Here is a 115,343-nt window from a genome sequence, read left to right on the forward strand (position 1 = left end):
ACCGCCCCTCGGCAGAAGAAGATGAACACAATAACGGTCGCACAACTTCTCAATACGTCGGGGCAGATCCTTGACGATCTTCGAAACCTCATTGTCCGCTCACGTCCTCCGAAGGGTGGGCCGGACCGTTTGCGGGTCGGCCTCGTACTAACGATCGCCGAGCAGTTTGAAGCGGCGTTGCGACTCGCGAATGCCCATATGAGTACTCATTCTGCTACGCACGTCCGGTCGATGATCGAAGCTCTCGTCGCGATGAAGATGCTTGCGTCCGATAGCGGCTACGTCGACCAGATGCGATACGAGAAGTTGAGAGGCGAGCGACGCGTCTACGAAGGGATACTGGCTGACCCAAATATTCCTGAACACCTGAAGGTGACGATCAAGGATAGCTACGCCATTTGCAATTCCGAGTGTGAAACTTTTCGTGCAGCGGGGCGCAAGCCGAAAAAAATCAGCGACGATCTTGGAACTGCGGAGTTATGGCATTTGGTTGGACCATATTCGATGCTGTGCGCTTTCTCTCATAACGATCTGGCTGTCCTGGCGCTCCGGCATCAGGGCGAAAAGAGTATGGTCTACAAGCAGGACGATCCGCCAGAGTTTGTACACTCAGTCGTCCACACTGCGTTGCTGGTACTGATGGATGCAACCCATCAGTTCGGCAAGATTGCGAAATTTCCCGGCGATCATTTCGACTCGGTTTTTGGGGCGATGAACCAGAAGTGGAGCAGCGTCGTCGACAAGCGTATAGAACGCTAGAGAACATGGGTGACCTTATGGACATCATCAAGCGAGTCGCGCCCTTCAGGCAAGCGGAGGCCGCAGCACGGCGAGCTGAGCATGAACAGAGTAGGGAAGCCGTCCGAAAGATGCTCAAAGCACACGAACATCGTCTCTATCCATCCGGTCGGGGCCATATTGCCGCTGGCCCTGTCGTTGCTTTACCTGCCCCGCAGTTTCAACGCGTTGGGATGGTTCCATCGCGTTGTGTTCCTGCTGTCGCTGATGATCTCGACGTTCTCCTCGTACTGCGACGCACGTGCGGTGCATGTGGTTCCAGGCACCGTGCTGATGTGCGTTGTCCTGTGGCTGCCACGGGCTCGGGGGCGCAACAGGGAGGTGCCCGCCGCGGCGATCTTCGCCCTCACATTCATCGCGGGATTTCCAGTTGACGTTTATCTCGGCTATGTCTGCCGGTCAGCTGGCGGCACGGCCACCGTTGGCGGAGCGGGATGGGCTGACGGCCTGCTGCTGGGCCTGGCGATTCTTGCCGGCGTTCACTGCTTCGTCTATTACTTCTGCGAGCATGACGAGAAGAAAGGCAAGGTGCCGATCGGCGCGTTCCTGAAGTGGCAACTGGCGCCTTTGCGCCCGCGGCCCGCTACGCCTGACGGGGACAACGAGCAGCCGTCGATCTCCTGACGTCCCTGTTTATTCCCGCTGGCGCCTGCCGTAGAACGCAATAAACCTGTCAATCCGGAACGCTTGTAAAGGCTGGGTTCCACAGCACGCTCCCCATCGCCGGTGACATCTTTATTGCGCTTTTCCAAGTTATTGAATTGATGAGATTTATTGGATAATTCGAGCAGCGAGCGTGTCAGGTGACACCTTTATTGGCGAAGTTGTGACGACTTTATTTTGCTCTACGACAGTGCGGGCAGATGATTTCATGCATGTCTACGCTCCTCCCGCCTTTGTGAGAATCTGCTTAAGCATCTCTGGCGCAGTTCCTTCCGCCTCAAGCGTCGCAGTCCGGTAAGCATACTGATTCTTTGCGAGTTGGATTCCGGCGGCGGCCTCAATCGCCGCACACGACGTGACCCACTCCGTCCAGTTGGACTCTAGGTAGGTCTCAAGGTGGTCGCTCAGGGTCGCTACACAATCGCCGACCTGTTCCGATGGGAAATCAACCTCTGTCTCACCGAGGTACTTCAACAGCCGACGGTTCTCTGTCGAAAACTTCGTGCGCTCGCCATCTATTACGGTCGGATTCTTGCCCGCAGCCTTAGCCCGTACCTCGAAGCCACTGTCCCCGTCGAAGAGTACGTAGGTCGGAATCCCGAGGCAGGTAAGGATGGCATGAGCAAGCGGGATTCCACCCTTGCCTCCGGCCGGAACAATCGACAGTCCCTGGGATTCGAGACGCCCAACGGCGTCCCGATCGCCGATGCCGTAGAACACGGCCGCCTCTGTATCCCCCTCCACCAGCAGCACACGCGCTGCGAACAACGCGACCGAGAGGCGATTCGTGACTATGCCATCAAGTTGACGGCCAACCTGGTCGGCATCTACTATTTCATTGAGCCTCGTCTTCACTTCGTCGACCGTGGCGAAATGAACAGTGACCACAGGGGTCTCGTCAGACGACCTCGTCAGCCGCCTGATCTGGTCGAAATGTCGAGCCTCAAGGAAGTAGGGGCTATGAGTCGCATAGGTCACTTGGATGCGCTTGCTTGCTTTCTCGGCAAGCGATCTTAGTACTTTCGCGAAGGTCTGGGCCTGAATCGGGTGTTGAAAGAGCTCCGGCTCCTCAATCGCCAGGCATATGACACCCTCTGCCGACGCCGCACCTGACTGCGCCAGAAGTTGCAGCGCCGAAACCAGGAGCGTGCGCTGAAAGCCATGTCCCTGTCGCTCCACAGCGGTCTCGGTTGCGCCATCGAGCACTGCGACTTCGAACGTGGTCCGTGGGGCCTTGAGTTCCACTTCGGCAGGCGAGACCGTGACAGCCCGACCAGGCGAGTAAGATCTGACGACCTCGTTGAGCTGCGTCGTCATAGCGTCCAACTGCCCCTTGAACTTTTCCTCGTAGACTTTCTGCTGCTTCGTGCGCGACTCTTCGACGATCGTAGCGATCTCCTCATCCGCAGCAGCACGATCAACTGAGCGCTCAAGGATTCGACCGATGATGCTCGCCTTGCCGTCGGTCGACTCCTCGCTTGCGCGAAGGTCAGCAGTGACTAGGACGAAGTCGAAGAGACCGCTCATCTTGCCGCCGCTGTTGAAACCGAAGAAGTTGGTCTGCAGCGCTTCGGGGGCGTCGGCGAGCTGGTCGGTGTGAGCGGACTCCCACGCCGTCATCGCCTGATCAACCGCTGCACCTGTATTGGCCGCTGGGAGATCTAGATCCGCACGGCTGCTGCGGAGATTGGCATATAGATCCTTCTTCGCCGTCGCGCCGCCTGCTGCTTTGACCGCGTTGAATTCTGGAAAGCCCTTCGCATTCGCCGAAAGCACCTCAGAGCCGTCAGGCGACCGGAGCTTCCATGCTGTGAATGTGGCAACGCCGTCCGGCACGTACTTGCCAAGTGCTTCGCGATCCTTGTCGGTGAGATCGGTGAAGGTGACTTGAACCTCGATGTTCTCGGTAGTGACACCGAAGGAACAGTCCTTCTCCGTCAGCGAGCCGGGTTTACCGTTGAAGTACCAGTCGAGCGCACGAAGCACAGTTGACTTACCGGCACCGTTCGGCCCGATGAATGTCGTGACGGAATCGAAGGGGATCGTCACGTCTCTCAACGTGCGGAAGTTCTTGATGCGAATGGATTGGATTTTCATTGCAGGTTCCAGCTCCTTGTGCCGAAGACCGAGCCGCGAACACCGACTCGTCGCCCGAAAGAGCAGTCTCTCGCCGGATCGTTCGCTCACGTGTCTTGATAGCAGTCGATCGTGAACGTCTGCTTCCGCGTTCCATAACCACGGATTTTCAACTCGTTGCAGCCGCTCAAGATCTGAGCACGAACACCTAGCGAATTTTTCGGGCGTAACCCTTCTTAACAACACGGCCAATGAAGCTATTTAGGCCGTGGCCGACATTCGCCAGACGCTGCATCTCGGCAATGTTTGCTGCACTGGTACTCTGTGTTGTATAGAGATAAACCGAGCCGTCGCCAAACTGGACAGTAATAGACCCTTGTTCAATTTCGTAGGCAACGACGTTCGAATCGCCACTTAGATTTTTATAGCGTTCCATAAAACCTCCTGCTACCTAACGAAAATGGGGGGCTTCTCTACTTCTCCGATGTGCAACCACTGTTCCGCAGAGCGGATACTATAAGCTGCCATGCCGTTGTCACCAGCAGGGGTCTTCCCGGTGTTGATCAGAACGTCCGAACGAGGCAACCGAAAGCGGAGACCGTTATGCGTATTGAATCGGTTCGCATAAGGAATCTCAGAACCATCAAGGACGCGACTGTCGTACTAGCCAAGGCGACATCGTCCGATCGATGACTACTTCGGGTGCCGCGAGCGGCACCTCGTGTACCGAGCTCGAATGAGCGGAGGAGGTCAGGTCCCCCCGCACTCACACACTCGAACATTCAGCGGCACATGCAACGCGACAGAGCCCAGCAGAGACAGTCTTTATCGTAGCCCCGGCGAGGCACGGCGTTGCCGCGCTTCCTCGTGCATGTTGACCGGCGTAGCGCCAAGGACACGCGTGACCATCGCTGCGAGGAAGCGGCCAGGTGCGAGATCCTCTGGAATCTTTTCTTCGAGGATCGTCACTTTAGGAAGCTCCGCAATCTCACGATCAACTTCCGACTCGGGGGTGGGGGCCGGTGCATCTTCTTCTTCGACCAATTCAGGCCCAGGCTCCGGCACGCCTTCAGCGGGCCTTTCTTCGCCAGTGTCGGGTATTGCGGCATCGTCTGAGTATTCCATCAAGACGAGGCAGGTCGCGTGGTAAGCGTCGTCCTCACGCCCGAGCTTGGCGAGCAGGTCAAACAACCAATCTGCGGTTTTAGGCTCCTTTTGAAGGATGTCGGAGCGAAGCCCGAACACAAAACCGAGAGCTGCGAGGGGGTGCCTTAATCGCAGGTTCTTAGCGTCACCGTATGACTCCTCGATGCGATTCGGTGCGTTTTTTCCATAGGAGGAGTCCATGCGCTTTGTCGAAATCAGCAACTCGGGCCCCGTGGCCCAGTCCGTGATGATGACGTCAACCTGCTTGAGGTAGTTCTTACCAAGGATGGATGCGCTGGAGGACGTAACGCCAGGGATCGAAGCTTGGTTGTTCACGCGATCCGCCACAGCATCCCGGATCTTGCGGGGCAGTGCCTTCAGCAAGTACGCGACAGCCGCCGGGAGGATGCGCGGGTGGACTGGTCGCGGCCACGCCTGATCTGAGTCGAAGCCCGCCCGTCGCAACTCATAGCTCAGCCATACATCGAGGGCTAACGCCGGTACTCCGGATTGGGTCCCGGCCTTTAAGTAAAGAGGAACGCCCAGCAGTTTGACAAGCGTGGTGTAGTCCGGCTCGAAGCGCAACTGGCCGTCGGCGTTCTTGATCCAAGGATTGCTGTGCACACCGCCAGGGGCGGCGAGGGAGACGATTCGGTCGAAAATGACCCACGCTTCTGCTTTCGCGGATTGTTTAGCGGCCACTGCCTGCCCTCATTGTGCGGCGGTTGGCGAGTTCTGCTCGCGCCTGCCGGATTTGCTTGATCTGTTTTGCCGTCAAGTCACCACAGCCCGCAAGGACGACTTTATCGACGATATTTACGGCGTCGAGCAGTCTGCCTTCGCTTAATAGCTCAGCGACCTGTTGTTTGATTGTGCGAAGCGCGTCGGCATGGGCCAAGATCAACGCGGGCGAGGGCATTGCCCAGACGTCTGCTTCCTTCGGCTCGATCTTCAGAATCCCCCCACCATACGCGCGGCCAACCATCTCTGCGTGCAGCAGCGTGACCGAATTCAGGCTCGCCAGCGGCAAAAGTTCGTGGCCGAGTTCACGGTTTTTTGCATCGAGGTAGACGCCGTGCACCGAGTTGAGGTGGCGGGCTCCAGCGTCATTTGCTGTGAGTCGGGGTGTGTCTGCGTTCATGCAAGTCAATAACAGGTCCGCGGCGGGAACGAGCGGCACCTGGTACCAGGTCTTGCGGACGCGGCACTTGTATGCAGTATCGACACCAGTTCGGTGGCCGTCCTCGATGTATGCCGCTGCTTCAGCCGAGGGTGGATCGCCCGGATAAAAGAGATAGGTAGCGTGACCTTCGCGGCCCAGCTTGGTAAGCATGGCGTTGGAGAGCGAGAGACCACGCAGGTGGGAACTTCCAGGCGGCGAGAGGCGCAGCAGCTCATTGCGGCGCAGGCCGAGTTCCTTCACACGTTGAGGTGAAAGCGTGAAGTATTTGTTGTTGCCCGTGACGATGCCGAGGGTGGTGTCCCCCCACGTCTCCAAGCTCGTAAACAGTCCTCGCTGCAGTAGCTCGTGCAGCGGCTCGATTGCTTTCGGGTCGATGAGGCTGCTGGTCCACTTGGCCGACGGGTCAGTCGGCGTCCAGATCAGTCCTGCACCGAGCGACGCAAGGTCAGCGGCGTTCTTCGCTTGCCGGATGGTCGCGTGACGCGCGGGGCCTTCAAGATAACCGTCGGCTAGTAGCAGGACGACGTCGGCCTCGGCCTCGGGGAACACCTGCTCGTCAAAGAGCACGAGTTGCACGTCGCGGAAGCGGTTGAATAGAAACCGGCGCACGGGTGCCGCATAGTTCACCGAGAGCAACTCGGCCGGGAGAACGAGCCCGAGCCGCCCACCCTGTTTCAGGAAAAGCGCGGAGTGGATAGTGAATGCGGCCCAACTGGAGGCAAGGCCGGTGAGCGAGACGCCACCTCGGAGGGCGGCCTCGCGGGATCGAGCACGCGACTCGCCCGAAAAGTCCTGATAGCGGATGTAGGGCGGGTTGCCGATAACAGTGTCGTAGAACGATTCAGGTTCGACCGAAAAAAAGTCGCTGTGCCGGATTTGGGCTTTGCCACCAGCTTCGCGCACGCGTTGGCGGGCGACGCGCGCGCTGTGGGCATGAATCTCGACACCGTCTACGGTCGGACGCGCATCCATGTCCGATGTCAGTTCGCGAAGGCGAGTCACGGCGGCGACAAGGAAGGCAGCATCGCCTGCCGAGGGTTCCATCACTTGGTCGTCAGGCTTGCGAATGGCCCAATTGGCCACGAACCGGGTGATCTCATCGGGCGTGAAGAAGGCACCTCGCTCCTTGCGGAGGGCGGGCGTGTCGTCGGGATGGACGGAGCGTACGAGAGTCACTTGCAAATCCTAGGAAGCAGCGGCGCGGGTCTTAACGCGGAAACTTGCCGCACCGGCCTCGCTGAAGCGGGAGTTCATTGTCAAGCTACCTTCTTATTCATTAGCCAAGAACGAAGTTCGCTCTCTTTATAAATTCGATCAAGTCGATGTACGGTACGGTCACGTCCCACATCGCACGCGCAGGGAATCTTCCGTAAACGCATTATACCGAGCCGTTGATCTAACCGATCTGACCGCGGTCGCGGCGACTCAATATAGGACTTTGAACGTTGGTGAATCTTGTGGTCGGGCCTTTCGGCGATCGTAGATCCTTGTGGTTGCGATGTTCGCATGGCCAAGCCACTCCTGGACCTTTGCGATATCTGCGTCATGTTCCAAAGCGTTGGTTGCCGCAGTCGCACGCAGGCTGTGTACGCCGAAACCTTCCACGTTTATCCTGGCCTGCGCCGCATACCCGAGCACGCATTTGTACACGCCATCCGCCGTGATCGCCTTGCCGGTTTTCCGGGTCGGCTGGAACAGTGCTGCGTCCGGTGTCATCGCGTGGCCGGCCGCTTCTACATACGTGTGGAGGCGTTCGGCGCTCGCGGGATGGAGCGGGACGTAACGGGTCTTGCCAGCCTTGCCGTGCACGCGCAGATGCGGCACGCCGCGGCGGTCATGAATGTCGCGGACCTTCAGCAGGCAGAGTTCCTCGCGACGCAGCCCGTGATACAGCAGCACGGCGAGCATCGCGCGATCACGTTGCCCCTTGAGCGTAGTTGGGTCAGGCGCATTGAGTAGCGCGCGCGCCTGATGATCGCCAAGCGCTGGCGTCCTGCCCTCGTTACTGTTGACCTTCGGACGCTTCGCGCCCTTGACCGGATTGAAGTCAACGGCGTTCTTTTCACACAGGTATTCGAACAGCGACGACAGCGCGGCGAGCTTGCGCCGGATCGTCGCGCCGGACAACGTACGGTCCTCGAGCACCTTGCGCCACGCGAGCACGTGGGCGCGGGTGACGATGCGGAACTCGTCCGGGCGCTGGATCCCGGTGAAACTCATGAAGTCCTGCAGGTCGATCTGGTACGCGCGACGCGTGCGGGGATTGTCGAGATTGGCAAACCACTCGGCCTCGGCAGGGACGGCGGCCAGCCGGTGAAACTGGTCAGTGGTCAGCAGCCTCTGGCCGCGATCGGCAAGGGTGGGAAGATTCATCTGACGGCCTCCGTAGCAGCCACGTGATCATGGGCCGGGTCGATAGTCGCCCTGAGGACGGCCATCTGCTCTTCGCGCAGCTTCCTGTAGCGTTCGAGAAAGGCGGTTTCGTCCAGTGGCAGCTGCATTTCGCGACGCATGGCGAACAGCGCTGGCGGGAACAATGCGCCGGGCGTCTCCATCTGCGTGAGCATGATCCTGGCCATTTCGCTGTGGGCGGATTGCCGCAGGTCAACGATGCGGTTGCGCTCCGCCATCGCCTTGCCGATCTCGTTCACGTGGTGCGTGACGTGGTTTCTTGCGGCCTGCCACGCGTCGTTGTCTTTTTCCGCCTTCGTGACCAGGTCCAGTTGCACCTTGATCCACGCATCGCGCAGGCCTTCGTGAATCGTCGTGTTCCGGTCCAGGTCGGCGAGCTGGCTCTGGAAATTTTCCAGTCTGGCACGGCACAGCGAGAGTTCCCAGAAGCCCCGTCCCAGCGCACTGGCCAGCGCCTGGCAGGCGTTCACCGTATCCTGCGTGCCGATTGCCGCCACCTTGATGAAGGTCGCATGGGCCGTCCCATACTTTTCAGAAATTCCAGTCACGGGCAACTGGAGGTTGACCAGCGCACCGAGCGAATTCTGCATGGTGAGCGCGGCTTCGACTGCCGGCAGAAAGACATCCCGGCGCAGGGCCATCTCCCGCTCGCGATTGCGTTGCGTGGCGTCATGGTCGAGTTCGCTGCGCTTGAGCTGCCGGTTGTGCCAGTTCGAGACGAACACGCCGGCGAGCGTGATGGCCGACGCGACCAGGCCGCTGACGCCGGCACCGAACACGGTCGCGGGCATGCCCAGGATCGGGCTGTCGGGCGTCGACGCGGGAAGCGCGTGCAGCAGCGTGCCCATGGCCAGCGCGCACTCGGTCTGCATGAACGTCATAAGTCAGTCTCCGGGCGGGCGAATGGAAACCGCCCGGCCGGGGCGACCCGGTCGACGGCGATGTCTTCAGACGCGGTGATCACAGGATGCGCAGGTTGCGGATCCGGCCGATCTTCGGCGAACGCTCGCGGATCAGGTCGGCGATGAACTCGGGCAGCAGCGCGCGCGGGACATTCGCCGGCACGTCGCTGACTGTCTGGCCCGGCACCTGGACGATGAAGTCGTCCGGCGAACTCGCCAGGCTGTGCTCATAGCTCACTCGGTAATCCATCTTTATTTCCTTCGGGTAAAACGGGGACTTCCATTGGCTGGTTCACGTGGCCGGCCGGGCGAAATCAGCCGGCGTGAGGACCGGTTTGGCAAGGGCCTCCTGCAGTAGAGTGAGCATGACTGCACCGCCGTCGTGACACAGTTCAACCACGCGGTAGTTCCACGTATTAACGGGGCTGCAGTCGTTGTCGGAATGTTCGGACATGGTTGTGATGGCGTGGGGTAGATGGCACGGCAGCCAGGGTACTATTGATAACATATTTTATCAATAGTAACCGCATTGAATAAAGCGCGGTGGATCGGTTCCGGAGAACCCACCCGCCCGCGCCCAGGAAAGTCACTTTTTCTTCGGCTTGCTTGAGGTTGCGCCCTTGCGCTGGGAGAGGTCCGAAGCGGCGACCTCTTTCTCCTTCCTGGTCGACTTCGGATCACGCAGGATCTTGCCCGCGTCCGATGCTGGTTTCTTGCCTGTTGCCATGGTCACCTCGTTGTGGTCGAACCCTCAAGTCAGGGCACATTAATCGTATGAACAACAAGAGGGAATTTCAAGGCAAGGGACGGGCGTTGCTTCACGGGATGGTTGCCATAGCCTCGCGACAATTTGGCTCCGTGAATCTTTCTTGCTCCCATCGCGATTGACACCTACCCTTCCTGTAAGATTCGCTGATTAGCGGAGACGCAGATATCCTATGACTCGCCCTGAACCAGCCACATTCGGCAGCTACATTGCCGACGCCCGCAAGAAGCTCCAGATCAGCCAGAAGGAGTTGGCCTCGCGCATCCTGCGCGAAGAAGACGACGCGCCCATTTCTCCTCAATACCTTAACGACATCGAACGCGATCGTCGTAATCCGACTTCGGATCACCTGATCCTACAGTTTGCCAAGGCCCTCAAGATCGACGCCGACTATCTCCATTACCTGGCAGGCAAGCTTCCCGACGAGATACGCCAGAAGAATTTATCAGAGGATGCAGTGAGAGCCGCCTTCACTGCATTCCGCAGACCACAAACGAAATGACGCCATGGTGACTTTTGTTCGCGATCACACAGGCCGCTTTCAGCAGCGGCCACACTTCAAACCAGAAGAGCTGGATCGAGAATGCGAGTCCATCATTACTGGGTTCCTCAAACAGTTGCACGGCGACGTCCGCTACCCGATCGATACAGAGGACCTTAAGAACCTGATCGAGCGCGATGCCGAAGATCTGGACGTTTACGCGGACCTTTCCGTCTATGGCGCCGATGTCGAGGGTGTGACCGAGTTTCACCCGGGAAGCAAGCCTGCAGTGAAGATAGCCTCGATCCTTACCGAGGACGCACGCCGTGAAAACCGGCTTCGAACGACGCTGACGCACGAGTACGGGCATGTCCACTTCCACAGCTACCTCTGGGAGATAGAGCAGCCACCGGACCTGCTTCGCCAACAGCCGAACCGCGACAAGATTATCTGTAAGCGTGATGCGATGATCGATGCCGTGCAGACTGACTGGATGGAGTGGCAAGCCGGCTACGTATGCGGCGCGATCCTGATGCCCAAGAGCGCCGTGCTCGCCTTATGTTGCTCTTTTGCTGAAACGCACGGCCTCTATGGGGCCGTTTCGCTGCAGACCTCGCACGGCGCGGCGCTCATTGCAAGCGTCGTGAACACATTCCAGGTGTCAGATGAAGCGGCCCGCGTGCGCCTCCTCAAGCTTGGGCTTGTGACGCAGGCCGCTGCTACCCGATCTCTCTTCGAATAAACAGCGCGGAACATAGCAACCGCTTGCACCGACCGCGCGTTGGTGATACGCTAATCAGCATATCGGCGGATTAGCGTTTGTGATGTTGTGAACGCCTCGCCAAGATAAGCAGGGAAGGCGCCGTGAAATAGCGCTCTTGCGAACAATCACTGTCTTGAAGAGGTATGTATGAACGAGATGTCAGTGGACGTTTTTCTCCATGGTAGCGGCCGCCCGCAGGTGGCGAAGACACGGCTCAACGAAACACTCAGGGAACTGCTGGTCCGATGCGAGGCACTCCCGGGCGAAGGTCAGTTTGTCTTCGTCGGTGAGGTCGACGAGGCGATTCGCCTGCCGGACGCCGACGCCGATACCCATGAACCGGTCGACCTTGAATTGACGATCGAGCAGTTGGAGCTTCACAAGCATAAGCACGTGCATACGCAGTCGGTGCATCGTGTAGAAGTGACGGTGTTCTTCAATGGCCATCACAAGCGCCGGTTTTCTCCTGCGACGACTATCGCAACGGTGACAACCTGGGCGAAGAAGCGCTTCAATATTGACCCGCGTGCGGGCGCCGACTTCGTCCTCGCGTTGCGGCCGACCGGCCAGCATCCTCGTCCGAACGAATTTTTGGGCGAACTCCTGGAACCGGGTTGCCACGCGTTGGAGTTCGATCTGATCAAAGAAGTGACCCCACAAGGCTGATCGCAATGTCGAAGTCGACAGCTCAGCGTCTTCTCGGGGAAGACTTGCAACGCGCAGAATTTCAGATTGGCGTTGCCAAAGGGCAGTGGTCGCTCATTCGGAAGGTGTCGGAGGCGGACTGGCCCTTCGTCTACACGTCGGTTCAGGCCGCACCACGCCCGGGAGGGCCTGAACGCCTGACGGTCCGCTGGGACGTCGACGGCTACGGCAGCCAGTCGCCGACTGGGGCCTTCTGGGATGAAGTTGGCAACGACTTCCTGGCAATCGACCGATGGCCGAAAGGCCGCCCAAACTCACCTGTTGAAAGTGTATTCAAGGTCTCCGGCTGGTCGGCTCCTGGGAAGGGGTTCTATCACCCCTACGACAGGCAGGCGAGGCTCAATCACCACGAGTGGCCAACACAGAATCCGCAGTATGTATGGACGCCCCAGCATACGCTGACGGATTTCCTTACCCTGGTGCACCGTTGGCTGAATTGCGAGGATTATCTTGGCTGCTGAACGTACCATCCGGATCCCCCTGCTGACCTGGCGCCGGCTGGTCGCGGAGCTGCACAAGCGGGGAAAGCGCCGGCAGGAGAGCGGCGCTTTCCTGCTCGGCAAAACGACGGTGCCCGATGGTCGAGTTGAGGCTTTTGTCTGCTACGACGATCTCGACCCCACCGCACTGTCGAAAGGCATTGTTATGTTCCATGCGAAAGGTTTTTCGGAGCTCTGGGATCTTTGCGAGAAGAAGGAGCTGCAAGTTCTAGCCGACGTACATACCCATCCGACGGCTGACGTTCGCCAGAGCAGCATCGACCAGGACCACCCCATGCTGCCCGTGGCGGGGCACGTTGCGCTCATCCTGCCTCGCTATGGATACGCATCGAAGTGGTCAATGGCAGGTGTAGGAATTCACGTTTTTCAGGGATATGGACGCTGGAAGTCATTTCCCCACGACCATCCTGACGCCCCGATCAAGCTCTGCACATGGTGACGCCCGATGAACCAACCGATCTCTAGTGACCTGCTGTCGCGTATCGACAAGCTATTCATGGACCAAGACGCCACTGATCTGGAGGAGTCCCGTCGCCGACGAGCGCAGCGAGGCCTAGAGGTGCTCGTCGGCGATGACGTCAAAGCGTCATATGGCTTGCAGCTGGCTCTGCTCACTGCGGTGAACTTAGGCGTCAAGTGTTTCGCCGGCGCAACTGTGGTGCACGCGTCGGCAGACATGTGGCTGGCTCCGTGCCTGGTTCCGGTGGTCCGCTCGGGAACGCTAGGTGACGCGATCATCGAGCTTGGCGGCAGCCTGGTCGCTCGGAACAGAGCTGCGCCGCGCGGCCGTCATCTTCTGCTCGGTAACGCGGTCGCCGAAGAAGGCTCGCTCAGGCTGACCTATGACGGCTGGCGTATTTCGGTCGGGCCCGCGAACGAGGTGCCTCGGATGGCGGAGCGTACCTACTGTCCGCTTGCCGGCATTGCGGTCGCCGCCATTGCAGTGGGGGAGTTGTTCGCCGATTTTGCAGGCATCAACATCACGGCCACGCGGCGGGTTGTTGCGATGTCGCTCTGGCGGCCGGACCTGCCGTTTGAACACCCGGACGCGGTTGGCATGCAGCTCGCTGAATTGCCGCTCTCTCTGGGCCTCTTTGGACTCGGGCATCTGGGGCAAGCCTATTTGTGGGGCTTTGCAGCATTGCCGTACGCGTCGCCCGAAAGGGTGATGGTTCTGCTCTGCGATGACGATGAGGTAGAGAAGGTGAACGTCGAGACGGGCGCCTTGTTGACGGCTGCGGCGGTGCAACGGCTCAAGACGCGCGTGGTTGCGGAATGGCTTGAAGGACGCGGGTTCGTGACCAGGCTGCTGGAGCGTCGCGTCGACATGCAATTCAGGCGCACCGATCGTGAACCAATAATTGCTCTGTGCGGTTTTGACGATAATCAGCCGCGGCAGTGGCTCGCAAATGCTGGTTTCCAGGCGATTTTCGATAGCGGATTGGGCGGTGAGGCATTTAATTTTGACACCATCGCTTTTCATACTTGGCCGAATCCACGGATCGCCTCGGAAGTGTGGCCCCTGGAGTCCGCGTCGGAGGTCGCTCTGCGCGAGGCACGTAAGAGACAACAGGCCGATAGCAACGCGGCATATCAGACCCTTGGTGCCGACGAGTGCGGCCGCTTACTGCTCGCGGGCAAATCGGTCGCGGTGCCTTTCGTCGGAGCTATGGCAGCGTGCATCGTGCTGGCCGAAATGCTCAAGAACGTCAACGGTGGCCCGACATTCAGCGACCTGAAGCTTCGGCTCTGCGCGCTCGGCAACAGTCCTTTGGACGGGCGGCTGGCGAGCGAGGTGGCGACGCCGATGCGGGGCTTGGCAACGCAAGCCGCCAAGTAACTTTTGTAGGGTCTGCCTATCAAACTATGGCGGCGCAGCGGGTCGTCGGTGAATCGGGCAGTGGGCCATCTAACACGCAACTTTGAAGGTTGGTGAGCCATCGTCGACTGCGCCATCTAGCAAGGCCTTCCCCGGATGCGGATGCTGGGGAGGGATACGCGCCGCGATCTCAAGAACGGACTTTCCACTGATCACTGCCCGAGCGATGAACTGCTCTAAACCTGCTCTTTGGGCTCATACCACTCGCCGTGACATCTTGTGTACCTGACTTGCTTAGCGGGCAACGTTACAGTGACTATTCCCGGTCGCTTCAGTTTGGGATTTCTCAGGAACATCAAATAGCCGAGGCCTCGGCACATATCCTCACCGCTCTCGGCAACGAAATGCGCCAGACAGTTGACGCAGAACACACGATTTGATGTCGCCATCAGTTCACCCATGTTTGAGTAGGTGGGTTGAACCTGTTATCTGTTAGTTACGCAAATTTATTTCGCCAACATGTCCTTCTTCGTGGACAGGCGGTAACGCCAGGCCGGCAGCAAGTAATGCGCTCCGATGTCGTCGCCGGTCCGGTCCGCTCAGGCCGCCATCCGATGTTCGTAGTAAGGACGATGGCGATCGTCGAGAATCGCGTACTGTGCCGCGAGATTGCGTGGATCGGGATTGAGCCACGCGTCGATATGCTCCGGCTTGATGGGAATGATGCAGCGATCGTGGCCGGCGGCGGCAACTTCAGGGGGCGGCTCATCAGTGATGGCCGCGAAGGAGAGCACATCAGGCTCGCCAGGGCTTTGCCAGTGCGACCACAGGCAGGCGATTAGCATGTCCCGAGCGGGTTGCGGCTTGAACTCCAGGACCACGTTTTCCTCTAGCTCGCCTTCGGCGAGTTCGCGCCCTTCCAGACGATGTCGTTTCACGTTTTCATAGAACGCGTTCGCGACGATAAGACCGTGCGAATACCCAAAGAGTCCCTTCCAGAAGCCTTCCAGGTTGTCAAACCTGGCATTGTAAAGTCCGGGATATTTCTTGTCGTAGAACGCAGGCTTGCCAGCCGGGCGACAGTGATATCGCATGGGCTTGATGACACGCTTGCCGTTTTCCATGATCATGACCGGAGCATAGTTGCCGGGGAAAATTCGCGAATCGCGGTCTTTCAGTTCGGTGCGACGGAGATCGTCGAGCCCGTGCAGCGCCGACTCGATCTTGTTGGTTGCGATCCGTTTGCTTTCGGTGGCCGCCTTCGTCGTCTTGCTCTGCAGGGTGCGTTCCGCGTCGGCGAGTCGCGCGCGCTGTTTGAACAGTTCCTGCTCCAGCTTTGGGACCTGGTCGCGGGTGAACTGGTCAATCGCTTCCTTGATCCGCCGTTCCTCGTCGGTCTGGGGAACCGAGAACGCGGCGTCCATCGCCTTCGGAATCTTGATGTTGCTGCCCTCGGCGCGTTCCCAGTACAGCTGTGCGAACTCCCGGATGCTCATGTGCGCGCCAAACATCCTGACGTACTTGCGGTAGTCCGCCTGGATCTGGGCTGAATAGCACATGGTGGCTCTCCTTTTTGAAGGAAGGTGCGCGAATATGGTACGCCGGTTCCTAATGGAAGTTTCGTGTCGACGTGACGAGCGAGCCGAGCAGCGGGGAAACGTCGACCAGCCGGTGCGCGACGAGGTGGCGCACTTCACCCTCACGCTGCCAGACACCGTACACGGCAAGCAGTGACGAGCCGAGCGCTTCGCGTCGCTGCTTTTCCAGCAGGGACGGCCAGATGATGACGTTGACCTGTCCGGTCTCATCCTCAAGCGTGACGAACATCACACCCTTGGCCGTGCCCGGCCGCTGCCGGACCGTCACGATGCCGCAGGCACGAGCGAGCTGCCCGTTCCGGAATCCGGCCAGCGTCGACGCCGACAGCAGGCGCTGGGCAAGCAGGCGAGGGCGCAGCAGTTCCAGCGGGTGCCGGCCGAGTGTCAGACCGAGGGTCCGGTAATCGCTGGCGATCTGCTGGCCTTCCGTCATCGGCGCGAGGACCGGCGTCGCGTCGTCATCAGTCGCGCCGCGCAGCAGATCCCGGTCCGGTACCGCAGCCACCGCATGCCACAGAGCTGCGCGCCGGTCGCCGGCGAGCGAGCGTAACGCGTCGGCCATAGCGAGCGCCTGCAGGTCCTTGCGATCGAGTTGCGCGCGTCGTGCCAGATCGGAGACATCGGCAAAGGGCCGCACGGCCCGCGCGAGCTCGATGCGCGCGGCGGCTTCTTCCTTCAGGCCGCGAACCAGCGACATGCCGAGGCGCACCGGCGCGCGAGTCGATCTGCCCTCGACTGCCGAGTCCCAGTTGCTGAGCGTCACGTCGACGGGCAGCACCTTCACGCCGTGGCGCCTTGCATCCTGCACGAGCTGTGAGGGTGAATAGAATCCCATCGGCTGGCTGTTGAGCATGGCGACGAGGAACGCGACCGGCTCATGACACTTCAGCCATGCACTCGCGTAGACAAGCAGCGCGAAGCTCGCCGCGTGACTCTCCGGAAAGCCATATTCGCCGAAGCCCTGGATCTGCGCAAAGATGGCCTCGGCGAACTCGCGGTCGTAACCGCGCTCGAGCATCCCGTTCACGATGCGGTCGTAGTAGGCTTCGAGTCCGCCCTTGCGGCGCCATGCGGCCATCGCGCGACGCAACTGGTCAGCCTCGCCGGCAGTGAATCCTGCCGCGAGCATCGCGACCTGCATCACCTGCTCCTGAAAGATCGGCACGCCGAGCGTGCGCGAAAGCGCCTGCTCCATCTGTGGGCTCGGATAGGTGACGGGCTCCACGCCCTGCCGCCGACGCAGGTAGGGATGCACCATGCCGCCCTGTACCGGGCCCGGACGTACGATCGCCACCTCGATCACGAGATCGTAAAAGCAGCGCGGCTGCAGGCGGGGCAGCATGCTCATCTGCGCGCGCGACTCGATCTGGAATACGCCAACGGTATCGGCGCGACAGATCATCTTGTAGGTCTCGGAATCTTCGGCAGGAATGTCCTGCAGTTCGAATGGCTCGCCGCGCTTTTCCGAAATGACGTCGAGCGCGCGGCGGATGGCCGACAGCATGCCAAGTGCGAGCACGTCGATTTTCAGCAGACCGAGCGCCTCGATGTCGTCCTTGTCCCACTGGATGATCGAGCGGTCGGCCATCGCAGCGTTCTCGATCGGCACCAGCCTCGACAGCTTGCCGCGGCTGATCACGAAGCCACCACTGTGCTGCGACAGATGTCGCGGAAAGCCCAGCAGCAGCGCCGCGAAATTCGCCCACTGCACGATCAGCGGTGCTTCAGGGTCGAGACCGGCCTCGGCGAAGCGGTTGAGCAGATCGCGGCTGGAGTCGAACCACTGGTAAGCCTTCGCGACGCGATCGACGATCGCCGGATCCACGCCGAGCGCCTTGCCCGATTCGCGCAGTGCGCTACGTGGGCGGTACGTCGTCACGGCGGCCGTCAGTGCTGCCCGATCGCGCCCGTACTTGCGGTAGATGTACTGCACGACTTCTTCACGGCGCTGATGCTCGAAATCGACGTCGATGTCGGGCGGCTCACCTCGCTCTTTCGAGATGAACCGCTCGAACAGCATCGACGAGCGCGCAGGATCCACCTCGGTCACGCCAAGAGCAAAGCACACGGCCGAGTTGGCCGCCGAGCCGCGCCCCTGACACAGGATCCCTTCGCTGCGCGCGAACCGGACAATGTCGTAGACCGTCAGAAAGTACGGCTCGTAGCGCAGATCCCCGATCAGCGAGAGCTCGTGTTCGATCTGCTGCTGTACCTGATGTGGGATGCCCGCTGGCCAGCGGCGATGTGCGCCGATGTAAGTCTCCTGTCTCAGGTAGCTGGTCGGCGTATGGCCGACTGGCACCAGCTCGTCCGGATACTCATAGCGCAGCTCGTCGAGTGAAAACGTGCACAGGTGCGCGATCCGCAGCGTCTCCTCAAGCATCCGCTGCGGGTACAGGTTGGCGAGTCGCAGGCGCGATCGCAGATGCTGCTCTGCGTTGGGCGCGAGATCATAGCCGCACTCGGCTACCGGTTTGCCAATCCGGATCGCCGTGAGCACGTCTTGCAGCGGTTTGCGCGAACGCACGTGCATGACAGGAGCACCTGTCGCCACGACGGGAATGCCGTGGCGAGCAGCGACGTGTTCGACGGTGCCACGGTGGATGTCGTCCATTGCCCGGGCATGCAGCGTCAGGGCGATCCACGCGCGATCGCCGAAGGTCTGGGCGAACCACTCGACCTGCGTATCCAGCCTCTCTTCGTCGGCCGGGTAGTCCGGCGACAGGATCGCGACGCAGTCCGGCAGTGCCCGCAGGTGCCCGAAGGGCTTCTCGGGGTGCGCGAGATCCAGGGGGGCAATCCGGTAGCTGCCCTTGTGCGCGCGCATGCGGCCGAGCGTGATCAGCTCCGACAGGTTGCCGTAGCCTTCGCGTGTCATCGCCAGCGCGGTGAATGACAGGGCAGGCGTGCCGTCGGCGTTGGTCAGATGGAAGTGTGACCCGACGATGAACGGCAGACCGGCCTTCTTCGCCTCGACGTGGGCACGAACAACGCCGGCCAGCGAGCATTCATCCGTGATGGCCAGTGCGGCATAGCCCAGCTGCGCCCCACGTGCAGCGAGATCCTCGGCGTGCGATGCGCCGTGCAGAAAGGAAAAGTTGGACGCGCACTGGAGTTCCGCATAGTCGGGCAGTGCGCCGTAGGTCGGCGCCATGGGCGATCACCCGAACAGGCCGTGCAGGAACCAGCGCGGCTCGCGTTCCTCGACGGCGCTTACGCGCTCCCGGAAGACCCAGTAGTGCAGCGCGTCGTCGGACTCCGCGACAAAATAGTCTCGCGTCACCGGGTGCCCATCCTGCCAGCCGACCTCGATCCGTTCGCCCGGCGAGACCATGCGCAGCGGCGTGCCGTAGAACGGGCGGTGGCCGCGCATGATGAGCTGTACCGGGTTGTCCAGAAGCCAGGTGGGTCGCGGAAGATCTGGCGGTGGCAACATGGGCCTGGCGGTCTCGCCGATGGGAAGCCAGCGTGCGGCGACTTCCGGGCGGTGGTCGGCAACCGGAGCCGCCTTGAGCACGTTCTGCGCGCCGAGCCGGGCGACGAGGAGTTCCATCAGGCGCGCGTGATCCTGCGGCGAGCCGCCGGGTTCCGGGAACAGCGATTCGCTCGGCGCGTCCGCTTCGCGGACGTCCTTTGCATCGAGGCGAACGGCGATGACCGGCGCGGCCAGTTCAACGCGGCCCAGCCGTTCTTTCAGAAGACGCACGAGGTGGTCCTCGCGCGACGTCGGTTCCGCAAGGGCAACTTCGATTGCCGTCGGCGGCACCGCCGCGCGGCCGCGCTCATGCTCGAGCTCAAGCACAAACCGCTCGATCGCAAGCTGTCGGGCCGACAGCCAGCCGGTCATCTGCAGGATCAGGCGCCGCGCCGCGAACAGCACGGCCTCTGCGTGCTCGATCCGGTCGGGCAGCTCGAGTCGCGCACTGAAGGCGGGAGGCATCTCGAGCCATTCATACACCTCCGGTGCCGCGCCCGTCGCGCGATCGAGCGCATCCAGCAGCGCCGTGCCGCAGCGTTTCTTGAGGCCTGCGCGAGGCAGGCGCCGGACGTCGTCCACCGTTTCGCATCCCAGGCCGTCGAACCATTCGGCGTAGTGGCGCGCCGGCGGCAGGGCAGGTAACGGCACGCGACGCAGTGCGCGGTCGACGGATCGCAACGTGAGGGCAATGCCACCCGAGGACCGGGCGAAGAGCCACGCGGCCTGCCCTGTTGGTGCAACAGCAAGCGTTGCCGTTACGCCGAACGCGATCACCGTTTCGCGCGCGAGTCGGCGCAGCGGGCGAATACCGCCGAAGAGCCGCAGGCTCGCCGAGACGTCGACCAGCACGACCGATTCCTCCGCCAGCACCACGTGCGGGGTGAACTGCAGCAGGGCGAAGGCCACGCCACGAACCAGCTCCGCTTCACGGGTGAGATCACGTTCCCGGATGACCGCGTCGGGGACGAGCGTCAACACGCCACCGCGGCGCATGCCGGGCACGATCCCGCCCGAGTGCGCCGCGCGGTCGAGCGCGACAACGCGGTCCTTCTCCAGCACGACAAACCCGCCCTCATTGCGTGGCATCGACCAGCGCGGGAGAAACGACTCGAGGGCGAGGTGCGGCAGATGTACGCCGATCCAGAGTTGCATATCGGCTCAACAGGGCAGGTGAAGGTACGAGAGGAACGAAAACGGGTTCGTCGCGCTGCGGTCCGCGGCGCTTGACGAAGGTCACTTCAATACCGCCCCTGGCGGCTCGCAGCGCAAGCCGCAGCGGCGCCGGCGACGTCGCCTGGGCGGCCGCGAGCGGGCGAAACAGGAACAGCAGGGTGTCCGAGGCCTGCGCGGCCAGATGCAGGCGCCGCAGCGCTTCCTGCCGGACTTCGGCCTGCCAGAAGAGCAGGGCGCCGCAGGTGCCGGCACGCAGGATCTGCTCGGCGGCCCACAGCGCGTCAGCAGTGCGCGGAGCATGCAGTGCGCAGGCCTGCGCTGAGGGAATGTCCAGCCACGCCAGACCGGCCGGTTGCAGCCGGTGCGGCGGCTGCAGCAGGAGCAGGGGGCGGGATCCGACGGTCGCCAGTGCGGGCTGCAGCAGACGCAGTTCACCGCAGCCAGGCTGCGGTGTGAGCAGTTCGGTGAGCGCGCCAGCGGGCCAGCCGCCGCCCGGCAATCCGGAGGCCAGCGCGGCGTGGCCGCACGACACCACCCGATCGAAGCCGGCGGCCAGTTGAGATGCTCGCCATAGCGCGGGGTGGATTTCTTCAGGGTGACGCGGGAGGGCGCTCATGGGGCAAGAACACTGTATGGATATACAGTATCTAGTGTAGCGCTTATCTCCAAAAAATGTAAAAGGGGGTGGTCCGGAGGCCGCGGCCGGTTACAGCTGGGGTTCCGTGCCAAGCGGGCGCGAGACCATCTTTTGCGACATGGGAGGGAACCCCAGCGGTGACAGACCTGCCGGGTGGTAGGGCTTGCCAGAGAGGTAAGGGGTTCGTACCATGCCTGCACTCGACCGGTTGTCTGGATGGCGTAGAGAAAATTCGTTGTACGCCAAAAATTACAAGGCAGGTGGGCATGTACCGATTCGAAGATTACGACCTCATCATCGACGCGCGCAGCGAACGCGAATACGCCGTGGATCACATCCCTGGGGCAATCAACCTCCCCGTGGTCAGCAATGACGAATACGCCGAGGTCGGCACCTTGCATCGGACCGACAAAATGCGGGCATATCTGATCGGCGTGTCCTATTCGCTGAAAAACATTTCGCGACACCTTGACACCGTAATTGCGGGCCGCCCACGTCATGGCAGGGTGCTTGTATATTGCTTTCGCGGCGGAAAGCGCAGTCGACTTTGGTTTGATGCTCTCGATACGATCGGCTATAAGGTGGACCGTCTACCTGGTGGCTGGAAGGGCTATCGACGTTGGGTCAACGAGCAACTGACAAAGCTACCGCGGGAGTTCTCGTATGTGGTCCTGTCAGGCTCGACTGGTTGTGGAAAGACTCGATTGCTCGATCAACTCGAAGCCGTCGGTGCGCAGGTCTTGAATCTGGAGGCGCTCGCGTCTCACCGGGGCTCGGTTATTGGTGCGATACCTGGTACCCCGCAGCCGACGCAGAAATACTTTGATAGCCTGCTGCAACAAAAGCTTAGTACTTTCTCGCCCAGCCGCCCGGTGTGGGTGGAAGCAGAGAGCAAGAAGATTGGCAACGTGCAGTTACCGGAAGCGCTGCTCGAAACGATGCATATGAAGGGCAAGCCTGTCTGCGTGAATGCGCCGATGGCCCAGCGAGTCATATTGTGGCGAGAGGACTATCACCATTTCGAGCAAGATCCGGACGCCTTCGTATCGAAACTCGCCTCTCTGCGGAGCCTTATCGGAGGCAAAGAGTTCGAGGTGTGGCAGGAAATGGCCAGAACACGGCAAATACCCGAGTTGTTCGAGCGGGTCATGGTCGCGCACTACGATCCCGCCTATGCACGTTCGACACGGCGCAGTTATCCCGCACTTGCAGACGCACCAGTCGTTGACTTGCAGGAACTGTCGCCAAACAGTCTCCGCGCCGTGGCGCTTGCGCTCATTCAGCGCTTTGGCTAAACGACTCTTATCTCAATCTCACTAAAACCGTGTCATTGCCAATCGCCCCCGCGATACGGGTGGAATAGGGCATATTTGCCATGTCGTCTATGCAAGAAGCATATGGACGCAGAGAAATTTCCGCCTTGTAGCCATGGGTACCTTTCTTCGTGTTTCCGTTTGTAACTGAATTGGTGGAGGGGAAGGGAGGGCGGGTATGGTCATATCTTATGAATTGATCTAATCGGGACAGATTGACTGATTGGGATTGCTTCAAATATGACCACGACGATCGAAGACCGCATGATCTTGCTCCTGAATGAGCAGGCCCGCCTCGCGCCAAGTGAAGACGAAAGGCCAATGGGCGCACTTCGCAGGGCGTTCGGTACTCTGCTCCCGAGGCCCGAGCCTGGCCGGGGTTACTTGGAGCGGCTGACGGAATACACCCGTATTTCCATTCAGCGCTGGCGTAAGGTGTTTCATCGTCGACAACGACCCACGCCAGACATGATCGAGGCGCTGGCACGTCTTTTCCCGCACTATGCTTTCTGGCTTGTCACGGGCATTACAGACGCGGCCAATGGCCATGTTGCACCGGATAACGCGCAAACATTTCCGGAGCGCCTGTATGCGCAGTCAGATGGCGCATCCCTGTATTTCCGCAGATCACTGGTTCTATTTCGTCGCCTGTTCGAGGAGTCGAGCGTCAATCTGCAAGATGACCATCAGCGCATGTATGCAGCGGAACGCACCAGGCCGCTCGCTCACTGGCACGACAGCCCGCTTGTCGATGCGGCTTACCGGATTTCTCAATCAAGGGAGTACTGCGAGCTGCATGAGATCTGGGAGTCCCGCGAGAAGTACCGGGCTGATAACTTGAAACGCATCTGGCCAACATCCCCTGACGATCGGCCGTGGGTGCAGCGTGCGAAGGAAGCAAAGGAGCAGGGGCTTTCGTTTCCTATACTGGGCGTCGATCCCCGCACATCGCACCAAGACCACTGCGATCTTTACTACGTCCCGCGAGTGCCCTGCCCAACGCGCTTCGCATTGAGCGTTCTAAACACATCGCCGGCGGATCTGAGAGACGAGGAGTTGAAGCGTCTGCGAACATGGCTGGAGCAGTTGCAGGACGACGACCTGTTCGTGTTCTTTCAGTATCTCGAGCATCACGGCATCGACCGCGAGTTAATTTTCCCGTTGGAGCCCGGAACCATACGATTCGCATGGCTCGGGATGGCCGACTCCGAGATCGAACAGTTCGTTAATTACGTGCAAAGCCAGCGTTCGAGTCGACCGCGCGATAAGTATCCAGCGCGGATGAGCAGAAAGCTGGCGTAGCACTCGTGTGCATGAGGTGGCCCGGCGATTCGCCGGAGTGAAGATGATTTGTTGGATTGGAAACTATGAGCGACTGTATCAGCATTGTGTGCCCTTCTTGTGGGGCCGATCACGGTGATGATGGATGGGAAGTCTTGCAGGAAAACGAAGTCCATCAAATGAAGTGCGAAGTCTGCCGCGCGGAATTTTTCGTATCGATCTTCGAGTGCGAAAGATGCGTGGCAGACAATGTGATTTCGTCTCAATCTGAGCATGAAGTCAAGAATCGGACGTGTCGTGCTTGCGGACATCGCCCCGAGATCGAAGGCCAGGATTATGAAGAACCTTGTCTATGAACGAGCCGTTAGTGCCGATGTCGAGCAGGTGGGCATTCGTCTCTATCAGGTGCCAGGCGGTTTCATTGCGGAAAGGTATCTGATTCAGGGTGACGAACTTATGCTGGTTCAGATTATGCCGATTTCATCAAAAGGCGAGTTTGAAAAGTTCGCGCTTTCGGACCCACATCATTCGGTTATGCGGGCAATTTATACGGAAGTGCGAAACATTGTCTGGGCGGATGGGGTTGGTGAAGTAATCTAGATGGATCGACCGTAATGGAACTGAGCTTTGATGCCGTTATAAATGCAGCGGATGAATTGGAGTTGATACCGCTTGTTAGCGACGCAATTCGATCGAAGGGAGCGGAATGGTTTGTGTTCGTTTCGTTGCATCCGACCGATCATTCAGCCAGTCGCTCCACCCATCGATTCTTGATCGGTTGTCGCCCTGAATGGTGCCAACTGTACAACGCGAACCGATGGTATCTGACGGACCCTTGTCTCGATTACGCACGATCGAACACTGCGCCAGTGTTGGGCTCGGAGTTGCCAGTCCGGACTGCTGGGCAAAAGCGGATGCTTGAGGTTGCCGCGGAACACGGGTTTCTCAGCACGTTCCTCATTCCTGCGCACGCTAGCGAGAAAGGCCGGATTGGAGCTCTCTACCTTGGCTCGAGCGTGAAGCCCGAGGAAGGTGAGCCGAAACTCAGAGAGGGAAGGGCATTTTTCCGGGCCCTGGCGTTGGAGCTCCTCGATTGGTCATCGCGGGGAGTGCGAGAAGATGCGATCAGAAAGTGTGGCCTTTCACAACAGGACGTGCAGTTGATTGGATTCGTAAGATCTGGCTTCAATGCAGGTGCGATCGCCGATGAGCTGAAAGTGTCTTCGACGACTGTCTACAGGCAGTTCCAACGGATCAACGAAAAGATTGGCGTTTCGCACATTACCGCGGCGGTGCGGTTTGCGGAAGAAAATGACATCTTTGCGCAGCAATAAGGGCGGGTTCTGGCTGTCGACGCTATTACCAGCGACCGCGACGGCATTCTTCATTTACCGGCATCCCTGGCTGTTTTTGCTGTTCTTGGTTGTGGTGGTTCCTGCCGCTGACGCGGTTATCGGGCAGGACGTGGAGGTCACAAACCAGAGGGCGAGCCGAGCGCCGAGCGGTCCTGTAGTCCCACTCACTTACATTTGCGTGTGGGGCGCTGCGGTGCTTGTTGCCCTCGAAAGAGCGATGACCGCGAGGCCGCTGGAGTTTGCCGGGCTCGTTATTGCCTCAGGGGTGCTGAGTGCTTTCGCGATGGCGCACATTCACGAGGTAATGCACCGGGGCGGGCGTGTATCCAGGCTGATCTCCGACGTAGCGCTAGCAGTCGCTGGATACCCTCACTACCGGGTCGTACATCAACTCCACCACGGGCATGTCGGCGATCCGCGATTTGGCTCAACGGCCCATGTTGGCCTGTCGGTTTGGTGTCACGTCGGCCGCTCCTTCTTCTCGGCGCTGAGATCCGCTATTGCTTACGAGCTAAGCCAGGCCCGCAGGTGGAGGGGAAGCCGGCTCCTGCAGATCGTCCCGGTCAGCGTAGCCGTCGTGGGCCTTTTCGCGTGGTTTGGTGGGTGGCGTGGGGCGGTCTTCTACGCGGGGCAGGGCATAGTCTCTGTCTTCGTCGTAGAGGCGGTTGGCTACCTGCAGCACTATGGCCTGTGTGGTAGTCCTGACGACCTGGGCAATCAGATTGCGTGGGACGTTAATTTCTGGTTGTCCAATCGCCTATTCGTAAATAACGGGCTTCACACCCACCATCATCTTGAGCAAACGCAGGCCTATGATCGCCTGGTTCACGCCGGGAGAGCGCTTCCTGGCGGCTATCTGCACATGTTTGGCCTGGCGTTAATTCCACCGCTCTGGTTCTCGGCCATGAACCATAGGCTATCAAAGACAAGCCACTAGCATAAAACACTGGCGGCCGCAAGGCTAAGTGGGTCTCTTGAATTCGTCACATCATCTGTTGGAAAGTGTCACTACGGTGTTGTCTTGGTAGTGCGCTTGCGTGCGACAAGAGCGAGCATGCGTTCGGCGAACATTGTTATCTCGTCTGGGGTCATGAGCTCGGCGAGAGACATCGTAGTGACGGTTTCGCGTAATTCGTCGAGATCGGTATCGCCGCGGACACTGAGCTGGGGATAGGTCGACTCCAAACGCGCGACCAGCTCAGCGTTGAGTGAGCGCTGATTCTTCGTGGCGGATTCGTTCAACTGGTGGTAGAGGGACCACGGTAGCCGGAATTGTGAGCGGTAGCTGTCTTTCATAGTGACATTTGACACTACGTTGGCGCTGGAATATAGTGACAATGTGTCACTACCACGTAGTGACTATAAAGCACCAGAGGAGAGAGAATGGGTGACATCGTTCGCTCGCAGTGTCGACTCCCCCGAGAGCTGAATGAGTGGCTCATCGATCGGGCAAAGCAGGAGGCACGGTCAAAAAATGCGCAGCTGATTGTCGAGCTTCGTACTCGTCGGGCCGAACTGGGAGATGGGGTGGTCTGCAAGGAGTGCGCGTCGGATGCGCCCTCCGCGTCGCCAACGTCGCGACAGGAGCAGGTATCAGAAAGAGATTAAATTGGTTCGCATCGCGCGGCCGGATTTTGGCGAGGTAACGCCAGACAGGGAAGGGCCGGCGTGGAGGTACGGGTAGTAGAAGCGGTCAGCGTCGATGTTGCGAGCAGTGGCGTCGACCTGACCAGTTGTTGGAACCTGAGAGGTCGACAATGGCTAAAGCCATTATATCGTTCGGGCACAGCCGGCGACATAACGTGAGCGAGGGGGGAAGTCATGCTTGATTTCATCTCGTTAGCCCAGCAATGCGCGCCGAACGTCCACCCCACGACGCTTCAGGCGGTCGTGAGGACTGAGTCCGGCTTCAATCCGTACGCGATCGGCGTCGTTGGTGGCCACCTTGTTCGCCAGCCGCGTGACCGTGCTGAAGCGGTGGCGACGGCAAAAGTGCTCAATTCACAAGGCATCAATTTCAGCATGGGGCTTGGACAGGTCAACAAGGCCAATCTTGCCCGCTACGGATTGACCTACGAAACGGCCTTCGATCCGTGTGCGAACCTGCGCGCGGGCAGCGCGATACTGCGCGAATGTTATGAGCGGGCGACTGCGGCAATGGGGCAGGGTGCGCCGGCATTGCGTGCGGCGATCAGCTGCTACTACAGTGGCAATTTCACGCGCGGCGAGTCAGCCGACGCCGGCGGCACCAGTTATGTCCAGCGAGTTGTTGCCAACGCCCAGATGGCGGCAGGTTCAACCAACGTCGTTCCTGCGATTCCTGTAGTGATGGACAGTCAGTCCGACAGACCAGCACGCGCAGCAGCGCCCGATGTCAAAACATCTTCCGCGCGCCACAGTGGCCCAAAACAACGGCAGGACGCACCGCACCCGTCATGGGATGCATTCGGCGATTCCGCTTGTGACAACGACTGCAATTGACTTGAGCCGCGACGACGCGGCCTGATCTCAACCACGTGAAAGGAGAAGACATGAATCGCAATACGAAGCTCGCGGCCATGAAATTAGTACTACTGAAAAATTACTCATATCGCATATCAATGCGGCGAATCGCAACCCATATGCGCCAGACGATCGCTCTCGGCATTGCAATCGGTCCGGAACTTGCATTCGCGGGTGGTGGGCTCGATTCGGCGACGCAGGGCGCGAACACCTTCAAGATCTGGCTCTATTCGTTCCTTGGCGTCGTCGCGGCCTGCGTGCTGATGTGGAAAGGGGCGGAGTGCTGGGCCGATCGCGCGCACTGGAGCGAGTTTGTGACGATGTGCGGCAAGGTGGCGGCGGTGGGCTCGGTGGTCGGCGTGCTCGCACCGTATCTGTGGAACATGTTCAGCTGAGCACGCCATGTCGGACGAAAAAACCCGCTACCCCGGATTCAACGGCCTTGGCCGCACGGCTGCCATCTGGGGCGTCCCCTATATGGCGATGCTGGTTGTCGTCGTCGCGTCGATGTTTGTCGGCGTGCTGATTTCCTTCTTCGTGGGACCAGGCGGTCTGCTATTCGTTTTCCTGGGCTTTCCGGTGCTGCTGTATTTCAAGCACATCTGCGAAACCGACGACCAAGGCCTGCGGATCATGTGGCTGGAATTGCGTTGCCGCTTCTACTTCTGGCAGCTGCGGGTCCGCGCGCGGCTAAATGCCGGGCGAGCCGCCCCGCGCTTCGGCAATACCGCTACGCTCGCGCCGTTGCGATACGGACGGCAGCGCCGCGTCTATCGCGATTTTTTTAAACCGTTGTCCAAGGGTGAGCGCCGGCTGCGTGAGCTCGATCCGGAGGCCTGATGCAAAGCAGACCCGCCGTCACCAGCGAAATCCTCGGCGCGATCGGCGCCGTGGAAGACTGGATTCCGAAGTACTGGCATCCGGTCGCGAAACACGTACAGCACCTTGAGGGCAACCGGTTCATGGTGACGCTGGCCATGCGCGGCGTGCCGTTCGAGGTGCACGAGAACGTCGCGATGGAGCGTATGTTCGATCGCGATACGGAAGCGTACAGCAAGCTTGGTCGCGACCTGGGTGGCCGCCTTGGCTATCACGCAACGTTCGTGCGACAGCGCGTGAGTTTTGATCGTGTGTACCGGTTCAAACAACGCTTCCTGCAGTGGTTCGTACGCGAGTACATCGGGCGACGTTTCGGAGACGAAAAGTTCTTCGAGAACCGCTACTACCTGTCGCTGATCCTGAAATACGAGGACTTCGATGACGGGCTCAAGGAAATCTGCTCCCTTGCGAAACAGGCGCTGCTGCAGTTCGCCGAGTATGAAGCCGAGTTGCTTGAAGTGTACGAGCGCAGGCACATGAACGGCACGAAGTTGCTGTTCTCACCCTTGTATGGACTCGTCAGCTATCTCATCAATGGGAAGACCGGCGATCTGCCGGTCGCAGCGGAACCCGGCACCGATGTCATCCCGTCGAGCCATCTGCACTTTGGGTACAACACGCTCGAGATCGGGGCGAGCAACGTGCCGGCGTACCGACGCGTTGCAACCTGCCTCGACCTTCGCAGTTGCCCGGAGAAGCCGGGCTGGGGTCAGCTCGACCCGTTGATCACGTTGAACATCGAATTCACGATTACGCATACGTTCAACTGTATGACGGGCTTCGAGTCAAACCGGACCATCGATTCGGCAATCAACAAGCTGGAGTCGGCCGGTGACAAGGCGAAGCATCAGGTCAAGGAATTGCGCGACGCACAGGGTTACGTGAACACGGGTGAACTGTCGTTCGGCGAGTATCACGGCGCGGCGGTTATCTACGGCGAAACAGCGAAAGAGGCGCTGGAGAACGCCGACAGGTTTGCGTCCCGTTCGCGCAACGAGTGTGGAGTTGAATGGTCGCCCGCGACGGGGTCTGCTCCGTTCACGTACTTCTCACAAGTCCCGGGCGCGCGAGTCAAACCGCGACCGAAAGTGCAGTCCTCGCGCAATTTTGCGGCGATGTACACGTGCCATGACTACTCGTCAGGCAAGGCGGAGGGCAACCCGATCGGTGACGGGTCGGCCGTCATCCCGTTTCGCTCGGACTCGGGTGTGTACAACTACAGTTCGCACGCGAGCCGGCTGGGGGACATCAACGTTTCGGAGAAGGTGGCCGGGCATTTTGAAGCGAAAGGCACGACGGGCAGCGGCAAGTCTACGGTCATCGTAGCGGCGACTGGCATGCTGTCCCGCTTCGATCCGATGCTGTACGTGCTGGACAAGGGCCGTGGCTGGGAAGTGTTCATCCGGGCGATGGGCGGCGCCTATGTCTATCTGGAGAAAGGCAAACCGACCGGATGGGCGCCGTTCGAGCTCGCCGACACACCAGACAATCGCGAATTCCTGTACGGACTCGTCGAACTGTGCGGCCGGAAGAACGGTGTCGACCATCAGGGTAAGCCAATCAAGATTGACCTGACGGCCGCCGAGAAGATTCACTGCCGCAACGCTGTCGATGCGGTAATGGGCGTCGATGACGTTCGGCTGCGCCGTTTCAGCCTGCTACTGGACAGCATTCCGGACGAAGGCGACGACGGCCTGCGCGCACGTCTGTCGATCTGGTGCAAGTCGGAAAACGGCCGGTTCTGGTGGGTGTTCGATAACCCGCCCAATCTCTACCTGAACATGAGCGAGCAACGCTGGATCGGTTTCGATGTTGAGGCATTTCTTGTCGATAACTACGAGCCGTCGGAGCCCGCATTTGCATATCTGTTCCATCTCAAGAAACTGATGCGTCGGGAAGGCACCCTGATGCTGACGGTGATCGAAGAGTACTGGCTGCCGCTGCGCTTTCGCACGATCCGCGAGCAGATCGAGGAAACGCTGGCCAGCGGGCGTAAAGAAGGGGAATTCATGGGACTGATCACGCAACAGCCGGAACAGGCGCAGCGTGCGGCAGACCTGTTTCCCGCGCTGCGCAGTCTGATCGCCACGAAGATCTGGCTGGCCGATCCGGCGGCCGAAGAAGAGGCCTATCTGCGTGACGGCATGACCCGCAAGGAGTTCAAGGAATTCAAAAAACTCACGCCACAGTCGCGCCGATTCCTGATCAAGCAGGGCAACCAGTCGGCGTTCGCCAGTTTCGACCTGAACGGGCTTGAGGACGCGATTGCGGTGTTCTCTGGCGATCGCGAGAACGCACTGATCTGCGACGGGGTCCGCGCCGAGTGTGGCGACGATCCGGATGTCTGGCTGCCCGTCTATCTGGAGCGCGTGTTCGAACGCAAGCTGCGCACGCGGCTCGCGGCGAAGCACGGCGCCGATGAGCGTTTGTGGTCCGCCGAGCTGCAGCGCAGCCTCGAGCGCAAGCGTGCCGAGCTTGCGCAGATTTATCCACCGGTTAATCAGCCGGTTGACGACGAAGTTTTTGCCTGATGTGCTGCAACCCAAGGAGGGAACGATGAACAGCACCGATGTCTATCCGGCCGCGCGCCGGCCGGTTGACCCAGCGATCCGGAACCTTCGCGAGGCGCTGCTGGCACGATCAACGCGCGCCGGCATGAGCGCCTTTGCCTATCTGCCGGGAATTACGCTTTGGCCTCGTCGCGCGCTGGTCACGATGCTGTGCGCGTGTGCGTTTTCGCAGGCCCACGCGCAGGGCGTGCCGACCATCTCACCTGCGGAGCTCGCCCAACAGATGGTGCAGGTCGAGCAGCTGATGCAGCAGGTCAAGAATCAGGAGGCCCAGTATCAGGCGCTGACTGGCAACAGTAGTTTCGGCAACATCATGAACGATGCATCGCTGCGCAACTACCTTCCGGAACAGTGGCAAAACATTTACGACCAGGCGAAGAACGGCGGTCTCTCGGGTATCAGTTCGTCGATGCGTTCGATCGAGCAGCAGGAAAGCATGACCGGCGCGAGCACGCCCGGTCAGCAGCGCTATTACGACACGCTCGCGGCCAACAAGGCGATGAACGAGCATGCGTATAGCGCGATCATGGCGCGCTTTAACAATATCCAGTCGCTCATGCAGCAGTCGAACATGACGCAGGATCCCGCACAGAAGGCGGATCTGCAGAACCGCATGGCGGCCGAAGAGACGATGGTCACGAACGATCAGACGCGCTTGCAGCTCACCGCGCAGTTGCAGAAAACAGAGCTGCAGCTTGCCGAACAGCAGCGCGACCGTGAATTCGACAACGCATTCCTGGGGAAAACCAATGGTCAATAAGACACTTCTCGGCTCGATCATCGCTTTGCTGGTCGCGATCGCTGGCTATCTCGGATACCTCGCGTGGGATCGTCACCAGCACAACGTGCAGGAAGAGCAACAGCAGCAGCAGGATCTGAAGTTCGATGCGGCGTTTCTCGGCACGACGCCCGAGAAGCTTGCCGCCGAGCGCAAGGCGAAGGGTATCAACGCTGCAAGCGACGATGCCGAAGCCCGCGCGGCCGGGCTGAAGTAATCCGGCTCGTCCATCAATCACTGACCGAAGCAGGAGATATCCGTGGCAGACGTCCAGCTTTTCACCTCAATGACCAATTCGTTCGACAAGAACGTTTTGAACACGATCTCGACCGGTTCGAGCAACATCATTGCGCTGATCTCGCCATTGATGGCCACCTGCTTCAGCATCTATGTCCTGTTGATTCTCTGGACATACTGGCAGGGGCGCAACGACGAGCCGATCAACGATTTCCTGACGCGCATGGCAACGTGGGCGCTCATCCTGACCTGCGGGATGAACATCCAGTTCTACAGTGAGTACGTCGTTCCATTCTTCAATGGTTTTGGCGAACAGATGGCCGGCGCGTTGACCAACGGTAGCAACCCGGTGTCCGGCCTCGACAACCTGCTCAATGCATACATCAACGCAGCGCAGGCGATCTATGCACAGGCGTCCGGCCTGAAGGTTATTGCGGCCATCTGGACGATCGCGCTGATGATCATTTTCGGTGGCCCGTTCATGGCGATAGCCATTGCGTACATCATTCTGGCGAAGTTTGCGCTTGGGCTTCTGCTCGCACTCGGTCCGTTGTTCATCTCAGCGGCGCTCTTCCCGCCGTCGCGACAGTTCTTCTGGAACTGGGTCGGTCAATGCATGAACTACACCCTGCTGGTCGCGCTCTTCGCCGCTGCATGTGCACTCGAAGTCAATTTCGCGATGGGCGTGGTACCGCTGAACGGATCCCCCTCTATCGCACAGGTCATTGACCTGGACATCATGGGGCTGGCCTTCTGGGTTATATCGCTTAACCTGCCGGGTTTGGCTTCGTCTCTCGCGGGCGGTGTCGGTATCTCGACGATGGTGGGCAAGCTGGGTAGCGTCGCGAGATTTGCTGGCTCGCTTGGAAAAATGGGCGGCGGCGGATCGTCGAAGACCGGCGGTAGCTTGAGTGAGGCGTAAAAAATGATCAGGTTATTCAAGACAATCGCACGTTGGTGGCTTATCGCGGCGGTGGTGGCAACGATCGGCGCGATAGTATCGATCAAGCTGTTTTACTAGATGCCACGCAATACGCCTGTCTTGCTCAATCCAAAGGAGAAACGGAGACCATGAAATTTCCTGTCGCTATTTTACTGATGGCTTTCGCGCTGCAGGCGTGCAGCTTGGCGCCAAAGCCACCCGAGCCGACTGGTCAGTGGGTACCCGTCAATCAACCGTTGGCTCAGCAGTCGGGCCATACGGAACCGAAGTGAGGAACAGGATGGCATCGACTATCAGGCAATGGTTTGCGTCGGGAGCGAACGCGCGCAAACGCAAGGGAAGCCCGGCCGGGTCGACCACGCGCGCAGACGCGCCGGTGAGCGGTGTTGAGTCAGGTGAGCGCGATGCGGTCAGCTGGTACCTGAAACAGGCACAGGCCTTCGAGAAGTCGAAGGTCGAAGCAGCGGAAGAGAAGGCCCGTATCGCGGACCGGCGCTCGGTGCTCTCGGGAGTTGTCGCTCTCGCCGCTGTTTCTGGCATGGTGGCTTTAGGACTCCTAAGGCGCCCGAACCCACCGGCTGTGCTGCGAGTGGACTCGTCAACCGGTAAGGTCGATGTGCTGCCGACAACGGCTAACGGACGCGTCACGTTTTCCGAGAAGACCGATCGCGCGGATCTGCACCGTTACGTCGAACTGCGCGAGGGCTACGACTGGGAGACGATTTCGGACACGCACGCCGCGGTGATGTTCATGAGCGACGACCACGAGAAGGAAGCCTATGACCGGCTGGTGCGCGGCCCGGTGGGCCCGCTCAAGCTTCTGAAGGATCAGGCGCGGGTCATCGCACACGTAGGCTCGATCACGTTCGCGCCCGCCGCACAGGTGTTCTTCTCGCGTCAGCTGGTCCCGCTGAATCCCGCAGCGAAACGCCCGGATCCGACGTACTGGATTGCGACGGTCGCATTCGAGCGTGTGAACGTTCCGGAAAAGCAGGATCAGCAGGATCTCAACGCGGACGGTTTTCGCTGCACGAGCTACGAGGTCACGCGAGACTGGACCCGGGCGCCCGCCGATGCTGCGCCGGCGTCAGGCTCTGCGGCAGCCGGAGGTGGAACATGAAAGGACGAACGATCCGGATGTCAGCGAGCGCAGCGGCGGTCGCACTGGGCTTCGCGTTGGTGCCGATTCACGCGCGAGCGCTCGAAACGCCGCGCAGCTGCGGTTCAGACCCGCACATCCAGTGCGCGACCTACGATCCGGACCAGGCCTATCGTGTGGCCACCATGCCGGGGCGTGCGGTAATGATCCAGTTCGAGCCGGGCGAACACATCATCAACAGCGGCGAGGGCATCGGAGACGGCAAGGCCTGGCACGTGGCCATCAACGACAGTGGCGCGATGCTCAAACCGGGTGCGCCGCAGCCGGAAACCAATCTTCTGCTGGTCACCAACCGGCGCACCTATCCGCTCTCGCTTGTTGACGTGTCGGCCGCACAGCCTGCGACATGGATACTGCGTTTCGATTATCCGGACACGCGTGCCAAAGCGGCGAGCGCGCAGATGCGCCGTCAGCAGGCGGTAAGCGCTGCGCTGGGCAGTCAACAGGGCAATGGGCCGGCTATTCCCGCCTCGATCGTGAGCGTGGGCGCTGCGAAATCCACGCCTGTGGCGTCGGTTCCTGCGGCGAATATCCAGTACATGATGCGCGGCGATCGTGCACTCGCGCCGACCGCGCTGTGGGACGACGGCCGATTCACGTACTTCAAGTACTCAACCGCGCGTGACCTGCCGACGATCTTCACGAAGCTTCCCGACGGTGGAGAGGCGACGGCGAACTTCCATATGGAGGGCGATACGGTCGTCGTGCACGAAGTGTCGAAGTCGTTTCTCATCCGCTACGGTCAGTCGGTGCTGGGTATCCGCAACGACGGCTATTCGCCTGATGGTCATTACAACCGTGCGGGCTCGTCGATACCGGGCAGCGCGCGCATCGCACGTGACCATACCGATGCATCGACGAACTGATCAGGGAGCGAACAGGGTATGACTGAACGAAACGAAATGGAACATGCGGCGTCGACCGACGTCGGCCCACAGCCTTCGCTCGACCTGCCGGGCCGTCGGAAAACGCGCGTGGGCAAGCTGCGTCTGGTGCTGGTCGCGCTCGCCGTTATTGCGCTGGGTGCATCGGGCGTCACGATCTATCTGCAGCGCCTGTTCCAGCAGCATCAGGACGCGAAACAGGCGGCGCTGACAAAACCGAAAGACAGCGGCGCGAGTGACGCCGGTGCGGATCTGGAGACGCAGAAGGAACGTATCAAACGCGCGGAAGACCAGGCCCGTGCAGCGTCGGAGGCTGCGGCCGCCGCTGCCGCGAATTCCCACCTCGCGACGCCGACCGGCGCGGCATCGCAGACGAACGGACAGGCGGTGGCCGTGAGCAACCAGCTGCGGCCGCTCACGCCGGCCGAGCGCCGCCTGCAGGGCAGCGTGCTCGTCGCGAGCGGCAACAACGATTCTGGCCAGAGCAACGATGGTCCCGTGGCATCAAATGAAACTGCAGGTGACAGCGGTGGCAACACCGGCGGCGGCAATGCCGGGGTCAGCGGCCACGATGCGTCTGGTCTGGCAGGTCTGGCGAAGTCGATGGGTCTGTCAGCGCTGCGCGGCGACAGTGCAGGCGGTGCGCCCAGCTCAACCAGCAAGGCGGACGCGGGCGACGGCAAGGGCTCTCCGATCGACCAGTCGTTGCAGCCATCGAAGCTGCAGCCGATGCAGGCCTCGTTCCGACCGAACCGGCATTACCTGCTCGGTCGCAACACGATGATCCGCTGTGGTCAATCGACGGCGATCCGTACCGACCGGCCGGGCCTGATCGGGTGCCCGATCGCGCAGGACGTGTGGTCCGACGATGGCACGACGCTGCTCGTTCGCAAGGGTGCGATGGCGAAGGGCGAGCAGCGCGATGCGGTGATCCAGGGGCAGGGCGTGATCGGCGCGATCTGGGACGAGATCGACGACGGCGACGTACACATTCCACTGAACTCGCCGGCTACCGATCCGCTGGGCGCTGCAGGCATTCCAGCCTATGTTGACGAGCACTTCTGGCTGCGGTTCAAGGGCGCGCTGATGGTCAGCCTGATCGGCGACTTCGGCCAGGCGCTCGCGAACAAGGCAACCGGGTCTGGCCAGCAGATCACGTTCTCCAACAGTTCGAACGCCACGCAGGATGTGGCCGCGGAGACGCTGCGTAACACCATCAACATCCCGCCGACGGCGTATTCAAACCAGGGCTCTGTCATCAATATCTTTGTGGCGCGCGACATTGACCTGAGCAGCGTGTATGAAAACGTCGATGCGCAGGGCAACCTGGTTAGCCAGAACCGGCAGCAATGAGGAGCGGACCCATGAACCTGAAGATCACCTACCCGGACGATTTCCCCCTGCATGGCCTCGATCGCGACATGTTCGAGACAAAACTACGCAACGCCCTGCGTTTCTGTTTCTACGGCAACACGGTCCGCCAGCTGGCCGAGCGGGTGGATGCACGGCGCGCGCGCGAGGTTCCCGATGCGTTGCCACTGCGTCAGATCGCCGACGAGCACGCGTTCGAAGATTGCATGGCGCTCGATGGGTGCCGGATCGACGACATGTCAGCGCCGCTGCGACGCAACCTGCTGCGTAATGTCGGGGCGCGTATCGGGCTGACGATCTCGGAGTGGGGCGACAGCGCGTTGCCGTCGCTCGATGAGCCAGTCAATCACGCAATGGATGTGCACGCAACTAACCGTCAAGCCGTCGAGATCCCGGCAATTTACGATCACCAGACGCCACGCATCTCGCGCATCTGGCTTGTAACGGGACTATGCGCGGTTGCGGTAATCGGCGGTGCGGGCTGGAAATTGACCCGGCCGGCCGTACCCCTGAGTGCAACCGTGGTTTCCACGTCGCCGGCGCAAACGCTCCGCGAGCTTGCCAGCAGCGTGCCGGACGATCGACGCCCGTATCGCGTGTCAGTGCAAATCGAGCTGCAGGATACGGGCACCACGTCTCGCTGAACCTGCGCGGCACTTTGATTAACGGATGTGACCCCAAACAAGATAGGAGTGCGAATGAGCGCAGTCGTAATCGATGTGATCGAGAAGGGCACGATCGCCCGCAGCTTCCTCAAACAGATGGGTATCTCGAACTTCTTCGACGGGGGCCTCACCGAGGTGGCGATCAACCGTCCCGGTGAGATCTGGACAAAAGGCGGTGCCGGATGGCGACGACACGACGCACCTGCCTGCTCGCTCGACGCGTGCTTCAAGCTCGCGAACGCTCTGACGGTGATGAAGGGCGGCAAGTTCTCGACGAAGGAGCCCATTCACCCGGTGGTGCTGCCCGATGGGCAACGCGGGCACGTTCTGATGCAGCCGGCCTGCGAGCAGGACACTATCTCAATCACCGTCCGTATCCCGTCGAATGTGCGCTTTACGGCTGATGAGTATGAGACCAACGGATGGTTTGAGGGATATCGCGACGTCTCGCCGCGCCGCGACATGCCACCGGGGCTCGACCTGCAGCCGTTCGAGCTCGGGATGCTTGAGGCGCAGGGTCAGCGCAACGTCAGGCGCATGCTCGAGTTGGCGGTGACCAACCGGTTGAACATTGCGCTCGCCGGCGGCACCGACTCAGGCAAGACGACACTGAACAAGGCGCTCTCTGACCTCGTGCCGTCCGATGAGCGGATTGGCACGATCGAGGACACGCCGGAGCTATCGCTGCCGAATCACCCGAACCGCGTGCATATGTTTTTCAGCGACACGCTGCCGGCGAAGGAACTGGTGCGCTCGACCCTGCGCATGACGTTCGATCGTGTTTTTCTCGCCGAACTGCGAGGTGACGAAACATGGGACTACCTGACGCTGCTGAACACGGGCAAACCCGGTGGCATCACGACGGTGCATTGCAACGATGCACGTTCGGCCCATTCGCGCATCGCGACGCTGGTCAAGCAGAGCGCGGTCGGCCAGACGCTCGACTGGCAATTCATTATGGACCAGGTGCGGGTCACGGTGGATCTCGTCCTGTTCATGCGCAACAGGCGACTGGCCGAGATCTGGTTCGACCCGATCGGCAAGGCGCAACTGCTGGGTTGTGTCTCATGAGCGCCGATGCCGCGGCGCAGATGATCGAACAGATCGCGATCAGCCTGTGCGGTGCGCTCGCCGTGTTTCTGTCGCAGGACCGGCGTGCGCACTGGCGGCGCTGGGCCTGCGTCTTCGGGTTGGCCGCGCAGCCGTTCTGGTTCGACATGGCGTGGCGAGCGCATCAGTACGGCGTGCTCGCGCTGTGCTTTGTCTATGCGGCGTCGTGGGCGCGCGGTTTCACGGCGAACTGGCTCGTCCGCAGGGAGGACCGTGTATGAACTTCGCGATCAGCGATATCGAGGCGGCGATCGAGGGATGGCGCATGCGTTCGCCGTCGGACGAAGCATTTGCTGCCAGCACAGAGGTCCGCGCGCTGGCGCGGCTCTACGGCGCCGTGATCGTGCACGGCTGTAAGGGTATCACCGACGCCGGGCTGGACGACGCGCAGCGCGACGCCTTGCGGATCCTGTCCGCCGATCCACTCAGAGAGTTGCCGCAATGAAGGCAGATCTTCCGGTTCCCGCGATTGCCGATGCTGCGGACTCGCACGATGACAGCCAGTGCAAATGGCGACCGTCCGGCGACTTTGCGCTGGTCCATCCGTCGGGCTGGACGATCGCGCGGTACTCAGTCTATGGCGAGTGGGACTACCTGTTGTGGGAGCCGATCAATCGCTGTACGGCGGACAACAGCAACCAGTTCCACGGACCCTTCGGTAACGTGCGCGACGCGATGCGCCTGCATCGCGACCTGAGCGCGCATCTGCAACAACATGAGATGGCTGCATGACAACGCATCTGAAATTCCAGGTCGCTATCGGCGCGTCCACCCACTGAGGACCGAACCATGCCGAAACCGCTTCGAATTCTGATTCCCGTCGTGGTCTTCCTGCTGATCCTGTGCGGCTTCGCATTCCTTGGGCAGTTCGCCGGCGGCCAGCTTTTCGCGAAGATGCAGAAGCTGCCGGAGGGCAGCGCGGGCGTGTTCACGCTGTACGACTACTGGCATGCCTACGGCGACGTGCCTGCGGTGATGCGCGCGCTCAAGGTGTGCACGCTGCTGTCGGTGGTCATCACCGGCCTGCCAGTGGTCGTGATCACGATGGCGCTAGTGTCGGGCCGCAAGCGCCTCGCGCAGTTTGGCGAGGCCCGGTTCGCAACCCGTAACGACATTGTGAAAGCCGGTCTGCTGGAGAAGAAATAACCATGACTACCTCACAACATCTGTATCCGCCGTTCATTGTCGGCAAGTACAAGGGCGAATACCTGAAGTATTACGGACAGGACTTCCTGATGACAGCTGCCGGCACCCGCTCCGGCAAGGGCACGTCGCTCGTGATCCCGAATCTTCTCACCTATCCCGATTCCGTCGTGGTCGAGGACATCAAGGAAGAGAACTACCACTATACGTCCGGCTACCGGCGGGCATGCGGTCACGAAACCTATCTGTGGGCGCCGTTCTCGGAAGACGGACGCTCGCACGCGTACAACCCGCTCGAATACATCGCCGAGCGACCCGCCTATGCGCGCGTGGGCGACGTGATGACGATCGGCGAACACCTGTATCCGTCCAACGTCGACGCGCGTCTGAAGTACTGGAACGACAACGCCCGCAACCTGTTCATCGGGATCGTGCTGTATCTGCTGGAAACGCCCTCGCTGCCGTGCACGTTCGGCGAGATTCTGCGGCAGGCTTCGGGCAAAGGCAGGGCGATCCGTGAACACATCTCGTCGATCGTCAGCACGCGTGCCGATGCAGCGCATGCGACCGACGGGCTGCCGGTGCTCAGCTTCGAGTGTCTCGATGCGCTGAACCGTTTCCTGTCGCAATCGAAGGAAGCCTTCGCGAACATCGTATCGACGATGACCGCGCCGCTGAACGTCTTCAGCAATCCGGTGGTCGACGCGGCAACCAGCCGCTCGGACTTCGATCTGGCCGATGTGCGCAAAAAGCGTATGTCGATCTATGTGGGCATCAAGCCGGGCGACCTGAAGGCCGGTGCGCTGCTGGTCAATCTCTTTTTCTCGCAGCTGATCGACCTGAACACGCGCGAGCTGCCTGCCGAGAATCCTGCGCTCAAATACCAGTGCGCGCTGATCCTGGACGAGTTTGCAGCGCCCGGCAAGATCGACATCATCGATACGGCCAACCCGTTCATTGCTGGCTACAACCTCCGGCTGATGCTGATCTTTCAGGGCATGTCGCAGATCGAGGATCCGAAGTTGTACGGCAAGCACGGCGCCGAAACGCTGGCGATCAACTGCAAGATGCGCAGCCTCTATGCACCGCGTACGGTCAAGGAATCGGAAGAGTACGCGAAGATGCTGGGGACCTTCACTTACATGGCTCGCTCGCGTAACCGAAGTCGCGGGCGGAGTTCGTCGACGAGCATCAACGAGTCGGAGCACGGCAGGGCACTGATGATGCCGCAGGAGCTGCGGGCGCTGAAGCACAACAAACAGATCATCACGATGGAGGGGTGCGAGCCGATCCTTTGCGAGAAGGCGTTTTTCTACGAAGACGCCGAACTCGTCGACCGGCTTGTGCAGCAGAGTCCCTATCTGCGGGCGGTGATGGCGACGCTTGAGAAGACCAACCGCCGGCGCGCCTGGTTCGGTTTCGGTCCGAAGTTTCCCAACGAGGTACAGATGAAACACGCCGCGTTCGTCGCGCGCGAATTGTGCGCACCCGTGCCAAAGATCGACGTCGAGCAGTGGTGGCAGGCACAGAACGCGGCCCGACGTGCGCAGCAGGCAGCGGCGGCCGCAGACGCCGCCAGACAGTCGGCCGGTCAGGGGCGTGACGTCCGGGAGCACGAAATCGGAGTGCTCGCGCCTGTCCACCTGGCCAACCGTAACAGCATCCGCGCATCGCTGTTCCAGTTGATGCCTTATCTGCGAGAAGTCCTGCCGGACGCGGCGGCCGCCGTGTCGGTGCAAACCGCAGCACCTCAATCACAACCTGAACCGCAAGGAGTGACCGTATGAACGAGATCGAATTTCCCGCTGACGGGATCGACTACCGCGAACGCGACGCGGCAAACGCCGACGATGCGTCGACCATTCGCGCGCGCGCCACGCCGCCGGCGAACGAGCCGGACGCGGGCGCTGTGCCCGGCACTCCGGAAACGCCGGTCGATGACGCAACCGAAGAGCGCCTGAAGAAGATCCGCGCGGCCGATCGGGAAAAGGTCGAGAAGCTGCTCAAGCGCGACTCATCGACCGACGCAGCGACCAGCACAGCCACCGACGAGGCGGTGAAGCCGGCCGCCGGCACCGGCAAACCGCTCGGGAAGAAGGGCGAGCAGCCGGAGAACACCATCCGCCCGAAGCCGGTTTTCGAGAAGACCGGCTATGAAGTGCCGAAGTCGGTCACTAACCGGTACGTGGCGCATGAGGGCAAGTTTCTCGATCGCAAAAGCGAGACGGTGCACTTCGAGGACAAGGGCCGCTCCCTGTCGACGGCCAGCGAGGACCGCGACGTGATCGCGCACATGGTCGAAGTCGCGAAGGCAAAGAACTGGGGTGAGCTGCAGCTTAAGGGCAGCGAAGAGTTTCGTCGGCAGGCTTGGATCGCGGCCGAACTCGCCGGTGTACCGTCGCGTGGCTTGAAGCCTGGTGCGCAGGATTGGGCGGCACTGACCGCTGCGCGCGAGGCGATGCGCATCGGGGCCGGTGACAAATCCAATGATACAGACAAGGCGCGCACGAATGAGATGGAGGCAACAGATGCAGCGGGGCAAAAGCAACCTGCAGCGCCGGGGTCGGCGAAAACGGCCACAACAGGGCGTGAAAACGCCGCGCCCGGAGGCAACCCGACGACCGCCACGCAACCATCTGCGGCTGCGCCGGCGAGTCCCGTTCAGGGCAAGCCAACGCCGGCCGGTGTCACGGCGGGGGTGCTGGTGGCGCACGGTCCCGCCCCGTTCAACCACGATGAAAAGCAGAACGACAGCTACTACGCGACGGTGCGGACAGAGGATGGCGAGCGCACCGTCTGGGGACTGGACATCGAGCGCGCGATCGGCGAAAGCGGTGTGCAGCCCGGTCAGCGGATCGAGCTGGAAAAGGGCGGCAGCAAGACGGTAACAGCGCAGCAGCGCCAGTTCGACGAGAAGGGTACCGAGCTCGCGCCAAAGTCAGTCGAGAGCCGGCGTAACGAATGGCTGGTGTTCTCGCCCGATGTGCCGGGTCTGCCCACGCGCGAGCAGCGCGAAGCGCTGACCAGCGCGCGGCGCGAAGCTGATGAGCGCCGACAGATCAATGAGGCGCGTGAGCGGTTCCTGAGCGGAGACTGGAAATACTCGAAGGAACAGCAGAAGACGCTCGATGAGGCACGCGAGCGCATCAAGGCGCAGGCCGCGCGCGAGGTGCTGCGTGACGAGATCAAGGGTCTGCCGGAGCAGCAGCAGGAGAAGCTAATGGGGGAGTTCGAAAGCGCCGTGGCCGAGGCGCGCGCAACTAACCGGCCACTGGACGTGCCCATGCCACAGGTAAGCGAAGCAACGATCGCGGCCGTGCGCGAGCAGATCGAGCGGGAGCAACGGGGCCAAACTCCCGCAGCACAGCAGACCACCCGACAGGCGACGCCGGAGCGCGGACAGGACCCGCAGTCGCAGACCGCCGAACACGATGGGCCGACGCTCGAAATGGAACCATAAGGCGGCGGACAACAACGGGCGGCCGCGATCGCCTCGCGACCGTCATCGTCAAATCGAACAACAGGAGCAAACCATCATGAAGATCGCTGTAATCAACTTCTCAGGCAATGTTGGCAAGAGTACCGTTGCACATCACCTTCTCGCGCCGCGGCTGGAGGGTGCCCAGGTGATTCCTGTCGAGTCGATCAACTCGGACGACAGCGAAAAAGGATCGGCGATGCGTGGGAAGGAGTTTGGGGAACTGCAGGACAAACTCATGACCTTGCGGCATGCCGTGGTCGATATCGGCGCATCGAATGTCGAAGACTTTGTCTCGCTGATGCGGGACTATCACGGTTCTCACGAAGACTTCGATGCCTTCGTCGTACCGACCGTTCCTGCGCTTAAACAACAGGTCGATACAATTTCGACATTGCGCGCACTCACCGGAGAAATCGGTGTGCCGGCAAACCGCATTCGCGTCGTGTTTAACACGGTCACCAAGAAAGACGACGTGTCAAAGATTTTCTCGAAAATTTTCGACTACTACGCGGAAAACCGCAATTTTGTCTTGAATCGCGATGCGGTGATGTATGAGAACCCTATCTACGAAAAGATCAAGGCTTTCGATCGCTCCATCATCGATATTCGCAATGATCCGACCGACTATGTCGCGATGAACGCCGAAGCAATGGAGAGCGGGGAGCCCGAGGAACATCTTGCACAGATTCGCCAACTGGTTGCAATTAAACGTCTGGCCACGCGGGTAACCACCGAACTGGACGCAGTCTTCAAACTCGTGGTGCATTGATGGGCGCATCGGACGATTCGATTCGCGAGGAACTGATCGGCGCAGTACTGGGTGAGCTATCGCTGCTGCGACGGGACGTGAAGGGCCTGTCCCGGCTGCTCGATACCACGGGCAAGCAGTTCAAGGACGACGGTGAACTTACGCTGCTGCGCTTCACATCCCGCTACGAGCAGTTCCTCAACCAGTTCGCAACATCGAGCACCGATGTGCTGGCCGAAGCGGGACGGTTTTCAGAGGCCCGGGATCAACTGCTTGGCGAGATCTCGCTCAGGCAGTACGACGAAGCCAACGGCCGAAGTCGCGATCTGCTACGCGACGTCTTGCGCGACGAGCGCGTCCGCGGCATCGGCCGAATCGAACTAGCCGTATGGACCGCGTGCGCCATGCTTGGCTCAGCGGTGCTCACGGTCGGAGCCCTTGCGGCGCTGCGGTTGCTGTCCATCTGACTGGAGATCTCATGAAACGATTGATCACTGTATTGATCTGCAGCGCGGCGGCCATCCCGACGATGGTGACGGCCGACGACGACAACACCTCGGCCTGCGGTGTGGTGCTGTGCCTGGCAGGGCTCATGGACGGTGGCAATGGCGGCGGCCAATGCAATCAGTATGAACGTGACTATTTTTCGATTGTGCGCTATCACCACGGGCATTTCGATCTGAGTGGCACGTCGAGCGCCCGGGGCGATTTTTTGAATCAATGCAATTCCGTCGGGAGTGACCAGAAGAGTTCCGTGAATTCGAAATACGGCGGTGTCGAGAACGGCCCCTGAAGTGCTTCTCTCAGCCCGGCACGTCTGCCCTCGTGGATGCCGGGATTTCACCGTCGTTGGCACCGTCGGCGACGGCGTTTTTTTGCAGCACATGATGTACGAACATTATTCGCCGAATACAACCAACCCTGCAGGAATCGCAGGTCCTGCCGGCAACGAAATCCTCGTCAATGAAAGATCCATCAAAGGGCTGGACACGACGCGCTCCGTCTGAATACCCTCATCCTGGGGCGGACGACCGCGAACCCCATGGTTAGTGGCAAGTCGCGGTGGGTGCTCTCATGCGGCGGCAGCCAGTTTGGCAGCTTCGCTATACCCGAAGACGCAATGATGCATCATGCAGCGCTGTGGGGCGTTGGGGGAAACGGCGAATAAGATACGCGCGGTAAACTGCGGGTTGATGTTGAGGAAACTTCGATTAAACGCACTTCCGGGAGCCTGCTCCGGCTTATGGAGCCCGGGAAGAGACCTATCAGGCAAAGGCACTCGCGCCCCGTTTCGACGCGTCGACGGCCCAGGTTGCGCAACCCGCGCCTCGTTCGCGCAACCCGACGCAACTGCAGATGTCCATCATCGCGTGGCCTGTGCCGCGGGCCGAGACAGGATCCATGACAGGGATTCGCTATAATTTCCCGCGTCCCCTAAAGCCATAACTTCAAAGATGTCATCCAGGCAGAACAAGTCGAGCCGCGGTCAAGGTCATCGATCCCTGACAAAAGCGCATCTGTTGCCGATGGACCGGTCTTCTGCCATTGAACGTTCACTAGCGTGTCATCTGGCGCTGGCTGCATGCCGCGACGGCCACGGCAATACCCATCTGATCAATGAGCTCATGCGTGCGGTGTACCTCGGCTGGTACCTGCAGCGGGCCGGCTATGGGAATCTGCCGGCCGAGCAGTTCAAAATCGCGGAATATGCCGTCGAGAACACGTTGGCTCACGCTCACGAAACTGGCGAATGGCGGCTCGAGCCTGACGTCATCAGTGACTTTGAAGCGCTGCTGTGCCTGCATGACGCCCAGATCGCGAAAGCGCGGCTTCACGAGGTGCAGGACGCTGAGCGCCAGTTGCTGCATTTCTTGAAGGGGAAGAGCGACTCTCCGATTCCGGGGACGCCGTAGCAGAGTCTCTGACGAGCTAATTGTCGCGTGAAATATAAATAGGATTCCTAAATTTGACATAAAAGAAATGATCAACATTTGAACGGTCGTGCTTTTTTTGGTTTTTATCCGATGCACATCCACGCGACACTCGTCGTCAGTCAACGGTCGGTTAACGGGTCAGAAAGTCGTTGACGGTCAGCCACAGCGGCTCGTCCGGCCGCGCGAGTAACTTTCTTTGTGCGACCGCGACGATGCGGTTGCGGCCGTTTTCAAATGTCTTGAGTGTGCGCGCCGCGTCGGCGTCGGGCGGTAGCCAGAAGTGTTCTTCGAGTGCAGCACGCGCAACCGCGCCTTCGGCGTCGCGGCCGCGGGCCGACAGCATGAAAACCACGGCGCGTCCGTCCGGCGAGACGGCGGCCGCGCGATCAAGAACTTCCATGACACACCTCGACGATGTCATTCGCGGTCTTTGTATTTGTACTGCGCCGCGCAGCGATAAATTTACCAGAAGTCACAAGCCCATCGATCACCAACGACGTAACGATCCGGCGCGCGCCCGCCGCCCGTGGTTGCCTATCCCTTCCACCTGCTCCGCGCGAGGTGTGATTTCGTTCACTTCTGCGATGGGCTCGACGAACGGTAACGCCACCCTGAGGTGGAGCGACTTCTTTTTGTACATCGAGCCCCCTGTCGCGACCTCAAACCCACCCCGGGACGGCACATCTTCGTCCGACCTCAGACGACCGGCGGGCTCACGCGCAGCGGGTGATCGCGCAGCCGATCGTACACCGGATGGTCGACAAAGTGCCCGTACTGCGGCGTCACCTGTCCACGTATTGACAAGACAATATGAAGACTTTTTTAAACCCCCACGCCCTCCCCCTCATAGGTCATCAAAGCCGTTTGATTGTTGTTCACGATGCTGCATCACTCCACCTGGCTATCGCAAGCTGCGAAATCAAAAAAAGTAACCTTCGTCAATTTTGAAAAGCGCTGTGGCCAATCAACTTTGCAAACATCACTCAGCCAGGTCGCTAGATCAATTGATATTGCAACGTGAGTCGTATTGACCCGAAGGTGCTAGCGACTCGGCCACGAACCGCGTTTGACAATCGTCCAGTAAAGCCATCCAATCAAGGCCAGCACACAGGCCCCAAGGAGCGTCGGCAGCAGCAAGAAAGACCAGCTGGGCTGAGCCAAGAAGATGATGACCGGATTGCTTCCGGCCGGGGGATGGACAGTGCGCGTGAGCATCATCAGCATCGTTGCACATGCAGCGGCGGCGGCCATTGGCAGCCATCCTGGACCGAATAGCTGAAGAAACAGCAAACCGACCAGTGATGTCAGAACGTGTCCTCCGACGATGTTGCGCGGTTGTGAAAACGGACTGGCCGGAAACCCGAATAGCAGCACACAGGTTGCCCCGAAAGAGCCGAGTACCCACGGTTGAGAGGTTTTCGCGGCCAGCATGCCGACGAAAGCCACGGCCGCGAACGCACCCAGGCCGGCGAGCATGATGCTGCCGGTCCGGACGCGTCGCGCCGAGGCCCCGTCGACGCCGGAGGGAGCGGCGGACGGAGACGACATGGGCAGCGTCAGCTCGTCTTGAAGCGCGCGGCTTCTTCCGAACCCTTCGTTGCGTTGCCCGCGCTATACGAGTGCGCGCCGACGCCGGCAAGTTTGCCGCCTTGCACGATCAGGTATTCATTGCGGATGGGCCTGCCTTCGAAGAAGCACTCGAGGATTTCGCGCGTGCCGGCGGCATAGCGAGCCTGCGCCGACAGACTGGTACCGGAGATGTGGGGCGTCATGCCATGGTGTGGCATGCTGCGCCACGGATGATCGGCCGGAGCAGGCTGCGGGAACCATACGTCGCCGCCATAGCCGGCTAACTGACCACTTTCCAATGCTGCGGCGACTGCATCGCGATCGCACAGTTTGCCTCGTGCAGTATTGATCAGATAAGCGCCGCGCTTGAAATTGGCGAGCGACTTCGCGTTGATCATGTGCTCAGTTTCCGGGTGTAGCGGACAGTTCAGCGTCACGACATCGCACACTTTGGTGAGGCTCTCGAGACTGGTGTGATGAGTCAGGTTGAGTTCCTTCTCGACGGACTCGGGCAGGCGGTGGCGATCCAGATAGTGCAGCTTGACGTCATAAGGCTTGAGCAGCCGCAGTACGCGCAGACCGATACGGCCCGCAGCGACGGTGCCCACGTGCATTCCCTCGAGGTCATAGGAACGCTCAACGCAATCGGCAATGTTCCAGCCGCCGTTGGTCACCCAGTCGTACGACGGGAGATAGTTGCGCACGAGTGCAAGCGTCGTCATCACGACGTGTTCGGCCACGCTATTGCTGTTGCAGTAGGTGACTTCGGCCACCGTGATGCCGCGATCCATCGCTGCCTGCAGATCCGTGTGGTCCGAACCGATCCCCGCTGTGACGATCAGTTTGAGCTTGGGTGCCTTCGCGATGCGCTCGGCGGTCATATAGGCCGGCCAGAACGGCTGCGAGATAACGATTTCGGCGTCACGGAGCTCGCGGTCGAGCACGCTGTCGGCACCATCTTTACTGGACGTCACGACCAACTGGTGATCTTTCGATTCGAGATATCTGCGCAGCCCCAATTCACCAGACACGCAACCTAGCAGATGACCCGGTGTGAAATCGATCGCTGCGGGCGTCGGCGCGGTTTGTCCGTCCGGATAATGGGTGATCGCAGGAATAGTGTCGCGTGCATACTTTTTCGGCATGCCCCTAACCGGATCGTCATACAACACGCAAACAATCTTTGCCATTTTTCTCACTCCGTTTGATTGAAAGAATCGCCCCGACGGCGTTGTGTCGGGGCGATGACTGGAGTCTCGGATTTCCAAACGAACGCGTCCAATCGTTTCGACGAATCCATAGATAAACGAGACTTATCAAACGGCCACACGCTTTGAGCCTGACAGCAATGAATCGAATTGATGTTGCAGATCAAGCTTTACTGCCTCGGTCCACATGGCTGTTACCAGAGGCTGCATCGACGGCTTGTTGCGGGTAATCAAGCCTATCTCTCGCGTGAGCTCTGGCTCGATACGGACCGCGCGCACTCGACGCTCTTTGAGGTCGTCAAGAACACTCAGTAGACTGTGTGGCAAGACGCTGTACATCCCCGCGTGTTGCACATTGGAGTGCAGTGCGAGCAACGAATCTGTTTCGAGCACCACGTTTGGTTGAATGCCCGCTCGCCTGAACGCCGCATTTATCACCTGACGGTTTTGCATAGCGGTGCTCAGAAGGCAGAACGGGAGATTCGCAAGAGCGGCCCATTGAACTGCACTGCGCCGTGATTCCCCCGCCTTGTTCGCTGGGGAAAGAAGGAAATAACGCTCGCGATAGAGAGGCAAGACTTCGAATCCGGCCTGCACGCGCTCGTCCAGGTATGTGAAGCCGATGTCTATCTCGTATTCGTCCAACTGACGAAGAATGGCCTCAGAGCTTAAGGAGCGAACCGTGTAAGACATTTCACCGTACTTCGCGCGACAAGGCCCCAGCAATAGGCCGACAATCGGCAGCGTCGTCGGAATGAACCCAAATCTCAATGTGCCGTTCAGGCCGACTTGAGACGCGGAAGCGTCCTGTCTCATGTTCTCGAGCGCAGCGAGAGTTTGGCGGGCCCAACCGAGCACCCGCTCACCTTCTTCCGTGAATCCCAAGAAGCGGCGTCCCCGCTTGACGAGTGCCAGACCGAGTTCCGCTTCAAGGCTCTGTATTGCAGATGACAGCGCGGGCTGCGAGACATTGCATATCTCGGCGGCCTTTGCGAAGTGTTGCTCGGTCGCAAGAGTAACCAAGTACTTGAGTTGCCTGATGAACATGGTGGGTGCGCTTTCGTCGGCCAAGAGGAAAGGGAGCTGGAATCAGGGCGCTCGCTTTAAAAGGCCTCGATTACAAGGAAAAGTTTTCAGCAGAAAAATCAGCCGCCCAGTTGACTGATTCACAGCCACGAACAACTCGCTGTATTCTGTTGAATATAACGCCAAGGCGCGATAACGTCTATAAGGCGTCGCCTCCGTTCAAGGTTGCGACCTGTCACGACGGCGCCGATGGCCCAGAAATCTGCAGCCGGCAGCTGCGGCGCGGCTCAGAACAGGGCACGTCAAGTTGCAACCGTGGGGATGATCAGAACAAGGCGCTCGCGTCCCAATTTTCAACGAGACATGCAATGAGGAAGCTTGTTCCAGTATCGAGGCTGACGTATAGCCGCTATTTGCTGGCGGCACCTTGCGGCCCACAAGACAGCGTTCTACCCTGAATCTTGATGCCACGAACAACGCTTCCGGTTGGCTGCAAATCTGCGTCGTTACACCGGCCAACTTTCCACCCTTTGCAAGTTCGTAGTGGGGAAAACATGCACGACGATAGGATTCCAGCTGTTGTCACGGGAAAGCGGCCCGTCGCACAAGGTTACTACGCTGTTGAATTTGAGATGACGCTCAACTCGGAGCTGCCACCGTTTGAAGACGGTGCGATAGTAGATCTTATCCGCCACAACGGGATTGATTCCAGGCACTCGCTCCCGTTGTGGCACGACTCTTCACGACGGAACGCATTCGTAGTGCACGTGCGGCAAGAGCCGGAAGAAAAATGCGAAGAATTTCGTCTGCTTTCTTCGTGGAACCGAGGGGACGAGATTTATCTCGGAGCTCCTCGGGGCGCTGAGGTAGCGATAGACCCACGCGCGCGCCATATTCTGTTTTCAGCGGGTGTGGGAGCAACCGCAATTGCGGGCTTTGCGAGAAGACTTGCCTCCACAGCGGGATGTTGCTTTGAGGTTCACAATTTCGCGCGGACGCCTGAACGGCTAGTCTTCCGCGCTGAGTTAGACGAGCTAAGTGAGCGTGCTCAAATCCGACACCAAATCGGGCTCAGCGAGGAGCAGATAGCCAATGCGACAGCCCACGCTGTCAGCCCTACTCAAGCGAACTCGCGAGTAATCTGCAGCGGACCACCTGCCTTTATGGAACTTATCGAACGGCAAGCCCTCCAGTGGGTCTACCCGTCCAATGTCCATAAAATCATTCTCGGAGAAACAACGCTCGATGTGGCGTGAGACGCCGCCTCGGTCGGCGAACAGACGGCACGATGTGCTGGCGCGACCGATATTTCGCCAAGCAGCATCAAACGAAGAGAGTGACCGACGCTAGCGGGCCGAGGTTGAAGTAGAGTCTCACCTTCCAACGATGCGGAATTAATTAAATCGACGCTATCTTCGACGTCTTAGAAAATCGCGCTGGCCCTTGGTACGGTACGTCGCAATGGGTTGGATTCCGTAGACTGAAGCGGGCTGGGTTTTCATGGGTCAGTGGGGTGCTTTGGAGGTTGCGCTATTTCTCTTTCACCTCGGCGTCCGCGAAACGTGGCGCACATGCAAGTCTGACTTTAGCCGCGACCCAACCTACGCGCAACGGGTCTCTGGCTGCCACGCTCGTAATTTGATAGTACGTGACATTCGGCAAAGTGACGTCAATCCTTCCAATGTGAAGCGGCAGGAGGGCGGCGTAATGCTCGCCGAACTTCCTCGTCGTGGTGAATAACAAATCCGACCGCTCAAGCAAATGTGGTATCACATCCACGAAAGGCACGGCAATCGTATTTCGGCGCCAAAGGCCCGCGTTACGGAGCACGACGTCCAAAGCTGGCTGAGGTTTCCTGATGTTGGATGCCAAGACAACTTGGTTGGATTGCCCATACTCAGCGGAAGACACGTAGCTCTGTCGCGACAATCGATTCTCGTCGCTCATCAGACAGACGAGCTCATCGTTGCCCAAGAACTCCTGGCCCGTCGAGCATGTCTCAAATCCGCTCACGATGGCTGTATCGAGTCGTCCCGAACCGAGTTCCTCAAACACTTCGGACGAGTCCATCGATTTGAATTCAACAGTCGTGTGCTCGGAACTGCCCAGAATTTCGGCAGTGATAGCCGGAACTAAAAAGCTCGAAAGTTCATCTACGCAGGCGATTAGGCATTTCCTCGGGACGATAGCATTCAACCCTCCTTGTGTTCGACCTGTCAAAAGGTCAGCGCACCCCGTGATAATCGAAAGCGACTCGGTAATTTCCAGCGCACGCTCCGTAGGCACTAGTCGGTTCTTACCGCGAACAAGAAGTGGGTCACCGAGTAGGTCGCGTAGCCGAGCGAGGATGGCACTAACCCCCGATTGAGACATATTAAGTTGAACCGCCGCGCGCGACACACTTTGTTCTCTCAAGACAGTGTCAAGTATGGTGAACAAACGCAAACCTATGCGTTCTTCACGCTCGCATTCTTGGAAAAGATCCGGACTTGACATTTGCTGCTCCTGGCAGATGCCGAGCGTGCTCCGCGGGTCACACGCTGTCCATGCCAGATACGCGGTGGGCTATTGGAGCGCTGACGATTCTCTATTCTGAGCGTCGCTAACCTTCGGAGACGCTCAGATTCAGCTTGATGTATCGTCGCGAGTCATCGCCACGAGTTCGTCGGCCGGTTCACGGTCAATGTGTTATTCACCGATGTGACTCCGGGTACGTTGCTGGCAACCTGCCCAGCAAGGTCAATCTGCTGCTGATTTTTTACAGTGCCTTGGAGCGTAATCTGCCCGCTTTTTGCCCGCACAGCGATGTCAATTGCGGTCAATCCCTTTGCCTTCTTGAGCGCCGCCTTGACCTGCCGGCGCAGCGTGCCATCGCTTACCCGCAACGAAGAGGCACTGGCTGCAGCCTGTGTATCACTGCTCGTTCCTGGCGGCTGCGCGAGAGCGTTGCAAGCCAACGCTACCGAAACCACACCCAAAACCGTACGAACAACGTTGCCGACCTTCATAGTGTCTTCCCCTTATCGATTGCTTAAACCTGCTTGCTTGGCCGACATGGTCGGCCGCTTAGAGCTGCGCCATCGGCGTGGGACTCAGGCGCACGTATTCCACACAGGTGAATACGCGGCCGTTCGAGCTTCTAGCCCACTGGATACTCTTCCCGCTCGCACAGATGCACGCCAGTGAAACTGCGCTGCGAGAATGGAAAGAATTGAGAATGGGACACCTTCATGGCGCCAGTTTGCCCTGCACTCCATCGACGAACCAATTCATGCTGCCGAGTTGATCATCGGATAGGGATTTTCCCGCCTCAATACGAATCTTCCCCGTGTCGTCCTTGATGGGACCGGTAAACGGGGCCAGGCGCCCACTTTTGAGTGATTCCCGAGCATCGCGGGTGACCTGCTGAACTTGCTCTGGCACTGACGCGCTGACGTGTGTGAGGTCGACCATCCCTTCTTTGACGCCCCAGTACACCGGCTTGTTCGTCCAGGTATTATGCTGGATCTCGTCGATGACCTTAACGTAATAGAGACCCCAGTTGTATTCGATGGACCCAATCTGCGCCTTTGGACCCCATTTACTCATGTCGGAGTCAAACCCGAACGCGTACACCTTGTGGTCTTCAGCAACGGACATCATTGCCGTCGAATCCGTGTTTTGGGTCAACACGTCTGCACCGAGTCCAATGAGCGTCTCGGCAGCCTGCTTTTCCTTGCCCGGGTCCCACCAGCTGTTAATCCAGAGGACCTTTACGACAGTGTTCGGCGCGACAGAGCGAGCGCCGAGCGCAAAGGCGTTAATGTTGCGCACGACCTCCGGAATCGGCATGGAACCGATGAAGCCCAGAACGTGTGACTTCGACATCTGGCCAGCCAGGACGCCGGCGAGATATTCGGCTTCGTAGACGCGACCATTGTATGTTCCAAGATTTGGTGCACTCTTGTATCCCGAGCTATTCAGGAACACGGTATCCGGGTAGTCGCGTGCTACCTGCAACATCGGATTCATGTAACCAAAGGCTGTCCCGATGATGACCTTATCTCCTTGCGATGCACGGTTCCTGAACACGCGTGACGCGTCTGCGCTCTCGGGGACGTTCTCAACGCGGGTGACCTTAATCTGATTTCCGTACTGCTTCTCGGCAGCAGCAATGCCAACCTCATGGGAGTGTGTCCAACCGCCATCTCCCGGGTTTCCGAAGTAGACAACGGAGATGTCCAAGGGTGCTGGTGCAGCGTCCGATTCAACAGACGTGACAAGACATTGCAAAGCGAGTAGCGCAAGCGCCGTGTGGCGAAGCGCTCCGTGGTAGATCTTCAACATGGCATTTCCTATGTTTGATGGAATTGTGGGAGGGGCTGACCGAGTCATCAGTCGTTTGTTAGAAATGGAGCGTTGCTTCAACAAAAGGCGTACTCTGGATTGCACCGCCCAGAGAGTTGTTCGCGCCGAACTTGTGATACCAGTATTCCCACCCCACACCAACCTCAATCCAGTTCTTCTTACCCCACACCAATTGGCCCACGTCGACCATGATCTTTGGATGGAACAACACTTCAGTCTTCGTCGTTTGCTTGAAGTCGTTGCCTTTCGGCCCAATGACGTTCAAGTAACCTTGGAGACTGAGCGGAACCGGGCCGACAGCGAACGGAATATTCCACGAACTTTCAATGTTGTATGTCCAGTGAAAGTTGGTCGGACCGTTAAAGCCGTCGTTGTTCATTTCCTTGTAGGCGCCTGGGGAAATCTGCCAGTACCCGACAGGAACGTTGATGTGGAAGCTCGGGCCAAACCGAAATGCGAATTCGCCTGAGGCGTAGTAATTGTTCTTTGCATCCCAGTTGAAGCCCGAGTTGAAGCCAATATCGGAAAACGGGCCGAAGGTGAATGCCTGTGTGTTGAAAATCTTGTTGAAGCTCAAGTCGTTCCGATACACGAACCAGCCTTCGAAGGCTCCTTGAGGTTGATGGCCGGTCGAATTCGCTGGATCCTGCCTGTTCGACATCAGAAGTAGCGCATCGAAGAAGTTTGTGCCGTACTTGAAGCCGTCCGTATGTGTGAACTCGATATTGTTCATACCGATGTTGTTGCCATTCGGATGGTTCGGGCTGACTGTGCCAGGCATTCTGAAGTACGGACCGTACCAATAGGAAATCGTGTCGTCCGACCATTCGAATGCCTGGGCGTGTGATGCGACCATGAGGCATGCCGCAACTGCCAATATTTGTTTCTTCATATAGTTCTCCTAAACGCTTGTTTCGGTTGAATCGTATGCTGCCGTCCCTAGGTGTGGGCTACATCCTTACTACTTCTTCCGGCATGGGAACCGGATCACATAATCGGCAACCGCGGTCCTTGTTGGGATGGAGGCCGATTTCGGGGACAGAGGATCTTCTCTGCACCACGTGTGATGCCCACAAGAGGCTTGACAGCCTGGCCTTCTAGTGCGCAACTCTGGTACACCAGAAGGTATTCCAAAAAAGCCAAATTTCCAAGCGTTTCAAAATCAGTGAAAATCCCTATCTGGGCGGCTTAACGGTTGCCAGGGACAAGGCCGAACGGAAAGGTGCAGGGGTATTCGCTGGAATGCCCGTTGTACGGGGGGGTCAATGAATCTTCATGCTAAATAGAGTTTTACGTCCCAAAACTGAAACGTTGCGTTTCATGGATGCCCTTCCGCGCCGAAATCTGTAGCGATAGATTTGGTCTACCGCCCGGCCATAGTCCTTTGGCGGCACCCGCTGATTGGGTCATGGCCTGTTTTTGGACCAGAATCATGCTTACTTATACGCCCCCCACCGCTGCAAAATTCATCCCTGTCATCGACCTTGAAGAAAGCTTTTCCGCCGACCTCGAGGCGAGAAAGAAAGTTGCGTGGGAGGTTCATAAGGCCTGCCGCGATACCGGCTTCTTTTATGTCTCGAACCACCGCATGTCGGAATCGATGACCGAAGGTCAACTTGCCCTTGCACGCGCGTTCTTTGCACTTCCCCTGGAAGAGAAGCTCAAAATCAATATCAATAACAACCCGACGATGCGCGGCTATGAGCCAATGTCCAGTCAGGCGCTGGACGATGGCTCGATGCCAGACCTGAAGGAAGGCTTCCTGGCGGGCATTAACGGCCTGCAGGCATACGTGACCAAGGGGGAGTACAACAGTCAGAATCAATGGCCGGACGCCGTTCCCAGTATGGCTCCGACGACAGATGCATATCTACTTGGGATGCTCGCTCTGGGTCGACACCTGATGAGCGTGCTTGCGCTGTCGCTCGAACTGCCCGAGGACTATTTTTCCGAGGGGCTCGACATGCCGATGATTACGACGCGGCTCCTCCACTATCCACCTCAGCCCAGGGTCGGCCAAGGGAATCAGCTCGGCGCGGGCGCGCACACCGATTGGGGAATGCTGACGATGCTATTGCAGGATGAGGTCGGTGGGTTGGAGGTGAGAAACGCGGATGGCGAGTGGGTGCGCGCGCCGCATATCCCTGGTACTTTCATTATCAATCTCGGCGACATGGTTCCTGTGCTGACGAATGGCCTTTATCACTCCACCATGCACCGAGTGCTAAATTCCACGCCAGACAGACATCGTTATTCGGTTCCGACGTTCTTTGACCCGAACTATTTCTTCCGTATCAAGCCGCTGGCGTCTTGCGGCGCCCCACAGGGCGGTCCTGCGCGCGAATATACGGTTGGCGAGCATATCGCCGAGATGTACGCGAAAACGTATGGAGGCAAGGTCGCCTGATGCCAGAGCCAGCATGGAGCAAATCCTGAGTCTTTTGGGCGAGCCGCGGCCGCCGGCCCCGCAGTCGTGCCAGATCCGGCGGCAATCTTTGGTCTAACCAAGAAGTCAGTCAGAGCAACCCGCCCGACCTGACCATATCGCTTTTTCAGTCAGGCGTTACTTCAGGAATGATTGTCGCGGACGTTGCAACGTAATTATTGAAGGTCGGTATGTCGCCGACGCTCTGGGCGACCAGGTCGATGAAGCTCTTCAGCTTCTTGCTCCCATAGCGTTGCCGATGGTACGCGCAAAAGATTCGCCGCATCTCGGGCTTCCACGCCGGCAAAACTGGTATCAGGCTTCCATGCCGGATTTCCGGCTGGACGAAGAAGTCGGGCAAAAGCGCAATGCCCAGCCCGTCTACGCAGAAAGTCTTCATTACCCAGTAGTCATTCGTCTCAATGATTGAACGGCTGATATAAGGATGGGACGTCTGCTGCGAATGGAGCGTCGTCTGACTCGCGGAATCAGGCTCGCGTAGAGCAATCCGTTCGTGTTTCACCAGCTCCCTTGGGTCCGATGGCAGCCCCTGCCGACGCGCGTAGATGGGACTCGCATACAGTCCATAGCTGAGTCTGCCAATGAGCTTGGCAATCACATTCGGCAGGTCGGGTGCCTCGGAACAGATATAACAGTCCGCATCTTCCACGCGAGGAGAATCGGGTCGACCGGCTGCGTACAGTTCGCACACGATATTGCTATATCTCGCCAGGAACTGTCGCGTCACGTGGCACACGAACGTAGTAGTGAAGTGGTTTTCCGCAAGGATGCAGAGTCGTCCCTTGCCGCCGCTACTCAACTCCTGGACCTCGGCCCTGGCGAGTTCCAGCCGGCCGCCCATCTCCAGAAGCAAGGACTCGCAGCGGATATAGAAGGCTTTTCCGGCCTCCGTCGGTACAACCCGCCTCGAAGAGCGCTCAATGAGCTCTACGCCCAAATCCTCCTCGAGTCGTTGCAGATGTCGGCTAAGGGTGGATTTCGAGATGCCTGTAAGCGCCTCCGCCTTCGTCAGACTGCATGTCCGCACGATGACGGCAAATGCTTCAATCAGCTTGATGTCGAGTGCCATCGCGAGTCAAACCAGCAGGTGCGGACGTTCGCGTCCGATTCCCGGAAAGTGCAACCATTCCGTAACCTGAGGGCGTTTCGCTCCGGTTCCGTAGTCGCTTGCTGTGACCAGAGTACCAGAACGTACGACCGTTCGCGAGGAACGTGAATTTTCGCGCGGTAAAGATTCTCAGTCCCGGGGTGGCCCAGAAAGTTCGCGAGGCGCAGGCAAAGTGGCGCTACGTAATAAACAACACGTAGCGCCTCGTTCCCGCAATCGAATTCGCCGAAATTCCTCAGACCTCGAGGTCTCTCGCAGTCTCCAGTGTAAGACGGGCAGCTTCCTCGTTCGTGTCTAGGCCGTTCAATATGACGTTCAGCACGATGGCCACAACCGCAGTCAGGAGGATGCTGCTGTTGAGAATCGGGCCTAGAGCGCTCGGCAGCTTCGCGAACAGTTTGTCCGACACGACTGGAATCATCCCTACACCCACGCTTATCGCCACGATGTAAAGGTTGTGCGTTTTGCCGAAGTCGACTTTAGTGAGCGTCTTGATTCCGTTTGAAGCAACCATCCCGAACATCACAATGCCGGCTCCTCCCAGGACGCATGGAGGAATTGATGCGACGATTACCGAAAGTTTCGGAACCAAGCCCAGCAGGATAAGAATGACCCCACCTACTGCACACACCCATCGGCTCTTTACACCCGTTACCGCGACAAGGCCGACGTTCTGTGCGAACGACGTGTAGGGAAACGTATTGAAGAGCCCACCAATGATGTTACCAAGGCCATCCGCTCTGAAACCGCGCGTCAACTCTTTCTCGGTGATTGGTTTGCCGGTGATTTCGCCAATCGCGAGGAACATCCCCGCCGACTCAACAAAGGTCACTAGCATGACCACACACATTGACGCAGTTGCCCAAAGGTCAAATTTCGGAAGGCCAAAGTGCAGGGGCATCACCCAGCCAATCCATCCAGCCTCCTGCAAACCCGAGAGCGAGACCTGCCCAAGTGGGATGGCAAGCAGGAAGCCGAAAACGAGACCCAACAGAATCGACAAGTTCCCCACAAATCCTCGGGCGAACTTCACCAGCAACAAAACAAAGACAAGCACAGCGCCGGCAATACACAGATAGACTGGATTGCCGAAGTCCGGATTGCCAAAACCGCCGCCAGACCAAGCCGCTGCCACGCCCATCAGCGAAAGACCAACCATGAGAATCTCGCTGCCGGTGACGATGGGAGGGAAAAATCGCAGCAACTTACCAATCAGCGGGGCCACCAGAATGCCGAAAATGCCCGCGGTGATCGTTGCGCCGTAAATTCCAAGTAATCCCAAGTCGGGATTCGAGCCGATGGCAATCATCGTCCCGAGCGCGGTGAAGGTGACACCCATCATAATCGGCAGACGAATACCTACGCCTTTGAAGCCAATCGTCTGGACCAGCGTCGCAAGTCCGCCCGCCAGCAAATCTGCGTTTATAAGGAACGCAACCTGGTCTTTGGGCAATTTGAGGACCGCACCGATAATCAAGGGCGTCGCAATTGCACCGGCATACATAATAAGCACGTGTTGGATGGCCAAAAGAATCAGCTCGCCGAACGGCAGCTTCTCATCGCATTCACTATCTAACATGACACACTCTCACTATAGGCAGATTCATAGGCCGACCAGCATCCACGTGTGGGCGCCGTTGTTTTATCGACGCTGGGTACCAGAACGAATACCTTGGAATGAAGAAAAGACGTTTATATTTAACGCGGTGATTCACTGTTGAGTGAGTCACCGCACAGATCACCCGCTTCTACCTTGCAGGCAGCGCATTTTTTGACGTTGACTTAGCCGCGATGAGCGTTCACGAAAGCTTCCAGATTCTCCGCTCGCTTCCTCGCTTCATGCACCGCCACTCTCTCCGCGTAGAGCTCGCGAACGAACCTGGCGACAAGACAGCTGTCGGCAAACATGTTGTATTTCCATCCCGTCCCGTAGGCCGCAAGGTTGATATTGTCGATGGTCATAATTTCCATCTTCGAGTCATCAACCTCCAGATACTGGTCAATGACTTTACGCACCAGCTCCTTCGTCGTCGCCAGCTTGTGGGCGTGCCATTCGTCGGTGTGCCATTCACCCGGCTTCGGATTCGAAAACGGGTACTGAATCGAGCGCCCCGGCCTATCAAACCCGAGGCCGTCCCACGGGCCAGTCTCGAAAGCCCACCAGTTGCGCGGGCCGTTCGGCGCAGCGGGCCGAACCTGCGTCCAGACGACCATGTTCTGCTTCAACCATTCGTCAGCAAAGCTGTCGTCGTTGTAGGGATCGAGTTTCCTGATTGCCTCTTTGTCACCCCGAATCTGGGATACGGCGTGCTCCACCTCATTTTCAATCTTGAAGATGCAGTGGCTGTAATCCATGCAGAAGTTGAAAGGGATGCCGCGGCTACGAACCGCCTCTGCCACCCGCGTGACACGGCGAAAATCTTCGGACCACATGTCGACGTGCGATTCGAACGAAATGGTCAAGTCGTATGGTTTCGCCTGGTCGTACGTGTACAGGTAGTAATCGACGATTTCCTGGTCAGTAACATAGTGACCGTCGGCATGCTTCGCCCAAATCATCAGGTTGTGGTACTTGGAGCCGACCTCGTGTGCACGCTTGAGGTTGGCCTTCAGGACCTCATCATCTTTCCCGAGAACGTATGTCCAGCTACCAGACAAAATCGGAAGGTTGTACTTCTCGCTCGCCTTCTGGTACTGATGCAGTTGGTCGTCATCGACCGGAATGCGGTCAACGAAATCCCAGAGTCCCGACTCCGACAGCACACGCAGCTGCTCTGCAATCGGAAGCTCCTCATCTGACACTGGTTTCTCAATCGACGACAGCTGAACACCTCGTCCAGCGCACGCCAGCTTAAACATCTTCTTTGTCATTACTCACTCCTGGAGAAATTGAGGTCAGATCGACAGACTAAACAGTCCGCAGGTCCGAGTACTGTCGCTCACTTTCGATAACCGGTTCATGCAGCGCTGCCTTGAATGCCTCGGCACCGTCCCGAGCGGCTTCGCTTAGCTCGCGCATCCACTTCCGATATTGAACAGACACCTTGTCGGTGATCACTGGCACCTCGTCCGCCATCATCTGCGCCGGCCACTGAGATTCGATGACCGGCTTGTCCTCTGCGAACACGACGTCGTTAAATGCAATGTGCAGATGGTCCGAGTCACTTCCTTGCTCGCGCGCGAAGATGAGGAAATTCTTCGTTCGTGTCTCGTCGATCGGGCACGACACGTTAAACAGCACATGCAGAGAGTTGGTCGAATATTTCTCGACCGCGAGGTTGATAGCGAACGGCATGCTGCAGTGATAGGTAAATGTGCCAATCGGCGCCTGGTCCGGAACGTCCATGCCGGGGGGCGTCTCGTACACGAACCGGAATTGTCCGTTGACGCGGTCCATCGGTACGATGGGAGGCTCTGCGTTGTTCGGATCGAAGAGCGTGCCCGGGTGAATGAAGGCGAAATGCGAAAAGTCCGTGAAGTTTTCCCAACGACGCTCCGCAGAGGCATTCCACCAATACGGCTCCTGCACGACAATGCGCATCTTGGGGTCATCGGCAGCGCTGAAATACGGAATCTCTGTGCAGTTGAACGACGAGTCGAGACGCACCCAGAGCAAGCCATATTTTTCTTCGCAATCGAAGCGTTCGACGCGGGCCTTGTTCGGAATCGGGCTGTCGGGACATGCAGGAATTTTCGTGCAGGCGCCGGCCGCGTCGTATTTCCAGCCGTGGTATGGACATTGGAGTTCGCTGCCAACCACCTGACCACACGACAGCTTCGCCGACCGGTGCGCGCATCGGTCCCGCATCGCGACATACTTGCCATCCAGCCTGGCGACCACCAGTTGCTCTCTAAGCAGAGTAACTGCCAGCGGACCAAAACTCGAAGGCTTCGCCCTTTCAAGCTCGGCCACCGTGCATACGGGATGCCAAAAGTGCCGGAGGTACTGGTTATCCTTAATCAGCGGTAGGTGTTCCATTCACGTCTCCTATATTGCTTTGGGGAACTGATTCCCGACAGGTCAAGGAGAACCCGTTCTCCCATCCTGCGGGGTGTGTTGCAGTGCAATTGGCTTTTCACATCTTTCGCCTGGTACACCAGAAATTACGAAGTCAATAAGCTCGTGTCAAGCGAGTCGGATGGCCTTACGAAGAGAAGGGTGCCTCCCGGGTTCGGAAAGCGACTCCGGGAATAGACTACCTAGTGTCCCGAGTTAAAAATTCGCTTCAATATTTCTCTTCACCAATTGGCGACGTACTAGTTGAAGAGACCTAAAGAAGGCATGCGGTTTACGCGGCCTGGATCAGGCGGAAATACACGCCACGCACCGTCTGCGTGTCGAAAGAAGCAGAGCTCAAACGCATTACCCTCTTCCCGTGACGCTTCGACACGCACGTATCGTCCGTAAGCGCAGCGTGCGTGGCTGAACCGTGTTACCCGCGGCGTTGTGGTCAAAGTTGGGGCAAACCATTTTTCAACCATCGATCGCAAGGACATCCCAGCAGTGTTCATCTCACTCTCCTTCGACTACATTCCCTCGGATCTGCCATGCCCATTTGCAACTGACGGCTTGGCACCCAACGTTTTGCTGCGAACACTTCTTGTCCCGTTTATCCGGCGGTATCGTCAATGACGTTTGTCCGCAAGGCCTCTCGAAACGTCTGCTTTCCGTTTGGAGCAGCCAACGAGAGCTCGCGGTGCCACTTGCGATACTGGATTGAGACCTTGTCTGTAGCGACTGAAATTTCGCCTGCGGACACCTCAGCCGGCCACTGCGACTCGATAATCGGCTGATCTTCAGCCAATACCCGTTTCTGGAACGCCAGGTGCATGTGGTCGGGTTGGCCGTCGCGCTCGCGAATTATGACCATGAAGTTCCTGCACGTTTTGTCGTCGATAGGGCACGCTGTCGTCCAAAGGATGAAGCGCGAGCCGTCACGCCAGAGCTTGATTTCCAGATTGATGGAATATGGCATCGTGCAGCGATAGATGAAGTCGCCCATCGGCGCTTCCTCCGGAATGCCTTCCATCTCTCGGGGAGGCGACAACTCAAACTGGAGTTCCCCGTCGACACGGTTGACCAGAACGAGCGGATGGCTTGCGAAAAACGGGTCGTAGAGGGTGCCCGGATGCACGAACGCGAAGTGAGAAAAGTCAGTGAAATTTTCCCAGCGGCGCTCCGCAACCGTGTTCCAGATGTATGAGTCGGCGACGATCACTTGCATGTCCGGGTTGTCCCAGTCATCAAGGAAGGGGATTTCCGTGCAGTCGTAGGAGTTGTCCAGCCGCACCCAGACGATTTCGTATTTGACTTCGCAGTCGTAAATCGCGAGTTTTGCGCGCGGTGGCACGGGCTTGTCAGGACAGGCCGGAATTGACTTGCACGCACCATCGCTACCGTATTGCCAGCCGTGATAGGGACACTGAAGTGTGTCTTGGCCCCCACACTTCGCAATGGTCCCAATCGACAACTGCGCAGAGCGATGAGCGCAGCGGTCCGGTGCAGCAACAATTTTTCCGTTGAGTCGAGCCAGCACAAGTTTCTCACCGAGCAGCGTGACGCCCATCGGGCCATGGCCCGATGGATTCGCCCGCTCAAATTCGGCAAGGGTACAGACCGGGTGCCAAAAATGCCGAAGATAGGATTTATCCTCCAATAAAGGCTTGAACTGCTCACGCGCACTCATGAGTTACTCCTGTGGGGTAGGTTGTTTCGGTCCGATAAACTAAGAGACCAAAATGTCTATCTGGTATACCAACATAGTACGCAAAAAAACCAGATGCAATCAGGGATTTCCTGCATCCGGGAGTTTTCTGTGTTTTTTGCATTCAGGAATCTGCCGACTTAGTGTTTTCACCGATATGCGACTCGCCCGTCTTGGTAGCAAAGGGCGATAGAATATAGGCACCGACCGGCCTGCGTAAGAAACGGTGCGCGACAAGCTCATGGATGGTGAGTCGTCCCTTCTTTGGTGCCAGAGCGCCGTTCTGAAGTACCAGCGCTTTGCTTCCCGCTCAACCCCTACGCGCAAACTCTGCGCAATTCCTAGCCATGCTGACCCAAAAAATAGTAGGAGCAATTGCTGACGCGATTTATCACCGTAGATTGCCGCCAGGAGCCAAACTCAACGAACGTGATATTGCAGACCTTTACGGAGTGAGCCGAACTGTAGTCCGGCAGGCACTCATTCGACTTTCGCAAGATGGGTTGGTCGAAATCTCACCAAAGCGGTCCTCGGCTGTATGGCGCCCGACATTTGATGACGCGTTCGAGCTATATCAGATGCTCCTCGTTCTCGAGAGTGGAGTCATCGACCAGCTCATCAAGTCGGTTACGCCGGACCAGCTGAAGGCGCTTCGAGCCCACACGGTGAAGGAGCGCGTGGCATTTGAAAAGGGCAGGCACGACCTTGGCGACAAATTGGGGCGTGAATTTCACGTGTTACTCCTCTCGTTCCTCAACAACGAAACGTTGAATCAAATCCATCAGCATCTAAGGCGTCGCGAGGCACTTATCAACGCCATGTTTCGCGTTGGGTTCGACTACTGTCAATTGCGTGATGAGCATGGGCAGTTGGTCGAATGTCTCGAGAAGAAAGACGCTGCCGCGGCGAAGGCACTCCTCGCGTCGCACTACAACCTGGTCATTCGCGGGTATCGCTTTGACGCGATGGTGACGCCCGATGTGGACCTCAAACTGGCCCTAGCACTATAAGTACCTCTGCGCCATCTCCGGCCTGCTGCGCAGGCCGGCCACTCCCAATGGTTGCCCGCGACGCCTCCCCAAAGAGACTGCCTCAGTGTTATTCCCAAGAAAAAATCGCTTGCCGTCGCGAATTTTTTTTTATAGAGTCTGGTATACCAGCTTGAGCATCTGACGAACCAATCCAGGAGGGCATGTGAATTTTGACGAGCAACTGTTCGATGACTGGCATCCTGTAGCCGCTTCGGAAGACATTCTTCCGGACCGCAGATTTCACACGCGCCTGCTTGGACGGGTCGTGTCGTATTCCCGTAAGGGCTCCGAGGTGACCGCTCAGTGGGACGATGACGGCACCGAGAGAAAAATGTCTGCAATCGAGCAATACGGGGCGCTATGGCTGTCCTTTTCATCGAACCCCAGAAGTCTCTTCAAGGTGCCAGAATTCTCGGAGCCCGATCGGCGCATCGTGAGCGCCGGGTCGACTCGCGTGCACACGTCGGGTCTGCGAGCAGTCGAGAACTTCCTCGACATGGCGCACTTTCCGTTCGTGCATACAGACATTCTCGGCGCCGAGCCGCACACCGACGTGGCGCCGTATACCGTCAAGTACGACGAGCAAGTCGATGAAATCATCGCTACTGAATGCAAGTTCCCACAACCACGTGGTTCTGCTACGGCGACTGATGCGCTCGATATGGATTACATCTATCGCGTCACCCGGCCATACATCGCGATTCTGTACAAAACGTGTCCGCCGGACCCGTCGAGGTGGGATGTCCTCTGTCTGTTCGTGCAGCCTGTCGACGAGGAATGGTGCATCGCTCATACGTTGATGTGCTACGTGGACGACGTGAACTCGGATGAACAGCTCCGGCATTTCCAGCAGACCATTTTCGGCCAGGACTTGATGATTCTCGTCAATCAGGTTCCGAGGCGCCTCCCCCTTACGGCGAAGACCGAGAACCCGGTCCGTGCGGACGTTCTCGCAACGGCATATCGCAAATGGATGCGCGACGGTGGTCTTACGTACGGCGCAATCTGTGACTGACATAGGGATTTGAGATTCATGAGTTCATTTGATTCGAATCGCTGGTATCCCATTGCCAGCACTGAGGTCCTCACTGAGCGGCACGTTTATCACACGTCCCTCGCGGGGCAGGAGTTGGCTGTCTGGCGAGACGACAACGGCATCGCGAACGCGTGGGAGAACCGCTGCCCCCATCGAGGCTTGCGACTGACGCTTGGCGTGAACCTTGGACATGAGCTGCGCTGTCAATATCACGGTTGGACATACGAAAGCGGTTCTGGTGGTTGCACGTTCGTACCTGCACACCGGCATGCTACTGAGCCCAGCAAGGCATGCGTAACGACCTTCCCTGTACGCGAGTCTGGCGGACTGATATGGGCGTCACTCGGTGCACCGGTTGGCGAGCCGCCCTTGATCAAGACGCAAACGAGCGGCGCAGCACTCACATTCTTGAGGAGCCTGCCGTTCAATTTGCCCGCCGCCGACGTGGCCAAAGGGCTACTCGAAGCAGGCTTCCGTTTCGCTGAGTGCTTCGACCAAGACCCGGGGGGCGCAGGCCTGCGTCAGTTTGGCGACGACTCAGTCGGCCTGACCCTGGGGGAGAACGGGCGCTATGGTTTGCATTTCTATGTTCAGCCACACTCTGCCGACAAGACTGTCGTCCATGTGAACGCGTTGCTGCACGAGCCAGTGACCCATTCATTCCTCGAGCGTTTCTCGCACGTTCTCGGTGAATTCAGGCGAGTGCTCGAGCGAGTCCGAGTCGAGGTGCCGGTTACCACGGCGCTCGCAGCACGCAAATCAACGCAGATCCCTGTTCCAATTCCGGTCGTTGTGGCCTCGCCTCAGACGCTGTCCGCCGAGTATCGTTGCAAAGTCACGTCTCGCGTACAGGAAACAGGGGACATCGTATCGTTCGCACTCACGCCGATCGGGCGGTCATTGCCGCAACTCACACCTGGGATGCACGTGAGCGTCACAACGCCTGCGGGCATTGTGCGTCAGTATTCGATTATCAACGCGCCGCATGAGCGCGAAGCCTTCCTGATTGGCGTCAAGCGGGAGTTGCAGTCTCTTGGCGGCTCAAAGTCCATGCATGAAGACGTACAGGAGGGCACGGAACTGAAAATTGCGGTCCCCCGAAATGGATTTCCATTGCGACGCAACGGCCGTCGCCCCGTTCTGATTGCTGGCGGCATAGGCATCACGCCAATTCTTGCAATGGCGCAAGCACTGAATGCGACTGGCGACAAGTATGCATTGCATTACTTCGTTCGCGGACCGGAGCACACACCGTTCCAGGCGCGCCTACGCTCGCTCGGAAGCAACGTATTCATTCATGCGGGACTCGACGTCGCGGGAACTCGACAGCGGCTCGAGGAAATTGTCGAAGAACTGAACCCAGCCCAGATCGAAATTTATACGTGCGGTCCGGGTCCGATGATTGACACAGTGAAGGATGTCTCGTGCAAGAGAGGCATTCCCGAAGAGTCCGTGCGCTTTGAATATTTCAAGAACACGGATATCCCGAAGGGCGGCGAAGCATTCGAAGTTACGTTGGCAAAGTCGGGAAAGACCTTCGTTGTGCCGCCTGATAAGTCACTTCTGAAGGCATGCTGGGATGAAGGTGTACCGATTGAAGCGTCGTGCGAACAAGGTGTCTGCGGCACCTGCATGACCGCGGTGCTTAGCGGCGAGCTCGACCACCACGACACCTACCTTTCCAAACGAGAGCGCGAAAGCGGCAAATGGATCATGCCGTGTGTCTCCCGATGCAAGAGCAAAAAGCTCGTGCTGGACGTCTAATGTGAGTCATTCCATGATTACACTCTACGATTACGAACTTTCTGGTAACTGCTACAAAGTCCGACTGCTCCTTAGCATGCTTGGTCTCGAATACAAGTTAGAACCGGTCGAGTTTTACCCGAGCAAGGCACACAAGACTGACGCGTTCCTTCGAATCAACCCGCTTGGACAGTTGCCAGCACTCACCGACGACAAGGTGACGCTTCGGGACGCACAGGCAATCCTCGTTTATCTGGCCGCCCAGTACGACAGGAGTGGACAGTGGTACCCGGCGGCGAATGCCAAGCTCGCGGGCGAAGTGCAGATGTGGCTTTCGTTTGCTGACAGTCTGACCGGATCGATTTCGGCCGCACGCTTGCACGACCTCTTCTTCTTCGACTTCGATGACGAGGCTTGCAGAAAGCGCGCACACGAGTTGCTGCGTATCATCGACGAGCATTTGTGGCTGCGCGAAAAGACCGGCGGAGAATTTCTCTGTGACGCTGCTCATCCAACCGTGGCCGACATCGCTTGCTTTCCTTACATCATTTTGTCGGATGAAGGCGGAGTTTCGCTTGCCGACTATCCGTCCGTTCGCCGCTGGACCGACCGCATCAAGCGTTTGCCCGGCTTCATTGTGATGGCCGGCGTCTTTCCTGCTGCCCAGCTACCGGCGCAACGCTTCCAAGCGCGTCAGCAGGCAGATTTCTAGCCGGACGGACCTCCGGGCGACGATTTACCAGAACACTCTTTCCTTACATCCTGATTAGAAGGGCTTGAATATGAAGACGAAAGCAGCAATAGCATGGAAGGCAGGCGCTCCCCTGACCATCGAAGAAGTCGACCTCACAGGACCGCGTGCAGGCGAAGTGCTGATTGAAGTCAAAGCAACCGGTATTTGCCACACTGACTATTACACGCTTTCTGGTGCCGACCCCGAAGGCATCTTCCCTTCGATCCTTGGACACGAAGGCGCTGGCGTGGTCGTGGATGTCGGACCTGGTGTCGGCACTCTGAGGAAGGGCGACCACGTCATTCCGCTTTACACGCCGGAATGTCGGCAGTGCAAGTTCTGTCTGTCACGCAAGACGAACCTTTGCCAGGCTATCCGGGCGACCCAAGGCAAAGGGCTTATGCCTGATGCTACATCGCGCTTCTCGTTGGACGGTCAACCATTGTTTCACTATATGGGCACGTCCACGTTCTCCAACTACATTGTTGTGCCGGAAATCGCAGTAGCCAAGGTACGCGAAGATGCGCCATTCGACAAAATCTGCTACATCGGTTGCGGCGTCACAACCGGTATTGGTGCCGTCGTGTTCTCTGCGAAGGTCGAAGCGGGCGCGAACGTTGTTGTATTCGGACTGGGCGGTATCGGTTTGAACGTCATCCAGGGCGCGAAGATGGTCGGAGCCGACAAGATTATCGGGGTCGACATCAATCCTGGTCGCGTTGAGCTTGCGAAGAAATTCGGGATGACGCATTTCATCAACCCAAAGGAAGTCGAGAGCGTCGTGGACAGCATCGTGCAACTCACCGATGGTGGCGCCGATTACTCGTTCGAATGCGTCGGCAACACCACGCTGATGCGTCAGGCGCTTGAATGCACCCATAAGGGTTGGGGACAGTCGTTCATCATCGGTGTGGCCGCGGCAGGTCAGGAAATCAGCACTCGTCCGTTTCAACTGGTCACTGGTCGTGAGTGGAAGGGCTCGGCATTTGGCGGCGCTCGCGGTCGGACGGACGTACCGAAAATCGTCGACTGGTACATGGAAGGCAAGATCAATATCGACGATCTGATCACACATCACCTGCCGCTGGAGCGCATCAACGAAGGCTTTGATCTGATGAAAAAGGGCGAGTCGATCCGCTCTGTAGTCCTGTATTAACAGGCATACTCAAAGGAGCATCGAAATGCTTGAACTCGTGTCGTCGCATGCCTGTCATGGGGGCGAGCAGCGCTTCTATAAGCATGACTCGAAGGCCGTCTGCCTGCCAATGCGATTTTCAGTCTATCTGCCACCGCAGGCACTCCGTTCTAGTGCGAAACTGCCCGCGCTGTTCTATCTGGCGGGCCTGACGTGTACGGAAGAAACCTTTCCGACCAAGGCCGGTGCGCAACGATTTGCTTCGGAGCACGGTATTATCCTAGTTGCGCCAGACACGAGTCCACGCGGCGCAGGTGTAGCGGGCGAAAGCGAAGCATGGGATTTCGGGCTCGGTGCGGGGTTTTATGTCGATGCAACCCGGGAGCCATGGGCAAAGCACTACCGGATGTATTCGTACGTCCGCGACGAGCTACGCGAGACGGTGCTCGCCCACTTCCCTGTCGACGGATCAAGGCTTGGCATTTTCGGGCACTCAATGGGAGGACACGGAGCGCTGGTACTGGCTCTACGAAATCCGGAAATCTATCGTTCCGTGTCCGCGTTCGCGCCAATCTCTGCACCGACGCTATGCCCGTGGGGTGAAAAGGCATTCAGGGGCTACCTCGGCGACAATGTCGAAGCGTGGAAGCGATACGACGCAACTGAACTGATTAGCAATGCATCAAAGAGGTTCCCGGGCGGGATTTTGATCGATCAGGGCCTCAGCGATCAGTTCCTCGCTGAGCAGCTTCACCCAGACGCCCTCGAAGCCGCATGCAAAGACTCTGGACAACACCTGACGCTTCGACGCTTCGCCGATTACGACCACGGCTACTACTTCATTTCGACCTTCATCGGCGATCACATCGCGCATCACGCCAGAACGCTCTGTCTTTACGAAACTGAGGGAGGACCGGTACCCGTCAAAGTGATGTAAGTATCCGTACATAGTCTCGGGGCGCGCCAATCTCCTGCGCGCGCTCTTTTTGCCCCGCTACCCCGGGGCCTTTTTCCTTTTCGCCCAACGCCGAGACAAATTTCTGTGAACCCTCGCGTCGATTTCATTAAACGCAGACGGCATGGACTTCATTCACATTTTCGTAGCATCCTTTCATCGAGGTTCAAATGAACATCCAGGCCTTCTTCGTTGCTATCGCAAGCGAGCAAATTACGATGTTAAGACGGCAAATCGCTAACGAAGGCGTTTCGGCTGCTTCGAGTGCATATCGCATGCTGTTGGTAATGCCATTGTCAAACATCACACGGAGCATCGACGAGCGACCTGAAGTCTGCTCCGCTGCAGTACTCGGATACAACTAGTCAGCGACAATACCCCGTAAGCCACTGCGCTGTTCTTTTTGGTCGAACCGCGTGGATACGAACAAAGAAATCGCTTTTGCGGAGCTCGACACAATCTGGAAGATGTTGACTTGCGTGTCCCGATAACCCGAAGCGATAACCGGCTCACGGTACCGTCTTCGTTCAAATTCGAAAGCGCCCCCTTGTGACTTTGTCGAGCAATGGTCCAGGCAGTCCGCGGTATCATTCGCAACTTTTTTGAGGGGCGATTCTGCTCCGACAGGGTTAAGACAGCCAGCGTCCGAACACGCCGTTAGATCTTTGTGCAAAATCTGTAAGAATGTCGATGCGGGTCATTCCAATAGCGTACTAAACAACAGCGCCCGCACCCACAAAATAGTAGACCATGTGTTGTCGTGTCAAGCGGCGGCATTTCACGAGATATCCCGCTTACCGTTGTATTCGGCCGTTGCGGTGTCCTGCTGCATAACTGTGTCTTATTCATCTCGTTTGCGCAACTTGTTTGGGCTCCTTAAGGTCGTAGCTCAAAGTGACAGCAGCAGCCTTCAAGTCGGCAGGCCCGACACTGAGGGTATGCCCTCTAGCCGCCCCCTGCTCCTGAAGTTTCAGGATATCGTACGTTTGCCTTGCAGCAGTATCCCCATCGATTGCAAGTTACATAGAATCTCTAAATGCTAATTGGTGTAGTCTACTTTTCGCAAGAGATGCACTGATACTCTACAACGCTCCATCTCCCGTCATCTCTCCGCCCAACTCCGACAACCTCGCTGACCTCGTTCGATGCGTATCCGTCACGAAATGCCGTCTGGAAGTAAGAACCGAATTCAGACCGATCGGGCAGACGGCTTTGCGGTGGATAGACAATCCGGCTTGTCACTTATGTTCTGCCACGAGTCGGACCAACGCGGCGTCGGGCCTCCTTCATCGCGCTAATAAATTGCCCTTCGCTCATCGTCGCGTTTGCAATAGGATAAAGTCCGATATAGGCGCCCCGGTAGTCCCCTCTATCAATAGCTTCTAACCATCGGATGGCAAACTCGTCGGCACTTTCCTTTGGATAGTGTTTGTTTGCACGATTCACGAGTGGCTTTCTGGCCGATCCGAAGCCAATAGTCTTGCTGCCGTCGTTGCGGCGCGACTGATACCCTTTCTCCTCGGGTCGCATACGGGCGACATCAACCGCTACATACAAGAGAAGTGATGCAGCTATTGCGATTGGCCATGTAGAGCGATTCCTCGCTACTACTTTCCCCTTGTCTTGTTAGATTCAGAACAAACCGACAAGACTAAACTAGGCTAAGAACAGATCTGTGCGTCAGCCCGGCCGCATCCTTTAGTCGCACAGCGAGGTCGAAGGTTGTCTCATGGGGCGGAGCTTCTTTCCTCGTCCGATCAGATAGTCCACCCGACCGCAACGGCGCATACCAAGATGCTGTGTCTCACGACACTTGCGTTACTATGAAATCAACTTTAGAAAAGATGACGGTCGTTCGCTGTTCAGAGATTCCCGAAGCAAACGTATTTCGCCTCCAGATAGGCCTCAATCCCGGAATGTGCGCCTTCACGCCCCATGCCCGACTCTTTGATGCCGCCGAACGGTGCGGCTTCATTGAACACCAAGCTATCGTTTACTCCAACCACTCCACATTCCAGCGCTTCCATTACCCGAAACGCGCGATTAATGTCCGTCGTATAAAAATACGCAGCGAGTCCGGTGCGCGTGTCATTCGCCAGTGCAATAACTTGTGTCTCGTCCTTAAACCGGAGGACGCTTGCAACGGGCCCGAAGATCTCGTCGCCGCAGACGCTCATGGTGGGTTCCACGTCCATGAGCACCGTCGGCCGAAAGAAGTTAGAGCCCGCGACTAACCGTGAACCGCCCGTCGCAATTGTTGCGCCTGCCATGACCGCATCATCAACGAGCTTTTCAAGGTGCACCACCGCATCATTGCTGATGAGTGGACCGATCTGTGAGTCTTCGGCGAACCCGTCACCTACACGAAGCACGGCAACCTTCGCCACGAGCTTACCTACAAAGGTTTCATACACATCCTCGTGAACGAAGAATCGAGGTGCGCACATGGCAGCCTGGCCTGAGTGCCGAAAACGCGCATCCAATGCACCTTTGACCGCCAGGTCGATATCCGCATCAGCAAACACGATGAAAGGACAATTTGCGCCCAACTCTAGCGATACCTTCTTCAAAGTGGGCGAACACAATCCCATCAACCGCTTGCCATCTGCAACCGAACCAGTGAACGACACCTTTCTAACCTCAGGACTCGCCGCCAACGCGCCCTCAATGAGCTCTTTTTCACCTGTGAGCACCGACAGCACTCCGCGCGGCAAACCGGCACACTCGGCAAGCACACCAAGCGCGATTGCAGAGAACGGTGTTTGAGGGTCAGGAGAATGGATCACGGTGCAGCCTGCCGCGAGCGCCGCGCCAACTCGCCTCGCAGTCATCGACGACGGAAACGTCCACGAGGTGATCGCGCCGCAAACGCCGATCGGCTGATGTAGAACGCGGATACGCTGATTACGGCGCGGAGCAGGAATATTGTCGCCATAAATTCTGCGTGCTTCTTCTGCGAACCACTCGAGGTAGTTGGCGGCCTGAGTGACCTCCGCTCGTGCTTCATGAAGCGGCTTTCCCTGCTCCGAGCACAGAATCCAAGCGAGGTCCTCCCGATGGCTATCAACCATGCGCGCCCACGCTTTCAGGACGGAAGCGCGCTCGCGACTGCTCCAATCCCGCCAATCCTGCAACGCAGCGTTCGCGCGAGCGATTGCTAGGTGTACCTGCTCGGTCGTAACTTGCGGCACCGAGCCGATGATCTCAGCTGTCGACGGATTCGTGACAGAAATCCTCGGAAGATCAGTGTGGTCGACCCAAATGCCACCTACATACGCCGACTGCTCGAAGAGATGTGGACACCTGAGGTTCATAGGTCACGTAAATCGGCTTCGCATTTGATCATCTTGACCCCCACGTTGAAGCACCCACCTTAGCACGCTCCTTCTCTCGCACACATATCCGAAAAAGCATTGAGACAATTCGCCTTGGCTTATCCCGATTACTCGCGTGGCTACTAACTCCCTGCCCCTCGACATAACTATCCAGTCCTCGTGTCCAACCTCATTTTCTGGCGAGATCATGCCTGCCATGCATGGGCCGCGGGAAGCTAAACGAATGCTAGTGTCGGCGAACTGCTGTGGGTGGAAAAAACCGTGCGTTTGCGCTCCCCGGCATCGGATATATGCCGCTCGCGTTAGATGTAGGATGCGGGATCGACAATGGTGCGGACACGTTCTGGCGCGCATTCGAGGCGGCTAATCGATTCCGTCCTGACACGGATACGATCACCCTGCGCTGAAAAAGGACGTGCCGAGCGACGCCGGCGCATTCAGGCGGATCGTGTTCGGATTGCGCGAGATCATCACCAGCACCACGACCGTCGCGACATACGGCAGCATCGCGAGGAATTGGGTCGGCACCGGCACGCCGATCGCCTGCGCGTAGAACTGCAGCCCAGTCACCGCGCCGAACAGCAGCGCGCCGATCAGCAGACGCCCTGGCCGCCACGTTGAAAACACGACCAGTGCGAGCGCGATCCAGCCGCGGCCCGAGGTGAGCTGCTCCTGCCAAAGGTGCAGATTGACGATCGAGTAATAACCGCCTGCGAGCCCGGCCATGCCGCCGCCGAAGGCCACGGCCCCGTAACGCACACCGACCACCCGAAAGCCCACCGAACGCGCGACCTGTGGCGATTCGCCGACCGAGCGCAGCACAAGGCCCGCACGCGTGCGGTACAGGAACCAGCCGATCACGGCGAACATCAGGAACGCGAGGTAATCCAGCGGCGTCATGCTGAACAGCGCCGGCCCGAGCACCGGAATCTTCGAAAGGCCGGGAATGGTCCACCTGTCGATGGTCGCGCGCACGGCGGCCGACGTGTAGGGCTTGCCGACATACGCCGAGAGGCCGATGCCGAAGATCGTCAGCGAGAGGCCCGTGGCGACCTGGTTGGCGAGCATGGTCAGCGTGAGAAACGCGAATAGCAGCGACATGGCGAGACCGGCGCCGATCGCGGCAACCACGCCGAGCCACGGGTTGCCGGTAATCACCGTGACGGCGTAGCCCGTTACCGCGCCCATCAGCATCATGCCTTCGACGCCGAGGTTGAGGACGCCCGATTTTTCGGCGACGAGTTCGCCCGCGCCGGCGAACATCAGCGGAATTGCGGCGGTGACGGCGCTCGAGGCGAGCGAGCTGGCTTGTTGAATGTCCATATAGATCCGGCGGGAATTGGTAAGCGATGAGCGAATGAGGGTGATCTGCTCAGTGAACCTGTGCGGTCAGGGAACGGCGGCGCACGCGGTAGTTCACGAACAGGTCGGCACCCAGCAGGCAGAACAGCAACAGCCCCTGGAACACACCGGACAGCGCCTGCGGCAGTTGCATCGAGGTCTGCACGGCTTCGCCGCCGAGATACAGCAGCGCCATCAGCAGACTCGCAAGCACGATGCCCAGCGGATGCAGCCGCCCCACGAACACGACGATGATCGCGGTGAAGCCGTATCCCGGCGACCACGTCGCCTGCAACTGGCCGATCGGACCGGCGATCTCCCCCATGCCGGCGAGGCCCGCGAGGCCGCCGCTGATCAGCAGCGAGGTCCAGATGGTTTTTTTATCGGAGAAACCGGCGTAGCGCGCGGCGAGCGGCGCGAGGCCACCGACGTTCATCCGGAAGCCGGCGAAGCTCTTGCGCATGAAGACCCACACGAGCGGGATCGCCACCAGCGTGACGAACACCGATGCGTTCAGTCGCGTGCCGCGCAGCCATTTCCAGTGCCAGTCGCCGGCGAAGGTCGGGTACAGCGCGTCGCCCGTGAACATCTCAGAGAGCGGGAAGTTCATGCCCTGCGGGTCGCGCCACGGGCCGCTCACCAGATAGATCAGCAGTTGCGTGGCGACATACGTGAGCATCAGGCTGACGAGAATCTCGTTGGTGTTGAAGCGGCTCTTGAGCAGCGCGGGAATCGCCGCCCACATCATCCCGCCCAGTACGCCGGCGATCATCATGGAAGGCAGGATCCACCAGCCGGTGGCCTGATCGAAATAGATCGCCACGCTGCTCGCGGCAATGCCGCCGAGCAGCATCTGCCCTTCGGCGCCGATGTTCCAGACGTTGGCGCGATAGCCGATCGCGAGGCCGAGCCCGATCAGGCACAACGGCGAGGCCTTGAGCAGCAGCTCGGACCAGCCGTTCACGCTGGACAGCGGTTCGATGAAAAACGCGTGCATGGCCTGCAGCGGATCGCGGCCCACGAGGCTGAAGATCAGAAAGCCGATCGCGAGCGTGAGCAACGCGGCGATCAGCGGCACGGCGAGCTGCATGGTGCGCGAGGGCGTCGTGCGGGCTTCGAGTCGATATGAAAAGATCACGTGTAAGCTCCTTAGGTGTGCAGTTGTATGTGACGTGAGGTAGTCAACTGTCCTTGTGACGTCGCAAGAGCACCCCCTTCTTCTCCGAATAGACCCGCCATCCACATTCCGATCTCTTCGGTACCGGTATCACTCTTCAATCGCACGGGCGAAAGTCGGCCACGAGCAAGCACCGCGATGCGATCGCAGATGTCGAACAACTCTTCCAACTCCTCCGAAATCACCAGAATCGCCACGCCGCGCGCGGACAGATCGAGCAACTGCTGGCGGATGAACGCCGATGCGCCGACGTCGACACCCCATGTGGGCTGCGCGACCACCAGCACCTTGGGCGCCTGCAGAATCTCGCGGCCCATGATGTATTTCTGCAGATTTCCGCCCGAGAGACTTTGCGCCAGCGCTTCGGAGCCGCCGCAACGCACGTCGAAAGCCTCGATGCAGCGCTTCGCGAATGCGCGCATCGCGCCGGCCTTGATCCAGCCCGAACTCACCATCTGCTGGCGATGCGCGGTGAGCAGCGCGTTTTCCGACAGCGTCATGGCCGGCACCGCGCCGCGGCCGAGACGCTCTTCCGGTACGAAGCCGAAGCCGAGCGCCCGCCGCCCGCCCGCGCCAAGGCGCCCTGCCGCCGAGCCGCAAATCGTGACCGCGTCGGCGCGCACGCCCCGCTTTTCACCCGACAGCGCCGATAGCAGTTCCGCCTGACCGTTGCCCGAGACGCCCGCGATACCGAAGATCTCGCCAGCATGCACGCCGAACGACACGTCACGCAGCGAGGTCCCGAACGGGTCGTCGCTCTCCACTGACAGTTCCTTCACAGCGAGCAGCACCGCGCCCGGATTGTGTTCACGCCGCGTGTAATCCGGCAATGAATGGCCGACCATCAATTGCGCGAGCGAGGCCTGGGTCTCGCCCTTCGGTTTCACATGGCCGGTCACGCGGCCGCTGCGCATGACCGTCGCGGTGTCGCACAGCTCCTGAATTTCGTCGAGCTTGTGGCTGATGTAGAGAATGCTGCAGCCTTCGGCGGCGAGGCGCCGCAGCGTTTCGAAGAGCTTGCGCACCGCCTGCGGCGTGAGCACCGAGGTCGGCTCGTCCATGATCAGGAGGCGCGGGTTCTGCAGCAGGCAGCGCACGATCTCGACGCGCTGCCGCTCGCCCACCGTCAGGCTATGCACGTGGCGCTGCGGGTCGATGTCAAGGCCGTAATCCGCCGAGACTTCGCGGATGCGTTTGGAGAGCGTTTTCAGGTCGAAGGGCTCGTCGAGTGCGAGCGCGATGTTTTCGCCGACCGTGAGCGTCTCGAACAGCGAAAAGTGCTGGAACACCATGCCGATGCCGCGCTTGCGCGCCGCTGCCGGACTGGCGATCTCGACCGAATCGCCTTCCCAGCGAATCTCGCCGGCGTCGGGCCGCACCGCGCCGTAGATGATTTTCATCAGCGTGCTTTTTCCGGCGCCGTTTTCGCCGAGCACCGCATGGATTTCGCCCGGCGCGACGATCAAATCGACATTCTCGTTCGCGCGGACTGCGGGGTATTGCTTTGTAATTCCTAACAATTCGATACGCGGCGCCAGAAGCAACCCGTCAACTAGGCGGACACTCCTGCTATCGCAAGAAAACGAAGAATCGGACATATCTTTCCTCACGGACACTTGGCAGCGTGGAACCTGCAATTGAGCGTTTGTTGCCAAATCACTTAATTAGTTATCCTATCTGACATGGGTTGGATCTATGAACCTTAGCTGCCAGCTTGATGTTGATGTATGCAACTTGGGCGCGGACAATGGCTCGTATTTGCAACGAAGACAGCTGCGTGGATCTCATATTGCTCAGTGACCGACATTCCGACAGTTGACGCAGCGCTCCCACACGGACAGCGGCACCTTGTCCTATCCGCGCCTCGGCAGATCCGCGTTCCTTCACCGGATCAAATCCACTGCCTATCCAGATCACCTCACCGGCAGGCTGGGCTACCACAGAGCAAGCGCCGAGTGCGAACGCACTCGGCCGTGCCGTTTTCCCTTACCGATCTGCACACTTGTTTGACACAACTTGGCAATTTCTGCTCGACGTCCTCGCCCAGCAATCTCAGGTATCGCAAGTGACAGCAGCGACGACGGTCTTTGAATGCGCCCATCACCTCCTCTCAGATGGAAATTGAATTGCTACATAAGAGACACCCACGTCATCTAGGGTAGATCCGGACTGCGGTTAATCGATGGGCTCGATGTAGCGCAACGCTGGTCTTTTAGTACGCCAGACTGGTATACCAAAATGTATAGCAAACAAACTGAACTGCCAAGCTTTTCAAAACTAGTGAAAGTACCTAGCGGAAATAGGACGAACAGAAGCGCGTGAAATGCTGAGCGCATCGATGAGGACCCGCAAACCTTGGCGTTGCAACTCAGATACGCAGCCAATGAAGCCGCCGCGGTCGTCAGCTTCATTGGACGACGGCGTGCCAATCGCAAGGCAAGGTTTGATAGCTCCCTAAAAGAAGCCGAACGAGAATTGGCGAACGTGCACGGTATGACAAATCGCTGGACACCGCGAGGTGCGTATCTGCTTACCCAGGAGTGTTTATCGAGCTAGTCCGCTAACGTGGGGCTCACCATCTGCCGCCCCTGCCGACGAGGTCGGAGCAGACTTCGATTCTGTTTCGTGGGAGAAGTCGTTACACGGCCCGTGCCGCCCTGCACTTTGTAATAAAGCGCCCGGCTGTGTTGGGGTCGTGCTCGGTTTCAATCGTCCCAGCTCCTTACTGGATGCTCACGCCAAAGACGGTGGCTGGTCAGGTGGGCCAGACGTGTAAATCCCTCGTCGACAATGCCGTGCAACGTGACAGCCCCCTGAGCTAGGGCGAAGACAGGGGCCGACAACGACAGCGTGAGAATAATGTTCTTCATCTTAGTTATACTAATTTATGTTCATTTTTGGAAGCAGCTGAGACCTCGGGGCGGCGAGAGCTAACAGTCAGATCCCGAACTGCCGTCCGCGCTCGACCTGACCGCTGATGCAATCGACGTCGACATAGTCGGCTGTCAAATTGAATACGTCAATAAAACCATACTCGCGGATCCTATTTAAGCCTGCGCAGGTCCGGCCGACGAAAGGCTGGTGTGCGTTGCCTGGCACGGACCACCGGGCAGGGGCTCCGACGTCGCTGGTGCTCAAACCATGCGCCTATGATGGCTGTTGGTAGGAAACCGCGTGGATGTTAAAATGGACAGATAATGTCGGGGTCAGATCGCCCCGCCGAGCCATACTGGGCGTCCGCCCGGACTGCGGCTCAGATTGAAACGGAGATGCAACAACATGCCCGGCCAAGCGATAGCGCTGAAACGCAAGAAAGCACCGGTGGCGCACGAAAAGGTCTCAAAGGCTGCGTCGAAGACGAGCGGCCCTGAACTGAGCGATGTCGGCTCCCAGCATCTGGACATTGGCTACCGCCTGAAAGAACTCCGAACGGCCCACCGCCTTAGCATTAGAGGTCTCGCCGAAGCTGCAGGTCTGACGCACAGCACCATCGCGCAAATTGAGGCCAACAAGGTGAGTCCGTCGATTAGCTCGATGAAGCGAATCCTCAACGTGCTGAATGTGCCGTTGAGCGAGTTCTTCGCTGAGGCAGAGACAAAGAGCGAAGAGAAGATTTTCTTCGCGGCAAAGGAGTTGGTAGAACTGGCCGATGGCAAGAAACTTTCGTACCGCCAGGTCGGCTCCAATCTCAAGGGCAAGGCAATCATGATGCTCCATGAGCGATATGCCCCCGGCGCCGACACAGGAGAAACGTATTCTCATGAAGCTGAGGAGTGTGGCGTCGTTGTAACCGGCAAGCTTATGATCGTGGTCGGTTCGCGTGAGCACTGTCTGAAGAAAGGCGAGGCCTACTACTTCGACAGCCGTCAGCCTCACCGCATGTACAACCCGTTCGACGAAGAGTGCGAAGTTATAAGCGCCGTTTCGCCGCCGACGTTTTAATCAAGGGCGCCACTGCCGCCCTTTGTCGCTGAACCGTGCCTCCAGCGGTTAGAACAGGTGCATCACCGCGACGCGAGCAGCAATCTGACTGCTGCTCGACGATGAACCCGCAGCGCCAGGGATTGCGGCAAAATCCAGCGCGCTGCCGGAAACCTGTCGATACACACCCTGCACGTAAAGGTCCGTGCGCTTCGAGAGCGAATAGTCGCACATCAGACCGACTGTAAGCCAGCTCGGGGCCGCAGAACCCGCCGCATTGCGACATGCCTCTTCGTGTACGTGTACATCGCCACCGCAGCCATCGCGGGCGTTGTCTGGCATCGGCCATTCACTTCGAAGTTATCGAACGAGAGAGAACTCAGCGCGCCAGTCGCCGGTGCGATCGAGTCCGGCAGATACTCGGTGCCGGTCGGCGAATCGAAACGAGCGTGTGACCCGACAACGCCAGCTCTCAGCTCGTCGTAGGTGTAGCTCTTTGACGTCAATATTGCTGGACATCCGGTTGTGCCTGGCTCACAACCACAAGGTCCAACATCTGGCTTTAGGCACACCGCCCTCTCTGTCGAGTGCACGCTCACAACCTATCGATAAATATAGATTGCTTACCTTAATTGCCGTGAGAGATGCCTCGGAATCACTCCCTGTGCGTGCGCGGTAAAGCAGGTTTGCGTGCGCACGTCTTTTCTCACACGGAAAAATTGTTTAATCACACCCGAGACGGGAAACCGGTTGCCCACTCGCTATCAGCAGGCGTGAAACCCGGACGGTAAACGAAAAGCGGGTGGATTGAGGCATCCCCAACCCACCCGTCTCGAATGACGCCCTACGACTTAGGCGCCCTTCAAGGCGGCTCCGCGTTGCAAACGCGCCTTGACCAGTGCAGTGACGCCAATCAAGGTCATCGTCCCAAGGATGAGGACGAACGCTGCTGCCGTGACAGCTGGCGTGACGTTTTCACGAAGACTCGAGAACATCTGCAGTGCAAGCGTCCACTGATTCGGACCCGCTACGAATAACGTGATGACCACTTCATCCAACGAAGTTGCGAACGCAAACACTGCGCCAGACACAATTCCGGGCATTGCAAGTGGCATCACGACGCGCACGAATATGCTCAGGGGCTTGGCGCCAAGACTGCTTGCCGCGCGCTCCAGCGCTGGATTAATTGCCGACAACGAGCCAAGCACGTTCACCAGCACGAAGGGCAGCGCAAGAACTGTATGAGCGGCGATGACACCGATGTAGGTGCTCGCGATGCCCATGCGTCCAAAAACAATCTGCGTACCAACACCAAGCACGACCGCAGGTACCACCATCGGCAGCAGAAACGCTGTTTTGACGGCTCCCGCGAACGGGAGCCGCTTACCGCGGAGCCCCAATGCCGCCATTGTTCCTAGCACGGTCGCGAGCAACGTCGAGCATGAGCCTATAATCAGACTGTTCACTATAGAGCGGTGCCAGGTATCGCTGGACATCAAGGTCTCGAACCACCGAAACGAGAACGCGTGAATCGGATAGGTCAGAAAGATATTCGAGGTGAATGCTAATGGCAGGATTGCCACGATGGGGCCGATAAGGAACACCATGATGACGACCGCCACGATAACGGAAACAATTTTACGCAGCATCTTAGTCACCCATTAGCGCGTTGGACTTCGACACGCGCGCATACGCCACGTACAGGACGAGCGTCGCGCAGAGAAGGATTAGGCCCAGTGCCGCTGCACGCCCCCAATCCGCAGTTCCTGTCGCGTAAAACGCGATAACCGAGCTAATCATCTGGTCGCCGGCCCCACCAACCAACGTCGGTGTGATGTAGTACCCAATCGCGGACATGAAGACGAGCAGCGCGCCGGACACGATCCCCGAAAAGATAAGCGGAAGCAGCACCTTGGTGAACGCGGTCAATGGCTTCGCGCCGAGCGACGATGCTGCGGGCATCAGATTCTTCGGAACAGCCTGGATTGCGCTGTACACCGGCAGCACCATAAACGGCAGCAGCACCTGGGACATGGCGAGCAATACACCCGTGCGGTTGTAAATCAGTTGCAATGGATGCGCGATAGCGCCAATCGCGACCAGCGTGTCATTCACCACACCATGGTCCTGCAGGATGACCACCCACGCTGCCGAACGAACCAGAAGGGAAGTCCACAGAGGGATGAGTACCATCGTGAGCATCAGATGCCTGCGCCAACCGGTGGCCTTGGCTGCGATTAGCGCATATGGCACACCAATCGCAACGCAGAGCAGAGTCACAAGGAACGAAACCAGAAACGTCCGACTGATAATGAGACGGTTCGCCGAGGTCCCGTCCGGAAGCGACTCGACATCCCCCGTAGCAGTGCGGTGCATGTCGACAGCAGCAAGCAGGTTGTTGTCAGTCAGGACATGCGAATCCCGCTTGATGGTCAGCCAGTACGTCGAATCTGACCAGCGGGGGTCGATTTCCATCAGCTTCAGCGACAACGCGTCACTGCCTTCTGCGTTCGAGACGGCGCGTTGTGTTTTGGCCATCAGGCTGCGAAATCCTGGAAGATCTGCGTTCAGCTGACGGACAGCGTCGCCAAACTTATCCTGATTGTCCGAGCCCCACGCCGCGTCCTTTAAAACAGCCTGTTCGATAACAGGCGAAACCCCCGACTTGCCATCCCACTTCGAGATGGCTTTGCTAGTTTGCGGAAGTCCGACCTTCACTGCGTCATTCACCACTGCAGCCTTCAGAACATTGAAGAGCGGGAGCGCAAAAAATACAAACAGGAAGACGGCCAACGGCAACACCAGCGCTACCGCCCTCAACTTTCCATCCCGATTAAGGCGGGCCAGCCATCCTGGACTGGATTCAACCAAAGGTACTGCCATGTACGCCTCTGCGTTTGCGTGAGCTTGCTTCATGGCGCCACCACCGCACATGCTTCAGGAGCGAAGTACACCTTTGTGGCCTGACCGACCTCAAAAGTGTGGATTGCGCCCGGCACACGAGCCGCGAGCGTCGTATCGCCGCTTTTCAAATGCACGCGCGTATGGTCACCCTGGAAAACCAGGTCCTCAATGGTCACAGACAATGCATTAGCGCCGGGCGCAACCTGCGAGAACGACAGGGCTTCCGGACGCACAGACAGCATGATGTCCGCACCCTGGCGGAATTTTGCGTCGCCGCGACCGAGTACCGTGGTGCCATCAGTTAGCTCGATGAGTGAGCCGTCGGAGTTCAATTGGGAAATTGAACCACTCATGAGGTTCGTTTCTCCAATGAACTGCGCAACGAATCGAGTCGACGGCTTCGAGTAAATAGTCTTCGGGTCGTCAATCTGCTCGATTTTCCCTGCGTTGAACACGGCAATCCGGTCCGACATCGTTATTGCCTCATTCTGGTCGTGCGTCACGAAGACAACGGTGAGTCCGAGCGACTTATGCAGGGAGCGCAGTTCCAGCTGCATGTGCTCCCGCAATTGCTTGTCCAACGCGCCAAGCGGCTCGTCCATCAGAACGACTTCGGGCTCAAAAACCAACGCCCGCGCAAGCGCGATACGTTGTTGTTGGCCACCCGACAGTTGCGCCGGTTTCCGCCCGGCCGCTGACGACAGCTGGACCATGTCCAATGCTCGCGCAACCTTCGCCTTGAGCTCGGACTTCGCCAGACCGCGCATCTTGAGTGGAAAGGCGATGTTGTCCGCAATGCTCATATGAGGAAACAACGCATAGCTTTGGAAAACGACACCCATGTTGCGCGCGTGAGGCGGTAGATGGTCAACGCGCTTGCCGTCAACGAGAATCTTGCCTCTGGTCGGCGACTCAAAGCCGGCAAGCATCATGAGCATCGTGGTCTTGCCTGAGCCGGACGGTCCGAGAAGGCTGACGAACTCGCCGCGGTTGATGTCCAGATTGAGACCGTCGATGACCTTAACGTCACCGTAGCTCTTGGAAACCGCGTCAAAACTGATGAATGCACTCACATAACCTCCAACCTGTCCCGTTACCGACTCATTTCGACTTTGCTTTGCTACGTTGAGGCGGAGTACCTTTGGGCTCTCCGCCCTTCTACATTTACTTCGCCAACCAGGCGTTGAAGCGTTGCGTCAACGGACCGATGTTGTCAGTCCAGAAATCGGCATCGAGAGGAACAGCCGATTTCATGTTTTCCGTCGCGGTCGGCAGCTCAGCTGCATACTGCGGCGGCACCAACGCCTGGGCTTTCGTGTTCGTCATACCGTAGGCGATGTATTGCGGGAGCTTTGCCTGGACGTCAGGCTTGCTCGCGTATGCGATGAACTTCATGGCGTCGGCCTTGTTCGGGGAGCCCTTCAGAATCACCCACGAATCGACAGCGTAGATGCTGCCCGGGAACACAAACTTGAAGTTCTTCTTCTCGCTGCGGTCAATACCGGTGATACGGCCGTTGTATGCCGCGGTCATCACGACCTGTCCGGAAGCAAGTAGTTGCAGCGAAGCAGCACCTGCGTCCCACCAGATGAGGTCGCCCTTAAGCTGGTCGAGTTTCTTGAACGCACGGTCGACACCTGCCGGCGTGCTCAGGACCTTGTAGACGTCCTTCGGGGCAACACCGTCCGCCATCAGCGCGAATTCGAGCGTGTACTTCGGACCCTTGCGCAGCGCTCGCTTGCCCGGGAATTTCTTCGTGTCCCAGAAGTCTGCCCAAGAAGTCGGAGCGGACTTGAGCACGTTGGCATCGTACGAAAGACCAGTGGACCAGACCATCGTGCCAACACCGCAATCGCTCACAGCGGTCGGGATGAAGCTCTTCTTGCCGCCAAGAGCCGTCCAGTCCAGCTTCTCGAACAGGCCGTCTGAGCACCCTTGACCGAGGTCCTCAGATTCAACTTCGACCACATCCCAGTTCGGCTCGCCTGCTTTGAGCTTTGCCTGGATGACGCCGATACCGCCGTCCCAGCTCTGGTCCAAGACAGGTTTGCCCAAGATTTGCTGGAAGGGTTTGAAGTTGATTTCGCGCTGGGCGTCCTGGAAATTGCCGCCCCACGAAACAACGGTCAGGTCTCGAGCCTGAGCGACAGAGACAGCGCTCAGGAGCGCGCCGGCCACACAACAACTCGTGAGCAGTTTGAGTTTTGATACCACGATTGAACCTCTAGGATGAAATGGTCGTCGCGCAACCTGATGGATGCGACCACAGCGAGGTGGTTTCTGTCGCATCTCACTCGATTGTCCGTTTCTTCGACCGGACGTTATAAACTCCGGTAGACCAGAATATTTGTCACCAAAACTCACCCGTCAAGTTTTAATTACACGTGGACGCAAAATCATCCATAGACACAACGTTCGGCATCAGGGTTACCACCTAAAATCTACGCGTTAACCCTGCAAACACTAGGCTCTGACCGATTTCCAAGGTTCGCTTCCCTCCTTGAAATTTTGCTCCATGAAGCTCAGGAAAGCGGACACACGGCGACTCAGATGCTTGTGTTTTTCGTAGAGTAGATAGAGCACTTCGTCCTCTTCATTCAGCTGCCCCTGCAGCACTTCTTCAACGGTGCCGGAGCGCAAATCACTGCTGAGGTGATACTCAGCAAGCCGCACGATGCCGGTGCCTGAACGCGCGAGTGCGAGCAGCATGTCTCCGTAATTAGCGCCGTACTGACGCCTCAACCCAGCGTCATCATCAACACTCAACGACTCTAGCCAGACGTTCCAAGGTGTGCGTTGCGTAAAGTTCAGCGTGACGTGGTCTCGCAATTCCTCCAGCGTCGATGGACGTCCGAATCGGCGCAGATACATCGGCGATGCACAGGCGAGCCACCGACTGGTGGCGAATCGCTTGGCGACCAGTGAGGTGTCGGGGAGATTTCCGCTCACAATCGCAACATCCAACTGTCGGTCGAGAAGCGTCCGCGTTTCGTTGCTGAGAGCGAACTCAATGCGGATTCCCGGATATTCGTGCTGGAACCTCGGCATCAGAGGCGCGAGCTGATAGATGCCAAAAGTCGGCAGACAGCCGATTCTCAGTGTCCCCGTGGGTGTTTGCGTGGCAGACGATTCCGCCTCCTGCAATGCGACCAGCGCGCGGCGCGCGGCTTCAAGAAAATTCACACCCTCCCGGGTCAAGGTAATGCCCTTCGAAGACCTGCGAAGCAGCGTGCTGCCGAGGCGCTCTTCGAGCCGCGTCATCGATTTGCTCACCCCAGAGGGCGTTAAATCAAGGCGTCTCGCGGCGCTCGAGAAATCCCCTGACTCGGCTACCTCGACGAATGCAGACAGCTCTGCAAATTTATCCATAGTTCACCTATGACTGACCGTCACAATCACCTTGATCGTAGGTGCCTCGACGTCTACCGAGCCGGACACTACAGTGACTACACCCCACATCAACGAGGCAAGCAATGTCCGACGAAATTTTTCGCGCGCCGGTGACGAAACCCGACCGCACCAAAGTCCCCTTTCAGTTACCGCAACCGGCAGGCGTCAAGCCGGAGGTCTACATCCACAACGCACTGGACCTCGACAGCGACGAAAACGAGTGGGTGTCCCAAGCGGAAGGCATCAGCTTCAAGCCCCTGCTGTTCGACGCAACCAGCGGTTATTTCGTCAACATCTTGCGCGTACGTAAAGCGGGCGTGCTCTCGCGCCATCGTCATAGCGGCACCGTTCACGCTTTCACTCTGCGCGGCCGCTGGCACTATCTTGAGCACGACTGGGTTGCCAAGGCCGGCGACTACGTGACCGAACCGCCCGGCGAAACGCACACCCTCGTTGTTCCCGATGACGTCGAAGAGATGATGACGCTCTTCCACGTGACGGGCGGCTACACTTACGTCGACCCGTACGGCACGACGCTCGCCGTCGAAGACGTGTTCACGAAAATCGAGCAAGCCCGTAAGCACTTTGAGAACATCGGGCTGGGCGCTGACTACGTCAACAAGTTCATCCGCTAACGAAGGGGTCATCGAGCCACGTTTCTTGACTCGACGCTGAAAAGGCGCAACCGGAAACGGAGCGCCTTTTTTGCATGGCGACCTTTCCCGGAACGCGCACGCCTTCCCGCTTCCCCAACAAAAAAGGGCGCCGGCAGCGCCGACACCCTCAAACAACCTTGCTTATGCCCCGGATGCGACGGGGATATCGGCCATCGCCTCAGCAACGCGGTCGAAGATTTGTTTCATTTCCTCGACCACGCCATCGTCATGCGAGAACGAAAGGTACATGCGGCCGTACGGCGACGGCATGATGAGGATGCCTTCGCGCCGTAGATGAAGGTGCAACGCCATTGACAGCTCGTTGTTCACCAGCACCAAACCCTCGTCGTAAGTGGCGGGCGGTTCGTCGCTGAACCAGATACTGAATACATTGCCGTATCCGCTCGTCGACACCGTCTTGCCGTGTCGCCTGAAGCTTTCCACGATGGATACGCGCAGCGAGTCACCTCGCGTACGAAGTTGGTGATAGTCACATTCATCGAGTGCAGGCATCGTCGAGAGCACCGCTGCGCAAGCAATCGGGTTACCACTGAACGTGCCACCTCGCAGCGCGCGCCCCTCTTCCGCCACCTTCATGATTTCGGCCTTTCCGATGACAGCTGAAACCGCAATACCGCTGCCGATGGCCTTGCCCACGGACACGAGGTCTGGGTCGATGCCATACAGATGCGACGTGAGGCCCGCGTGCAGACGGAAGCCCATGAGCACTTCATCGCAAATCAGCAGCGCGCCGTGCTTGTGCGCAGTTGCCTGCAGATGTGCCAGGTAGCCTTCTTTGGCAGGGATACATGCCGCGTTCGCAAGCATGGGCTCGACCAGGATGGCCGCGATGTCATTGAATTCGGTGAACAACTGGTCGACATCGTCGAAGTCGTTGTATCGAATGACCGTCACGAAGTCATTGGCGGGTCGATGACCTGGCTTGAAGCGTGCCTCCGCTGAGCCAACATTTCCAAAGACCACCCCGTCGAGCCATCCGTCAAAGCCCGCTGCAATTTTGACGATTCGACGCTTCCCAGTCGACGTGCGCGCGATACGCAACGCAAGGTGAACGGCTTCGCTACCGGAATTTGTGAAAATCACCTTGTTTAGCTTGCCGGTGCGATGCACGAGGGCTGCTGCCGCAGCCTCTTCGCTCGAATGATTCACCGCCGGAAGAGGGTTCGTCATCAACGCCTTCGATGCGGCCTCAACGATTGCGGCAGGCGCATGCCCAAGAATCGTCCCCCCGAAACCCAGGACCGTATCGATATATCGTTTGCCCGTTTCGTCCCACACATACGGACCATTGCTGCGGGCAATAGCGACCGGCTTTCCGTCCATCAACGGAAAACAGCGAGCGGAGCTCGAAACATCACCAACGAGATAAGCCATTTTGCTTCCTTGTGCAAATCGGACACGGTCGCCGCTACCACAGCGTCGACATCGATTACCTACCCCATGCTCATGACGCGCGTTCCCAACGCCCGGTGCCTAACTGGATATCGCGTGGAAACCCGTGAAAAAGGCTTGCAGGGAGATTTGACTGGAAGTGTGCAGGTGGACGAAAAAACGGTCAATGGTTTTTTTATCATCCACCCAGCTTCCGCGACAAAAACCCGGCTGACCGCGGGGGATGTCGAAGGACTGCGGGGCTCAAGACGACGGAATCGGAGCACAAGACGCCAACTGACCCTTGATACGGCCCTTGGCGAGAAGACGGGACGCGTTGCCCAAGCTAAGTCTATGTGTTTGCTTAACTTTTGTGGCAGTGTACTATTTGATACTCATGGATGTTAAAATATCCACCAACCTGGCTACCGCCAAAGGACCAGTCATGCAGCAGGCAGCTGTACCGCGCGATGCCGAGGAGCGCACGTCGAAGGCCAAGGCGCGAGACTCCGGCGGCGCAAAGCGAAAGGTAATAACCGCAAACACAATCCCAAATATCGAACGCGCGCCCGTCGACGAACCATCCTCAGATGACCTGAATATAGGAAACAGGCTACGCGAACTTCGAATCAAACATGGGCTAAGTATTAGGGCGCTCGCGGAAGTTGCGGGCTTGACACACAGCACGATTGGGCAGATTGAAGCCAACAAGACCAGCCCCTCGGTCGGCTCAATGAAGCGCATCCTTGATGCACTTCGCATCCCAATGAGTCAGTTCTTTGCAGATGCGGAAGCCCAAACCGAGGAGCAGATATTCTTCGGTAAAGACGAGCTGATTGAACTTGCCGACGGCAAGAGTCTCTCCTATCGTCAGATTGGCAAAAATCTGAGTGGTAAGGCAATCATGATGCTGACGGAGTGCTACGCGCCCGGCGCAGATACCGGTGAGCCCTATTCGCATCAGGCTGAGGAATGTGGGGTCGTTATTTCCGGCAAGTTGATGATTGTCGTAGGCGGCCGCGAACGCTGTCTTTCCAAAGGTGAGGCGTACTACTTTGACAGTCGCATACCCCATCGGATGTTTAACCCGTTCGACGAGGTGTGCGAAGTTATCAGTGCAGTTTCCCCACCGACTTTCTAAGTGGCTTATGGGCTCGCAGCGGCGCGACAGATGATGAGCACAGGCCGCGAGGTTATTGCTCGTTTCGATGAAACCCTGGTTGCCACATAACCCCATCGGTGCACATACCACAAGCCGTTGACCGACTGGACCAAAAAGTTGAACACCCCCACTTTCACGCGGCTGCGCCGCCTCCGCCGTTCTCCGGCCCTTCGCGAACTATTCACCGAGGTCGAGTTTTCACTGGACGACCTCGTGCTCCCGATTTTTGTTGACGAGGGCACAACCGACTTCACGCCGATTAAGTCGATGCCAGGCGTATCTCGCATCCCCGAGAACAAATTGGAACGCGAGATTGAAAAGTATGCGCGAGCCGGTATCAAGTCGGTGATGACATTCGGTATATCCCATCACAAGGACCACGCTGGCAGCGACACGTGGCGCCCCGACGGGCTGGTCGCACGCATGGCGTCTCGCATCAAGAAGTCCGTCCCGGACATGATTGTTATGTCCGACACCTGCTTTTGCGAATACACAACCCACGGTCATTGCGGGGTGGTGCACAACGGTGATGTCGAGAACGACGCCACGCTCCTGAACCTTGGAAAACAGGCTGTGGCTGCGGCGCAAGCAGGTGCCGACGTTATCGCACCGTCCGCTGCCATGGATGGCCAGGTTGCCGCTATACGGGCAGCGTTGGATGCCAATGGCCTGACGGGCACCCCGGTGTTCTCGTATTCGACGAAGTTTGCGTCCGCCCTGTACGGTCCGTTCCGCGAAGCGGCTGAGAGTGCACTTCTAGGGGACCGAAAGGCCTACCAGATGAATCCGATGAACCGCCGGGAAGCAGTCCGCGAATCGCTCGCGGACGAAGCCGAGGGTGCCGACGCGCTGATGGTTAAGCCGGCTGGCGCCTATCTGGACATCATCCGTGAGATTCGCGATGCCACTCGTCTTCCACTTGGCGCTTACCAGGTGAGCGGAGAGTACGCCATGATTAAGTTCGCTGCGGCGGCTGGGGCGATTGATGAAGCGCGCGTGGTGCGCGAAACGATTGGCGCAATCAAGCGCGCCGGCGCCGACATGATTTTCACCTACTTCGCGATGGACCTCGCGCTGCAAGGCATTTGACGCGCGCTATCATCAAACGGAGGCTGCAGCGCCTTGGCGCCGCAACGTCCCACCGCATATTTGGCACGCAACCCTTGCGAGGGGCTCGGATGTCAGGTTGCTTCAACCTGTCGGGCGACGTCCAGAATCGTCGAAAGAAAGACGAGAACGCCGCCTACCCCCTCGTTTCCAACGAGCAGGTAGCGGCACTCTTAGGCGCGTTCTGGGGCTTTAGATGACGTCGTAGTTGAGGCGAATCTCCGCCGCGATACGGTGAGCATCCAGAGCTTCACGGTGCGACTGCCGCACACAGATAGGCGCAATCACGTCGACGGCCTTTTGCTCGACCCATTGATGAGTGACTGTCTTGATGAAGGAGCCTACCCATAGGCCGCCGGTGTAGCGGCCAGCACTGCGTGTCGGCAACGTATGGTTCGTGCCGGCAATTTTGTCGGAGAACACGACCGACGCCTTGTCGCCAATAAACAGCGAACCGTAATTTGTCAAGCGTAGCGCGAGTTCCTTCGCGTTCTTCGTATGGATTTGCAAGTGCTCCGCCGCAAATTCGTCCGAATAGGCAATCATCGACTCCTCGCTATCGCACAGGACGATGCCTCCGTGCTTGCGCCAGGCAGGCTCAGCAACCTCACGCGTCGACAGGATAGCCAGTTGACGGTCCATCTCGCGTAGCGTCGCTTCACCGACTTCACGCGATGTCGTCATCAGAATTGCACGAGCTTCGACATCGTGTTCGGCTTGGCCGAGCAGGTCAGCCGCGAGTACCTTCGGGTCGGCCGTTTCGTCAGCGAGAATGCCGATCTCGCTCGGGCCGGCCAGTTGGTCAATGCCGACCAGACCAAACACCTGACGCTTCGCTTCGTTCACGAACTTGTTGCCCGGACCGACAATCTTGTCTACGCGCGGAATCGACTCCGTACCGTAGGCCAGCGCGGCAATCGCTTGTGCGCCGCCGACCTTGAAAATCTTGGTCGCGCCAGAGAGGTGTGCAGCATACAGAACTGCGGGGTGCACATTCGGCGGCGTACACACGATGATTTCCTTGACGCCCGCGACCTTTGCGGGGATGACGGTCATCTGGGCCGACGAGAGCAGTGGATAGCGGCCACCGGGTACGTAGCAACCAGCACGCTGGATCGGAATCAGGCGGTGGCCGAGGTGCAGCCCCGGAATGGTTTCGACCTCGAGGTCTTTCATCGTCGCCAGCTGCGCCTTCGCGAACTGTGTCACGCGTTCGATGCCGAACTTCATGTCTTCAAGTAGCTTGTCGTCGCACTGCCGACCAGCAGCTTCGATTTCCTCCGCGGTGACTTCGATGGCTTCCTGGTCGAACTTGTCGAACTTCTTGTTGTACTCGCGAAGCGCTGCATCACCCCGAGTCGCCACATCCTTGATAATCCCGGCGACGAGGTCTCGCAGTTGATTCTCTTCGGCGGTCGTTACGGTCGACGGTTCTTTAATGTACGTGGTGCCCGGAATGGCGCTCATGTTTTGCCTCAATGACTTTGACACAGTTGATGGAAAAAACAACGGTACTACTGGACGTTTAAACGCACATCTGGACTTCGTCTTTCCTATGCCGCCCCTGGTCAGGGAAAGCAGTTGCACCGGTAATTGCTGGGAATCGCGGAGAGAACGGCCTGTCGGCGTATGTGGCGCGTCGGAGCAAACTGGAAACGAACGAAGATTCATATGGACGTTATAACGCCCATATGAACACAAAATACTCCGCCGCTGCATCAGTGTTTTTCCCTAGAGCCTATGCGTCCGGTGCATAAGATGGGCGAATTGGACGGGCCTTGACGGCGTCGAATCCCCTCTTCAGGTAGCGAAGAAGTGGAAATTTTAATTTCCATGGGTGTTTATGCCTGCGTCGAGCGCTGCGACGTGGAACAGTCGATAGGTTTCTCGACAGAGAAAGGTAGAGGTTTACCCGCAAAAGGCGTCGATACGGCTGAAGAAGGGCTGGCGAGGGTTGACGTCCAAATTCGCAACGGACAATATACAGTCCATTAGCCTGTTTTAACGTCCACCCGGTTCGGCATTGCGGAGCCGCGCAATCAGCCCACGGTTTCTAGCAACCGCACCAACCGCCACGCACTCATCTATGTCCAGTCTGAAACGAACCCTCTCCCTATCGTCACTTGTATTGCTCGGCGTAGGTTTGATGGCGCCCATCATTGTTCTGGGAACGTTCGGGATTTTGTCGCAAGCTAGCGGCGGCCGGGCACCTCTGTCGTACCTCGTGGCACTGGTTGCGATGTTTCTCACCGCGCTCAGTTATGCGCACATGTGCCGCGCGTACCCGGTTTCGGGCTCCTCGTACACGTATGTGAGTAAGGCCATCGACCCGCGCCTGGGGTTTCTCACTGGTTGGTCCATCCTGCTCGACTATCTGTTCTTACCGATGGCTATTTGGCTGATTGGTGCCGCGTACCTGCACTCAGTCATTCGAACGGTGCCGCAGTCCGTTTGGCTGCCGGGCTTCATTGTTATTTCGTCTGCCATCAACATTATTGGTCTGAAGCTCGCAGCCAAGCTGAATGTGACACTGCTGGTTTTGCAGTGCCTCGTTATGATTGCGTTCGGGGCGCTGTGCGTCCACTACGTTCTCGGTGACCCAACGAAGCCTCTGTTTACGCTCACTCCGTTCGGGAGCAACGGTGCTAGCCTCCCCCTCGTGATGACCGGTGCGGGTATCGCCTGCTATTCGTATCTCGGTTTCGACGCAGTAAGTACACTGACTGAGGAGACGAAAGACCCTCAGCGAACTGTACCTAAGGCGATTTTGCTAGTGACCCTGATTGGCGGCGGCATCTTTGTGGCGATGTCTTACATCGTTCAAGTGGCGCATCCCTCCACGTCTTTTGTCGACGCAGATTCCGCGGCCAACGAAATCGCGAAAAACATCGGCGGCGACGTTTTCGTTATGTTGTTTCTCATTGGCATGGTCGTTGGCCAATTTGCATCGGGCATCGCTGCTCAAGCCAGCGCCTCTCGGCTTCTCTTCGCGCTGGGTCGCGACTCGGTGTTCCCAAAAAGGATTTTTGCCTACCTTAGCCCTCGCTTTCAGACGCCAGTGTTCACGATTCTGTTGACCGCAGCGTTCGCATTGCTTGCGCTGAAGATGGACGTCACAACCTCGACATCATTCATCAACTTCGGGGCGTTTCTTACCTTCACCCTCGTGAACCTCTCCGTTATCTTCCATTATCGGTTGCGGCTTGGAACGCGCGGGATGAAGAGCACGGTCATGCATGCATTGCTTCCGGTGCTCGGTATTGCCTCCACTATCGCACTGATGTTGAGCCTTGACCGCAACGCAGTGATGCTCGGACTGTCGTGGCTCGCCATCGGCGTCGTCTATCTGGGATATCTCACGCGCTTCTTTCGAGTCCCGCCGCCCGAGCTTCATATGTCGAACGGTGTTCATTGACGTAATTGCCGTGCTTTTTTTATCGAGGTTCACATGCGAAGCAAAACATTTTCCGCTGGCGCCACTGACGATCGGACCGCATTATGCAGGCACCTGAGCACTCCGGAAGCTAGATCGGCTGATTCGAGTTCATATCGAAAGCTGTTGTGCGCGCCATTGTCGACCATCGCGCGGAACATCGACGAACGGCCAGAGGCATCCGACGCGGCTGTGTTGGGATACAACTGACGAAGATTGTGGTCCGCCGACTCGCAGTTGGGAGCTGAAAAGCTAGTCACGGTCGGAAAAACAGCGACAAGAAATTGGCCCCAGTATCCGAGCAATTGGGCAAGCTATTCAATCGAAGATACGATTCCTCCACATCTCCGAGGAGTGGATTCGGCCCGCCAACGCGCGGGCTCTTTTTTTGAACGAGCATGCGCAACAGCTTGGGGGGCAAGTCCCTTCGCGACACCTCATTGATCGCGACCTTCGCAAAAGCAACCCCGCGGCGGAGTTCGCGTACGCCGTCGCGTGGCCAAACGAAGATCCCCGCCTGGACTATCTAAGCGAAGCCGCGGACCTGCATCTGCAGAAGCTTGTTCAGCCACAGCCTACCGACTCTTTGGCCCAGCGCCGCGAGCGCACGATTATGGCCCGCCTGCTCGGCACCGACATCACAGCCTCGGAACTCAGGTCCACCCAACGCGGCCACGTCGTCCTCAACCTCGTTCGTGCACATCTCTACGTACCCCGGCGCCGCCTGCGCGCCGGGCGTCGGGTTCCCGTTGCACACTTCAACGTTGTAGCGCGTGAAGCCTGGTGCAGTGGGCACGACACGCTAATGGCCCTGGTGCTGTTTGAGATCTGTTTGGCCGGTGCGATCTAGGTGTTCTACTTTGGTGCGGGCTGGTGTCAATCGAACTAAACACGGAACCCCATCACAGGCTTCAAACCCGCCTCAATTACGGGGCGGATCCAGCCCGGCTACATCTTTCTACCAATCTAGGGTGATTTAAGCTTGCAACTCTCCAGGAATTTGAACTAATGTGCTGCTCAGCATCTCGGATGCGGCGATAGTCGCTGGGTAAACATCGCTCTTTCATAGGACAAGTTGGGCAGGCGCTGGACCAGTGAACCCCCAGAGTCCTATCATGTTCACCGGTCGTAAGTCGATAGATGGCTCGCTCGCCGGCAGGTACGGGAACTCGTTGGCTTGGTCAATGATCGCCAGCGGACGTGATCGGGCTACACAATAGGTGCAAGCGCCGCCATCTGCGCCCAACGGGGCGTATTAAGCGGCGGCGCTAATCTCTATTTCGACAAGGTAACGAGGACCGCGCTCGTCGGCTCAACTGCTACGTTAAACGCGCCGTTTTGCGCTGCCGCAGTCTCCGCATACTTGATACCGACGGGGACGCCATCCACGCTACCATCAAAGGTCTGACCCCCAAGGCTAATTCCGCTCTTGGACGTAAAGGCCGGTGCACGCATGCGTTCAATCGCCGCGCTCGTAAAACCGGGCACATTCACGCTGACGTTTCCGTAGTTTTGCTGATCCTTGTTGATGATCAACACGTTGACCTTTTTCGTCGTCGGGTCAAGCGTTGCCCATGCCTTCAGATTCGCAGACGTCGTGAGCGTCACGGGCAGAAGGCTAGACTGGTTCTCTGCCGCCTCTGCAAATAGGAGCATCCCGTAATAAAGTGCCTGGACCGTCCGGAGCGAATAGCCATTGGACCATTGGGTACCGGAAGGAGGCGTCCACGTCTTGACCGCGATATTCGCCAGGTTGCTGTACTGAGCTTCGGGAATGTTGAAGTTGAATGCTCCATAAACATCCCAGGCACTGAACCTGTTCCAGTTCTTCGATATCATATTTACGCCCGTTGCCCCTGCTTTCGCGTACTCAAACATGGCGTCAGGTGCCCAAAGAGCCTCCTCAAACGCGTTGCTAATGCCGTCCTGCCCCTCGCACGATATTGAATTCATTTCGTCAATCCGGTACGGCTTGTCTGCTGCCTTTGCGACCGCTGCGAACGGTACAGCGTATGAAGGATTCGTCGATGACGAGGATGCTTGAAGAAGCAGACCGGATTTCGGCGCCCCCCCGCAAGCACCTCCCGTTGTGATGTAGGAATGCTGGCTGACGTTTGCCATGACGGATCCAGACTGGTTCAAAAGATTTGTCAATCCTGCTGCCGAAAGGAAGGATCCTGCGATCGCAGCTGTAGTTGGATCCTGTGGGTAGAATGCGTCGGAAGGTGCTGTGAACAACGGGCTATTAGGCACATTGCTCAAAATTCCCTGTGTGAACGCACGAACCTCATTGGTATATTGAGTGAAGGAATACGGGGAGGTTCGAACTCCCTGATACGCGTAAAGGTCTGGTTCGTTTCCCAGTTCAATCGACTGCAAGGAGCCGGCAGGCATGTCGTGCGTATATTCCCTAACCTGGTCCGATCCGAGCGTCACATTGTTCGCGGCAAAGTTGATCCCCAAAATGAACGTAGCACCGGATCCCTCTGCCGAGAGATCATTTGCAAGCTGTGCAAAGGCTCGCACGGTTCCCGAATTTGGCTCGGTGGTCGAGTCACTAACTGTGCCGCCTATTCGGATTGATACCGGTCCACCGCCGAATTTCGTTATGTTCTTCAACAACTGCCGATAGATCGGATTAACACTGATTGCAGGGTCACCCATCAATAGTTGGGCTTGTCCCCACGGATGTGAGAAGCCGATGTAACCACTCGGGATTTGTGTTCCCGGATGAGTTGGATCGACTGTGACTGTTGCCATCGGGGTGGAACTGGCGACGCTCACGGCTATTGTCTTCGTAAATATTCCACCAGACGAATTGGACGCGGTCAGGGTATATGTGGTGCTTTGCGATGGTACGACGACCGCCGAGGACGCCGCGGTTGCTGACACGCCACTTAGCGTGACGCTTTGGGCGTTTGGCGCGCTCCACGAGAGCGTGACTGCTTGTCCCTGGCTAACTGCGGTTCTGTCCGCGGAAAACTGAGCTATGGGATTGGTTCCCACATCCGAACCACCACAAGCAGTCAGGAGGGTTGACGCGACCGAAAATGCAAGAAACCACGGGTACCGCCCGCACCTTCCGAGGGAAAGTCCAGCACCCATATCAGCCGCCGTGAGCTTGTCCTCGCAGGAGGCAAGCTGACAAATCGAGGTTGATGTCTTCGCGTTCCTCATGAAATCCTCCTATATTAATTTGATTTGCTGTCTGTCTCGAAAATTATCTTTCACCTTACCGACCGGCTTATTGGAGTCCGTTGGAAGGCGAGCTTTTTGTCTTTTGGGAAATAGATTTCCCCCGCTGAGATTCATAACGTAACGGGGCGGAATCGGGGTTAAGACTTCCACCTATTAAACTCGATGCATAGGTGAACTACATGTTCCGATGTCAAAATTTGCTCGCGATACCGAGCATAACTACGACCTGATTCGGTGTCGACGACGGTGTGAGATTTTGAGAATCGCCGACAACTGGAGCGGCAGCCACAATTGTCTTGATACCACTGGCACCGAGGGTCTTTCCGGTCGCGTGAGTGAACCCCTCGAGCGCATAGAGCGTCGTTCGTTTGGAAAGCAAATAGGCCTGCTTAAGGGAAAACAGAAGATATTTTGCGCGATCTTGGATAGTGTTGGCCTTCGACGCGACCGTGTAGCTCACTGCAGCGGCCGACTCCAGGTCCGGACGTATGCGATAAGTCCCGAAGATGCCGTAATTATTGAAGACTGCGGTGTCAAGGAACGCCGACTGGTTACCCGGGAGATACCGAACGTTCGCATAGACAGCTCCGAGTCGGAGAGCTCCGATCGTGTAGTTTGCCGCGATCGCAGCATCCTCAATCCGGCTAGCAGTAAGGTAACCTTGATTGACGACCGTCGTTCCCAGTGATGCACTTGAAGTTGATCCGAACACGACGCCCGGCTGTGCATTATCCATCCGCAAGTAGCCCGCTGCGACTCCAAGCGGACCGGAAGAATACTGCAGTGCAGCGCTGATAGTCTGTCCACTACCGATGCTGCCCGGGTTCCCGCCAAAGCCATACATTGCGCTAGCCTGAAGGCCGCGAAAGACCGGCGAGGTGTAGGTCACAGAGCTATTGGCGCGCGTGGTCTTGTCCAGGCTGTCGATGTCGCCTGGTTGCGCTCCCACCGCACCAGCCATGGTCGCAGCGGGTGCAAGAGGACCGACGAGCAGGAAATAGGGGGTGTACTGACGTCCCATCGTGACGGTCCCGTATTTCTGGTCCCTCAGCCCCAGGTACGCTTGTCGATTGAAGATGAGGCCAGATGTCGTCGCAGCACCAGAATTCATATCAAAACTCGACTCGACCTGGAAGATCGTTGCCAAGCCGCCGCCGAGGTCCTCTACCCCAGTCAATCCCCAGACTGACGTCGTGAGATTTCCCGAGCGCAAGTAAACGTTGGAATGGCCTTTCTGATTGTTCACATACGTGACTGCGTCATCTACCGCACCGTAAAGCGTTACGCTACTCTGGGCGAACACATTCGTGCCGTACATCGCTGCCAACAGCACACCGTGGTTCAGTGTCTTGCTTTTCATCTACTCGCCTCACGCTCTATGGATAGTTAATTGTCGAAAGTGTCTTATGGGCTGCCTCAAGCCTGCTGACCTAGCCCGGTGATCCGAATCTCGTTATTTCTCTTGGAAGGAACCATTACCCAGAGGACGATGGCCCCGAGCGCGTCGAACATCACGAGACAGGCGAACAACGGGTTGTATCCGATCTTCGTGGCGAGCGCCCCGATGATCAGGGAGAAGACTGAGCTTCCTAACCATGCCGCCGTGCCTGTCCATCCGCTGGCCGTTGCGACTTCTTCGCGCTGGAAGACGTCAGCAGGAAGTGTAAGAAGTGCCCCGGAAAGGGCCTGGTGCGCAAAACCGCCGATACAGAACAGGAAAACTGCTACATATTTGTCGGTAGCCAATCCGATGCACGCGGGTCCGATCATAAGGAGCGCGCCAAAGACCACCACCAGCTTGCGCGAGGTCACGAGATGAACGTTAAACCACTTCTGAAAACTCGGGCAGAGGTATCCTCCCACGATGCTGCCCAGATCTGCCGCAAGGAACGGCAACCACGCGAACATGCCGATCTCCTTGAGGCTCATGTGCCGAACGGATGAGAGGTAGATTGGAATCCAGAAGCTGAAGGTCGCCCATGCTGGCGCTGCGAGAAATCGTGAAATCATGATTCCCCACAGGACACGGGAACGCAGCATAACGGTCCAGTGGCCTTTCACCTTCTGAACGATCGCTTGCCCTTCGATGATGGTTGAGCGCTCGCCAGAGCCAAGCCATTTGTGCTTTTGGGGAAGGTCGTAGACTGCGAGCCACACGACGACCCAAATCAAGCTCAGCCCTCCGGTGACGATGAACGCCATTTGCCAGTTGTAGTGGAGGATGCACCACACGACCAGAGGTGGTGCGAACATGGCCCCGAGAGATGTTCCTGAGTTAAACCATCCTGTCGCAATCGACTTTTCCTTGTCGGGAAACCATTCAGAGACGACCTTGACCGATGCTGGAATCACTGCGGATTCTGTGGCGCCAAGGAGTCCGCGGAAGAACGCAAAAGAGATCCATCCCGTCGCCAGCCCGTGCAGCATGTTCGCCAATGCCCACGCAACTGCGAATACGGCGAAGCCAATTTTTGTACCGACGATATCAAGCACGTAGCCGCATAAAGGCTGCACAATCATGTATGCCCCTTGGAATGCGGAAACGATGTAGGAATATTGTTCAGTCGAAATGCTGAAGTGCTTGTTAAGCTCCGGAATGGCGACGGACAACGAACTCCGTGAGAGGTAGTTCAGCGTTATGCCCGCCGAAACCAGTCCTATGATCCACCATCTAAGCCCTAAAACCATTCGCTCCTTCATTCCTAGTCTCCGTTCTCTCTTGATGTGAGTTCTATCGACTCGATCAGGCATCCGACGGATAGGAAAGGCAATCTCGCCAGTCCCGTCTGGGTGCCGTCGAGCCTCATATGTCTTGGTACGGCTTCCCCGAGGGATAGGTCGCCGTCCTGTCAGAGGTCTGTTTGTTCGCTGTGGTCGATGCGGTGACTTCTTTCTCCGCTGCCCGCCAACTGGGCGTTCCCTAGTGCACACAACGCAACCTACCTGGCCATTGCGCCGCTCTTCTCCGGGTTGACCAGAGGGGGCGGCGGATAATGAAGGCCGCGCTGATTCGCGAAAGTGCGCGAAGCCTCCGGCGTGTATTCGTCCGGCTGATATCCAATGAGGCGCCCATCCGTGACCCACGCTTCGTCGCATCCGTACAGGCATTTTGCGAGTTCATGCTCGAGTCTTGTTCGAACTTTGGCGTATGCCGGATCGACCGATAAATCGAGCATTTCGGTTGGGTCCGCGGTGAGATCAAAAAGCTGTATCTGGTTCCCCGCGGGATACCAGATCAACTTGTGTCGCCCGTCGTGCATCATGCGGGTCGCGCTTCGCATCTCTCGGCATTCACCATAGAGAAACTCGCGGCGCTCGGCGCCGACGGCTGACATACCGTCGAGCGTTTCCGGAATTGGAAGGCCGGCAAGATCGAGCAAGGTCGGCATGATGTCCTGAAGGGCGACGAGACGGTCGTCTGTAACGCCGCGGCCGATTCGCTTGCAGCTCGCCGTTCCGACGAGGATGAATGGGACGTTCGCGGCGCGTTCATAGAACACGCACTTGCCCCAGAGGCCGTGCTCACCCAGCATGTCTCCGTGATCAGAGACGAGTGCGATCACCGTGTCGTCAAGAATTCCCTCGTCACGCAGAGTACCGAACAGTACCCTTATCTGATGGTCGATGTGGGTGCACAAGGCGTAGTAAGCCTGCCGGATTCCCCTTAAAACATGGGCGCTATGCTCCGCCGGCCAGTATGCGCGTACGATCTGAAGAGCCTGTGGTAGCGTTTCAAGCCTTTCGGACCAGGTACCGGCATTTGGTTCGTCGATCGGCAACCTGTCATACATTTCGATGTAAGACGCGAGCGGCGCCAAAGGTGGGTGCGGATGCGTGAACGATACGTGCCAGAATCCCGGCCGGTCCGGATCTCGGCGCTTGATTGCCCTCGCAGCCGCGCGCGCCGTCCAGTTTGTGACGTGGTGTGCCTCTTCTAGATGCCACGGGCGGAACATGTAGTCGTTGTTCGACATTCCGTGCATGAATTGTTCGCCTGCGTGCCCATGTTCGGTTAGGTAAGTATCGTAATCGTCAGTCGTACCGAGTTCCAGTCGACCTTCCTCCGCGAGAATCGTGTCGTCGAAGCCGATTCGCGCGCGTTGCGGAAACACGTGAAGCTTGCCGATCGCCGTTGCCTGATAGCCGGCATCGCGAAAACATTGGGCCAGCAGTGGCCCCTCGGGAAGACGCTCTGCAGGCTTGAACGAGCGGTCACCGTGCCCACGCGGACTCAGTCCCGTCATCATCGATCGCCGTGCCGGGATACAGATGGGCGATTCTGAATATGCCCGGGTGTAACGCGTACCGAGGCGCGCAAGATGATCGATAGTTGGTGTCAGCACGGAGGGATGCCCGGCACAACCGAGCAAGGCTCCGGGCCACTGATCAACCGCGATAAACAAAACGTTTGGCTGTGCCACGTCGCTCCTCATAGATCGTCAGAATTTTTACAATGCCGCCAGGTGATAATCTAGCGATGAAAGCGCCATCCACCTAGATGCAAGATGGTCAATCCAGACATAGCTTGAAAGGTATTCCATGGATATGGATGTGCAGTTGTGGAGACTGTTTGTGCAGATCGTGGAGTATGGAAGCGTTACCCGCGTCGCGAGCGCCCGCGACGTGGCGCAGTCCGTGGTAAGTCGCCAACTTGCGACAATCGAAAAGATTTGCGGCGGCAGGCTTTTCGAGCGTACTGGCCGCGGTGTCAGGCTCAACGAAGCCGGCGCCCGTATATACCCGCGAGTTGTTGCATGGTTAGAGGAAGGCAATCAGCTTTCGCGCGACGTACGCCGCGCGGCAAACATGCCGGCGGGAACGGTTAAGGTGGGCATACTATCGTCAATTAGCAGAGACTTTACGAGTTCCCTTTATGAGCGGATCACCGAAGCATTTCCGGAGATCCATTTGCACATTTTTGATGGGCCTGGGAGACAAATATCGGAGTGGCTTGAGGCTCAAGCAATCGATTTTGGCGTTGTGCTGAGAAACACAAAGGAGGAACGACGCTCGGATATACGCATTGGTACGCTGTCGACCGCGCTGATTGGCCCCCCGGGTGATGTCCTAACGAGTTCGGCGACCGTTGAGTTTTCCAAGCTAGCCGAAATACCTTTGGTTCTTGCAGGGCATCCAAATGTCTCCCGGGATCTGCTGGAGCATCATGCCCGTCGGAAGGGCATCAAGATAAACGTGCCAATCGAATGCGATTCGATTCCGCTTCAAAAACATCTAGTGGCTACCTCGCACATCTATGCAATCCTTGGGCGACATGCTGTCCGCGAGGAACTGCACGCCGGCCAACTGCAGGCATCGAAGATCGTGTCCCCGAGCCTCACACGTTCAATCGTTTTGAGTTACGTGGAAGGACGCACGCCTAGCGCTGCTTCCCGAGCGGTTATCGATATCGCCCGCGCGATCCTTGTTCCCCTGATCATTGAACCGTAACCGCCGAACGCCATGGCCTTCTGCCGTTGGCCGTAGTTGTCGGCCACGCAAGTTACGCGGACGAGCCATAGGCGTTTACTACGGCACCGATTGGCGCTATCCGCAAGCTGCTTGCCAAAGCCGAGTGGTCGGCGGCCACGCGTCGTTGGCCATGTCGAATGTTTCGACAGGCTGACTCACGGCCCCATCGCGGATTTGCGATTGTGTCATCTGAGAGGTACTAGCATGAACAACGCAAAGACCTGCGCGGCCATGGTCACTTGCGTTGTGGGGCCGTTATGTCATTTGTCAGTGAAGCTTGACCTGAGGCATTGCAGCGCGGCGGAGGCCATGGACGACGAGGTCGACGAGTGTGCGGCGAAAGCCTGACACTGAGACGAGATGCTTCCGATAGAGCGCGGCGTACATCACCTTCGCCACCCGACCTTCGACCAGAATGTTCCGGCCGACGACTCCGCCCATCAGACTGCCAACGGCAGACAAAGAGCCTAGCGACACGAGCGAGCCGTGGTCGGTGTAGATGAAGTCGCCAAGACGACGTCGTTCAACGCGCGCACGAAGGGCCTTCGCCAGAAACGCCGCCTGTTGATGCGCTGCTTGCGCGCGCGGCGGCACCATACTGTCTTCCTTCCACGAGCAACTTGCACAATCACCAAAGGCGAATACGTTCGGGTCGGTTTCGCTCTGAAGGCTTCGCGAAACCTTCACCTGGTTGATGCGATTCACCGCGATACCGTCCAGTGACGCCAGCACATCCGGCGCCTTGATGCCTGCGGCCCAAATGATGACGTCTGCTGGAATGATTCTTCCGCTCTCCGTTGTGACGTCGTGTCGCCCGATTTCCGTGACCGGGTCTGCTACTGACACTTCAATCCCCATCTTTTTGAGCAATTCAGTCGTAGTTTCGGCAACTCTGGTCGACAGAGCAGGAAGAATTCGGGGGCCGGCCTCAAGAAGAGTTACATGGATATCGCTATCTCGCCCAAAGCCATGAAGGCCGAACTGGCGGAACGCCTTCTCCGTCTTGCGCAGTTCGGCGGACAGTTCGACGCCCGTTGCGCCACCACCGATGATTGCGACGTGCACGGCAGATTGGGTGCCCGAGACGTTGCGGGCAGCTTTTTTCACGCAAGTCTGGAGGAGCCTGCGCCTCAATCGTTCGGCCTGCGCCAAGGTATCAAGGGGTATCGCATTTGACTGCGCACCCGGCACCCCCAAGAAGTGCGTTTGACTGCCCAAGGCAAGAACGAGCGTGTCGTACCCAATGCTTCGCGCGGGCAAAATCTCCTCCTTATCGCCTTCGGTGTCGAACATGGGAGCGAGACGCAGGAACTGCGACGCGCGCTCCAGCCCGACCATTTCGCCGCGGACAAATTCGAAGTGATGCCAATGAGCTTGTGCTGCATACTCAATCTGATGTGCATGCGCATCGAGACTTCCTGCTGCCACTTCATGCAACAGCGGCTTCCAGACATGGGTCGGGCAGCGGTCAACCAGGGTGATGTGGGCTCGCTTCGATTTCCCGAGCTTGTCGCCAAGACGCGTAGCTAATTCAAGGCCGCCCGCGCCGCCGCCCACGATTACGATGCGATGCATCACAAGCTCCTTTTGTTAGTTGTAGCCGAGAATCGCGACAGACGAAACATCAGCACGGTCGGAGATATTGCTCGCAAGTGCGTTCATTGGAGCCTGCAGCATCACTGCGTAAAGCGAAGCCTTCTTATCTGCGCTAACGCGCACGACAGCCTCAGCGCTGCGGGTTGCAAGATACGGGGACACGGCGATAACAGGGGTTTCGAACGAGTTCATTTGTGCACCAATAGGTTGATGGTTAGGACGACTGGCGTGGCTACCAACCCGTCCGGGGAATTCGCTCGGACGACAACAGGCCATGAGCCAACACTTTCTGAGCCACAACAACCATCTGATATGTCGATGTGTTTCACGAGAATCACAGTCAGTTGCAAGCCCATGTCACAACTATAGGAAGTCAAATTAAGAAAAAAAAGACGACACTTTTTGACTCTATAGGAAGATTTTTCTTTCTAGTTATCGTCTTCTTGAATATGGCCCAGGAAACGGCGACCTGCCGCTTCAGGCGCGGTTTAAGGCGACCGGGTCACTTGTACAACCCGTGCGTGGGTCCGGCATCATCGGCGGCTCGCGCAAGAACCTTCACGACTTTGAATGGCGGTTTGTTCCTATGCAGGTTTTCAACTGGAGCGCGGCACGCCCGGAGCGCCGCTTGAGCCCGCGAATGCGATGAGGACGGCGATGAGGTGAGTCTGAACGTGAGCGCAACTTGAGCTGCCTCGAAAGAACAGCGCCATGTCCGTAATATGGCGCCGCCCGGAGTTGCTTCGCTTAAAAAAACAAAAACCCCACGCTCCAAAGAACGTGGGGTTTGGTCTAGCTTTTTGCGCCATGTCTGAGACACGGTGCTCGATACCGTTCAACAAATACTACTTGAACGCTGGACTTATAATCGTCGAGATGAGTTGCACAACGGCCAGATGCGTCGCCTCGGGAATCCCGTCGACGTTAGGGTCGACGATATTTGCGACCGAGTTGATTAGACCGACATCCACGCCGCGCCTGAGGAGAGAAGCCTCCAACGCCGGCGTGTGTGCCAGCGATGCCTTGCCCTGGCGAGCCGCGAAGGCGCCCGCGATGGCATAGCAGCCCCAGTTGGAACATGCCGCTGTCACGAGCACGTCCGTTCCTGTCACCGCGCCGATACCCTTGCTGCCATCAGGTCGCTTGTCGCCAAATTTGACGTGCTTCTGAACGGCGTCCATGACGACGCCCATACCAATCTCGTTACCACCATCGCCGACAGCCACCGTCGGGATTTTCCGCGCGATAGCCTCATCGAAGAGGAAATCGATGCGAGCCCGTCCCATTCCGTAGTCGATACCACGCATGCTGCAGTAAATGCCGTCGACGTTGCGACCGACGCGCTCCGTCGAGAAGAACAGTGCCGGGTCGTATTTGTCGAGAAGCGATTTCGAAGCGTCTCTTGCCGCCGAGTCCTCGACAGGGAAAGGCTCGACACACACAACGGCCAGGCTGCCATCATCGCGCGCGATCACGGCCTGCTCATAGGGAAGAACAGTCAGACCCGCCGTCGTCAGAATCGCCGAAGTAGTCTCGATAAGCGTCTCTTCGACGAAGGTGATGCAAAGCGCCTTCTTCGCCAGTGAGAGCGCGCGCACGACTGCCGCAAGTCCCGCTGGACCATCGTTCTCGCCGATGGATGGCGAAATCCACGCGCGTGACACCGAACCTGTGGTCACAAAGACGTTCGCTTTTTCGGGGATGGCTGCGAGCGCATCGGCCGCGGCACCCACGAGGGAGCCGCCTTGTCGCTCCCGGGCAGCCAGATAGACATGCTCGACGCCGCGTCCGCCCAAGTCCAACGTGATAAGTGCATCCAGCCTATCATCGACGGCACTGAAAATACTTGAAGTCATATATAGCTCCCTACGATAAGGCGCTTGATTGCGTCGGGGTTATCGATGATTTTCGCGACCTTATCGAGAGACTCCATAACCGCCGTCACAACAGCATCGAAGCCCCCGACGCGACCCAGAGCATCGAGCGTCGGTTTGAGACGCAGCGATACGCGTGCACCCGGTTGCCCGTGGGTGTTCACGGTCAATACGCCGTAGTCCTGAAGCAGAACCATGCCGAGCGCCGATGTGGCTTCGCACGGGACGACGACCGGCTTCGAACCTGTCTTGCCCGCGAGCTTCAGGAGCACACGGAGTACCGCGTCTTCGTCGACCATCGGTCCGAGGTCGCTGCGTTGGACAAGCTCCTTGCCCAACTTCGCTTCGAGTACGGCTGCAAGCTGTTGACCCGCGGCAGACTCCTTGCGGAGGTCCTCAGGTTCATATTTTTGGAGCGACCGGAATACAGCGGCTGCTATCGGAGCCCGCGCCTCCATACCAAACTCAGCGCCCTTTGCCGCTGCTGCTGTAACCAACTCCGGGCGCCCCACAAGGACGCCCGCACGCGGGCCCGACAACCCCGCCTTATCGCAGTTCGTGATGGAGATATCCGCACCCATCTGAAGACTCAGTTGACCGCCGTGCAAGACGGTGCGAAGACGTGCGCCGTAAGCTTCATCAAGAAAGACCTTCGCGCCAAGTGCGTGAGCGAATTCAGTGACCTGGGTCGTGATGTGGTCGTCCAGACGCTCGAGACTGCTTGTCACAGTGGTAATGACCACGAGAGCGGACGCGTTTTTCTGAATTGCCGCCAGCCACTCTTTATCGCCCTGCACCTCAACTACGGGGACGCCCGCGATTTTCGAACCGCGGAGCACGGAGGCGTGCGAGCGTCCGCCAGGCGGGACCACGGACACGACAGGCTTTCCTTCGGCTAGCGCGGCGATTGTGGCGATGATGCCGGCGCTGGTTCGATTGAACGTAGCAACTGCATCGTCTGTTTTCCCACCCATGTGACCGATTGCGACCTGGCGCAGCGACTCCGCTTCGAGTCCCGGCCCGACCCACTCCTCGCAAAGCGTGGCGATGTCTTCAGCTTTAATCGGAAAATCGCGCTGATTGCCAGTGAATACGCCTATCGACTCCGCGCCAAGTGTTTTCACCCGTTTCGCCGCGACAGCCTGTCCATGGCGAAGCCGGAGTGCCTCGTCGATGCTGGAGCGAATGATGGAGCCTCGGGCAAAGCCGACGGTTGGGTCGATGGGGTTTCCGAAACTGTCCGTTTTTACGGGACTAACACTTGCAGCTTTTGCTGCATTGCTAATGTCCTTCACGTCATTCATGACTTACACCTGTTAATTCAGTTGGGTGCTGCTGCGAGAGATTTGCCGGTGCCTGTCGTTCATAGCGACACAGTAACAATGCTTCGTAATAGTTCGACAAACGAGGTGTGGCCCTGCCAGTTGATGCCATCCACCGCGGCCTCAGCTTTAGACGTGGCCCCATCCCGCGCGCCAGCTTTCACCGTTGCTTCAATCAGCTCGTGCTCCAGCGCTTGCGTATGAAGCACGTCGATGTTTCCCGTCTGTGCTGCAAGCGCAGCGGCGATTGCGTACGCACCCCAGTTGGAAACCGACGCGCTCACAACGACGTCGGTTGCCGTGACCGTGACAACGCCCGACTCATGACCCGCCAAAGATTTCCCGCCCAGCGGATGAACGGCGGTGATAGCGTCTCGTACCGCGCCAAACCCAACTTCATTACCACCATCGCCAACGCCAATCGTCAGCACCCCGCGTTTGCGCGCAAAATCGGCGAGCAGGTAAACGTGACCGACATCTTCAGGGTTGCGACAATCACCTCGTACCCCGTGGAAGTAGCCTTCCTTGTTCGGGCCATCGCGTTCAACGAAGACGACCGCCCTAGGTCGGTACTCTTCCATCAATGTTTGCGCGATTCTGCGGCCAGGCTCAAGACCCAGCGGGAAGCACACTGTCGAAATTGCGGCGGGGCCGCCCATTTCGGCATTGATGGTTGCAGCAACCGCCATCACGGGGGCTACATGTGCATCTTCGGTGACAAGGACTACGCGCACACCGAAGGCGGCTATCAGCGCACGGGCCAGGACCGCGGCGCCGACCGGGCCATCTGTTTCACCTTGCGGCAGCCTAGGTGGTGTACCAGCTCCCGTGGCAATGAAGACGATGTCGCCGCGGGACAACGTATCGGCGAGTTTTCGCGCCGCGAGTGAACTGAGCGGCTCTCCATGGTGGGCGCGGCACACGTTGTACATCGGCACCACATAGCCTGCTGGAAGGCCGCCGTTCAGAGGGCGAATTTCAACCGTCATAAGACGGTCAATCCGCTCACCTGTAATCTGGTCGTTCGTCGGAGTCATTGTTACGCTCGTTTTAACGGTCGATAGGCTCACGATATGTCTCCTTCACCAGAAGGACGCAGACCAGTGAGATGATTGCCGCCAACACCACGTACCACGAGACCGACATGGAGTTGCCACTTCGCGCCACGAGCCACGCGGCAATCAATGGCGTCGGCGCACTGGAGATAATTCCGGAGAGCTGATACGCGGTCGACGAACCGCTGAACCGGTAACGAGTCGGGTACTGCTCAGCGTAAATAACGCCGTGCAGCGAGCCGGTGGACGCGTGGCCGATGCCAAGGCCCAAAGCAAGTCCGACCGTGATAAGTGCCGGGTTCGCAGTATCGAGAAGCCAGAACAGCGGAAATGCGTAGAGCGCAAAGAAAATGGCACCAAACCCGTAGACGACTCGCCGGCCAACCTTGTCCGAAAGCCATCCGAAGAAGGGTTGCATGAAGAGGTCAACTGCGGCTGCAATGAGTAGGCCCGTCGATGCGACGCTTCGCGGCAGATGTAGTGTTCCTGTGATGTACGTCAACGCATAAACGGTGATGAGGAAGTAGCCGACATTCGCCACGGTCTGGAAGAACACCATGATGACGGTCTTCTTCTTTTCGTTCTTCCACACTTCAAGCAGCGGGGCGCGCGAGACGTTGCCCGACTCTTTGACCTTCTCGAATGCTGGCGGCTCCGACACCTGCAAGCGGATGTACATCCCGACTGCCAGCAGGGCGAGGCTGAAGATGAACGGCAATCGCCATCCCCATGCGAAGAACTGCTGGTCCGGCAACGCAGAAACGAGAGCGAATGCTCCGGTAGACACCAGCAAGCCGGCCGGTACACCCATTTGCATAGTGCTTCCGAAAAGTCCTCTGCGCCCCTCTGGCGCGTGCTCGACTGACATCAGTGCTGCGCCACCCCATTCGCCACCCAAAGCGAAACCCTGGATGACGCGCAGGAGAATCAGAAGCGCCGGGCTCCAGTGACCCGCCGAGTTGTACGAGGGCAGAAAACCGATGCCGGCGGTGCAAATCCCCATGACAAGCAGGGTGAAGACCAGCATCTTTTTGCGGCCCATCTGGTCACCGAAGTGACCGATGACCATACCTCCGAGCGGGCGCAGCACGAATGCAACGGCGAAGGAAGCCATCGAAGCAAGCGTTGCCAGCTCCGGGGTTAAGTCATTAAAGAAGACTTTCGGAAATACCAGTGCTGCGGCTGTACCGTACAGAAAATAGTCGTACCATTCGACCGTCGTGCCAATGAACGAACTGAATGCTGCTCGCGTCGAAACGCTTCGAGCCTCCTTAGCTTCGTCCGAAGCCGTTGCTGCCAGATTTGCGCTCATGATTAACTCCCAACCTGTTGCCCAGTAAAGGTGTGGTGGTCACCCGGTCGGTCGCCGGGCTACCTTATCTGCAGCGGTTACACGTTGATGGTTACGCTCTTTCGCGACGTGTACGCTTCCAGTGCGCCTTCAATGGAATACTCGGCACCGATGCCGCTCTGCTTCGCGCCACCGTACGACATACCCGGAATCTGGCCGCCAGCGCGATTGACCTGCAACCAGCCCGCGTCGATTTGTTCCGTGACGCGCAGCGCCGTGGTCAGGTCATTTGTGAAGACATACGCAGCGAGGCCATAGACGGAGTCGTTCGCCCATTGCAACACCTCCTCGTCGTCCTTCCAGGGCAATGCCACCAGAACCGGGCCGAAGACCTCTTCGCGGCACACGCGCCAGCTGTTGTCGACGCCAGTGAAAATCACGGGCTCAGGGAAGAAGCCTTTGGCTTCTTCGACCGTCGGCGGCAGCGCGCCTGTCAGAACCTTCGCGCCGTTGTTGATGGCTTCTTCGATGAATGCGCGAACTTCCGAGTAACGTTCGGCGCTGATGATTGCGCCGATGTCGCTCGATTCGTCCAGTGAGTCGCCAATTTTCAGCTCCTTCACTTTGGCGACCACTTTGGTCATCACCTGGTCCCAGACGCTTTCGTGGACGTACAACCGCGAGCCAGCGGTACAGGACTGACCCTGGCGGGCGAAGCGCATCGCATTGATGATGCCGGTGACCGTCGAGTCGATATGTTCCGGGGTCGCCGCATCCGGATAGACGATGCACGGGCTCTTGCCGCCGAGTTCAAGCGTTGCGTGACCGATACGGTCTGCAACTGCGTGACCGACCAGTTTGCCGACTTCCAGCGAACCGGTGAACGAAACCTTCGCGACATTCGGATGCGCCGCGAGCGGCGCGCCGGCATCGATACCCGTGCCAGTTACCACGTTGAACACGCCCGCCGGGAACAGACCGGTCGCGAGTTCGGCAATTTTGATAACAGCAAGCGGCGCGTCTTCGGCCGGCTTCAGAACCAGCGTGTTGCCAGTGCCAAGCGCCATGCCGATTTTCACGGCCGCCAGGACAACCGGTGAATTCCACGGGATAATGGCGCCGACGACGCCGAGCGGCTCACGCGTCGTGTAGCTGAAGAGACCCGGACCGAGCGGTAGTGTTTCACCCTTTTGTTCAGCGATGACACCGCCGTAGTAACGCAACACTTCAGCGGCACCCAGAACTTCCGGGCGGCTTTGGGTGCGCAGCGCATTGCCGCTTTCCGCAGCGAGAACTCGAGCGATTTCTTCAGCGTTGGCGGTAACGCGATTGCCCAGTTCAATCAGGAGGGCGCCGCGTGCACGCGATGCCAAGCGACGCCATGCCGGGAAAGCAGCACTCGCTGCGGTAACGGCCGCCTTGACGTCTTCTTCGTCGCTCGCACCGATGGAGACAATCTTCGTGCGGCGCGACGGATTTTCGACATCAAGGGTCTTGCCCTTTGCGGGGGTGCGCCACTCGTTGTTAATCAGCAGGCCGGTAATGCCCGCCTTCGGAACGACGATTTCGGCGGATACGTTGTCGGTCATGGAATTCACGTTATTTCCTTTGGTGTTCAATTGACTTACAGGGCGGCGGGCAGGCTAAGGCGCACGCCAAGCAGCTCTTCGTAGATTTCATTCACGCTGGTCGAATCCTTACCGCCGAGACCCTTTGCGCGAGCCGCGTTGTAGGTTTGCAGCACGAGTTGGCCGAGCGGCATCGGAAGATTCGAGAATTCGTCGAGGCACAATTTGATGTCTTTGTGCATGAGGTCGATGGCGAAGTTGGCCGGGCGCTGCTCGGTGAACAGCGTCTTCGGCAGGTAGTCGAGCATCTTGCTACCGGCGAGGCCAGCCGTCAGGACGTCGCACAGCACGTCGAGCTTCGCGCCTGCCTTGACGCTGGCAGTAAGCACTTCACCTAGGGCGACGGTATTGATTGCCGTGAGCAGGTTGTGGCTTAGTTTCGTAAGCTGACCCGCGCCCGTATCGCCGCAATGCACGACGCGGCCGGCCAGAACTTCGAAAATCGCGTTCAGTTTTTCGATTACTTCGGGCGAGCCACCGACCATCAGAACTAGCTTGCCGTTCTCGGCGCCTGCAACGCCGCCGCTCACGGGCGAATCGACGAAGCTAACTTTCTTTGCTGCGGCTGCAGCAGCAACCTCTTTGGTCGTCGCCGGGTCGACGGTGCTGAAGTCGACAATGATTGCGCCTTCGGCTGCCGTCTGCAGAACACCGGTTTCGCCAGTCACCGCATCGCGCAGCGTCTTCGGGCTCGGCAGGCTGAGGAGAATGCGTTCTGCGTCTTGTGCTGCGTCGGCAGGGCTCTTCGCGGCGATTGCACCCTTCGATGCGAGAGCGTCAACGGCTGCCTGGCTAGGGTCGAACACGCGCACCTGATGACCCGCTGCGACCAGACGGGCTGCCATACGGCCACCCATGCGTCCCACTCCGATAAATGCAACCTTCATTTGAGCTTCCTCCAACTGGAATCTGATTGGTTAAGCCGGGCAAAACGCGCAACACCTAAGTCATTGTCAGTCAAGGGTTTTCCCTTGTTTCGACCAGAAATTGCGTGCCGGTGATGTGACTATAGGAAGACAAATTCAGAAAAAAAAGACGACACTTTTTGACCCTATGAGTAAGTTTCGCTTACCATTCGCTCCATATCCTTGTAGGAGTGCGGGATGCTCAACCTCAGCCGCCTTCATCTGTTGCATGAGTTGTCGGTCCTTGGAACGATTTCGGCGGTCGCGGAAGCGGTCCGTCTCACGCGGCCAGCCGTTTCTCAACAGCTCGCCCAACTGGAAGAGGAACTCGAGACGGTTCTAATCGAGCGGTCAGGTCGCGGCGTCCAACTGACGCCTGCCGGACGGCGTTTGGTGGCAAGAGCGACTGGCTTGTTCGAAATGGTTGCGGATATTGAGTCCGAGGTCGCTGCCGCGAATGTGGAAGTCAGTGGCGAGGTGCGAATGTCGGCATTCGGGTCGCTGGCGAGCAGTGTCGTGCCGGTCGCCATCAGCCGACTACTTGAGCAGCACCCTCAGTTGAACGTCATCTTTACCGAACTGGAGCCATCCGAAGGCCTGAGAGCGGCCGCGGCCAAGCAGACCGACCTCGCCATCGTGGATGACCTCGTGAGCGCCGAAGCACTCGCAAGCGCCCTTGAGTTTCATCCTTTATGTGTTGACCACTTTGATGCGGTTGTATCGTCGAAGCACAAGCTTGCTGGACGAAAATCCATTGCGTTATCGGACCTCGCGCACGAACGCTGGGCGTTGAATCAGTCGGCGGCGACGTACCACACGTTCCTTCTGAACGCCTGCTATGCAGGCGGGTTCACCCCGAAAGTGACGACAAGCAGCCGCAATACGGCAGTCACACTGGAAATGGTCCGGACCGGCTGTGCCGTCGCTGTGTTGCCACGGCTCGCCCTGCGGCAGGCAGAGAAAGACCCCGACTTCTCTGTCATTCCAATTGACCCCGTGTTGAACAGGCGCGTATTCATTGCCTTGCCACGCGGGACCGCAAAGCGGCCCGCTATCGCGGCAGTTCTCGATGCTCTAACGTTGGCCGCTGAACCGTCCGAGTGAAGGCCAAACCCGTGCCGGTCCCATCACAAGACCAGGCGACCAGTTGAGTGCCTTTGCGCTCAATACGAGCGGGGCATTTCCGACGCTTAGAGGCGTTTTCGGATGATTTCTGCGACAGCGTCAACGTCTGTTTCGTCGTTGAAAATGCCGAACGAAATTCTGATGCCATCTCGCTCTGGCGATACGCGGACATTGTTCTCCGAGAGATACGCCAACCAGTCAGGCGAGAGCGCCATCGTGTAAATGTGCGCACGCTCCGTCGCATTCCGTGGCCCGACAAGTCGGATGCGAAGGTCATCGAGATGCTCGATAAGTCTGTCCCCGAGTCTGAGGACGTGCGCCTCAATGTTGTCGACGCCGATGCTATCGAGCAAACTCAACGTAGCGCCCAGCGCATGAATCCCTGGCAGGTTGAAGTTGCCGAGCTCGAATCGACCAGCCCCTGCTCGCAGAGCGACATCATCGGGACGTGCTATGAAATCGGCCGGCGGATTCGCGAGCCCAGCCGTGGCGAGATACACGGGCTCAAGGCTTTCGAGGCTTGAATCGACGTAAAGGAACCCAAGCCCTTGGGGCACCAGCAGTCCTTTGTGGCATCCGGCCGCCAGAATCGAAACCCCAAGGTCTTTGACGTCAAGCGGCAAGACTCCGACCGACTGCATTGCATCGACAACGAGATAAAGAGCATTCTCTTTGCAAAGCTGTCCGATAGACCGGATGTCATGTCGCTGCCCGGCGTGAAAGGTCACGTGCGAAAGCGATATCGCTCGCGTTTTGCAGTCGACGTAGGGAGCGAAAGTCTGGGCATTCGCAACCTCTCCAGATAATTTGACGAACCGCACCTCGACACCTTTACGACGCAAATTCAGCCACGTATAGGCGTTGTTGGGATGGTCGCCTTCAATCAGCAAGACGTTGTCGCCAGCGTTGAAATCAATCGCATTGGCTGCGATGTTGAGGCCTTCCGACGTGTTCTTAGTGTATGCGATTTCGTCAGGAGATGCTCCAATGAATGACGCCAGGCCCCCCCGCACCTGTTCAACCCGGGCCAGCCATTTCGGCTTTGGGCCTGCCATCTCAAAGCTTTCTGCGAGAAAGTCTTCGACTGCCACCTTTGCGGTCACGCCAAGTGGCGTCTGATGTGCCGAGTCCAGATAGAGCATTTTGCTTGCCGCAGGAAAATCTGCCCTGATTGCTGCGTTATCGAGGAGTGTCATGAGCATTCATCGTTGCGCGCCTGAACGGGCGCTGCAATTGGAAGATGGTTACGGGAAGGCCTGCGCCACGAAAACGCTCGTCGGTGGCCGGGGTTTCATTTAGGCGTGTGCCAACACCTGACCAAGAAATTCGCGTACACGCGGATGAGCTGCGTCGCTGAAGAATTCGTCCGGCGAGGCGTCGACAAGGATGCGGCCGCCGTCAACGAAGATGATTCGGTCGGCAACTCTCCGTGCAAACGACATTTCGTGGGTGACACAAAGCATGGTCATACCCTCCGTCGCCAAAGCAACCATCGTGTCGAGAACCTCTTTGACCATCTCTGGGTCCAACGCCGATGTCGGTTCATCAAAGAGCATGACACTCGGACTCATGCATAAGGCCCGTGCGATGGCCACTCGCTGTTGCTGACCTCCCGAGAGTTGGGGAGGATATTTTCCCGCCTGATTTGCTACGCGGACCTTGGTGAGCAACCGAGTCGCGATTTCTCTTGCCTCATCCTTGCTTACTCCGTTCACTTTTACGGGCGCGAGCATGCAGTTTTTGAGCACAGTGTAGTGCGGAAACAGATTGAAACTCTGAAACACCATGCCTACATGGCGACGTACATCTGCTGGCTTCTGGTATCGCTCGCCGGTTTGTGGGTTCCGGACAATGACCTCTCCGCCGTCAATGTCCTCCAGCCCGTTGATGCAACGAATGAGCGTAGATTTTCCGGAGCCCGATGGTCCGCAAATCACCACTTTCTGTCCAACGCCAATCTTCAGGTTGACGCTGTTGAGAACTGTTTGCGCCCCGAAGCGCTTGGTTAGCGATACGAGTTCGACGACTGGGGTATCGGTTGCATTCATTTCTGCTCCCTGTAACGGGCGATTGGGTGGAGTCAGTTGGCTGCGGTGACAACGATCGGAGCCGGAATACGTGTTTCGCTCTTTGCCTGGCGACGCGCCCGAAGGTAGTCAGCAAGCTCCGCCACACCGGAGCAGATTACGAAATACACGACTGCTGCGAATGTATAAAACTCCACAAGCTTGCCGTCACGCTGGGCAATCTTCGAGGCGGCCCCGACAAAATCCGTCAGCGACAGGACGTACACAAGAGACGTGTCCTGGAACAGAATAATTGCCTGGGTCACCATGATTGGAATCACCGCCTTAAGCGCCTGTGGAACGATGACGAGTGAATACGCATGCCAGGTCGAAAGACCCAAAGCTTTCGCTCCCTCATATTGACCTCTCGGCACGGACAGCAGACCCGAGCGGATGATTTCGCAGAAGTAGGCTGCCTCAAAAAGCGTGTACGTAACGAAGGCCGTCAGTTGCGGACTTACCGAGACCGAGATTCCCACCGGAGAGAAATGGCGAAGCGCT

Annotated in this window: 103 protein-coding genes and 1 pseudogene (1 of these 104 running past the window's edge); 51 read left to right on the plus strand and 53 right to left on the minus strand. The window is 58.3% G+C overall.

Translation table 11 applies throughout. The features are described 5' to 3' along the window. Window positions 1-21 precede the first annotated feature (21 nt). Both DSC91_RS36500 and DSC91_RS36505 read left to right on the plus strand, forming a co-directional pair. Window positions 22-759, plus strand: a complete 738-nt coding sequence (locus DSC91_RS36500; RefSeq protein ID WP_115783793.1) for a DUF5677 domain-containing protein — start codon at window positions 22-24, stop codon at window positions 757-759. Between the two features lie 81 nt (window positions 760-840). After that, window positions 841-1,422, plus strand: coding sequence for a hypothetical protein (locus DSC91_RS36505; protein ID WP_175172070.1), 582 nt, complete (start codon window positions 841-843; stop codon window positions 1,420-1,422). A 255-nt stretch (window positions 1,423-1,677) separates the two neighbouring features. On the opposite strand, the gene DSC91_RS36510 is transcribed toward DSC91_RS36505, so the two are convergent. From DSC91_RS36510 to DSC91_RS37980, 8 genes are all read right to left on the minus strand, one after another. Beyond that, complete coding sequence (locus DSC91_RS36510; protein WP_115783652.1) at window positions 1,678-3,558, minus strand: ATP-dependent nuclease; 1,881 nt, start codon at window positions 3,556-3,558, stop codon at window positions 1,678-1,680. A gap of 187 nt (window positions 3,559-3,745) precedes the next feature. After that, window positions 3,746-3,973, minus strand: a complete 228-nt coding sequence (locus DSC91_RS36515) for a hypothetical protein (RefSeq protein ID WP_115783653.1) — start codon at window positions 3,971-3,973, stop codon at window positions 3,746-3,748. A gap of 389 nt (window positions 3,974-4,362) precedes the next feature. Further along, on the minus strand, window positions 4,363-5,385 hold the full coding sequence (locus DSC91_RS36520; protein ID WP_115783654.1) for a hypothetical protein: 1,023 nt from the start codon (window positions 5,383-5,385) through the stop codon (window positions 4,363-4,365). After that, on the minus strand, window positions 5,375-7,042 hold the full coding sequence (locus tag DSC91_RS36525; protein ID WP_115783655.1) for an HsdM family class I SAM-dependent methyltransferase: 1,668 nt from the start codon (window positions 7,040-7,042) through the stop codon (window positions 5,375-5,377). The genes DSC91_RS36520 and DSC91_RS36525 overlap by 11 nt, the downstream gene beginning before the upstream one ends. Before the next feature lie 249 nt (window positions 7,043-7,291). Beyond that, window positions 7,292-8,239 carry a tyrosine-type recombinase/integrase gene (locus tag DSC91_RS36530; RefSeq protein ID WP_115783656.1) on the minus strand — a complete coding sequence of 316 codons (948 nt, stop codon included), beginning with the start codon at window positions 8,237-8,239 and terminating at the stop codon, window positions 7,292-7,294. Next, window positions 8,236-9,126, minus strand: coding sequence for a hypothetical protein (locus DSC91_RS36535; protein ID WP_162831537.1), 891 nt, complete (start codon window positions 9,124-9,126; stop codon window positions 8,236-8,238). Before DSC91_RS36535 ends, DSC91_RS36530 begins: the two co-directional genes overlap by 4 nt. Window positions 9,127-9,238: 112 nt before the next feature. Then, window positions 9,239-9,430 carry a hypothetical protein gene (locus DSC91_RS36540; protein WP_115783658.1) on the minus strand — a complete coding sequence of 64 codons (192 nt, stop codon included), beginning with the start codon at window positions 9,428-9,430 and terminating at the stop codon, window positions 9,239-9,241. A 336-nt stretch (window positions 9,431-9,766) separates the two neighbouring features. Next, on the minus strand, window positions 9,767-9,907 hold the full coding sequence (locus DSC91_RS37980; protein ID WP_167470554.1) for a hypothetical protein: 141 nt from the start codon (window positions 9,905-9,907) through the stop codon (window positions 9,767-9,769). Window positions 9,908-10,118: 211 nt separating this feature from the next. Between DSC91_RS37980 and DSC91_RS36545 the strand changes: the two genes are divergently transcribed. The 6 genes from DSC91_RS36545 (at window position 10,119) to DSC91_RS36570 (ending at window position 14,235) form a co-directional block, all read left to right on the plus strand. Then, on the plus strand, window positions 10,119-10,448 hold the full coding sequence (locus DSC91_RS36545) for a helix-turn-helix domain-containing protein (RefSeq protein ID WP_115783659.1): 330 nt from the start codon (window positions 10,119-10,121) through the stop codon (window positions 10,446-10,448). A gap of 4 nt (window positions 10,449-10,452) precedes the next feature. Continuing rightward, on the plus strand, window positions 10,453-11,169 hold the full coding sequence (locus DSC91_RS36550; RefSeq protein ID WP_115783660.1) for an ImmA/IrrE family metallo-endopeptidase: 717 nt from the start codon (window positions 10,453-10,455) through the stop codon (window positions 11,167-11,169). Between the two features lie 168 nt (window positions 11,170-11,337). Beyond that, window positions 11,338-11,856: a hypothetical protein gene (locus tag DSC91_RS36555; RefSeq protein WP_115783661.1), complete on the plus strand. Its 519-nt coding sequence runs from the start codon at window positions 11,338-11,340 to the stop codon at window positions 11,854-11,856. A 5-nt stretch (window positions 11,857-11,861) separates the two neighbouring features. After that, entirely contained in the window at window positions 11,862-12,356 is a 495-nt protein-coding gene (locus tag DSC91_RS36560; RefSeq protein WP_115783662.1) for a DUF7665 family protein, read from the plus strand. Next, window positions 12,346-12,834: a Mov34/MPN/PAD-1 family protein gene (locus DSC91_RS36565; protein ID WP_162831538.1), complete on the plus strand. Its 489-nt coding sequence runs from the start codon at window positions 12,346-12,348 to the stop codon at window positions 12,832-12,834. The genes DSC91_RS36560 and DSC91_RS36565 overlap by 11 nt, the downstream gene beginning before the upstream one ends. A 6-nt stretch (window positions 12,835-12,840) precedes the next feature. Beyond that, window positions 12,841-14,235, plus strand: a complete 1,395-nt coding sequence (locus DSC91_RS36570) for a hypothetical protein (protein ID WP_162831539.1) — start codon at window positions 12,841-12,843, stop codon at window positions 14,233-14,235. Between the two features lie 578 nt (window positions 14,236-14,813). Here the strand turns inward: DSC91_RS36570 and DSC91_RS36575 are convergent. Genes DSC91_RS36575 through imuA form a run of 4 tightly spaced genes read right to left on the minus strand, consistent with a single transcriptional unit; the run spans window position 14,814 to window position 21,079 of the window. After that, window positions 14,814-15,773 (minus strand): SOS response-associated peptidase family protein, encoded by a 960-nt coding sequence (locus tag DSC91_RS36575; protein ID WP_115783665.1) that lies wholly within the window; start codon window positions 15,771-15,773, stop codon window positions 14,814-14,816. A gap of 49 nt (window positions 15,774-15,822) precedes the next feature. Then, entirely contained in the window at window positions 15,823-18,966 is a 3,144-nt protein-coding gene (locus DSC91_RS36580; protein ID WP_115783666.1) for an error-prone DNA polymerase, read from the minus strand. Window positions 18,967-18,972: 6 nt separating this feature from the next. Beyond that, window positions 18,973-20,442 carry a Y-family DNA polymerase gene (locus DSC91_RS36585; protein WP_115783667.1) on the minus strand — a complete coding sequence of 490 codons (1,470 nt, stop codon included), beginning with the start codon at window positions 20,440-20,442 and terminating at the stop codon, window positions 18,973-18,975. Then, a complete protein-coding gene (imuA, locus tag DSC91_RS36590) occupies window positions 20,363-21,079 on the minus strand; it encodes a translesion DNA synthesis-associated protein ImuA (protein WP_115783668.1) in 717 nt (238 codons plus the stop codon). The genes DSC91_RS36585 and imuA overlap by 80 nt, the downstream gene beginning before the upstream one ends. Window positions 21,080-21,366: 287 nt before the next feature. Here imuA and mnmH point away from each other — a divergent pair, with 287 nt between their 5' ends. The 5 genes from mnmH (at window position 21,367) to DSC91_RS36615 (ending at window position 25,986) form a co-directional block, all read left to right on the plus strand. Next, window positions 21,367-22,395 carry a tRNA 2-selenouridine(34) synthase MnmH gene (gene mnmH, locus DSC91_RS36595; protein ID WP_115783669.1) on the plus strand — a complete coding sequence of 343 codons (1,029 nt, stop codon included), beginning with the start codon at window positions 21,367-21,369 and terminating at the stop codon, window positions 22,393-22,395. A 258-nt stretch (window positions 22,396-22,653) separates the two neighbouring features. Next, window positions 22,654-23,715 carry a hypothetical protein gene (locus DSC91_RS36600; RefSeq protein WP_175172071.1) on the plus strand — a complete coding sequence of 354 codons (1,062 nt, stop codon included), beginning with the start codon at window positions 22,654-22,656 and terminating at the stop codon, window positions 23,713-23,715. A gap of 315 nt (window positions 23,716-24,030) precedes the next feature. Next, complete coding sequence (locus DSC91_RS36605; RefSeq protein ID WP_162831540.1) at window positions 24,031-24,294, plus strand: hypothetical protein; 264 nt, start codon at window positions 24,031-24,033, stop codon at window positions 24,292-24,294. Window positions 24,295-24,308: 14 nt separating this feature from the next. After that, window positions 24,309-25,028: an autoinducer binding domain-containing protein gene (locus DSC91_RS36610; protein ID WP_115783671.1), complete on the plus strand. Its 720-nt coding sequence runs from the start codon at window positions 24,309-24,311 to the stop codon at window positions 25,026-25,028. Beyond that, window positions 25,006-25,986 (plus strand): fatty acid desaturase, encoded by a 981-nt coding sequence (locus DSC91_RS36615; protein WP_115783672.1) that lies wholly within the window; start codon window positions 25,006-25,008, stop codon window positions 25,984-25,986. Before DSC91_RS36610 ends, DSC91_RS36615 begins: the two co-directional genes overlap by 23 nt. Before the next feature lie 71 nt (window positions 25,987-26,057). Here DSC91_RS36615 and DSC91_RS36620 read toward each other — a convergent pair whose 3' ends face one another. Beyond that, on the minus strand, window positions 26,058-26,345 hold the full coding sequence (locus DSC91_RS36620) for an Arc family DNA-binding protein (RefSeq protein WP_115783673.1): 288 nt from the start codon (window positions 26,343-26,345) through the stop codon (window positions 26,058-26,060). Window positions 26,346-26,870: 525 nt separating this feature from the next. Between DSC91_RS36620 and DSC91_RS36625 the strand changes: the two genes are divergently transcribed. The 22 genes from DSC91_RS36625 (at window position 26,871) to DSC91_RS36730 (ending at window position 45,432) form a co-directional block, all read left to right on the plus strand. Then, window positions 26,871-27,530: a lytic transglycosylase domain-containing protein gene (locus DSC91_RS36625; RefSeq protein ID WP_115783674.1), complete on the plus strand. Its 660-nt coding sequence runs from the start codon at window positions 26,871-26,873 to the stop codon at window positions 27,528-27,530. 50 nt (window positions 27,531-27,580) lie between these two features. Beyond that, window positions 27,581-27,946: a hypothetical protein gene (locus tag DSC91_RS36630; protein ID WP_115783675.1), complete on the plus strand. Its 366-nt coding sequence runs from the start codon at window positions 27,581-27,583 to the stop codon at window positions 27,944-27,946. Between the two features lie 7 nt (window positions 27,947-27,953). Then, window positions 27,954-28,391, plus strand: a complete 438-nt coding sequence (locus DSC91_RS36635) for a VirB3 family type IV secretion system protein (RefSeq protein WP_115783676.1) — start codon at window positions 27,954-27,956, stop codon at window positions 28,389-28,391. Further along, window positions 28,391-30,961 carry a VirB4 family type IV secretion system protein gene (locus tag DSC91_RS36640; protein WP_115783677.1) on the plus strand — a complete coding sequence of 857 codons (2,571 nt, stop codon included), beginning with the start codon at window positions 28,391-28,393 and terminating at the stop codon, window positions 30,959-30,961. Before DSC91_RS36635 ends, DSC91_RS36640 begins: the two co-directional genes overlap by 1 nt. Window positions 30,962-30,986: 25 nt before the next feature. Continuing rightward, entirely contained in the window at window positions 30,987-31,760 is a 774-nt protein-coding gene (locus DSC91_RS36645) for a TrbJ/VirB5 family protein (RefSeq protein WP_115783678.1), read from the plus strand. Then, window positions 31,750-31,995, plus strand: coding sequence for a hypothetical protein (locus DSC91_RS36650; RefSeq protein ID WP_115783679.1), 246 nt, complete (start codon window positions 31,750-31,752; stop codon window positions 31,993-31,995). The genes DSC91_RS36645 and DSC91_RS36650 overlap by 11 nt, the downstream gene beginning before the upstream one ends. Before the next feature lie 69 nt (window positions 31,996-32,064). Beyond that, window positions 32,065-32,937 (plus strand): TrbL/VirB6 family protein, encoded by an 873-nt coding sequence (locus DSC91_RS36655; RefSeq protein WP_115783680.1) that lies wholly within the window; start codon window positions 32,065-32,067, stop codon window positions 32,935-32,937. Window positions 32,938-33,238: 301 nt separating this feature from the next. Continuing rightward, window positions 33,239-34,078 carry a VirB8 family type IV secretion system protein gene (locus DSC91_RS36660; protein ID WP_115783681.1) on the plus strand — a complete coding sequence of 280 codons (840 nt, stop codon included), beginning with the start codon at window positions 33,239-33,241 and terminating at the stop codon, window positions 34,076-34,078. Between the two features lie 17 nt (window positions 34,079-34,095). After that, window positions 34,096-34,983, plus strand: coding sequence for a TrbG/VirB9 family P-type conjugative transfer protein (locus tag DSC91_RS36665; RefSeq protein ID WP_373291941.1), 888 nt, complete (start codon window positions 34,096-34,098; stop codon window positions 34,981-34,983). 126 nt (window positions 34,984-35,109) lie between these two features. After that, entirely contained in the window at window positions 35,110-36,354 is a 1,245-nt protein-coding gene (locus tag DSC91_RS36670; RefSeq protein ID WP_244218039.1) for a TrbI/VirB10 family protein, read from the plus strand. Between the two features lie 11 nt (window positions 36,355-36,365). After that, on the plus strand, window positions 36,366-37,016 hold the full coding sequence (locus DSC91_RS36675; RefSeq protein WP_115783684.1) for a hypothetical protein: 651 nt from the start codon (window positions 36,366-36,368) through the stop codon (window positions 37,014-37,016). Window positions 37,017-37,070: 54 nt separating this feature from the next. Continuing rightward, complete coding sequence (virB11, locus tag DSC91_RS36680; protein ID WP_115783685.1) at window positions 37,071-38,108, plus strand: P-type DNA transfer ATPase VirB11; 1,038 nt, start codon at window positions 37,071-37,073, stop codon at window positions 38,106-38,108. After that, window positions 38,105-38,368, plus strand: coding sequence for a hypothetical protein (locus DSC91_RS36685; RefSeq protein ID WP_115783686.1), 264 nt, complete (start codon window positions 38,105-38,107; stop codon window positions 38,366-38,368). Before virB11 ends, DSC91_RS36685 begins: the two co-directional genes overlap by 4 nt. Beyond that, window positions 38,365-38,592 (plus strand): DUF3717 domain-containing protein, encoded by a 228-nt coding sequence (locus DSC91_RS36690; protein ID WP_115783687.1) that lies wholly within the window; start codon window positions 38,365-38,367, stop codon window positions 38,590-38,592. Before DSC91_RS36685 ends, DSC91_RS36690 begins: the two co-directional genes overlap by 4 nt. Next, window positions 38,589-38,879: a hypothetical protein gene (locus DSC91_RS36695; protein ID WP_115783688.1), complete on the plus strand. Its 291-nt coding sequence runs from the start codon at window positions 38,589-38,591 to the stop codon at window positions 38,877-38,879. The genes DSC91_RS36690 and DSC91_RS36695 overlap by 4 nt, the downstream gene beginning before the upstream one ends. A gap of 57 nt (window positions 38,880-38,936) precedes the next feature. Then, window positions 38,937-39,293, plus strand: a complete 357-nt coding sequence (locus DSC91_RS36700; RefSeq protein WP_115783689.1) for a hypothetical protein — start codon at window positions 38,937-38,939, stop codon at window positions 39,291-39,293. A 2-nt stretch (window positions 39,294-39,295) separates the two neighbouring features. Beyond that, complete coding sequence (locus tag DSC91_RS36705) at window positions 39,296-41,077, plus strand: type IV secretory system conjugative DNA transfer family protein (RefSeq protein WP_115783690.1); 1,782 nt, start codon at window positions 39,296-39,298, stop codon at window positions 41,075-41,077. Next, window positions 41,074-42,750, plus strand: coding sequence for an LPD7 domain-containing protein (locus DSC91_RS36710; RefSeq protein ID WP_115783691.1), 1,677 nt, complete (start codon window positions 41,074-41,076; stop codon window positions 42,748-42,750). Before DSC91_RS36705 ends, DSC91_RS36710 begins: the two co-directional genes overlap by 4 nt. A gap of 76 nt (window positions 42,751-42,826) precedes the next feature. Continuing rightward, complete coding sequence (gene stbB, locus DSC91_RS36715; protein ID WP_115783794.1) at window positions 42,827-43,540, plus strand: StbB family protein; 714 nt, start codon at window positions 42,827-42,829, stop codon at window positions 43,538-43,540. Then, a complete protein-coding gene (locus DSC91_RS36720) occupies window positions 43,540-43,986 on the plus strand; it encodes a hypothetical protein (protein ID WP_115783692.1) in 447 nt (148 codons plus the stop codon). Before stbB ends, DSC91_RS36720 begins: the two co-directional genes overlap by 1 nt. An 11-nt stretch (window positions 43,987-43,997) precedes the next feature. Further along, window positions 43,998-44,312 (plus strand): TrbM/KikA/MpfK family conjugal transfer protein, encoded by a 315-nt coding sequence (locus tag DSC91_RS36725; RefSeq protein WP_115783693.1) that lies wholly within the window; start codon window positions 43,998-44,000, stop codon window positions 44,310-44,312. A 733-nt stretch (window positions 44,313-45,045) separates the two neighbouring features. Next, complete coding sequence (locus tag DSC91_RS36730) at window positions 45,046-45,432, plus strand: hypothetical protein (RefSeq protein WP_167470555.1); 387 nt, start codon at window positions 45,046-45,048, stop codon at window positions 45,430-45,432. Window positions 45,433-45,583: 151 nt separating this feature from the next. Here DSC91_RS36730 and DSC91_RS36735 read toward each other — a convergent pair whose 3' ends face one another. The 8 genes from DSC91_RS36735 to DSC91_RS36775 all read right to left on the minus strand — a co-directional run bounded on the left by DSC91_RS36735 (window position 45,584) and on the right by DSC91_RS36775 (window position 54,495). Then, window positions 45,584-45,853: a DUF1488 family protein gene (locus DSC91_RS36735; protein ID WP_115783694.1), complete on the minus strand. Its 270-nt coding sequence runs from the start codon at window positions 45,851-45,853 to the stop codon at window positions 45,584-45,586. A gap of 641 nt (window positions 45,854-46,494) precedes the next feature. Further along, entirely contained in the window at window positions 46,495-47,001 is a 507-nt protein-coding gene (locus DSC91_RS36740; RefSeq protein ID WP_115783695.1) for an HPP family protein, read from the minus strand. 8 nt (window positions 47,002-47,009) lie between these two features. Next, window positions 47,010-48,212, minus strand: coding sequence for an NAD-dependent formate dehydrogenase (locus DSC91_RS36745; protein ID WP_115783696.1), 1,203 nt, complete (start codon window positions 48,210-48,212; stop codon window positions 47,010-47,012). Window positions 48,213-48,338: 126 nt separating this feature from the next. Continuing rightward, window positions 48,339-49,277, minus strand: coding sequence for a LysR family transcriptional regulator (locus DSC91_RS36750; RefSeq protein WP_115783697.1), 939 nt, complete (start codon window positions 49,275-49,277; stop codon window positions 48,339-48,341). Between the two features lie 1,509 nt (window positions 49,278-50,786). Further along, window positions 50,787-51,752: a LysR family transcriptional regulator gene (locus tag DSC91_RS36760; protein ID WP_115783699.1), complete on the minus strand. Its 966-nt coding sequence runs from the start codon at window positions 51,750-51,752 to the stop codon at window positions 50,787-50,789. 152 nt (window positions 51,753-51,904) lie between these two features. Then, window positions 51,905-52,264 (minus strand): BON domain-containing protein, encoded by a 360-nt coding sequence (locus tag DSC91_RS36765; protein ID WP_115783700.1) that lies wholly within the window; start codon window positions 52,262-52,264, stop codon window positions 51,905-51,907. 220 nt (window positions 52,265-52,484) lie between these two features. Further along, window positions 52,485-53,582: a BMP family ABC transporter substrate-binding protein gene (locus DSC91_RS36770; RefSeq protein ID WP_229758340.1), complete on the minus strand. Its 1,098-nt coding sequence runs from the start codon at window positions 53,580-53,582 to the stop codon at window positions 52,485-52,487. 58 nt (window positions 53,583-53,640) lie between these two features. Then, the gene (locus DSC91_RS36775; RefSeq protein ID WP_115783702.1) at window positions 53,641-54,495 is read right to left on the minus strand and encodes a hypothetical protein; all 855 of its coding nucleotides are present in this window, start codon (window positions 54,493-54,495) and stop codon (window positions 53,641-53,643) included. A gap of 540 nt (window positions 54,496-55,035) precedes the next feature. On the opposite strand from DSC91_RS36775, the gene DSC91_RS36780 reads away from it, so the two are divergent. Beyond that, window positions 55,036-56,010 carry an isopenicillin N synthase family dioxygenase gene (locus DSC91_RS36780; RefSeq protein ID WP_115783703.1) on the plus strand — a complete coding sequence of 325 codons (975 nt, stop codon included), beginning with the start codon at window positions 55,036-55,038 and terminating at the stop codon, window positions 56,008-56,010. A gap of 145 nt (window positions 56,011-56,155) precedes the next feature. On the opposite strand, the gene DSC91_RS36785 is transcribed toward DSC91_RS36780, so the two are convergent. The 5 genes from DSC91_RS36785 to DSC91_RS36810 all read right to left on the minus strand — a co-directional run bounded on the left by DSC91_RS36785 (window position 56,156) and on the right by DSC91_RS36810 (window position 62,844). Then, window positions 56,156-57,118: a LysR family transcriptional regulator gene (locus DSC91_RS36785; RefSeq protein ID WP_115783704.1), complete on the minus strand. Its 963-nt coding sequence runs from the start codon at window positions 57,116-57,118 to the stop codon at window positions 56,156-56,158. A 274-nt stretch (window positions 57,119-57,392) separates the two neighbouring features. Next, entirely contained in the window at window positions 57,393-58,736 is a 1,344-nt protein-coding gene (locus tag DSC91_RS36790; RefSeq protein WP_115783705.1) for a nucleobase:cation symporter-2 family protein, read from the minus strand. A 203-nt stretch (window positions 58,737-58,939) separates the two neighbouring features. Beyond that, complete coding sequence (locus tag DSC91_RS36795) at window positions 58,940-60,028, minus strand: apurinic/apyrimidinic endonuclease family protein (RefSeq protein WP_162831541.1); 1,089 nt, start codon at window positions 60,026-60,028, stop codon at window positions 58,940-58,942. Between the two features lie 37 nt (window positions 60,029-60,065). Next, window positions 60,066-61,136, minus strand: coding sequence for an aromatic ring-hydroxylating oxygenase subunit alpha (locus DSC91_RS36800; protein WP_115783706.1), 1,071 nt, complete (start codon window positions 61,134-61,136; stop codon window positions 60,066-60,068). A gap of 631 nt (window positions 61,137-61,767) precedes the next feature. Continuing rightward, window positions 61,768-62,844 carry an aromatic ring-hydroxylating oxygenase subunit alpha gene (locus DSC91_RS36810; protein ID WP_115783708.1) on the minus strand — a complete coding sequence of 359 codons (1,077 nt, stop codon included), beginning with the start codon at window positions 62,842-62,844 and terminating at the stop codon, window positions 61,768-61,770. 365 nt (window positions 62,845-63,209) lie between these two features. On the opposite strand from DSC91_RS36810, the gene DSC91_RS36815 reads away from it, so the two are divergent. The 7 genes and pseudogenes from DSC91_RS36815 (at window position 63,210) to fghA (ending at window position 69,477) form a co-directional block, all read left to right on the plus strand. After that, on the plus strand, window positions 63,210-63,872 hold the full coding sequence (locus DSC91_RS36815) for a GntR family transcriptional regulator (RefSeq protein ID WP_115783709.1): 663 nt from the start codon (window positions 63,210-63,212) through the stop codon (window positions 63,870-63,872). Between the two features lie 352 nt (window positions 63,873-64,224). Then, a complete protein-coding gene (locus DSC91_RS36820; RefSeq protein ID WP_229758339.1) occupies window positions 64,225-64,908 on the plus strand; it encodes an aromatic ring-hydroxylating oxygenase subunit alpha in 684 nt (227 codons plus the stop codon). 18 nt (window positions 64,909-64,926) lie between these two features. After that, a pseudogene (locus tag DSC91_RS38735) lies at window positions 64,927-65,187 on the plus strand (Rieske 2Fe-2S domain-containing protein); the annotation flags it as partial. Between the two features lie 111 nt (window positions 65,188-65,298). Continuing rightward, the gene (locus DSC91_RS36825; RefSeq protein ID WP_229758338.1) at window positions 65,299-66,693 is read left to right on the plus strand and encodes a PDR/VanB family oxidoreductase; all 1,395 of its coding nucleotides are present in this window, start codon (window positions 65,299-65,301) and stop codon (window positions 66,691-66,693) included. A gap of 13 nt (window positions 66,694-66,706) precedes the next feature. Next, the gene (locus tag DSC91_RS36830; RefSeq protein WP_115783712.1) at window positions 66,707-67,384 is read left to right on the plus strand and encodes a glutathione S-transferase family protein; all 678 of its coding nucleotides are present in this window, start codon (window positions 66,707-66,709) and stop codon (window positions 67,382-67,384) included. A gap of 70 nt (window positions 67,385-67,454) precedes the next feature. Beyond that, window positions 67,455-68,561, plus strand: a complete 1,107-nt coding sequence (locus DSC91_RS36835) for an S-(hydroxymethyl)glutathione dehydrogenase/class III alcohol dehydrogenase (RefSeq protein WP_115783713.1) — start codon at window positions 67,455-67,457, stop codon at window positions 68,559-68,561. 25 nt (window positions 68,562-68,586) lie between these two features. Further along, on the plus strand, window positions 68,587-69,477 hold the full coding sequence (gene fghA / locus DSC91_RS36840; RefSeq protein ID WP_115783714.1) for an S-formylglutathione hydrolase: 891 nt from the start codon (window positions 68,587-68,589) through the stop codon (window positions 69,475-69,477). A 1,880-nt stretch (window positions 69,478-71,357) separates the two neighbouring features. Here fghA and DSC91_RS36850 read toward each other — a convergent pair. The 4 genes from DSC91_RS36850 to DSC91_RS36865 all read right to left on the minus strand — a co-directional run bounded on the left by DSC91_RS36850 (window position 71,358) and on the right by DSC91_RS36865 (window position 76,946). Next, on the minus strand, window positions 71,358-72,809 hold the full coding sequence (locus DSC91_RS36850; protein WP_115783716.1) for an NAD-dependent succinate-semialdehyde dehydrogenase: 1,452 nt from the start codon (window positions 72,807-72,809) through the stop codon (window positions 71,358-71,360). A 414-nt stretch (window positions 72,810-73,223) separates the two neighbouring features. Next, entirely contained in the window at window positions 73,224-74,153 is a 930-nt protein-coding gene (locus tag DSC91_RS36855) for an ABC transporter permease (protein WP_115783717.1), read from the minus strand. Window positions 74,154-74,202: 49 nt separating this feature from the next. Beyond that, entirely contained in the window at window positions 74,203-75,309 is a 1,107-nt protein-coding gene (locus DSC91_RS36860) for an ABC transporter permease (RefSeq protein ID WP_115783718.1), read from the minus strand. A gap of 11 nt (window positions 75,310-75,320) precedes the next feature. After that, complete coding sequence (locus DSC91_RS36865; protein WP_115783719.1) at window positions 75,321-76,946, minus strand: ABC transporter ATP-binding protein; 1,626 nt, start codon at window positions 76,944-76,946, stop codon at window positions 75,321-75,323. Between the two features lie 1,681 nt (window positions 76,947-78,627). On the opposite strand from DSC91_RS36865, the gene DSC91_RS36870 reads away from it, so the two are divergent. Continuing rightward, window positions 78,628-79,290, plus strand: a complete 663-nt coding sequence (locus DSC91_RS36870; RefSeq protein WP_115783720.1) for a cupin domain-containing protein — start codon at window positions 78,628-78,630, stop codon at window positions 79,288-79,290. A 48-nt stretch (window positions 79,291-79,338) separates the two neighbouring features. On the opposite strand, the gene DSC91_RS37775 is transcribed toward DSC91_RS36870, so the two are convergent. The 6 genes from DSC91_RS37775 to DSC91_RS36900 form a co-directional block, all read right to left on the minus strand. Continuing rightward, window positions 79,339-79,611 carry a porin family protein gene (locus tag DSC91_RS37775; protein WP_162831542.1) on the minus strand — a complete coding sequence of 91 codons (273 nt, stop codon included), beginning with the start codon at window positions 79,609-79,611 and terminating at the stop codon, window positions 79,339-79,341. Window positions 79,612-80,120: 509 nt separating this feature from the next. Continuing rightward, window positions 80,121-80,918, minus strand: a complete 798-nt coding sequence (locus DSC91_RS36880; protein WP_115783722.1) for an ABC transporter permease — start codon at window positions 80,916-80,918, stop codon at window positions 80,121-80,123. Window position 80,919: 1 nt separating this feature from the next. Continuing rightward, entirely contained in the window at window positions 80,920-82,074 is a 1,155-nt protein-coding gene (locus tag DSC91_RS36885) for an ABC transporter permease (protein ID WP_244218040.1), read from the minus strand. A gap of 107 nt (window positions 82,075-82,181) precedes the next feature. Beyond that, window positions 82,182-83,246 (minus strand): ABC transporter ATP-binding protein, encoded by a 1,065-nt coding sequence (locus tag DSC91_RS36890; RefSeq protein WP_115783723.1) that lies wholly within the window; start codon window positions 83,244-83,246, stop codon window positions 82,182-82,184. Window positions 83,247-83,337: 91 nt separating this feature from the next. Further along, window positions 83,338-84,351, minus strand: coding sequence for an ABC transporter substrate-binding protein (locus DSC91_RS36895; RefSeq protein WP_229758337.1), 1,014 nt, complete (start codon window positions 84,349-84,351; stop codon window positions 83,338-83,340). Window positions 84,352-84,636: 285 nt separating this feature from the next. Then, entirely contained in the window at window positions 84,637-85,542 is a 906-nt protein-coding gene (locus tag DSC91_RS36900; protein WP_115783725.1) for a LysR family transcriptional regulator, read from the minus strand. A 104-nt stretch (window positions 85,543-85,646) separates the two neighbouring features. On the opposite strand from DSC91_RS36900, the gene DSC91_RS36905 reads away from it, so the two are divergent. Then, window positions 85,647-86,198, plus strand: a complete 552-nt coding sequence (locus tag DSC91_RS36905; RefSeq protein WP_115783726.1) for a 2,4'-dihydroxyacetophenone dioxygenase family protein — start codon at window positions 85,647-85,649, stop codon at window positions 86,196-86,198. 162 nt (window positions 86,199-86,360) lie between these two features. On the opposite strand, the gene DSC91_RS36910 is transcribed toward DSC91_RS36905, so the two are convergent. Then, the gene (locus DSC91_RS36910; protein WP_115783727.1) at window positions 86,361-87,614 is read right to left on the minus strand and encodes an aspartate aminotransferase family protein; all 1,254 of its coding nucleotides are present in this window, start codon (window positions 87,612-87,614) and stop codon (window positions 86,361-86,363) included. Between the two features lie 442 nt (window positions 87,615-88,056). Here DSC91_RS36910 and DSC91_RS36915 point away from each other — a divergent pair, with 442 nt between their 5' ends. Further along, window positions 88,057-88,752 carry a cupin domain-containing protein gene (locus DSC91_RS36915; RefSeq protein WP_115783728.1) on the plus strand — a complete coding sequence of 232 codons (696 nt, stop codon included), beginning with the start codon at window positions 88,057-88,059 and terminating at the stop codon, window positions 88,750-88,752. 138 nt (window positions 88,753-88,890) lie between these two features. Further along, window positions 88,891-89,862, plus strand: a complete 972-nt coding sequence (hemB, locus tag DSC91_RS36920) for a porphobilinogen synthase (protein WP_115783729.1) — start codon at window positions 88,891-88,893, stop codon at window positions 89,860-89,862. 210 nt (window positions 89,863-90,072) lie between these two features. Here hemB and hisD read toward each other — a convergent pair whose 3' ends face one another. Further along, a complete protein-coding gene (hisD, locus tag DSC91_RS36925; RefSeq protein WP_115783730.1) occupies window positions 90,073-91,347 on the minus strand; it encodes a histidinol dehydrogenase in 1,275 nt (424 codons plus the stop codon). 619 nt (window positions 91,348-91,966) lie between these two features. Here hisD and DSC91_RS36930 point away from each other — a divergent pair. Beyond that, on the plus strand, window positions 91,967-93,295 hold the full coding sequence (locus DSC91_RS36930) for an APC family permease (protein WP_115783731.1): 1,329 nt from the start codon (window positions 91,967-91,969) through the stop codon (window positions 93,293-93,295). Window positions 93,296-93,701: 406 nt separating this feature from the next. Further along, window positions 93,702-94,163 carry a hypothetical protein gene (locus DSC91_RS36935; RefSeq protein ID WP_115783732.1) on the plus strand — a complete coding sequence of 154 codons (462 nt, stop codon included), beginning with the start codon at window positions 93,702-93,704 and terminating at the stop codon, window positions 94,161-94,163. 425 nt (window positions 94,164-94,588) lie between these two features. Here the strand turns inward: DSC91_RS36935 and DSC91_RS36945 are convergent, their stop codons facing one another. The 4 genes from DSC91_RS36945 to DSC91_RS36960 form a co-directional block, all read right to left on the minus strand. Further along, a complete protein-coding gene (locus DSC91_RS36945; RefSeq protein ID WP_162831543.1) occupies window positions 94,589-96,097 on the minus strand; it encodes a glycosyl hydrolase family 79 C-terminal domain-containing protein in 1,509 nt (502 codons plus the stop codon). 604 nt (window positions 96,098-96,701) lie between these two features. After that, window positions 96,702-97,871 (minus strand): porin, encoded by a 1,170-nt coding sequence (locus DSC91_RS36950; RefSeq protein ID WP_115783734.1) that lies wholly within the window; start codon window positions 97,869-97,871, stop codon window positions 96,702-96,704. A 56-nt stretch (window positions 97,872-97,927) separates the two neighbouring features. Next, window positions 97,928-99,211 (minus strand): MFS transporter, encoded by a 1,284-nt coding sequence (locus DSC91_RS36955; protein ID WP_115783735.1) that lies wholly within the window; start codon window positions 99,209-99,211, stop codon window positions 97,928-97,930. Between the two features lie 239 nt (window positions 99,212-99,450). Beyond that, entirely contained in the window at window positions 99,451-100,932 is a 1,482-nt protein-coding gene (locus DSC91_RS36960) for a sulfatase-like hydrolase/transferase (protein ID WP_229758336.1), read from the minus strand. Between the two features lie 118 nt (window positions 100,933-101,050). Between DSC91_RS36960 and DSC91_RS36965 the strand changes: the two genes are divergently transcribed. Then, complete coding sequence (locus tag DSC91_RS36965; protein WP_115783737.1) at window positions 101,051-101,959, plus strand: LysR family transcriptional regulator; 909 nt, start codon at window positions 101,051-101,053, stop codon at window positions 101,957-101,959. Between the two features lie 288 nt (window positions 101,960-102,247). Here the strand turns inward: DSC91_RS36965 and DSC91_RS36975 are convergent, their stop codons facing one another. From DSC91_RS36975 to DSC91_RS37010, 8 genes are all read right to left on the minus strand, one after another. Continuing rightward, the gene (locus DSC91_RS36975) at window positions 102,248-103,555 is read right to left on the minus strand and encodes an NAD(P)/FAD-dependent oxidoreductase (protein ID WP_115783738.1); all 1,308 of its coding nucleotides are present in this window, start codon (window positions 103,553-103,555) and stop codon (window positions 102,248-102,250) included. A 15-nt stretch (window positions 103,556-103,570) separates the two neighbouring features. Continuing rightward, a complete protein-coding gene (locus DSC91_RS36980; protein WP_115783739.1) occupies window positions 103,571-103,768 on the minus strand; it encodes a hypothetical protein in 198 nt (65 codons plus the stop codon). A 653-nt stretch (window positions 103,769-104,421) separates the two neighbouring features. After that, complete coding sequence (locus DSC91_RS36985) at window positions 104,422-105,432, minus strand: glutamate cyclase domain-containing protein (RefSeq protein ID WP_115783740.1); 1,011 nt, start codon at window positions 105,430-105,432, stop codon at window positions 104,422-104,424. After that, window positions 105,429-106,754 carry a PLP-dependent aminotransferase family protein gene (locus DSC91_RS36990; protein WP_115783741.1) on the minus strand — a complete coding sequence of 442 codons (1,326 nt, stop codon included), beginning with the start codon at window positions 106,752-106,754 and terminating at the stop codon, window positions 105,429-105,431. Before DSC91_RS36990 ends, DSC91_RS36985 begins: the two co-directional genes overlap by 4 nt. 59 nt (window positions 106,755-106,813) lie before the next feature. Beyond that, complete coding sequence (locus DSC91_RS36995; RefSeq protein WP_115783742.1) at window positions 106,814-107,809, minus strand: glutamate cyclase domain-containing protein; 996 nt, start codon at window positions 107,807-107,809, stop codon at window positions 106,814-106,816. A 13-nt stretch (window positions 107,810-107,822) separates the two neighbouring features. Continuing rightward, a complete protein-coding gene (locus tag DSC91_RS37000; protein WP_115783743.1) occupies window positions 107,823-109,139 on the minus strand; it encodes an MFS transporter in 1,317 nt (438 codons plus the stop codon). Window positions 109,140-109,216: 77 nt separating this feature from the next. Further along, on the minus strand, window positions 109,217-110,707 hold the full coding sequence (locus DSC91_RS37005; RefSeq protein ID WP_115783744.1) for an aldehyde dehydrogenase family protein: 1,491 nt from the start codon (window positions 110,705-110,707) through the stop codon (window positions 109,217-109,219). A gap of 35 nt (window positions 110,708-110,742) precedes the next feature. Then, the gene (locus DSC91_RS37010; protein ID WP_115783745.1) at window positions 110,743-111,633 is read right to left on the minus strand and encodes an NAD(P)-dependent oxidoreductase; all 891 of its coding nucleotides are present in this window, start codon (window positions 111,631-111,633) and stop codon (window positions 110,743-110,745) included. Between the two features lie 216 nt (window positions 111,634-111,849). Here DSC91_RS37010 and DSC91_RS37015 point away from each other — a divergent pair, with 216 nt between their 5' ends. Then, window positions 111,850-112,755: a LysR family transcriptional regulator gene (locus DSC91_RS37015; RefSeq protein ID WP_115783746.1), complete on the plus strand. Its 906-nt coding sequence runs from the start codon at window positions 111,850-111,852 to the stop codon at window positions 112,753-112,755. Window positions 112,756-112,841: 86 nt separating this feature from the next. Here DSC91_RS37015 and DSC91_RS37020 read toward each other — a convergent pair whose 3' ends face one another. From DSC91_RS37020 to DSC91_RS37030, 3 genes are all read right to left on the minus strand, one after another. After that, window positions 112,842-113,972, minus strand: coding sequence for an aminotransferase class V-fold PLP-dependent enzyme (locus DSC91_RS37020; RefSeq protein WP_115783747.1), 1,131 nt, complete (start codon window positions 113,970-113,972; stop codon window positions 112,842-112,844). 99 nt (window positions 113,973-114,071) lie between these two features. Then, on the minus strand, window positions 114,072-114,824 hold the full coding sequence (locus tag DSC91_RS37025; protein WP_115783748.1) for an amino acid ABC transporter ATP-binding protein: 753 nt from the start codon (window positions 114,822-114,824) through the stop codon (window positions 114,072-114,074). A 32-nt stretch (window positions 114,825-114,856) separates the two neighbouring features. Then, window positions 114,857-115,343: the 3' portion of an amino acid ABC transporter permease gene (locus DSC91_RS37030; RefSeq protein WP_115783749.1), read on the minus strand. The gene runs 242 nt beyond the window's last position; only the last 487 of its 729 coding nucleotides appear in the window; its start codon lies beyond the right edge, outside the window; it ends in the stop codon at window positions 114,857-114,859.

Source organism: Paraburkholderia caffeinilytica, from assembly GCF_003368325.1.
GTDB lineage: Bacteria > Pseudomonadota > Gammaproteobacteria > Burkholderiales > Burkholderiaceae > Paraburkholderia > Paraburkholderia caffeinilytica.

Excerpts from the sequence above, each read along its gene's own strand:
- DSC91_RS36990 (WP_115783741.1), bottom strand. The coding sequence starts at position 106,754 with ATGAATGACGTGAAGGACATTAGCAATGCAGCAAAAGCTGCAAGTGTT.
- DSC91_RS36690 (WP_115783687.1), top strand. The coding sequence starts at position 38,365 with ATGAACTTCGCGATCAGCGATATCGAGGCGGCGATCGAGGGATGGCGC.
- DSC91_RS36880 (WP_115783722.1), bottom strand. The coding sequence starts at position 80,918 with ATGCTGCGTAAAATTGTTTCCGTTATCGTGGCGGTCGTCATCATGGTG.
- DSC91_RS36830 (WP_115783712.1), top strand. The coding sequence starts at position 66,707 with ATGATTACACTCTACGATTACGAACTTTCTGGTAACTGCTACAAAGTC.
- DSC91_RS36730 (WP_167470555.1), top strand. The coding sequence starts at position 45,046 with ATGGACCGGTCTTCTGCCATTGAACGTTCACTAGCGTGTCATCTGGCG.
- DSC91_RS36685 (WP_115783686.1), top strand. The coding sequence starts at position 38,105 with ATGAGCGCCGATGCCGCGGCGCAGATGATCGAACAGATCGCGATCAGC.
- DSC91_RS37020 (WP_115783747.1), bottom strand. The coding sequence starts at position 113,972 with ATGACACTCCTCGATAACGCAGCAATCAGGGCAGATTTTCCTGCGGCA.
- stbB (WP_115783794.1), top strand. The coding sequence starts at position 42,827 with ATGAAGATCGCTGTAATCAACTTCTCAGGCAATGTTGGCAAGAGTACC.
- DSC91_RS36545 (WP_115783659.1), top strand. The coding sequence starts at position 10,119 with ATGACTCGCCCTGAACCAGCCACATTCGGCAGCTACATTGCCGACGCC.
- DSC91_RS36810 (WP_115783708.1), bottom strand. The coding sequence starts at position 62,844 with ATGAGTGCGCGTGAGCAGTTCAAGCCTTTATTGGAGGATAAATCCTAT.
- DSC91_RS36710 (WP_115783691.1), top strand. The coding sequence starts at position 41,074 with ATGAACGAGATCGAATTTCCCGCTGACGGGATCGACTACCGCGAACGC.
- DSC91_RS36965 (WP_115783737.1), top strand. The coding sequence starts at position 101,051 with ATGGATATGGATGTGCAGTTGTGGAGACTGTTTGTGCAGATCGTGGAG.
- DSC91_RS36555 (WP_115783661.1), top strand. The coding sequence starts at position 11,338 with ATGAACGAGATGTCAGTGGACGTTTTTCTCCATGGTAGCGGCCGCCCG.
- DSC91_RS36980 (WP_115783739.1), bottom strand. The coding sequence starts at position 103,768 with ATGAACTCGTTCGAAACCCCTGTTATCGCCGTGTCCCCGTATCTTGCA.
- DSC91_RS36535 (WP_162831537.1), bottom strand. The coding sequence starts at position 9,126 with ATGGGCACGCTGCTGCACGCGCTTCCCGCGTCGACGCCCGACAGCCCG.
- DSC91_RS36955 (WP_115783735.1), bottom strand. The coding sequence starts at position 99,211 with ATGAAGGAGCGAATGGTTTTAGGGCTTAGATGGTGGATCATAGGACTG.
- DSC91_RS36560 (WP_115783662.1), top strand. The coding sequence starts at position 11,862 with ATGTCGAAGTCGACAGCTCAGCGTCTTCTCGGGGAAGACTTGCAACGC.
- DSC91_RS36905 (WP_115783726.1), top strand. The coding sequence starts at position 85,647 with ATGTCCGACGAAATTTTTCGCGCGCCGGTGACGAAACCCGACCGCACC.
- DSC91_RS36800 (WP_115783706.1), bottom strand. The coding sequence starts at position 61,136 with ATGGAACACCTACCGCTGATTAAGGATAACCAGTACCTCCGGCACTTT.
- DSC91_RS36900 (WP_115783725.1), bottom strand. The coding sequence starts at position 85,542 with ATGGATAAATTTGCAGAGCTGTCTGCATTCGTCGAGGTAGCCGAGTCA.
- DSC91_RS37000 (WP_115783743.1), bottom strand. The coding sequence starts at position 109,139 with ATGAGCGCAAATCTGGCAGCAACGGCTTCGGACGAAGCTAAGGAGGCT.
- DSC91_RS36930 (WP_115783731.1), top strand. The coding sequence starts at position 91,967 with ATGTCCAGTCTGAAACGAACCCTCTCCCTATCGTCACTTGTATTGCTC.
- DSC91_RS36575 (WP_115783665.1), bottom strand. The coding sequence starts at position 15,773 with ATGTGCTATTCAGCCCAGATCCAGGCGGACTACCGCAAGTACGTCAGG.
- hisD (WP_115783730.1), bottom strand. The coding sequence starts at position 91,347 with ATGAGCGCCATTCCGGGCACCACGTACATTAAAGAACCGTCGACCGTA.
- DSC91_RS36650 (WP_115783679.1), top strand. The coding sequence starts at position 31,750 with ATGGTCAATAAGACACTTCTCGGCTCGATCATCGCTTTGCTGGTCGCG.
- DSC91_RS36610 (WP_115783671.1), top strand. The coding sequence starts at position 24,309 with ATGGAACTGAGCTTTGATGCCGTTATAAATGCAGCGGATGAATTGGAG.
- DSC91_RS36765 (WP_115783700.1), bottom strand. The coding sequence starts at position 52,264 with ATGAAGGTCGGCAACGTTGTTCGTACGGTTTTGGGTGTGGTTTCGGTA.
- DSC91_RS36705 (WP_115783690.1), top strand. The coding sequence starts at position 39,296 with ATGACTACCTCACAACATCTGTATCCGCCGTTCATTGTCGGCAAGTAC.
- fghA (WP_115783714.1), top strand. The coding sequence starts at position 68,587 with ATGCTTGAACTCGTGTCGTCGCATGCCTGTCATGGGGGCGAGCAGCGC.
- DSC91_RS36550 (WP_115783660.1), top strand. The coding sequence starts at position 10,453 with ATGGTGACTTTTGTTCGCGATCACACAGGCCGCTTTCAGCAGCGGCCA.
- DSC91_RS36910 (WP_115783727.1), bottom strand. The coding sequence starts at position 87,614 with ATGGCTTATCTCGTTGGTGATGTTTCGAGCTCCGCTCGCTGTTTTCCG.
- DSC91_RS36820 (WP_229758339.1), top strand. The coding sequence starts at position 64,225 with ATGTCTGCAATCGAGCAATACGGGGCGCTATGGCTGTCCTTTTCATCG.
- DSC91_RS36500 (WP_115783793.1), top strand. The coding sequence starts at position 22 with ATGAACACAATAACGGTCGCACAACTTCTCAATACGTCGGGGCAGATC.
- DSC91_RS36855 (WP_115783717.1), bottom strand. The coding sequence starts at position 74,153 with ATGGACATTCAACAAGCCAGCTCGCTCGCCTCGAGCGCCGTCACCGCC.
- DSC91_RS36635 (WP_115783676.1), top strand. The coding sequence starts at position 27,954 with ATGTCGGACGAAAAAACCCGCTACCCCGGATTCAACGGCCTTGGCCGC.
- DSC91_RS36630 (WP_115783675.1), top strand. The coding sequence starts at position 27,581 with ATGAATCGCAATACGAAGCTCGCGGCCATGAAATTAGTACTACTGAAA.
- DSC91_RS36675 (WP_115783684.1), top strand. The coding sequence starts at position 36,366 with ATGAACCTGAAGATCACCTACCCGGACGATTTCCCCCTGCATGGCCTC.
- DSC91_RS36740 (WP_115783695.1), bottom strand. The coding sequence starts at position 47,001 with ATGTCGTCTCCGTCCGCCGCTCCCTCCGGCGTCGACGGGGCCTCGGCG.
- DSC91_RS36725 (WP_115783693.1), top strand. The coding sequence starts at position 43,998 with ATGAAACGATTGATCACTGTATTGATCTGCAGCGCGGCGGCCATCCCG.
- DSC91_RS36660 (WP_115783681.1), top strand. The coding sequence starts at position 33,239 with ATGGCATCGACTATCAGGCAATGGTTTGCGTCGGGAGCGAACGCGCGC.
- DSC91_RS36785 (WP_115783704.1), bottom strand. The coding sequence starts at position 57,118 with ATGGCACTCGACATCAAGCTGATTGAAGCATTTGCCGTCATCGTGCGG.
- DSC91_RS36510 (WP_115783652.1), bottom strand. The coding sequence starts at position 3,558 with ATGAAAATCCAATCCATTCGCATCAAGAACTTCCGCACGTTGAGAGAC.
- DSC91_RS36640 (WP_115783677.1), top strand. The coding sequence starts at position 28,391 with ATGCAAAGCAGACCCGCCGTCACCAGCGAAATCCTCGGCGCGATCGGC.
- DSC91_RS36720 (WP_115783692.1), top strand. The coding sequence starts at position 43,540 with ATGGGCGCATCGGACGATTCGATTCGCGAGGAACTGATCGGCGCAGTA.
- DSC91_RS37025 (WP_115783748.1), bottom strand. The coding sequence starts at position 114,824 with ATGAATGCAACCGATACCCCAGTCGTCGAACTCGTATCGCTAACCAAG.
- DSC91_RS36915 (WP_115783728.1), top strand. The coding sequence starts at position 88,057 with ATGCAGCAGGCAGCTGTACCGCGCGATGCCGAGGAGCGCACGTCGAAG.
- DSC91_RS36865 (WP_115783719.1), bottom strand. The coding sequence starts at position 76,946 with ATGTCCGATTCTTCGTTTTCTTGCGATAGCAGGAGTGTCCGCCTAGTT.
- DSC91_RS36985 (WP_115783740.1), bottom strand. The coding sequence starts at position 105,432 with ATGACTTCAAGTATTTTCAGTGCCGTCGATGATAGGCTGGATGCACTT.
- DSC91_RS36580 (WP_115783666.1), bottom strand. The coding sequence starts at position 18,966 with ATGGCGCCGACCTACGGCGCACTGCCCGACTATGCGGAACTCCAGTGC.
- DSC91_RS36625 (WP_115783674.1), top strand. The coding sequence starts at position 26,871 with ATGCTTGATTTCATCTCGTTAGCCCAGCAATGCGCGCCGAACGTCCAC.
- DSC91_RS36695 (WP_115783688.1), top strand. The coding sequence starts at position 38,589 with ATGAAGGCAGATCTTCCGGTTCCCGCGATTGCCGATGCTGCGGACTCG.
- DSC91_RS36735 (WP_115783694.1), bottom strand. The coding sequence starts at position 45,853 with ATGGAAGTTCTTGATCGCGCGGCCGCCGTCTCGCCGGACGGACGCGCC.
- DSC91_RS36600 (WP_175172071.1), top strand. The coding sequence starts at position 22,654 with ATGACCACGACGATCGAAGACCGCATGATCTTGCTCCTGAATGAGCAG.
- DSC91_RS36700 (WP_115783689.1), top strand. The coding sequence starts at position 38,937 with ATGCCGAAACCGCTTCGAATTCTGATTCCCGTCGTGGTCTTCCTGCTG.
- DSC91_RS36780 (WP_115783703.1), top strand. The coding sequence starts at position 55,036 with ATGCTTACTTATACGCCCCCCACCGCTGCAAAATTCATCCCTGTCATC.
- DSC91_RS36615 (WP_115783672.1), top strand. The coding sequence starts at position 25,006 with ATGACATCTTTGCGCAGCAATAAGGGCGGGTTCTGGCTGTCGACGCTA.
- DSC91_RS36620 (WP_115783673.1), bottom strand. The coding sequence starts at position 26,345 with ATGAAAGACAGCTACCGCTCACAATTCCGGCTACCGTGGTCCCTCTAC.
- DSC91_RS36515 (WP_115783653.1), bottom strand. The coding sequence starts at position 3,973 with ATGGAACGCTATAAAAATCTAAGTGGCGATTCGAACGTCGTTGCCTAC.
- DSC91_RS36975 (WP_115783738.1), bottom strand. The coding sequence starts at position 103,555 with ATGCATCGCATCGTAATCGTGGGCGGCGGCGCGGGCGGCCTTGAATTA.
- DSC91_RS36795 (WP_162831541.1), bottom strand. The coding sequence starts at position 60,028 with ATGACAAAGAAGATGTTTAAGCTGGCGTGCGCTGGACGAGGTGTTCAG.
- DSC91_RS36585 (WP_115783667.1), bottom strand. The coding sequence starts at position 20,442 with ATGCAACTCTGGATCGGCGTACATCTGCCGCACCTCGCCCTCGAGTCG.
- DSC91_RS36995 (WP_115783742.1), bottom strand. The coding sequence starts at position 107,809 with ATGACTCCGACGAACGACCAGATTACAGGTGAGCGGATTGACCGTCTT.
- imuA (WP_115783668.1), bottom strand. The coding sequence starts at position 21,079 with ATGAGCGCCCTCCCGCGTCACCCTGAAGAAATCCACCCCGCGCTATGG.
- DSC91_RS36505 (WP_175172070.1), top strand. The coding sequence starts at position 841 with ATGAACAGAGTAGGGAAGCCGTCCGAAAGATGCTCAAAGCACACGAAC.
- DSC91_RS36760 (WP_115783699.1), bottom strand. The coding sequence starts at position 51,752 with ATGTCAAGTCCGGATCTTTTCCAAGAATGCGAGCGTGAAGAACGCATA.
- DSC91_RS36655 (WP_115783680.1), top strand. The coding sequence starts at position 32,065 with ATGACCAATTCGTTCGACAAGAACGTTTTGAACACGATCTCGACCGGT.
- virB11 (WP_115783685.1), top strand. The coding sequence starts at position 37,071 with ATGAGCGCAGTCGTAATCGATGTGATCGAGAAGGGCACGATCGCCCGC.
- DSC91_RS36835 (WP_115783713.1), top strand. The coding sequence starts at position 67,455 with ATGAAGACGAAAGCAGCAATAGCATGGAAGGCAGGCGCTCCCCTGACC.
- DSC91_RS36605 (WP_162831540.1), top strand. The coding sequence starts at position 24,031 with ATGAAGAACCTTGTCTATGAACGAGCCGTTAGTGCCGATGTCGAGCAG.
- mnmH (WP_115783669.1), top strand. The coding sequence starts at position 21,367 with ATGTACCGATTCGAAGATTACGACCTCATCATCGACGCGCGCAGCGAA.
- DSC91_RS36850 (WP_115783716.1), bottom strand. The coding sequence starts at position 72,809 with ATGAACCTCAGGTGTCCACATCTCTTCGAGCAGTCGGCGTATGTAGGT.
- DSC91_RS36745 (WP_115783696.1), bottom strand. The coding sequence starts at position 48,212 with ATGGCAAAGATTGTTTGCGTGTTGTATGACGATCCGGTTAGGGGCATG.
- DSC91_RS36530 (WP_115783656.1), bottom strand. The coding sequence starts at position 8,239 with ATGAATCTTCCCACCCTTGCCGATCGCGGCCAGAGGCTGCTGACCACT.
- DSC91_RS36750 (WP_115783697.1), bottom strand. The coding sequence starts at position 49,277 with ATGTTCATCAGGCAACTCAAGTACTTGGTTACTCTTGCGACCGAGCAA.
- DSC91_RS37775 (WP_162831542.1), bottom strand. The coding sequence starts at position 79,611 with ATGCCAGACAACGCCCGCGATGGCTGCGGTGGCGATGTACACGTACAC.
- DSC91_RS36815 (WP_115783709.1), top strand. The coding sequence starts at position 63,210 with ATGCTGACCCAAAAAATAGTAGGAGCAATTGCTGACGCGATTTATCAC.
- DSC91_RS37980 (WP_167470554.1), bottom strand. The coding sequence starts at position 9,907 with ATGGCAACAGGCAAGAAACCAGCATCGGACGCGGGCAAGATCCTGCGT.
- DSC91_RS37005 (WP_115783744.1), bottom strand. The coding sequence starts at position 110,707 with ATGACCGACAACGTATCCGCCGAAATCGTCGTTCCGAAGGCGGGCATT.
- DSC91_RS36645 (WP_115783678.1), top strand. The coding sequence starts at position 30,987 with ATGAACAGCACCGATGTCTATCCGGCCGCGCGCCGGCCGGTTGACCCA.
- DSC91_RS36950 (WP_115783734.1), bottom strand. The coding sequence starts at position 97,871 with ATGAAAAGCAAGACACTGAACCACGGTGTGCTGTTGGCAGCGATGTAC.
- DSC91_RS36665 (WP_373291941.1), top strand. The coding sequence starts at position 34,096 with ATGTCAGCGAGCGCAGCGGCGGTCGCACTGGGCTTCGCGTTGGTGCCG.
- DSC91_RS36540 (WP_115783658.1), bottom strand. The coding sequence starts at position 9,430 with ATGGATTACCGAGTGAGCTATGAGCACAGCCTGGCGAGTTCGCCGGAC.
- DSC91_RS36790 (WP_115783705.1), bottom strand. The coding sequence starts at position 58,736 with ATGTTAGATAGTGAATGCGATGAGAAGCTGCCGTTCGGCGAGCTGATT.
- DSC91_RS36770 (WP_229758340.1), bottom strand. The coding sequence starts at position 53,582 with ATGTTGAAGATCTACCACGGAGCGCTTCGCCACACGGCGCTTGCGCTA.
- DSC91_RS36870 (WP_115783720.1), top strand. The coding sequence starts at position 78,628 with ATGCCCGGCCAAGCGATAGCGCTGAAACGCAAGAAAGCACCGGTGGCG.
- DSC91_RS37015 (WP_115783746.1), top strand. The coding sequence starts at position 111,850 with ATGCTCAACCTCAGCCGCCTTCATCTGTTGCATGAGTTGTCGGTCCTT.
- DSC91_RS37010 (WP_115783745.1), bottom strand. The coding sequence starts at position 111,633 with ATGAAGGTTGCATTTATCGGAGTGGGACGCATGGGTGGCCGTATGGCA.
- DSC91_RS36775 (WP_115783702.1), bottom strand. The coding sequence starts at position 54,495 with ATGAAGAAACAAATATTGGCAGTTGCGGCATGCCTCATGGTCGCATCA.
- DSC91_RS36570 (WP_162831539.1), top strand. The coding sequence starts at position 12,841 with ATGAACCAACCGATCTCTAGTGACCTGCTGTCGCGTATCGACAAGCTA.